Consider the following 115343-nt stretch of genomic DNA (forward strand, 5'->3'; position numbering starts at 1 on the left):
TACAGGTATACCGCGTGCTGCGCACGATGAACCCGTCGCCATATATGTATTATTTGAAAATGGATGACGAGATCATCGTAGGCACTTCGCCGGAGGCACTCGTCAAGGTGGAAAACGGCCGCGTAGAGACCCGGCCGATTGCAGGAACGAGACCGCGTGGTGTAACGGAAACAGAAGATGCGGCACTTGCTGAAGAATTGTTGAAGGATGAAAAAGAACGTGCAGAGCATCTGATGCTGGTCGATTTGGGAAGAAATGATTTGGGCCGTGTATCCCAGTTTGGCACCGTAAAATGCGATACATTCATGGAGATTGAACGCTATTCCCACGTGATGCACATAGTATCGAATGTGTCAGGTGAGCTGCGTGAGGACAAAGATTTCTTCGATGCTTTCCTGTCTTGCCTGCCTGCCGGCACCGTATCAGGAGCTCCAAAGCTACGGGCCATGGAGATTATTGCCGAGCTGGAACGGGAAGCACGCGGAACCTATGCAGGAGCAATAGGATATTTGGGCTTCTCAGGCAATATGGATGCTTGCATTACGATTCGCACAATTGTGTTTAAAAAGAACCGGGCCTATGTCCAGGCAGGGGCTGGAATTGTGTGGGACTCCGTACCGGAAAGCGAGTATCAGGAGACGGTGAACAAAGCAAAGGCACTGCTGAAAGCAATCCGCACGGCGGAAGCGATGTTCCCAGCAACGACACAGCCTTACAACAGCGTCATCAACCAAGATTATTTGTACACTCCGTAACACACCAAAATCTGATTCTGAGGAGGAGACGACAATGGAACGACATGACATGATGCAAGTAGGGTTAAGCCGGATCATTGAGGGACAGCATCTTTCGCGTACGGAGGCCCGTAGCGTGATGGAACAGATTATGAGTGGGAGTGCTACACAGGCGCAAATCGGCGGGCTCCTGACGGCTCTTCGCCTCAAGGGAGAGACGGTAGATGAAATCACCGGTTTTGCCGAAGCAATGCGCAATTACGCTAGCCCAGTGCAAGCTGGAGAAGGGAACAGTCGTCTACTGGATACATGCGGCACCGGGGGTTCAGGCATTCACAAGTTTAATATTTCCACGATATCTGCTATTATCGCGGCTTCGGTTTCCGTGCGGGTAGCAAAGCATGGCAACCGTTCTGCAAGTGGCCGTGCCGGAAGCGCTGATGTCCTGGAGGCACTCGGAGTCAACATTCATTTGACAAGTGATCAGGCGCGATCGTGTCTGGACCGCATTGGCATTTGCTTTTTATTCGCACAGCTGTATCATCCGTCTATGAAGCATGCCGCAGCGCCGCGTCGCGAGCTAGGTGTGCGGACAGTATTCAATATGCTCGGTCCATTGACGAATCCGGCTGGTGCGGATCGACAGCTGTTGGGCATTTATGATGCCGGCAAAACGGAAGTGATTGCCGAGGTATTGAACCAGCTCGGCTCCAAACGAGCCATGGTTGTCAGCAGTTTGGATGGACTAGATGAAATTAGTATCTCGGCTGCGACGCGAGTATCCGAGCTCAAGGACGGCAAGGTTCACACGTTCGAGCTTCATCCGTCCGATCTGGGCTTGCAGACACATTCTCTAGATCAGGTGTTAGGTGGCGATGCACAGGTTAACGCAGATATCATACGACGAATTTTGAACGGAGAGCATGGAGCCTATCGTGATGTTGTGCTAGCGAACGCAGGAGCATGTATTTATGTCTCAGGCGCAGCAGCTAGCTTGACAGACGGAGTAGCGCGAGCAGCAGAAGCCATTGACTCCGGACTGGCACTTTCCAAGCTGGATCAATTAATACAGGCAACGGGGGAATATCAATATGTATCTTGATAAAATCGTGGTGACGAAGCGACAAGAAGTGGAGCAGCTGAAGCAGCATTTTCAAATTAATAAAGCCGAACGCTTAATTGCGGATTTACCTGTGACGAGAGGATTCGAAAATGCGCTCGCCAGCGGACGCAACCGTCCGCTCGGGCTGATTGCTGAAGTGAAGAAAGCTTCCCCGTCAAAAGGGTTGATTCGACCTGATTTTCATCCGGTGGATATCGCACGTGCATATGAGGGGGCAGGAGCCGATTGCATTTCTGTACTGACAGATGTGACGTATTTTCAGGGAAGTCCTGAATATTTGCAGCAAATTCGCGATCAGGTGAAAATTCCGCTGCTGCGAAAAGATTTTATCATTGATGAACGGCAAATATATGAAGCTCGTCTGTTAGGAGCAGATGCGGTACTGTTGATTGTGGCTATCTTGGAACCCCATGTATTAGGGTCATTCTTACAAATCGCCAAGGATCTTGGGCTGGATGCATTGGTAGAGGTTCATGACAGTGAGGAACTTAAAACAGTGCTGGATCTTGGGACAGCAACCTTAATTGGTGTGAACAATCGTAATCTTCGGACATTTGAGACCCGTCTCCAGACGACAGAGGAGCTGATCTCACTGATCCCTAAAGGGGTTACATTCATCAGCGAAAGCGGCATTGCAGGACCGGAAGATGTGAAGTATCTGCATTCGGTAGGTGCGCACGGCATTCTGGTAGGGGAGCATTTGATGCGTAAGGAAGATGTAGGACAGGCTGTAGCCGAATTGATGGACGGGGTTAGAGCATGAACAAAACGGGCGTAAAAATTTGTGGACTTCAAAGCGTTGAAGTGCTAAAATCTATGGTAAACTTACCGGTCGATTATATAGGTTTTGTGTTTGCTGACAGTAAGCGCCGGATTGACGGCGCACATGCTGGAGAGTTGCTTCGCGTATTGGATGAATGGACTCCAGGCAGCAGACCTCGTAGCGTGGGCGTATTTGTGAACCCTAGTGACGCAATGCTAAACGATGTGATGGAGAAAGCACCATTGGATGTCATCCAGCTGCATGGACAGGAGAGTCCGCAGCGTTGTCGGGAGCTTAAGGAACGTTTTGGCATACAAGTATTCAAGGCCTGGTCTGTGGATAGCCAAGGGCAGACCGTGAAGGGGAAGATCGAATACCGAGCGGACGAATTGGAGGCTTATGTCGGAACGATCGATGCTTTACTGCTGGATACATACGATCCCCTGTATGGTGGCGGTTCTGGAAAAACGTTTGCGTGGGATCGGATTCCTGCCTATCAGGCTTGGACTCATCAACATGGAATTCCTTTGTTTGTAGCCGGGGGACTGACTGCCGATAACGCAGAAAAGCTGATTAACGAGTATCATCCCGAAGGGCTGGATGTGTCCAGCGGTGTAGAGACGAACGGAGTCAAGGACATTGCAAAAATCACAGCATTCGTAGAAAGGGTGAAGCAGGCATGACACAATTACCTGATAACAACGGACGTTTTGGAACTTTTGGCGGACGTTATGTACCGGAAACGTTGATGAACGCACTGATTGAATTGGAGGAATCCTACCGAAAGTATGCGGATGATCCTGAATTTAAAGCAGAGTTGAACGGACTTCTAAAAGACTATTCGGGTCGGGAAACGCCGCTTTATCATGCGGAGCGACTGAGTCAACATCTGGGCGGGGCTAAAATTTACTTGAAGCGCGAAGATTTAAACCATACTGGCGCCCATAAAATTAATAATGCATTGGCCCAGGGATTGCTGGCGAAGCGTATGGGTAAGCAGAAGGTTATTGCCGAAACAGGTGCTGGACAGCATGGTGTTGCGACGGCTACTGTGGCTGCATTGCTCGGATTGGAATGCAAGGTGTTTATGGGGGAAGAGGATACAGTTCGCCAGCAGTTGAATGTATTTCGGATGCAGCTTTTGGGTGCAGAAGTGATTCCGGTGACATCCGGTACGCGTACACTGAAGGATGCCGGGAATGAAGCTTTGCGTTATTGGGTGAGCCACGTCCATGATACGTTCTATATTTTGGGTTCGGCTGTCGGCCCACATCCGTATCCGATGATGGTGCGGGACTTCCAACGTGTGATAGGCGATGAAACACGCCGTCAGATCTTGGAGAAGGAAGGTAGACTTCCGGATGTAGTCGTGGCAGCGATCGGTGGTGGAAGCAATGCTATCGGCATGTTTTATCCTTTTATAGAGGATCAGGGTGTCGCTTTGATTGGCGTGGAGGCTGCTGGAAAAGGCGTCGAGACGGAATTCCATGCAGCTACCATGAGCAAGGGAACACAAGGGGTCTTCCAAGGCTCTATGAGTTATCTGCTTCAGGATGAGTACGGACAAGTGCAGCCTGCGCATTCCATCTCGGCTGGACTGGATTATCCAGGTGTTGGACCGGAGCATTCATACCTAAAAGATATTGAGCGGGCCAAATATGTTCCGATTACCGATCAGGAAGCACTAGATGCACTTCAGCTCCTTTGCCGTACCGAAGGAATACTTCCTGCATTAGAGTCGGCTCATGCCGTTGCACAGGTCGCCAAGCTGGCACCTACGTTGACCGCAGATGATATTATCGTTATTTGTTTGTCTGGGCGCGGGGATAAAGATGTGGACTCCATTATCAAGTATTTAGGGGGAAATCCGTTATGAATTTAATTGATCAGGCGTTTGAACGCCTTAAAAATGAAGGCAAAACGGCATTAATTCCTTTTCTGACGGTAGGCGACCCGGACGTAGATACTACGATAGAGATCATTCGGCAGTTAGAGTCGGCCGGAGCCGATATATTGGAACTAGGCGTACCTTATTCGGATCCGTTGGCTGACGGTCCTGTGATTCAGCGTGCGTCTGAACGTGCATTGAAACGGCAAATTTCGATCCGCACCTGTATGGAGACCGCGTCTCTGGCTAGAGCGGCAGGTTCAAACCTGCCTTTTATTCTGTTCACATATTATAATCCTGTATTGCAGATGGGAATGGATGCTTTCTTTGCTGGCTTGCAGGAGCACGGTATCAGTGGTCTTATTATTCCGGATCTTCCACTTGAAGAAGCAGAAGAGTTGGGAGGACGTGCAGCAGAGGTGGGTGTGCATCTGATCCCGCTGGTAGCCCCAACGTCTGAACAGCGTATCGAACGAATTGCCCGTCAGGCCCGTGGATTTGTATACTGTGTATCTTCGCTGGGTGTAACCGGAGAAAGAGCTTCTTTTTTTGAAGGTATAGAGGGCTTCATCGCGCAGGTCAAACGGCATACCAGTGTTCCGGTGGCGATAGGCTTTGGTATTTCAAATCGTGAGCAGGTTGTCCGGTTTTCAGACATTTGCGATGGAGTTGTGGTTGGCAGTGCCATTGTGCGCCAGGTGGAGGAAGCCATTCCATTGCTGGAGGATTCTGCACGCAGAGAAGAAGGGCTTTTGCAAATTCGTGATTTTGTGGCACAATTAAAGCAGTAATAGGATCAAAATAAAATTTTAAATATAGTTCTGATTGGATAGAGGAGGTAGGGGCATGCAACCTAAACCGCATATTGTACATTTGCCAGTATATCAGCCCGGTAAACCGATTGAGGATGTGAAACGTGAGCTGGGACTCGATGAAGTAATCAAGCTCGCCTCAAACGAGAATCCGTATGGCAGTTCTCCTAAAGTGTTGCAGGCCATTCAGCAGGAGTTTGCTAACATCAGTGTGTATCCTGACGGAAGTGCAGTTGCTCTGACACAAGCACTAGCTAAACGGACGGGTTTAAAAGAAGAACAGTTTATCTATGGCTGTGGCTCTGACGAAATTATTGCGTTGATTACGCGTGCATTTCTCCTTCCAGGGGAAGAAAGCATCATGGCTGATCAGACATTTTCCGTATATAAAAGTAACGTGGAAATTGAGGGAGCAGTTGCAGTTGAGGTGCCTTTGCGTGACGGTGTGCATGATTTGGATGCCATGCTATCTCATATCAATGACCGTACAAAAATTATTTGGATCTGTAATCCAAATAACCCAACAGGAACGATTGTACCCGAAGCCGAGTTGATAGCGTTTTTGAACCAAGTACCCAAGCATATCATGGTGGTGCTGGATGAAGCCTACGCTGAGTTTGTGATAGATCGTTCGTATCCAGACGGCATTCGCTTGTTGTCAGCTTATGAAAATTTGGTTGTACTACGTACCTTCTCCAAAATCTATGGTCTGGCTTCGCTACGTATCGGATATGGTATGGGAGCCGAGTCAACTATTCGCTTGATCAATCAGGTTCGTGAACCATTTAATACCTCACGGGTAGCACAGGCCGCGGCCATTGCTGCCTTGGCAGATCAGGAATTTGTTCAGGAATGCCGAGATCGTAATGCAGAGGGTAGAGCTTATTTGCAAAATGAGTTGAAACGTCTGGGGCTGGAGTCTTTCCCGGCACATGGTAATTTTATTATGCTCGATGTACGTCGTCCATCCGGTGAGGTATTTCAGGAGTTGCTTCGTAAAGGTGTGATCATTCGCGCAGGTCATCACAAATATCCGACTTATATTAGGGTGTCGGTTGGATCACAGCCGCAAAATGAGTTGTTTATTCGCGCGCTGGAACAGGTCCTAGGGGCGGAAGCGGCGAAAGTACGCCTATAATTTCCGCAGATGGGATTTGATATTAGATGAAGATTGCTATTTTCGGCGTGGGACTGATTGGCGGGTCCCTCGCACTTTGTTTTAAAGGGAAACCGGATATTACTGTGGTCGGCCACGCTCATCTCCCTGAACTGATGGAACCGATGTTAAGCCGTGGTGTCGTAGACACTGCGACTCTTTCGGTTGAAGAGGCGGCAAAGGATGCCGATTTTATTTTTTTATGTGTACCGGTTGGTTTACTGGAGCATTATCTCGAGTTGTTAAGTCAGCTACCGCTTAAAGCGGGTTGTATTATTACCGACGTAGGCAGCACGAAATCGGCGATTGCCAAAAAAGCATCAGAAATTTCTTTGCGCAACGCTTATTTTATCGGGGGTCATCCGATGGCCGGCTCGGAGCGTTCCGGTGTCAAGGCCGCTTCTGCGTTGCTGTTTGAAAACGCATATTATGTACTTTCCCCTGCAGAGGGTGTGCCTGAGGAAGCATACAGCTCGCTGGAGCATTTGTTGAAATATACAGGTGCTCATGTTGTGCGTGTCCAACCTGATATGCATGATGATATTGTCGGTGCGATTAGTCATCTTCCGCATATTATTGCAGCAGCGCTGGTGAATCAGGTGCGAAAGCACAATGATGAAAATCCGTTGTACCGTACATTGGCTGCTGGTGGATTTCGTGATATTACACGGATAGCCTCTAGTGATCCGGTTGTGTGGCGGGACATTTTGCTGAGTAATCGTGATGTTTTACTGGGTCTGTTGGAAGAGTGGAATGGGCAGATTGAGCGTTTTACTCACTTGCTGAGAACACAAGACGGAGAGGGAATTGCTGACGAATTTTTGACAGCTGGGCATTTCCGTAGTGAACTGCCAGAGCGTCGTAAAGGAGTTATTGTCTCTACGTTTGATCTGTATATTGATGTACCGGATACCCCAGGGATTATCGGAAGAATTGCAATGGAACTGGGAAATCACAGCATTAATCTGAGCAATATGCGAATCATTGAAAGCCGGGAGGATGTTCCTGGCATCATGCGGCTTTCCTTTCGTCAAGAGCAGGATTGGGAACGTGCCAAAACCTTGCTGGATTCGATGGGCTATAAAGTGGTGGTGTGAAGGGGTGAGAAAGAATGAGTACTCGTTAAAGAGGTACTCCGCTCCGCGATTCATTTGATCTTACGATCGCTGTTGCCTGCGGATTTTCTGATTATATGTTCAAAGGTGAAATCCGCAGGCAAAGGCGAACGCTACGCTTCTCCAGATTCAAATGAACCTCTACGCTACAGCCGTCATAAAAGGACCACACTTTCTGGGAGTGAGTAGTAAGAAAAGATCTAAAGCGGGCGAAGGTTCTCTTCGCTCGCTTTTTTGTTATTTGAAGAGGGGGTGAAGCTACGCCTTATTTTGTAATTACTATCTTTCTATACATACCGTTAAACATTATAGGTGCATCCTCTTTGATACGCAGTTTTGTTTTTTGGGTTTCAAACAGTTCTTCAAAATTCAACCCTATATCGGTTCCTAACACCTTAATAACGGGTCTTATCGTTTTTTTGAATAATGAGGGCTTTTTTCCTTTAGGAGAAAACTTATCGAAAATAATAATTTCCCCGTCTTTTTTCAAAACCCGCACCATCTCATCGAAGCATTTATTTGCGTTAGGTACTACTGAGAGAATTAAACTTCCTACTACTATATCAAATTGCTCATCCATAAAATTCATTTGTTGAGCATCCATTTCTAAGAATTTTATGGAGGTGTTAATAAATTTCTCTTTTGCTTTGTTAAGCATTTCAGATGAATAATCTATGGCAGTAATATCCAGCCCGTAGTGATTTATTAATTCTAAATCTGCTCCAGTTCCTACACCTACAAAAAGTATTTTTTGCTCGCTATTAAATGACTTTTCTTGAAATATGATCTTCCTAGAATTGAGGAAGCTGCCTGAATTGAAAAACTTATCATAAATTGGAGACCAAATCTTATATACAGCCTTGTTCCACTTATTATTCATTACCTGCCCCCTACCTATTGAAAAAATTTATTATATAATAATGTGTTTCAATAGGATAATCAAATAATTAGTAAATTATTGATGTATTTTATCAACCCACATATGGGTAGGTGAGTAAGGTAAAGAGGAGTATTGGAAAACAAAAAAAGACCACCCGGGTAAAGCCCCGGGTGGTAGCTACTTTCAGTAAAGTAGCTGAGTAGGATAGGAGTGGAGAGAAACCATACTGTACTTTTATTATATGTATACGTTTTCATTTTGTCAATATTTTTTTAAAGCGTTTTCTTTTTTGTGTAATTATCCTTATTGGTGCTTTATATGGAGCACTTTCATTGGGTTTGTCATTTATCTTGAATAAACTTAAAATCCATTGAAAAGCTGTTTAAATGAATTAGCTGCCAGCGTTAGGGAGCCTTTGATGGAAATCGTGGGGATTTTGGACTTTTTTACTGGCGGCCATTTTGTGGTACAATGGGTAAGTCCATTTTGGATATTGAATATTGTTGGGGATAGCACCGTTAATGTTGGCACTACATAGGGTAAGAAAATAACAAATGTTCCATGATGCTGTTTCATCCATTTGCGCAGAGGGCGCAACTTTTTTTGACCTGTTCGGTATATATAGACAGAATCGAACGGGAAAACAGCACATGTATGGGCGAGGAGGGTCTCACTCGGATGATGACAGATTCCCAGATGATTCAGGAAATCAAACAAGGTAATGTCGAGGTTTATTCAGAATTAATGAGGCGACACCAACGTAAAATTTTAGCTTTTGTTTATCATATGCTGAAAAGTTCGAACCTGGAAATGATTGCTGAAGACTTATGCTCGGAGACGTTTTATAAAGCGTATCGGAGCCTGCATTCTTTTCGCGAGGTAGATGCATCGTTCTCCACTTGGCTATATACAATTGCACGCAATACGGTGCTAAGCGAGCTTCGCAAGCACCGTAGTGGTCAGGTTCCATTGGAAGAGAGCGGTTATGTACCGGTAGCTCCATCGGATGTGATTCCGGAGCAGGCTGTTCTTCGCGGTGAGAAGGTAGAGATGGTTCGTGAAGCAATCAACAGATTGCCTGAGAAGCAGCGATCTGCGCTGATTTTGCGTGAATATGAGCAATTAGATTATCAGGAGATTGCGACTATTTTAGGACAGACGGTCAGTGCGGTGAAGTCATTGCTTTTCCGGGCAAGAACCAGTGTGAAGACGCAGTTGGAGCCTTATTTTTTTGAGCCTCTCTATGAGGAAAACGAAGGGATGAGCAGCCAATGAAATCCAGGGACGCTGAGGATTTGTTCGCTACAGGCAAAAATGTATCGAAACAAGACTCGGAGCGCAGACGGGCCAAAAGCTCGTCTGCCGGGTGGGAGCATGGTTCGGAAGAGAATGATTGGAATTTGTCAAAAGAAAGTCGATCAGCTATTCGTGATATTTCCTTTGAAATAACAGATGATAAGCTAGAGGCAATGAATCGTAGAGTCATGGATCGAATTTATGAAGAATCACCGTGGCTTGTTCCGGGCGAGCATCGACGTGCGCGAGTGAACCCAGCAGCCCGTAAGTATATGTCTGTATGGATCGCCGGCTTCTTGGCCGTATTCTTGTGCAGCTTTTTATTTTTGAACTGGAATGGAAGCTCCTCTCAGGAAAATCCCCCCCAAGCTGCTCCTGTCATGGACACGGGTATTTTACCGACAGGCCTGCTGGAAACTACAAGTACATCTCCACAGTATCAATACCACATTAAAGATGTGAACAGTGGCATTATGGATCCGCTGGTTGCAAGCATTGTTCCTACTTACCCGCAATACTGGATGTTGTTGTCTGTATTGGCACTTGCGCTTGCTTTATTTTCTCTGGGCTGGATCCATCGGACGAGAAGAGTTAGAAATTAGCCGGCAGATGGGCTCCATATAAAATTCATTATAATGCCTGAATAACACAACAGCGGGGGACTAACACAATGCTTATTGGCTTGATCAGACATGGATTGACGGATTGGAATGCGGTAGGTAAAATCCAGGGCCACAGTGATATTCCGTTGAATGAGGAAGGGCGTCGGCAGGCACGCTTGCTGGCAGAACGATTGAAGGAAGAGCCTTATCATTGGGACGGGCTTATTACAAGTAGCCTCTCCAGAGCGAAAGAAACGGGGGATATTATTGCCTCTGCTCTGCATTTGCCGTTGCTGGAACCTGATGATCGACTAAGAGAGCGTGCTTATGGTCAGGTCGAGGGGATGACGCAGGACGAACGCGAAGAGAAGTGGGGAGTTGACTGGCACCTGCTGGATTTGGGACAGGAAAGCGATGCAGATCTTCAGCTTCGCGCGCTAGCTTTTATGGAGGCTCTTTGGACGGAAAATCGGGACAAGAATCTGCTGGTCGTTTCCCACGGCGGTTTTTTGGCTAATTTGTATAAGGCTCTGTATCAGGAAAAATTCACGGAACGTATTGGCAATTTGTCACTAAGTGTACTCCAGCGTGAGGATGCGGACTGGGAACCGCTTTTGTATAATTGTACAAAGCATTTGCAAGAGAAAAAGTAACTGCAACTTAAATAATTTGTGAAAAACCACGGCTTCTATTCATCATAGAGTCGTGGTCTTTTTGTTTTTTAATTATACCTTTGCGAAAAAAGAGGTTTAGAGTCTGAAGATTCCGTCAAAGCTGTGGGTACAACAGGTAAGAATCATTTCCGGATGACAGTCCAGTGACGAGGCGATGGAACAATGAATCTGGCGGATATGCTGACATTTGCGGATATTGTGCATTTGAACAGAATCGCAGTGTATTACGATTGTGACTGCAAACCTAATTCCAAGCATGAGTTGATCCAAGGGATTTTGACAAAGCTCGGCAGTAGTAGTTTCTTTGAGACGCAGGTCAAGGAGCTGAGGTTGTCAGAGGTAAGGTTTTTGAACGCACTATTGTTCGATGACCGACCTTATTTCAGTATGGAGGAATTGATTGCGATTGCCAAACAGTCGGTTGAGAATGACGAGGATGCTGGTGAGCGACCACGAGATATTGTGACCCGTCTGCGTTCTAGCGGCTGGTTGTTCAACGGTTCGACGCACAATACGAGGTATTTGTACCAAATTCCGTCGGATATGAAAGAGCGCTTCCGGCGTGTTATGGTACATGACTTTCAAAACGGGATGACTCGGGTAAGCGAACCGTCGTCGTACCGGGATGAAGGTCATCTACTGGCGGAGGATTTACGGCTTTTCCTTCAATATATGAGACAACATGAGGTTCTGCTTAATCCTGAGGGAGCTTGGTACCGTCGCAATCAGCAGCAGCTAATGGAGCATTTGCACATTGCGGAGCCGTTGTTGGGTAAAGGAGGATGGCGTTTTGGCTATGGTTCCTCTTTTAAGTTTTATCCGGATCGAATGGCATTACTGTACGATTACGCCCGTCACTCCAAGTATATTGAGGAGAAGGGAGACCGGGTTGAGCTGACCGCAAAAGGGGAGGCACAACAGGAACTTGCAATTGAGGATGAAATGATACAGCTATTCAGGTTTTGGTTAAGATTGTATAAAGGAGCCGTACCCAATCTGCTTTCACTAGTCTATTGGATTGGAGAATGTGCCAGGCCATGGACATCCTCGGAGTCGCTTTTTGTGCATATTGGTCCACTGATCCGACCGTTTTACTATGATACCCCCCGTTCGGTCTTTGATCAGAGGATTATACGAATGATGCTTCACTTGGGTATGCTTCGACAAGGTGAGCATTCAACAGGACCTTCTATACAAATGACGGCCTGGGGGCAGAAGTTGGCGGGAGAGTGCTGCCTTGGGCGAAACGACTCGGGTATACGGCTCCATTGACAAGCAGTACACATGTTGATAGAATTTCACCCAAAATATGAGAGGGTGAAGTTGATGCTCATTCACTACAACGGAAACATGCCACAGCTCCATTCATCTGTCTATGTGGCAGAAGGAGCAAAAATTGTCGGAAAAGTAACGATCGGCCAAGAGTCCTCCGTATGGTTTAATGCCGTACTGCGCGGGGATATGGCGCCTATCATCATCGGTGAACGCTGCAATATTCAGGACGGCGTCGTGGGACATGTGAACACGGATCAGCCCCTGCTGCTGGCGAATGATGTTTCGGTAGGACATGCTGCCATTATCCACGGTTGTACGATAGGCAAAGGCACTTTAATTGGTATGGGGGCCATTGTACTCAACGGAGCGGAGCTTGGTGAATATGCTTTAATAGGAGCAGGGTCGGTCGTTACGGAAAATACCAAAATACCACCCTATACTCTTTCTATCGGTACACCTGCCAAAGTAGTGCGCGAATTGACAGATGCAGATTTGCAGCGGATGTCACGAACGACACTCAGCTATGTGGCGAAAGGAAAAGAATATAGGATCTCTTAAACTCATGTTGGAGGTGCATCCTATGGATAAAATGAAGGTTACTTATGAGGTAATGTTGGGCCTGTCTGCTGAAATGGTTTTGGACGAGGCATTACGTAAACACCGGAGTGAAAAACTTTACAAGGATATTGATGAGGCGTTAGCCTCCGGAGATGAAGTAGCTTTTCGTCATCTTACGGATGAGCTGAAAGCAATGAGTTAGAACGCTTTTGGTAAGCTTAAGTTGGTCATAAATGGCCAAGCGCCAGTTTGAGATTATATCATCAAACCTGACCCGTAACGGCGGTCAGGTTTTTTTGATACGCTTGGATATGATATAGTCTTTGTAAGATAGTGCCTGTGCAAGGTATCTGTCGTATGAACGGAGGATGAAGGGCGTGTCGTTATCTTATTTGTGGAGCCGGTCGTTCTTGACGAGCCGGCCCTTTTTGTGGCTGCTGTTGTGGTGTAATTTAGTTGGAACGGTGTATGGGTACATATGGTATGGAGGACAGCTGGAATATACACTGAATTATCACCCGATGTGGCAGATTGTATTTGTGCCTGATAGTCCGACAGCCAGCCTATTTTTTACAATTTCCATAGCATTTTTGCTCTATCCTCCGCATCTCAAAAGCTTGAAGGTCATTCTCCAGATTATGGAAGCGTTGGCTGTCGTCACGAGTGTAAAGTACGGCATTTGGGCTTCGGCTATTATTTTGTGGGGAGTTGCGCAGGGGGGAACTATGGTATGGCAGGATTGGATGCTGATAGCATCTCACACGGCAATGGCGGTCGAAGCGTTACTGTTTGTACGTTTTTTTACCTGCAAATGGATTGCTTTATGCTTAGCCGCACTGTGGACCTTGTTAAATGATACGATGGATTATACCTTTGGCATATACCCTTATCTTCCCAGGACGCTAACGGATGATGTACCGCAAGTATGTGTCTTTACCTACATGCTGACCCTTGTTAGTATTGTAGCGGCATGGCTTGCCATGTTGGCGCGTAATCGAAAGGTATCGTCTCATCGTGATATAGCTTGAGTCTTTTGAATGGAGAAATAGAGATGCATATAGTTATAAATCAAAAGGAATATGTATTCCAAAAGGGCATCCGTGATGATCACAAAATAAAAACAAGTTTTAATGAATTAGCAAAACAGAGTTTTGGCTTTGACTTTGAAGCCTGGTATCAATTGGGGGATTGGGAGGATAGATATATTCCTTATGTCCTTTTGGATGCGGATTGTGTTGTGGCCAATGTATCTGTAAGTCTAATGGACTTTGATGTATCAGGCGAGAGGAAAAAATATATTCAGATCGGGACTGTAATGACGGATGCAAACTACAGGAATCAAGGTTTGAGTCGGTTTTTAGTAGAGCAAGCGCTGAAAGATTGGCATGGCAATTGTGATGGTATCTATCTGTTTGGAAATGATAGTGTGAGGGATTTTTATCCTAAATTCGGCTTCGCTTCGGCACCCGAGTATCAATATAGCCGGAAGGCACCTAACAGCTTGGACATAAGGATCGAGAAATTGAATACAGAAGAAATGTCGGATTTGCAGTTGTTGAAGATGAAGAGTGCTGACTTCAATCCGTATTCACTTTTTTCTGCGGAAAACAATGAGTGGTTGGTTTTATTTTATAGTACCTTATTTTTTAAAGACAAGTTCTGGCACATACCTCAATACGATACGATTGTTGTTGCAGATTTCGAAGGGGATACGATGAATTGTTACGATATTTTTGGAGCGGGTGACATTTCTTTAGATGAAATTCTAGGGGCAGTCATGAAAAAAGATACGAAAAAGGTTGTTTTTGGCTTACACCAAAAGAACAGGACGGCTGCGAAATGTCTGTGCTGAAGCAGGAAGATACTACGCTGTTTTATATGACTAAGCATCCCAACAGATGTAATGAAAATCCACTTGTGTTTCCTATTTTGTCCAGAGCATAGCCGGTTTCTAACGTTTCACCTAAAGCCAGTTCTAGTCCCGTTAACCTTGCCATACAGTAAGGTGAGGAGGGATGTCCCATGATTAGGGGTCGGGGGGTTCGTATTACGTTACGTGTGGTTTTGAGTATTGTGTTATCCATGGTCCTGCTGCTGTCCGTCTACGTCCCTCCAGGTATGGCAGAAGCGCGCGATCAGTCAAAACCCGAAGGTAATACCAAGGAAATTGAAGAACTGGATCATGCAGCTGCGATACTGTACCGTGACGTAATGGACGGAAATATTGAAAAAGCACGCGCGGATGTAGCCGAGGTGAGCAGATGGTTCAGCACTGGACAGGTGCAGGCAGCGCTATCTGTAGAGGCCATTCATGCTCTATCCGGCAGCATTCTGGAGGTGCAGCAAGCTACACAGTCGGTTCAAGCATCACCGGATGAATGGGTGAAGGCAGCTGCGAATTTACGGCTTGCGACAGATGCGCTTGCGCACCCGCGCCAGCCCTTATGGCAGCAGTATTATAAGATTTTAAGAGAAGATGTTAGCGGCTTGAATAACCAGTTTGCTAAAGGGAACATGAAGGGATTCAAAGCTGGTACCGAAGTGCTGGAAGACCACTATGAAACGATTCGTACAGCAGCATTGATCCATGGCAGAACAACCGAGGTCGTGCGGACTGATTCCTGGATTTCCTACGTCAAAGGATTGGGAGATCAGCAAAATGCAGATGCCTCAGCGATTAGAGGAGCATTGGACCAAGGCAACCCGACGTTTAATGCCTTGTTTGGACGTGAGAAAGACGCTACCGCACTGGCGCCATTTATCCCGCGTGAGAGTGAGCGCCGGGCTGAATGGGCCATCGGCATGATTGTCCTGCTGGCGCTGGCTTACGCAGGTTATCGTAAATATCGGGCTGGTTTCATTGGGTGACGATGAAAGTTTGAACATTAGCATCGTTGGCTGTGGATCCATCCATATATGTCAGCCCATTGCCCGGATTACCGGGCTATTCCTCTTTGAACCCTTCGCCATGCACATCATGCACATCCTGAATGATAATAAACGCCCGTGGATCAACCGCCTTAACAATTTGGTGCAGTCGCCGTATTTCCTGACGTGACACGACACAATAGGCAACATGCTTGGCCTGTTTGGAAAATGCACCTACAGCCGGAATAATCGTAACTCCGCGATCCATGTCCCTGGTAATAATATCTGCAATGTCCATCGTGTGGTCGCTGATAATCATAAAAGCTCTGGCGGAATAAGCCCCCTCTTGTATAAAATCAATAATTTTGGACGCAATGAACACAGCGACTAATGTATATAGAATTTTTTCTTTGGGTATGTAAAGTAGTGAAGCGCCGATAATGACAATATCAATGACCAGCATAATCCTTCCCATACTCCAGCCAAACTTCCGGTTTAAAATACGAGCGATAATATCCGAGCCGCCAGTAGTGCCGCCAAAGCGGAACACAATACCTAACCCGGCCCCCAGCGTAACCCCCGCATATAATGAAGAAAGTATAAAATCGTGTTCAGTCTGAAACGTCCCCATCCATCCGAAATGAATCATTTTTTCAAATAACCACAGAAAGAATGTGAGCGACCCAATACCGACCCCCGTATATATAATCTGCTTGCCCCCAAGCATTTTCCACCCAATTAAAAATAATGGAATGTTCAGAAACAAAGTGGAGAGAGAAGGTGAAATCGAAAAAGCATAATTTAACAGCAGGGTGATCCCTGTAATACCGCCTTCCATCAGTTTACTGGGTATAATAAAATAAAGCAGACCGAATGCATAGATGGCGGTGCCGAATACGATGGGCAAGATCAATTTAAGCTGTTCCATGGACTTGGATATTTTCATAAGATCCCTCACAGTAGCAGTTTAAGGATGAGCGACTGAATGCAAATTTTTGCTAAATCGCAGGCCCTTATGTTTAGTATACCTTTTTGCGGCAGCTTTAAAAGACAGATGACTGTAAGTTGGCATCGTAAGTTCACAATTAAAAAAAATTTGTTTTAAAATGTGCTTTACGATAACATATGAATAAACCTGCACATGGGGGGATTGCGTGTTTCATGGAAAAATCGTTAGATGAAATTCAACGTGAGGTAGACCAGTATATCTCTCAATTTAAAGAAGGGTATTTCAGCCCTCTGGCCATGTTGGCCCGGATGTCCGAGGAAGTCGGTGAACTGGCAAGGGAGGTCAATCACTCCTTTGGTGAGAAGCCGAAAAAAACGGATGAGGCGGACAATTCCATTGAGCTGGAGCTGGGGGACATCTTGTTCATCACAGTTTGCTTTGCGAACTCACTAGGTATCAATTTGACCGAGGCACATGATAAGGTTATGCATAAATTTAACACGCGTGATGCGAATCGCTGGACCAAAAAGGACACCGATTAGGCATTTTGTACATATGCTGTACCAAACCGGTTACCCGGAGGTGCAGTGTCATGAAGGCGGAGGAATACGTTCAGAAAGCTTATCAGTGCATTTTGCAGAACGATTTTGAGCAGGCGGTGGAGTGGTTTGAAAAAGCGATTTCAGCCCAGCCTGATCATGCGGAGCATTATTTCCGTTGCTCGGTTACCTACGCTCGCAGTGGACGCTTGGAGCAGGCCCTCGCATATGCAGAGCATGCGGTTCGTCTCGCGCCACAGCAGGATGAATATGTTCTCCATCTGCATGCGCAGGAAGCCAGGCAGTATACAGAAAAGGCCAGAAAAATGCTGGAGGTCGACAGAGCTACGCCACAGATGCACCAGGATGCGATTTTGCTGCTCGAACGGGCAATTTCTCTTGATCCGCTATGTGGTGACGCATTTTTGCTGCTCGCATTGATTTATGACGAATTGAATGAATATAAGCTGGCTGTGCAGGCTGCTCGTGAGGCGGCAGCGCTGTTTCCTCACAATGTGCAGCTTGCCAACCTCATGAAGAAATTATGCCAGCAGATGAATGAACAAATCTAGCACAAATGGATGCATAAGGAGTTGTAGGGATATGTCAGAACCAATAAAAGTGGCTGTCGTTGGAGCAGCAGGGCGTATGGGCCGTGAGGTGGTCAAATTGGTTCTTCAGGATGAGGAACTACAGCTTGTAGCCGCAGTGAACAGAACACACGCCGGCAGTGATGCCGGCCTTCTCGTCGGACTACCGGAAGCTGGTATCGCTATTATGGAGGATGTAGAGCAGGCTTTACTGGAGAGCCGAGCAGATGTCATGGTCGACTTTACGGGGCCGCGCTTCGCGTACGCACATACAGCGCTTGCTATTAAGCATGGAGTTCGTCCGGTTATCGGTACGACAGGGTTTACTCCTGAACAAATTGATGAACTGGACAAGCAGTGTCGTGAGCAACAAATTGGTGGTCTGATTGCGCCTAACTTTTCGATCGGAGTCATTTTGATGATGCGGTTTGCGGCTCAGGCAGCGAAATATTTCCCGCATCTGGAAATCATCGAATATCATGGTGACCAAAAATTGGACGCGCCATCAGGCACAGCCATTAAGACTGCAGAACTGATCGCTGAGCAGCGTGAGGAGCTACGACAAGGCAACCCGGAAGAGGAAGAAACGCTAGAAGGATCGCGTGGCGGTTACTATCAAGGCTTCCGCATTCACAGTGTTCGTCTTCCCGGTGTGTTCGCACAGCAAGAAGTCGTATTTGGAGGATTTGGACAATCTCTGAAAATTCGTCAGGACTCCTATGAACGAGCTGGTTATATGCCTGGTGTTAAAATCGGTATCCAGAAGGTAATGGAGCACCCGGGGCTTGTATATGGTTTTGAGCATTACATCGATTAAGAATATACGAATGAATTGATGAATGGAATTATAGAATGAGGCAGGAGGAGTTTGGAATGTTAAAGATTGCATTTATAGCGCATGATCGCAAAAAGGATGAAATGGTTAATTTTATAACGGCATATGAGCATGTTTTTACAGATCACCAATTATATTCAACAGGTACAACAGGTCAGCGCATTATGGAGCAAACCAAGCTTCAAATTCACCGCTTCATGTCTGGGCCGCTTGGTGGAGATCAGCAAATCGGGGCTATGGTTGCGCAAAATGATATGGACTTGATTATATTTTTGCGTGATCCACTCATGGCACAGCCGCATGAGCCGGACATTAGCGCATTATTGCGTCTGTGTGATGTACAGGGGATTCCTTTGGCAACCAACGTTGCAACTGCTGAAATACTGGTTAAAGCGCTGGATCGTGGCGATTTTGCATGGCGTGAGCTGGTACATAAATATAAACCGGGCATTGACCAGCAGGGTGATGTAAAATGACGCTGGACATCCTGATTTTCGGAGCCCATGCCGACGATGCAGAAATAGGAATGGGAGGCACGATTGCCAAGCATACTGCCGCTGGGTTAAAGGTGGGGGTGTGCGATTTGACACGGGCTGAAATGTCATCTAATGGTGATGTAGATACTCGCATGGCAGAAGCTGAACACGCTTCGAAAGTGCTCGGGCTTGCTGTGCGGACGAATTTGGGTCTGCCTGATCGTGGGTTATATGTAACTCCTGAACATGTAGCTGCAGTTACAGCAGAAATCAGGCGCCATGCACCAAAAGTTGTATTTGCCCCTTATTGGGAGGATCGGCATCCCGATCATGTCATGTGCAGCAAGTTAGTAGAGGAAGCTGTGTTTAACGCCAAGTTGAGACGTTTTATGTCAGAAAGTCCTGCGGTACAGGTAGAGCAATTATATTTTTATTTTATTAATGACATCGGCAGAACGGACTTGATCGTGGATATTACTGAGCATTATGAAGCCAAGGAGCAGTCGTTGTTGAGTTATGCTTCGCAATTTCAGGTAGCGCCTGGGAAGGATACGGTATCCACACCACTGAATCAGGGGTACGTGGAACGTGTAAAAGCTCGGGACTCGTTGTTGGGTCAACGTAAGCTGATTTCATATGCAGAAGGATTTGCGTCCAAAACGCCACATCTGGTTAAGCTATTCAAATAAGGATTTTATACTTACGCATGTTGTAGAATGCTGAAATACATGGGCATACGAGTGATTACGGATGGACGGAAGGAGGCAGCTTAGCTTGAATGACAAACTGAAAATTGGGATTACCTGTTATCCGTCGCTGGGTGGCTCTGGCGTTGTGGCTACTGAGCTGGGTAAGTTGCTGGCAGAAAAAGGGCATGAGGTCCATTTTATTGCTAATAGCATTCCGTTTAGATTAGGCGGGGCGTTCCAGAAGAATATTTTTTATCATGAAGTTGAGGTTAACGATTATTATGTGTTTAGATATCCGCCATATGATTTGTCGCTAGCGACAAAAATGGCCCAGGTGGCACAAATGAAGAATTTGGATGTACTCCATGTCCATTATGCTGTCCCGCATGCAGTATGCGCTTATTTAGCGAAGGAAATGGTGGGCGATCATTTGAAAGTGGTGACCACCCTGCACGGTACAGACATTACAGTGTTGGCACAGGATGAATCATTAAAGGATCTGATTCGACTGGCTATTAACAAAAGCGATGCTGTGACAGCGGTCTCCAAGGATTTGATTCGTGAGACGATTGATGCGTTGGAAATCACACGACCTATTGATTTGACTTACAACTTTGTAGATAAACGAGTATATTATCCACGAGATGCTGCTGCGCTTAGGAGAGATTTTGCCCAACCGCACGAAAAAATTATGATGCATATTTCCAATTTCCGTCCTGTCAAAAGGGTGGGGGATGTGCTGGATATATTCGACAGAGTGCAACAAAAGATACCTGCGAAGCTGCTGTTGGTGGGAGAAGGACCGGATCTTCCAAAAATTCGTTGTAAAATCGAAAGTTTAGGCTTGCAGGACAAAGTCTTCTTTTTGGGTAAGCAGGATCAAATCGCAGAAGTGATTTCTATGGCAGATGTGCTGCTGCTTCCCTCGGAGAAAGAAAGTTTTGGTCTAGTTGCACTGGAAGCCATGGCCTGTGGAGTACCAACAATTGGTTCCCAGGCAGGAGGAGTACCTGAACTTGTCGTGCATGGAAGTACGGGGTATCTTGCTGAAATCGGGAATACCGAGGCGATGGCGGATTATGCAGTAGAACTGCTGTCCGATGAAGCGATGGCGGAACGTTTCCGTGAAGCGTGCCTGACACGCGCACGTACCGTATTCTGCGATGAGCTGATTACCCGTCAATATGAAGAAATCTATTACCGTGTGTTGGGACGCGAGGTGCCGGATCTTAAACCGATCAGCGTTTAAGGAGGCGGACTCGCGTCCGTTTTTTTATTGAATACTTGCAAAGGGGGAAACCCTGTGAATACAAATACTTGGCAACATGCTGATCCAGAAATGGCTCTTCGCGGCAGAGAGGTCATACATACACTAACCACAGCTGGCCACGAAGCTTATTGGGTTGGTGGCTGTGTGCGGGATGAGCTATTAGGACGAGCTATTCATGATATGGATCTGACCACTTCGGCTGAGCCTGAAGAGGTCTTAGCGCTGTTCCCTCATGTGATTCCGACAGGAATCCAGCATGGGACGGTAACGGTCATGCAGGATGGTCATGCATTCGAGGTGACCACTTTTCGTACGGAAAGCGGTTATACCGATCACCGCCGTCCAACGGAAGTATCCTTTGTGAAGGACATCCGTGAGGATCTGATGCGGCGGGACTTCACGATGAACGCGATAGCGATGGCTGAACATGGGGAGCGAGTGGACCCGTTTGGTGGGGAAGCTGATTTGCGAGCCGCTCTCGTTCGTTGTGTGGGACGAGCCGAGGAACGCTTTGAGGAAGACGGGCTACGAATGCTGCGTTGCATCCGTTTTGCCTCTGTATTTCGGTTCCGAGTAGCCTACAATACCTGGAAAGGTATGATCCGTCGCAAAGAGGGACTTCGACACATAGCCATGGAACGGGTACGAGTCGAGTTAGAAAAGATGCTAGCGGGGCCTGACCCATTACGTGGGTTAGAGATGCTGGGTCGTAGCGGATTGCTCGGCTGTACAAAAGTTCCGGTTCCCTGGGAACAATGTGACGCACAGGCGCTCAAGGAGATCGTGCAGCTGCCAGCAGAGCTGCGGTGGGGTTTGCTCCTTATGTCTTGTAGACTTAGCTCCGAGGCAGCGGACGAGCTTTTAAGAGCTTGGACCTTCTCCAACGCCGTACGTTTGCGTTTGGTTCATTTATTGGAATGGGAGACCGAACTCATCAGCCATGCTGTTGCCATAGCTGACAACTCTGTTTCGAGAAATTCTGACCCTATCAACGACGAGGTGCTGCGTCGTAACTGGATTCGCTTGTTAATTAAGCTGGGAAAGGATACAGCTTCAGACTGGTTGGAGCTTCATAAGACACTGCCTTCTTCGTTCCGTGGATTACCGCCATGGGTAGAAAAGCATGTAAAGAAAATTGCCGAACTGGCTAACTCGTGGACACAGCAGGCTGTCGTCGTTCGTATCAAAGATTTAAATATTACTGGAAATGAACTGGTTCAGGCAATGAATCGACCAGGTGGACCTTGGCTGGGCCAGATGATGGAACGGCTTTTACAAGCGGTCGCTTGCGGAGATATCCCGAATGAAACAGAAACATTGCTTCAGGAAGTGAAACGGGTGATGAGTAGTGAATAATCATGAAAGATTGTTAGGCATACTGGAGGAAGGTTCATCCGATTACGTATCCGGGGAGGAAATTAGCCGACAACTGTCGGTTAGTCGTACAGCGGTATGGAAGCAGATCAACAAACTGCGTGAACTGGGTTATAATATCGATGCCTCCTCACGTCGGGGGTATCGGCTGATTTCTCAGCCAGACCGGCTAGAAGTCTCCAAATTGGCAGGTATGTTAACCACTCAATCGTTTGGTCAGCGTATCGTTATTCTGGACTCAACGGTATCCACTCAGCAGGATGCAATGCGTTTGGCAGAAGAGGGTGCGCCGGAGGGAACGTTAGTGCTTGCGGAGGAACAAACGGCAGGTCGGGGACGTCTGGGGCGGAAATGGTATTCCCCTCGCGGCAAAGGTATCTGGATGAGCATTGTATTGCGCCCAGCCCAGCCCTTGGCCTTTACACCACAACTAACCCTGTTAACAGGCGTGGCGGTGTGTAGGGCTATTCGCCGACTGACGGGTGTGGAGGCAGGCATTAAATGGCCAAACGATCTGCTGATTCATGGTCGCAAAGTATCCGGTATTCTGTTGGAATCTGCAACAGAGGATCAAAGGGTTCGCTATTGCATTGCAGGCATTGGCATCGACGTTAATTTGAATGTAGAAGATTATCCGGAAGAGTTATCCCATGTAGGGACATCTTTGAAAATAGAGGCAGGGCTTGAAGTTGACCGTACTGCGCTGATTGCTGCTGTTTTGGAAGAAATGGAGCTGCTAAGCAAGCTATATGCCGAGCAGGGGTTCCAGCCAATAGCCATGCTGTGGGAGGCATTATCTGTGACGATGAACCGCAGCGTACGGGCACATACAGGACAAGGGATAGCGGTAGAAGGTACAGCGGTTGGCTTGGACCCTTCAGGAGCGCTCGTAATAGAAACGAACCAGGGTGAGCGGATTCAGGTTATTTCAGGGGATATACAATTGTAGAAGCGACCCTAGCTGAGTATACGACCACAATCTTTCTGTTTCCTGTGTAAAACTTCACGTGAAAAAGCTGGTGTTTTTTGTTATACTGTGCAGGAGGCGGCATCGGACGGTCCGAGCTGCACTCCAAGGGCACATTGCTCTACTTTAGCAAGTTTGTAAGACCATCATAACTTCATTTGAAGGTTACGTTGGATTCTGCTCTGAGCCGAACAGGACCGAGACAGAAGGGACGATCTCAAAATGAGTGTCTTTTTTGGCTGTTCGGACCTTTTGATGACGCAGATGTACAGGCGTTCATAAAAGGTTATTTTTTGTGCCAAAAAAAGATGGAAGGGAGCCATTCACAATGGCAGGAAAACAAGCACTGAATATTGTAAAAATGAAAAAAATGAAGCAAGAGGGCATTCCGCTCAGTATGCTGACCGCCTATGATTATCCATCGGCTAAAATAGCCGAGGAGGCGGGAATTGATATCATTCTCGTGGGTGACTCGCTGGGTAACGTAGTTCTTGGTTACGATTCAACCATCCCTGTGACCTTGGATGATATGGTGTACCATTCCCGGACAGTCGCAAGAGGCGCTGAGCATACATTTATCGTAGCGGACATGCCTTTTATGACATATCACAGCAGCATATCCGAAAGTCTTCAAGGCATCCGCCGTCTGATGCAGGAAGGACATGCGCATGCTGTTAAATTGGAGGGCGGAGCTGAGATTGCCGATGTCGTAAAAGCGACTGTTCAGGCAGGTGTGCCTGTACTGGGCCATATCGGGCTTACTCCGCAATCGGTTAATCAAATTGGCGGCTATCGCATTCAAGGTAAGGACGAAGCAGACGCACGCCAGTTGATGGCAGATGCCAAGGCATTAGAGCAGGCGGGTGCCTTTGGTATTGTCTTGGAATTGGTGACTGAGGAAGTGGCAACGGCGATCTCTAAAGAACTTTCTATTCCAACCATTGGAATCGGTGCAGGACGTGGCTGTGACGGTCAAGTACTCGTTTACCACGATCTGATTCAATATGCATCGCCATATTTCAGCAAACGTTTTGTTAAAACTTATGCAGATGTAGGCGGCATGATCCGCAGCAGCATTGAGCAGTATGTGAGCGATGTAAAAGGGCGGGCATTCCCGGCCGCAGAGCATGTGTTCAGCGCGGATGACCGTGTTGTGGAGTCCCTGGAGTCCTTGTACGGACAGGTAAAAGGACAAGCGCAGGAACAAGCTAAGGAAAAGGTGGAATCTCAGTCATGATCATCGTAAGAGAAGTGGCTCAACTACGCAAGGTTATTGCCGAACGTCGCCAACTTGGAGCCAATGGAGCAAAAACTTTACACGATCCTGCCTCTTTACTGCAACATAAAGTCGGCTTTGTACCAACCATGGGATACCTGCACGAAGGGCACGCAAGCTTGATGCAAAAGGCGCGTGAAATGGCAGATACGGTGGTGCTTAGCATTTTCGTAAATCCGATTCAATTTGGACCTACCGAAGATCTGGACAGCTATCCTCGCGATGAAGCTCGTGATCTGGAAGTAGCGCGACGTGAAGGCGTGGATATTGTATTTATGCCGACTGTAGCAGAAATGTATCCGCAGCCAACTCAAACTAAAATTCACGTATCCGCTCTGACAGACCGCTTGTGCGGCGCATCCCGTCCTGGCCATTTTGATGGTGTAACTACAGTGGTAGCTAAGCTGTTTAACATGGTAGGTCCTGATTTGGCTTTCTTTGGAATGAAGGATGCGCAGCAGGTTGCTGTGCTTCAACAAATGGTGGCTGATCTGAATATGAATGTGACCCTCATACCTTGTCCTATCGTCAGAGAGACCGATGGTTTGGCTCTTAGCTCCCGCAATGTATATTTGAGTGCGGAACAGCGTGAGCAGGCGTTGGTGCTGTCCCAGTCACTGCGCAAGGTGCAAGAAGTGAGCGAAGATATTGTACAGAACACCATTACGATTGAGCAGTTACATCAAATGGTGGAGTCGACCATCGCCTCATCTCCTTTGGCAGATATTGACTACATTGAAATATTAACATTTCCTGGCCTGGAGCCCCTTCGCCCTGAGCAGCGCCTATGTGATGTGCAAGAAGATGTCATTGTTGCGCTAGCCGTAAAATTTGGGAATACCCGACTGATTGATAATATAAGAATACAGAAAGTGGAGGTACTTTCCCATGTTTAGAACCATGATGAAATCTAAAATTCACCGCGCGACGGTTACTGAAGCCAACCTGAACTATGTGGGCAGTATTACCATAGATGAAGATTTAATGGAGACATCAGATCTGCTGGAGAATGAAAAGGTTCAAATTGTAAACAATAACAATGGAGCTCGACTGGAAACCTATGTGATCCCCGGACCGCGTGGGAGCGGTGTGATTTGTCTTAACGGTGCGGCAGCCCGTTTGGTCCAGCCTGGTGATACAGTCATTATTATTTCCTATGCTTCCATGTCGAATGAAGAGGCCAAAACATACAAACCAACTGTGGTATTTGTGGATGAACATAATAAACCAGCCCAAACGATGAGCAAGGAAGTACACGCAACGATCATGTAATGAATGGGAATGCGGATGAAACCCGTCTTTTAAGCGAAAAATGTGAGTGTATTAATCCATCTTTCGTAAGGGCGGGATGCACATGTTCCAGCATGTATTCGCAGAAATGAACAGCATGTTAGATGATATCGTGAAGCATTACCCATCAGCCCAGGGCCCCCGCAGACAGGAGCTGCTACAGCACTGGAGTCTGCTGCGGAGAATGAGTGACGGAATTATGGATGAGTGGCTGGCCTTTGAGGAAAAAATGGTTTGCCTGCGTGCAGCCGGCTTTTCCGCAGAGGCCGACATGTCTGACGCTGAGCTGCCTGAAAAGGAGCTACCGGCATTTGACCGGGGGCAGGGGTATTATCGATTACTTATGTACCCGGAGGCAATCCAGCAATTTGAGCAGGTGCTACAGCATTTTCCGAACAGCTGGCAGAGTCGCATCTATATGGGAATGGCGCATTTTCAACTGGATGATCCAGCAGAGGCTATAAGCCAGTTTCAAAAGGTGCTACACCTGACTGAACAGCCAGGGCTAAAAGCGGTCATCTATAATGCGCTAGGCTGTTTGATGGCAAAGCAGGCAGACGTAAAAGAGGCGCAAAAATATTTTGCTCTCGCTCATCAGTTCGATCCAACGCTGCCCGAGCCACTGCACAATATGCAAGCCTGTTTGTCCGGTGCCGAAAAGCTTCGCTACGACAGTTCCTTGTTGACCTGGATGTAGTTGTCAGACACCGAGTAAGACGATGCATGCTCACCTCCGTAGGCGGTGTGTGCATCGTCTTTTTTGGCTGTCTTAATTTCCAAACAGACAATCTTCTGCTATGCTATTATACAGAGTTATTATTTTTGTATGTGTCATAAGAAAGGATTAAGCTCGAATGAAATTTGCGGTATTGGATTTTGAAACGACAGGCACCCAGTCCGCGGATGACATCATTCAAGTCGGACTTGCAATTATAGATCATGATCACAGCATTTCCCGTGTTTACGGCTCTTATGTAAACCCTGGCAGATCTATTCCACCTTTTATCACCGGATTGACCGGAATTACAGACGATGACGTCAAGGATGCACCTGCACTCGAAGAAATGATGATGGAGCTCGTGCCTATGCTGGACGATGTCGTGCTGGTCGGTCATAACGTGGCGTTTGATTTCAATTTTTTGCAAAGCGCTTTGGACCGGTGTGGATATTTACCCTTTAGCGGTAGAATTTTGGATACGATGGATTTTCTGAAAATTATGTTTCCATCGTTATCTTCTTATCAGTTGGGTTTTGTTTCCTCAGAGTTTGGGCTGGCGCATGACCGCCCTCATCAAGCAGACAGCGACGCGTTGGCTACGGCTGAGGTGTTTTTAAAGTGTCTGAGTGAGCTTCAGGCATTACCTCTGATAACGATACAGCGGCTCAGCGATTTGTTCGCAGAGGAAGACAGTGACCTGGGTTGGTTTCTTGACGGCATACGAGAAGAGAAAGAGCTAGACCCTATTCAGGATTTGGAGAAACATCAGTTTTTTCGTCAGCTTGCGCTTAAAGTGGAAGATTGGACCGAACTGGCTACTCCACGTAGAGAAGATGATCCGAATCCACTCTCAGGCGTTTCCTTTGAGGAGTATATGGATGATGTGCGGGACAATTTGCGTTCATCCTTGAGCCAATATGAGGAGCGCGAGGCGCAAACACAAATGATTGAGGGTGTAAATCAAGCCTTGAGTCAAGATAAGCATTTGTTGATCGAGGCTGGTACAGGAACAGGGAAGTCCCTAGGCTATTTGCTTCCGTCACTGTATCACAGTGTAAAATATGGGCAGAGGGTCACCGTAAGCACGCATACCATTAATCTGCAGGAGCAATTGCGAGAGCGTGATATTCCGATGCTGACAAAAGTGATTCCGTTCCCGTTCCGGGCTGCCATTTTTAAGGGTCGGGGGCATTATTTGTGTCTGCGTAAGTTTGAACATAAAATAAACAGAAGAGACTTCGCGACACCAAAAGAAGACTTGATTACAGCGGCTCAAATGATTGTCTGGCTGACTCTGACAGAAACCGGTGATGATGAGGAACTGAACCTGAGCAACCGTGGAGGGGATTTTTGGGAAACAGTAGCTAGTGATTCCGAGTCCTGTCTTGGTCGTTCTTGCCCATGGTTCCGCAAATGCTACTATCATCGTGCACGTCATGAAGCAGGAACAGCGGATGTGGTTATAACGAATCACTCCAAGCTGTTCACCGACGTCAAAGCAAGTCACCAGCTATTGCCCAGCTATGAACATCTGGTCATTGATGAAGCACATCATCTAGAGGAAGTAGCCGGTAAGCACTTAGGCATGCATATGAAATATTTCACACTCGTGCATACGCTGACTCGATTGTTCAAGGACAGTAAGAACGGACAATTGCCTTCGTTACGTCAGCAGTTGGCAAAGTCGGGGCATGAGAAGTCGACGGAATGGGCCTCGACCATTGATCAGCTGTACCCACTCGTGTTAGAGGTTAAGGAAACTTGGGACCTGCTAAGCGATAAGCTGTTTGGAATGTTGCCAGAGCGGTCTGATGCCACACCGGGTGAAACGGGACAATTTTCTTCGCGTCTCAAACCGTCGGCCAAGCCTGCAAAGTGGGATCAAGCGGCGGCGTTGGAAAATCAGCTTTATGTAACGTTGAGTGAAATTTTGCGCAAGGGCGACAAGCTGATGCTGGATGTCAAGGAAGAACACGACGATTATGCGGCGGATAGTCTCATTACAGATATCACGGGTCTGCTTAAGGATTTGGCGGGGATTAGGGAAAATTTGCGCTTCTTTATACGACTCGATGATGAAACAACCGTATATTGGCTCGAAGCGAGTGGGCAATTCCGTAGTAAATCATTGCAATTTTATGCAGTGCCCGTCGATGTGAGCCGCCAGTTGAAAGAAATGTTTTTTGACAAAAAAAGAAGTATTATTCTGACATCTGCTACTTTATCGGTAGATAAGTCGTTTCAGTACATGACCGATCAACTCGGCTTGCAGGAGGCAGCGGATCAAGGACGATTAATGACGTCACAGCTCCCATCACCTTTTAATTACAGGGATCAGGTGTTGCTGGTCATTCCGCGAGACTTTCCGAGTGTGAAGGGCAGTGTAGGGGATGCACATTTTGTAGAGATGCTCGTTAGCTCTCTAGGAGCGACTGCCCAGGCGACGCGGGGGAGAATGCTTGTTCTGTTTACTTCCTATCGGATGCTCCGGCAAGTGTATGAGCCACTCAAAGAGGCGTTAGCATCCAGCGATATTACCGTGTTAGGACAAGGTGTAGACAGTGGGAGTCGGAGCAAGCTAACCCGTCGTTTTCAGGAAGCCAAGGCTTCTGTATTGCTGGGAACCAGCAGCTTCTGGGAAGGCGTCGATATTCCAGGGAAGGCTTTGACTTGTCTGGCCATCGTTCGCTTGCCGTTTCAACCGCCCAATCACCCGTTACTGGAGGCAAAAAGCGAGCTGCTCCAGCAGCAGAAGAAGAATCCATTTATGAAGCTGTCTGTACCACAAGCAGTTATTCGCTTCAAACAGGGATTTGGACGATTGGTACGTACAGCGAGCGACCACGGAGTCGTTATCGTTTACGATACGCGTGTGATCGAATCCTATTATGGAAAGCACTTTTTGTACTCGTTACCGGGACCAAAAATGGAGCATATGCCATCGGGGCAAATGGTGCCCCGCATCGCCGAATGGCTCCAATCCGCCCCGGAGACAGAGGCACAACGGACGGACACCTAAAGTCCGTTACAATTAGGGGGAGCAAGTATGAAATCAGATAAAATTTCAGAGGCTGTCGTACGGAGATTACCCGTATATTTACGTTATCTGAATGCACTGCACAAACGGGAGGTGGCTACGGTCTCTTCTCAAGAGCTGGGACAGAGGTTAGATTTAAATCCAGCTCAAATTCGTAAAGATCTTGCCTATTTTGGCGATTTTGGTCGGAAGGGCATCGGTTACGATGTTTCTTATCTAATTGAGAAAATACGCCATATCCTGAAAATTGACCAGCAAATTAATGTAGTATTGGTCGGAGCGGGTAATCTGGGTCAAGCCCTATCAAACTATAACGCTTATTTAAAAGACAATATGAAGATTGTGGCGGTATTTGATGCGTTCCCGGATAAGGTTGGGACCAGAATCAATACCTTAGTCGTTCAGCCGATGGATGAATTGGAAACGACTGTAAAAGAAAAAAATATTCGAATCGGGATTATTACTGTACCTGATTTTGAGGCACAACACGTAGCTGATAGGCTCATTGAGAGTGGAATTGGAGCGATTTTAAACTTTGCACCTATCATTCTCAAGGCACCGGCTAACATTCGGATACATGCCACAGACTTTACAACTGATTTGCTTAGCCTCGCTTATTATCTGGAGGACGGAAAGGAAGAAGCACAATATGACAGTGAATAAATGGATGATTAAAAACGGTTCTTTTGCCGTGAATGGAGCTGAAGCTGGGGTAATCCATGGTTTTATGATTGTGGAGGATAGCCGTATTACTTACATTGGCGAGACTCTGCCTGCGGGTGAGGAAGAGACGGAAGCAATCGACGGTAACGGGTTATTGTTTTTGCCTGGTCTGATTAATACTCATGGTCATGCGGCGATGTCTCTGCTGCGAGGGTATGGAGATGACTTGGCACTTCAAGTGTGGCTTCAGGAAAAAATGTGGCCTATGGAAGCCAAGTTTACGTCTACGGATGTGTACTGGGGAACATCCTTGTCAGTGCTGGAAATGCTGAAAGGTGGAACCACAACTTTCCTGGATATGTACGATCATATGGATGAGGTGGCACGTGTAGCTGAAGAGTCGGGCATCCGTGCAAGTTTGATGCGTGGAGCCATTGGACTCTGTTCAGAAGAAGAACAGCGGATCAAGCTGGCTGAGGCCGTGACTTTTGCCCGTAACTGGCATGGAAAAGCAGACGGACGTATCACAACGATGATGTCTCCACATGCCCCATACACATGCCCGCCAGCGTTTATTGAGAAATTTGTTCAAGCAGCACATGATCTCGATTTACCATTGCATACGCACATGTCCGAGACGATCGCCGAAGTTGAGCAAAACGTACGCGACTACGGTTTGCGTCCAGTTGCACACTTAGATAAGCTTGGCTTTTTCTCCCGCCCTTCACTTGTTGCCCACGGCGTACACTTGAACGACGAAGAGATAGCTTTATTAGCGGAACGAGGTGTGGCGGTTTCACATAATCCAGGCAGCAACTTGAAGCTGGCAAGTGGTGTAGCTAGAGTGCCTGAATTGCTGCGTGCAGGAGTTACTGTTTCTCTTGGAACAGACGGTCCTGCCAGCAATAATAACCTGGATATGTTCGAGGAAATGCGTCTGGCGGCACTCATTCACAAGGGAGTATCTGGCGACCCAACAGCAGTTCCTGCAAATGAAGCACTGCGTCTGGCAACAGAGTATGGTGCAAAGTCGATTGGTTTAAAAGAAGTAGGAGCGCTGGCAGCAGGCAACAAGGCTGACTTTATCGCGCTAGATCTGAATCAGGCCCATTTCTTGCCGCGTACAGATCTTATTTCCCATGCCGTATACTCTGCAAGTGCCAAAGACGTGGCTCATGTGTGGGTAGACGGTCGTCAGGTTGTGAAAAACGGCGAATGCCTGACGATGGACGAGGAACGTATCAAACATGAGGCACAAGCCGCCTTTGAAGGGCTGCTGTCGCGCTAATTCAGGTGTCACATCCCCTTAGAGAGGAAGCACAGGTTTGAAAAATAAGAAGAAATGGATAGCGGTCGCCATTTTGGCCGTAATACTGATCCTGGTCAGCATTTTCTGGTATTATTCCTACGTTACTCAAGACCAGGTGGCTGAGAAAAATGCCGCTATCATTAAGGCCAAGCAATCAGGTGGTCTGGTTAGCACGACTCAGACTTGGAAGTCTGTGTGGGATCAGATTTATTGGGTGGTTCAAGGAAAAAACGCACAGAATGAAAATATAATGGTGTGGGTTCCTTTTCAAAAAATGGAAGGACAACCTAACGTACCTGTCGCAGATCCAAGCGGTGTTCATACCGAGCTGATGAAAAACGGAGTCGACGAGCAAAAAATGACAGCGATAATTCAGCAGCAACTTCCAAATGCAAAAATTGTAAGGCTCCAACCGAGTGTGTTCAATGGCGAATATGTATGGCAACTGTTTTACGATGATGAAAGCCATCATAACTATACCTTTTACCGTTTCTCAGATGGAGCATCGACGGGGATAAAGTATACTTTGCCTAATTACTAGCGTGTTATGGGAGTAGTGATGATGGTGAAAGCAATGTATTGTTAAAAGAATAACTGATTGAAGTTGAAAAGACGTAAATGCGATTTAAATCGTATTTACGTCTTTTTTTACTACTACGAAAATCACAACTCCTCCACACATTGCCTTCGATATTAGATTCACGTTATGATATACTATATTTTATAAGTGATAGACAAAAATGATAGAAAAATGAGTTGCTGATCTCTATAAGATCATGCAATTTGGTTGTTTGTTGACATTCGTCCCGTTTCTTCTGGGTTTTACATTTTGAGAGGAGGATGTTGTTTGAAATTGCGTGCAGTTCCTATTGTTGTGGCGGCCGTTTTGGCAGCCTTGTTGATGTTTGGGGGATGGTTCATTTACCGTCAGGTTACAATGCAAAGTCCTCTGGAAAAACTGGTATCTCAATATCCAGGCGTGACAAGCGCTCAAATAGATATTAAACAGGATCAGGTCGTATTGAAACTAGATCTCAAACCGCAGGCGGATGTGGCCGGATTGGTCGATGTGGTTAAGCAAAAAGGGCAATCCATCATTGGCAGCCGTACTATTAAGCTGGATATCGCAGATCGTTCCAATTCAGCACTGAATCAATGGTGGTCTGAGGCTATGTTTCCTGTAGCCGAAGCGATGGAAAATAAAAAGTATACTCAAATTTCATCTACAGTTGAGCAGATGAAAAAGAAAAAAGCAGGTATCAAGGCTGATACCGATATGGATTCAAACAATGTCTATATCCGACTCAGCGAAGGCAATGCGACTAAGTTTATCGTTTTGCCACGTCAATCTCAGCAAATGGGGGTATGGCCTAATGCCTAGATGGATCAAGGAAATATTAATCGGTATTGTGCCGGTGACCATTATATTTCTCGTTTTTATTGGGGTGAATATTATCCCTCTTCTGGTTGCGGGCGTGATGCTCAGCGGCTTGTTAATGCTCATGCATGCTCGTGGCGGCTTGGCCGTAGGTGCCGGACAAGAGCGCAAACGTAAAAAAAATGGTCCGGACAAGCTGACTTTTGAGGAAATTGGTGGACAAGAAAGCGCTAAACAGGAATTGCGTGAAGCCTTGGATTTTTTGAATCGACATGATGAAATTTCCAAGTTTGGTATTCGTCCATTGAAAGGCGTTTTGCTTACAGGCCCTCCGGGAACAGGAAAAACGCTGATGGCGAAAGCAGCTGCACACTACACCAATTCTGTGTTTGTTGCAGCTTCAGGCAGTGAATTTGTTGAAATGTACGTGGGTGTCGGTGCAGGTCGTGTCCGTGAGTTGTTTCGGGAGGCTCGCACTCGTGCAGCCAAGGAAAAGAAAGAAAATGCAATTATTTTTATTGACGAGATTGATGTTATTGGTGGTAAGCGTGAGGGTGGACAGCAACGAGAATATGATCAGACTTTGAATCAGTTGCTGACAGAAATGGATGGCATTTATTCGGCAGATACACCGCGGATATTACTTATTGCGGCAACAAACCGTAAAGAAATGCTGGACAGCGCCTTAACGCGTCCGGGACGCTTTGACCGCCATATTCAAGTAGACTTGCCTGATAAGAAGGGCCGTCTTCATATCCTTAAAATTCATGCCAAAAACAAACCGATTCAGGAAGATGCTAATTTGGACAAAATCGCTGAGGAGTCTTACGGTTTTTCCGGTGCACAGTTGGAGAGCGTCATGAATGAAGCGGCCATCTATGCAATGAGACAGGATCGTCAAATGATTGCGCAGAGTCATCTATCCATGGCGATTGACAAGGTGATGATGGGTGAAAAAACAGACCGAGAATCAACATTGGAAGAGAAAAAACGTGTAGCGATTCACGAGCTGGGACATGCTATTATGGCTGAAATCGTCCGTCCCGGTAGCGTAAGTCAAGTAGCGCTCAGCCCGCGTGGGAAAGCGCTCGGTTACGTGCGTCACAATCCACAGCAAGAGCATTATTTATATACCAAGCAGTACCTGGAGGAGCAGATTATGATCTCGCTCGCAGGGGCTACTGCGGAAGAAATGTACTATGGCGGTCGAAGTACGGGCTCAAGTAATGATTTTGAGCAGGCGCTGAACATTGTTCATACGATGATGACTTCCGGTTTGACTTCTCTTGGGATTATCAACATGGAAATGGTTACAAAAGAGGAACTTATGCGGGAAAATGGCGAAATTATGAATGACCTGCATAATCGGACTTTGGAGTTGCTGGAAAAGCATCGTCCTGTGTTCGACAATTCTCTTGACATTCTGATGAAGGAAGAAACTCTGTCTGGGGATCAATTTAGATGTCAATTTAGTGAAAATGCTTTATTACCAGCATAATTTTTTATGCTGGTTATTTTTTTTTACTTTTAGTCCGTGCTAAGATATTATTATCTATTGGGACATAAACATGTATTTTTCGACAAAGAAGGATACAATATATGAGAGTGACCAGGAAAGGGTGGAGTTAAGAACCATGCAATTTAAAAAAATCGGCGTCATTGGCGGCGGCACCATGGGACAAGGTATTTCTGAAATGCTCGCGTCCAAAGGAATCGATGTGCTGCTAGTAGAGCAGACACCAGAGAAACTAGACTACGCTTATAATATGATTGAAACAAGTCTAGACAAGCAACTGGAAAAGTGGGCAATCACCCAAGCAGAGAAAAAACTGATTTTATCTCGCATTGAAAAAGTATCTCATCTGGCGGAGCTCGCTAGCTGTGATATGGTCATTGAAACAATCACAGAGAATCTGGACGAGAAGAAAGTTGTTTTCCAAGAGCTGGATCATGTGTGTCCAAGCAACATTATTCTTGCAAGTAATACATCCACGCTGAGCCTGACCGAGCTTGCCAGCTCGACCAAGTATCCAGAGCGTGTTATTGGTATGCACTTTATTTATCCAGTATCCCGTATTGATCTTGTAGAAATTATTCGTGGTTTGAAAACTTCAGACGATACCTTTGAAAACACGAAAATGTTCGTAGAAGAAATCGTGGAGAAAAAAGGAGTCATGATTTATGAATCTCCTGGCTTTGTAACTAGCCGGATTATCTGTCTGCTAATTAACGAAGCAGCTCATGTACTTCAAGAGGGCGTAGCTTCTGCGGAAGATATTGACGATGCTATGCGCATCGGCTACAACTTCCAAAACGGTCCTTTGGAAATGGCTGACCGCTTTGGTCTGGATTCCGTTTTGGCTGCTTTGGAGCGGATGTTTCGTGAATTTGGCGAACTGAAATACCGTCCGTCCATCGTCCTGAAGAAAATGGTGCGTGCAGGTAATCTGGGCGTAAAATCGGGCGAAGGCTTTTTTAAGTATGACAAGGATGGTGACCGGATATGAAAATTCTCGTAATCAACGCAGGGAGTTCTTCCCTGAAATACCAATTGTATGATATGACGGACGAGTCCGTTTTAGCAAAAGGATTGGTAGAGCGTATCGGTATGGACTCTTCGATTCTGACGCATAAACCAACCAATAAGGAAGAATACACTGAAGTTAGCGAAATTTTGGAGCATACTACTGCCATCCGTAAAGTGCTGAATGCACTCACAGATGCAGAGCATGGTGTCATCTCCAGCATTAGCGAAATTCAGGCTGTGGGCCATCGTGTGGTTCATGGAGGCGAAATCTTCAAACAGTCAGCGCTCGTAACTCCTGAAGCGAAGAGTGAAATCCGTCGCTTGTTCGACCTGGCTCCACTGCATAACCCAGCATCCATGATGGGGATTAAAGCGGCTGAATTGAATATGCCAGAAGTACCACAAGTTGTGGTATTTGATACTTCGTTCCATCAAACCATGCCAGAAAAAGCTTATATGTACGCCATACCAAGAGTGTTGTACAATAAGTACAAGGTTCGTCGTTACGGTGCACACGGCACTTCCCATGACTTTGTAAGTAAGGAAGCTGCCAAATTTGTCGGCCGTCCTTTGGAAGACCTGAAGATTATCACTTGCCATATCGGTAATGGTGGTAGTGTAACAGCAGTTCAAGGCGGTTTGTCTGTAGATACTTCCATGGGTATGACTCCACTGGAAGGACTGATGATGGGTACTCGTAGTGGTGATTTGGATCCAGCAATCGTACCTTATGTCATGAACAAAGAAGAATTGACTGTCAATGAGGTCAATTCGATGCTGAACAAGCATAGTGGACTTCTAGCTATTTCTGGTATCAGCAGTGATATGCGTGAAATCACTGAAGGTATGGAAAAAGGCGAAGCTAATTCTACATTGGCATTTGAAATGTATGAATACCGTCTGCGCAAGTATATTGGTTCGTATGCTGCCGCAATGAACGGGGTAGACGTAATTGTATTTACGGCAGGCGTAGGCGAGAACTCCATCGTTCTGCGTAAGAGAGTGTTGGAACAACTGACATTCCTCGGTATCGAGCTGGATGAATCATTGAATGCTATTCGTTCTGGCGAGATTCGCCGGATTACAACTGCAAATTCAAAGGTAGAAGTACTGATCATTCCAACAAACGAAGAACTGGTAATTGCCCGTGACACGTTCCGTCTGGTTCAGTAGTTCGGTCCCTAAGTGTAAACTTTATACATGTGGAACTATGGTTTAAGTACCACATGCACCAAACAGCGAGAGCAAACAGCCTGACCCAAGGGGAAGGGCTGTTTGATTTTCGGTTCAAGGAGAGAGACGGTCATGACAAATAAAAGTACGATTGCCCAAGTGGGCCGCCATGTAGGGGAAACGGTTACAATCGGCGCTTGGGTAAACAATAAGCGGTCTAGCGGTAAAATTCAGTTCCTGCAACTACGTGATGGTAGCGGGTATATTCAAGGGGTTATCGTAAAAAGCGAAGTGTCTGAGGATATTTGGAATGATGCCAAATCCTTGACTCAAGAAAGCTCCCTATATGTAACTGGAATCGTGCGTGAGGAACCGCGCAGTCAATCGGGCTATGAATTAACGGTTACAGGTATAGAAATCATTCATTTGACCGAAAACTACCCGATTACCCCTAAAGAGCACGGTGTAGATTTCCTGATGGATCATCGCCATTTGTGGCTGCGTTCCGCCAAGCAACGTGCAGTTCTGATCATACGGGCGGAAATTATCCGTGCTGTACAGGAATTTTTCAACGGCAACGGTTTTACGAAGGTAGACCCGCCTATTTTGACTCCTTCTTCTGCAGAAGGCACAACAGAGTTGTTCCATATCAAATATTTTGACGAAGATGCCTATTTGACACAAAGCGGACAGTTGTACATGGAAGCTGCGGCAATGGCGCTGGGTAAAGTATATTCCTTTGGTCCGACCTTCCGTGCGGAAAAGTCCAAAACACGTCGTCACCTGATTGAGTTCTGGATGATCGAGCCTGAGATGGCTTTTGTGGATCATGAAGAATCCTTGCGCGTTCAGGAGCAGTTTGTAAGCCATATCGTGCAGTCTGTTCTGAAAAATTGTGCGAAGGAGCTTGAAGCCATCGGACGCGATGTTTCGAAGCTGGAGCAAATTCAAGGCGAGTTCCCACGGATTACGTACGATGAGGCGATTGCCTTCCTTCAAGGTGAAGGATTCGATATCCCGTGGGGGGAAGACTTTGGTGCTCCTCATGAAACAGCTATTGCCGAAAGATATAACAAGCCTGTGTTCATTACGCATTGGCCGACTCACATTAAAGCATTCTATATGAAACCTGACCCATCCCGCCCAGAGGTTGTTCTGTGTGCTGATATGATCGCTCCTGAAGGTTATGGCGAAATTATCGGGGGTTCCCAACGGATTGATGATCCAGCATTGATGGAAGAACGCTTTAACGAGCATAACCTGGCACGTGAAGCCTATCAATGGTATATGGATCTTCGCACATATGGTTCCGTTCCGCATTCTGGCTTTGGATTGGGACTGGAGCGTACAGTAGCATGGATTTGTGGACTCGATCATGTACGTGAAACGATTCCGTTCCCACGCATGCTGTATCGTTTGTATCCATAATCAATGACAGGATCATTCGACAAGACATCAGCGGCAGAATGGGCGGAGGGAGTAGCCTATGCTATGGAAACCGGAATGGTTCAAATTCCCTACGCTCTGCTCAAGCATTATCGGACGCTTCGGCTGACGGATGGTGAAATGCTGCTACTGATGCAGTTACTTGCATTTAAACAAGCGGAACGTAATGAATTTCCGACATGGGAGCAATTGCAGGCTCGTATCGGATGCACTGCAAACGAAATCGCGCTTTATTTCAGTAAGCTCATGAAAGAAGGGTTTTTGCGAATAGATTCCGTGGAAGACCGCAGCTCATCCGTCCAATTTGAACGTTATAACTTGGCGGGTCTGTATCGCAAGCTGGCTGAATGTATGATCGCCGAGCGTTCGGAGCAGCGCGATGAAGATGACATTTTGTTTGCTGGGAAGCGGGATTTACTGAATGGAATACCAGAATCCCCAATTACAGAAGAACGAAATTTATTCACGATTTTTGAGAAAGAATTCGGACGACCATTATCACCGATGGAATACGAGACGATCAGCAGTTGGGTGGATCAGGATCGGTATCCGGAGGAATTGATTTTACTGGCTTTGAAGGAAGCGGTGTTTGCTGGGAAGGTACATTTCCGGTATATAGATCGTATTTTGCTAGAATGGAGCCGAAACCGGGTCCGTAATGCACAGGATGCGAAAGAATATGCCCAGCGATTCCGTGGTGGCGGTCGCAATTAAAGTAGCAGACTGAGCCTTTTAGGTAGTAAATTGATGCACTATGGCTTTCACATTGAAAGGGCGATACATGGACAACCGGGGAGTTTCGCCTGTGCACATGAAGGGCAGAAAATTAAAGTGATTAAGTAGACTTTAATGATAGAGGACACACTTTCCGATTTGGAGGGTGTGTCCTTTTTAAATTTTTTTTCGAAATATGCAGGGGGAGAAAAATTCCTGACGTCTATAGTATTGGGAAGGGGGAGAGCGTCATTGATATAGAGAGAATCATTGAACGAATCCGGTCTGGTGATCGGCAGGCGTTTCGTGAGATCGTAGAGCTGTACAGCAAGCATGTATTTCATGTGGCCTATTCGGTACTGCATGACAGCAAGGAAGCGGAGGATGCCGCGCAGGAGGCGTTCGTTCAGGTATACAAGTCTCTCCCCCAGTACCGGAACGAAGGGTTTAAAACGTGGCTGAGCCGAATTGCGCTTCATAAAGCGTTGGATATCAAACGTAAACAAGACAGGCGACCCGCAGAACTTATAGACGTGGCGCAATCCCTTGTGCAGCTCCCTTCCCCGGATGAGGATGTACTGGCCCGTCTCATTCGCGAAGAGCAAACGGTAGAACTATCACAAAAAATCGCCCAGTTACCCCAGCAGCATCGGGATATTATTCAAGCTTACTATATGCAGGGTAAAACCTACGACCAAATTGCAGAAGAGACGCAGGTAGCTTTAAAAACGGTAGAGTCCAGACTCTATCGGGCACGAATATGGATTCGAAATCACTGGAAGGAGGAGGAATGGCAATGACTGACCAACAGGATAGACCGTGGATAGAAGGGCAAACAAATGACTGGCATGCATACATTACAGGAGCTTGTTCGATAGAGGAATCTACCCGACTGGAAAGGCTCTTATTGGAAGATGAACAGGCGCTTATGCTATATCTTGTCGCACTGGAGCAATTAGAGCCAACCTTGAAAGATTACTCTGCCTGGATGGACACGGAGCGCTTCACAGATCAGGTAATGGCTGTTCTTCCCGAGATAGAAATGGAACCAAATCAAGTTTTGTTCAAAAAACGCCGCTGGTTTGAAAAACCTGTGTTTCACTATGTTGTTGCCGCAAGTCTGACGTTGATCTTGCTTTCCAGTGGAGCCTTTGACAAAATGATGCCGCAAACAGGCGATAAGCCGATTCCTCCAAAAGAACGCGTCTCTTACAGTGAAGAAGTCATGCAAGCTACGACAACCTGGCTCGATAAATTAAAGCCCTAAATTAAGTTAAGGGTAAGATGAACAAGTTTAAAGTCAACCATCTGTTGGGAATTTGTATCAAGATCCCGTAAATAGAAAGGAAGTGTAGCAATGCCTTATACGGAACGAAGCAAGCTCTTGGCATTTCTATTGAACATTATTCCGGGTGTAGGACACTATTACTGGACCAGAAAAGCCAATGCGTTTGTATATACCATTTTGTTTTTCGGATGTCTGGCAGGGGGAATATTTTTTTCAGTGGTAGCAAGTGACGGAACGCCTTTTTTGGTGAGTATTTTTATTGCTGCTCTTTTATGGGGACTCAGCATGCTGCATATTGTGATTAGCTTATTACGTTACGATCCTCGCGCAGTCGCTGCTCCTTATCCCCCTCATGCAGGACCCAATCCATATGGCTTTTACTCGCAAAGTGGACCTTATGGACAGGCTGATTTAACAGGAGAGGTACCAGAGGGGGCAACAGACACAGGCACGAATGCCCCGGGGTATAACCATTATCAACAAGGACATTATGGTATGGCAGGATCACCTGCTTTTCAAAAAGGATCGGACAATGAACGATTTTTTACGATTTTGCTGTCATTTATTCCTGGATTGGGACATCTTCATTTGGGGCTGATGCAGCGTGGTTTGTCTTTTCTGCTATCCTTCTTTGGCTTTGGAGCGATCCTTGTCTTTATCACGAGCATTACGAACGAATCCGGATTTTTGGCGTTTGCGGGCGTATTGCCGATTATTTGGTTGTATTGCATGTTTGATGCGGTGCAGCATGTACATCGTAAACAAGCCGGAGACATTCTTCAGGACCGAACCTTGTTTGAGGAACTGGAGTATGGAAGAGTTGAGGGACGTCGTAGTAAAATGTTGGCTACCATTTTATCGGTGTTTCCCGGTGCCGGACATATGTATATTGGTTTGCAAAAACGTGGACTCCAGCTTATGCTACTGTTTTTAGGATTTATCTATATACTGGATGTGCTGCATCTTTCACTCTTTTTGTTCCTAATTCCGGTGGTGTGGTTTTACAGCTTTTTTGATGCATTGCAGCAGGTAAGCCGTTATGGACAGGAGCAGCTGATCGACAAGCCTGTGATCGGTATGTTTGCTCAATATCACCGTTGGGTAGGCTTGGGACTGCTTCTGCTAGGTGCATACTACATCCTGATTAACGTACTTGTTCCCACACTGGACCGTCTGTTCCCGGATGGACAAATTTACAATATAGTTGACATGTATTTACGAACCATTATTGTCTCCTTCCTATTAATTGGCGGCGGTGTTTGGATGATGATCGGTAATTCCAAATCTAAGCGAGCAAAGGAGAAACGATAAAATGGATACTGAATTTTCAAAGAGTGAGGCTTCCTTCAAGGGAGCCCATCACTCTCAGAACGATGTGAATGGGACGATAGGCTTATTGGGCACTTCATCCCATAAGAATGGTGCCTCTAAGAACTCCAACGCGCCAACAGGGGTGTGGAAAGTCGGAAGGCTATCCATGGGGCTGTTCTTGGTGCTGCTGGGCGGTGTAACGTTTGCTTCCAAGTTTTGGGGAGCAGGCATACTGGATCAGGCGCTAACCTGGTGGCCTGTCGTATTTGTTTTGCTGGGACTGGAAATTTTAATGTATACTGCTTGGAAAGGGACACGTGAGCGCATTCGCTATGACCTGTTCAGTATGTTTATTACGGCGGTATTGGTTTTTTGTTGTATCGGATTTGCATTGGTCAGTTCACTGGGGATCACTCCGCAAGTTAGAGAAATAATGAGTTCGGTTCAGGAAACAAGGATTCTTCCAGACTGGCATGAAAAACTGCCTGCCGGAGTAACTAAGGTGATTGTGCAGGGTGAAGATCCTTATGCGGTCAAAATTGACGCAACCACCTCACCGGAGGTGCATGTGTTCGGGAGTTATGTATATACAGGCAATGAGGATGATTTCAAAGGAACCGAGCTGTATCAGACCAAGCATATTGGAGATACACTATATGTACTTCTCAGCCAGGTTCCCACACGTTTTATGCAAACACATCATCAGCTGGACGTTACCATTGCGGTACCTGAGGGAATAGCGGTTACTGTGCGTGACAGTCAGGGGAATGTGATTGAAAAATAGAGAGTGCTTCCAGCTTCAGCTTTACATTTTGTATTATACGCGCGATACTTGTAAGGGAGCGTAACTTGATGATATGCATTCGAAGAGCGAATGTAACCGGAAAAGAGGGGAAAAATGATTTCATTGAATCCTGACACACTTACAGAGCGTGAAAATTATAAGCTGTTGACCGGAAGTATTATCCCAAGGCCGGTAGCGTTTGTAACGACTTTGAGCAGCGAAGGTGTGCTGAATGGTGCTCCGTTCAGTTATTTTTCCATCGTTGCCGCCGAGCCGCCACTGCTGTCTGTATCCGTACAGCGTGTCGATGGAGTTTCCAAAGATACAGCACGTAATGCGATGGAGCATAATGCTTTTGTCGTACATATTACAGACGAAGACAATGTGGGGGCGGTGAATGTGACGGCTTCCCGTCTGGCGCCGGAGGAGAGTGAGGTTGCACTGGCAGGTCTTACCCCGATTAAGAGTACAAAAATCGCCGTTCCTGGTGTGACTGAAGCGAAAATACGGTTGGAATGTATTTTGGAGAAAGTGATACCGCTGGGAGGCAAGGAGGACACACCTGCCTGTGATCTATTAATTGGGCGTGTAGTGCAGTATCATTTGTCGGAGGAAGCGTACCAAAATACATATGTGATTGCCAAGGAGTTGCGTCCGGTGAGTCGGTTGGCTGGAAACAACTATGCGAAGCTAGGAGAGCAATTCACGCTGGAACGTCCCCAATAGGGGACGTTTTTTTACAACATCAAGTAAAAGGAATTTGCCAGGCAATGAAAATATTCAAAGATGTTTGTAGGATTTAGGAGATCGAGGGTTTAGAATGGGCTCCTACTGGTTTGGGGTTCCCTGATGAAAAATCATTTGCCATTGCCCTTCATTTAATTTCCAAATGGAACTTCTTAATGACTTATTTCCGGTATCAATCGACTCAGTACAGTATGTTGCATGTACAAAATCTGAAGATAACACCTTTATGTTAAAGTCAGTAATCACAAATGGTATCCTCTAATTCTTTACTCACCTTATCACCCCAGTTGCCTTTCAATTTTCAGTGATACCTTCATCGGATTTAAAAGCTCAATTTGAGAAAAACAGATTAGATTTTATGTCGCCAGTAGGACAGGTTGCTTTTTTAATAAAAAAAAGAACGTTCCGTGCTTTCGCTAGGTTCCGTTCTCGATATTCAATGACCACTTTTACAATTCAATGATATGCATTTTTAATATTTATGATTTATTCATTTCGAAGTTTTTAGTAGTAGGGAGCGATAGGTCGTTTCAAACAGAAATTCAAACGCCTCTAGATGCTTTTTAGCTTCAAACACATCACGACCCCATGCATAAATGCCATGATTACGCAATAAAATTCCTGGAATCTGATCATTCAGCACGCCTGGTACCAGCTTGGCAATCGAGGCGATATCAGCATAATTTGGCAGCACGGGAATCTGGATGGCGGCATTTTCCTCCCAAATGTTAAAAGCCTTAATGAGCTCGATGCCTTGCACAGGTACAAAGCCCTGCTCGCCGTAATATTCGGAAATCAGGTTGTTAAACACGGTATGCACATGAAAAACTGCTCCACAGCCTGTCAGGCGGTAAATTTCGCAATGGATGAGCGTTTCAGCACTTGGTTTGAGGTTTGTGGCTTCTGCCGCTTTTCCGTATTGGTCTACGAATAGAAAATCCTCAGGAGTGCGTTTGGTCTTATCCTTGCCGCTAGCGGTGACTGCAAAATAAAATTGTTCAGGATGAAAATCACCGATTCGGATCGACAGATTGCCGCTTGTGCCTGGGAACCAGTTACGAGAGGCGAATAGCTCCTTGACATCAGCGAGTTCTTCCAGCGAACGGCGTTTTTCCTCGAATGAAATGTCTGCCAAGTTAAAACTCATTACAGTCCCCCCTGCTCCTGTTTTTGCTTTAAATCCTCGATAATATCATCAAATGTCTCAAAGGGTACATGCGGTACGCCAAGCTCTTGACACTTTAATGTCAGATGCGAGCGGGAGTACACAAGATCGGCAATTTTGGCACCTTCAAAATCGGTCAGACTGTCGCCAATCAAAATCCGTTCGTATTGCTCGGGAGGGTATTGACGAATGACGGTCGTTTTGCACATGCCGCAGTCATTCTTACACGGCTCCTCACATCGATGCGGCCACGTGATCTGGATGTGAGTCCCGGAAAAATCTGCTCCGTTGCAAAAGATGTGATCCTGCGGAATGTCGAACGGTTCTAGCAATGGATCAATAAAAAAATCAATGCCGCCGCTAGTAACAAAAAATTCAATCTGCTGCTCTCGTACAAAGTCCAAAAAGCGTGCAAAGCCCTCACGTATACCCGCTTGTCCAAGTACATATGAGATAATGTCTTCTTTAAGCTCTGAAGGCATCAGGGCGAACATCGCATCTACGCCTTCACGAATGGACATATGTCCGCTCACGATTTGATGCATGATGGGCTCATAGCCCGCAGGCTTAAAATGCTTCATAATAGCGACAATATTATCGCTGTTTGTAATGGTCCCGTCAAAATCGCAAAAAATGACAGGCTTCTTGGCAGTGCTCATCGTTCGCCTCCCCACGTGTCGAGCGCAGATTGCAGCTCGGGGTGAGTGCGGGCGTATTGTGCCAGCGGGACATTTTGCTGGACCGCTTCAATCGCTTGCACAAAGGCGCGTCCGCCAGCTTCCGTACCCAGCGGATGTCCGTGAATACCGCCTCCAGCGTTAACCACCACATCGGTACTAAAATCGCGGACAATGAGCGGCACTAGGCCGGGGTGTATCCCTGCGGAAGGGACAGGCATGCAGGCCTTCAGCGGTGAATCACGGGTGATCAGCTCATCGCGGATCGCCATGTTTTCCTCACGCGGCATCGTCACTGAACCGTAAGGAGAAGGGAAGAGGACAAGATCAGCGCCAGCCAGCCGCATAAGCTGACCAAGCAGGACGGACGCCGAAATACCATAATGAGGCGAGGGGTAAGCAGCACCTGCTAATGAAGGATGGGCTGCAATCGGTACTGAAACGGCAGGATCGCTGCTAAGTTCATGCAGCACATCATAACCGTAGGACAGTACGTTAAACAGTAACGCGTTCGCGCCTGCGTCGATAGCTTTGAGGGCTTGCGCCCTGAGCTGCGAGGTTGGACCGGTTAAATTAGCGGCATACAGCAGCTTTTTACCAGTTTCACGCTCAGCCTCTTCGGCAGCTCGGATACAGGCTTCGACACGTTTTTCAATCGGCGTCAGCGCATTTTCAAATAAGATCTCGTCGTCCTTGATCAGATCGACGCCGCCGAGAGCCTGACGGGTAAACTGTTCACGCAGTTCTTCCAAATTGAGCCCGATCACGGATTTGAAAATGCTCATGAGCAGAGGCCGGTCATACACGCCAAGCTGCTCGCGCAAGCCGCTGATACCGAATTTCGGTCCTGAAAAAGCAGAGAGGAATGCTTCCGAAAACTCCAGCTTCATCAGCTTAATTCGGCCGTCCATCGAAATTTTGCCGAAGACTGTAACTAGTAATGCGGGAATGTCTCGGCTGAAATTGACATCCGGGTAAGCAATCGTCAAGTCGGCGTATCGCTCACCGGGGCCTCCATCGTGAATATCTACAGATTGAACAGAGCCGAGATGTTTTTGCATCGCATCCCGCTTGGCCTGCGGGAGCTCAGTCCAGCTGCCCACCGTCATGCCGATGGCAATAGATTGGGCCTTTTGGTTAAAATCAGCTTTGTCATCGTATATTCGGTAGGTCGACAGGCAATAGCTCACTCAATTCCCTCCTTAAGTACAGCTCCCATCTCGCGGGATCGTTCAGCGCAGCGCTGCACCGCCGCAATCACTGTTTCGTAGAAGTCACCTTTGTCCAGTGTTTCCAATGCAGCTACCGTGGAGCCATTAGGAGACATGATTTTGTGACGAAGGGCAGAAGGCTCCTCTCCGGTTTGCTGCACCATGCGTGCTGCACCAAGCGCAGTTTGCACTGTTAGTTCGTGCGCTTGTTCAGGAGTCAAGCCACCGCGGATTCCCCCAGCAATCATGGCTTCCATTAAGTAGTAGACATAGGCAGGGCCGCTTCCGGAAATGCCGGTCAATACATCCATTTTCTCTTCTTCTATAACCGTGACTGTACCTACAGATTCGAACATTGTAAGCACGTTTTTACGTTGACTTTCGCTGATCTCCTTGGAAAAACTGATGCCTGTGGCTCCCAGTCCAATCGAGCTGGATGTATTGGGCATCGTCCGCGCGATTGGCTGCTTACGACCAAGCAACGTTTGCATGGTACGAATAGACAATCCGGCGATGACCGAAATGATCAGCTGTTCATCTGACAGGAGGGGACCAAGCTGTCCAAGTGCCCCGGCAGCATCTTTAGGCTTCATGGCAAGCACGATCACTGGAGAATGACGCAGCAGTTCTGTTTTGGCGGCATCTTCAGTTTGGAACAATACTCCGTATTGCTGTTGAAGTTCTTCAAGACGAGCCTGATTACTGCGGTTGATAACGGTAATACCGCCACGTTTGACGACAGAACGATTCGTCATCCCACGAATAATAGCCTCAGCCATTGAACCTGCCCCGAAAAACGTAATTTGCTCGTTAATTAACACTTTTGTTTGTGATTCACACATAGATTCATACCTCCAAAGATACGGATTGATTTATGATATTATTCCCTGATTTGTCCAGTACCGTACACGCGGTATTTGGTTGAAGTCAAGGCAGGCAATCCCATGGGGCCGCGGGCATGTAATTTTTGTGTGCTGATTCCGATCTCGGCCCCAAATCCAAACTCGAAGCCATCCGTGAAGCGGGTGGATGCATTGTGGTACACGGCTGCCGCGTCCACTTCTTGCAGAAAACGATCGGCATGAGCTTTATTCTCAGTGACAATACACTCTGAATGCATCGTACCATAACGGGCAATATGCTCCAGTACTTCGTCCAAATTGTGTACGACTTTAACGTTTAAGATGTAATCATTGTACTCGGTACCATAATCCTCTTCCGTGGCAGGAACAGCCCAAGGAGCCAGTTCTCGTGTCCGTGCACAGCCGCGCAGCTCAACCCCGGCATCACGAAAACGTTCAGCCAATCCTGTTAAATGTGCTTGTGCATAATCCGAGTGTACGAGCAGTGTTTCCATCGAGTTGCACACGGACGGTCTTTGTACCTTCGCATTGAGTGTAATCGCTTCGGCCATTTCTGTATTTGCTGTAGCGTCCAAGAATGTATGGCATACGCCAGCCCCGGTTTCGATGACAGGCACGGTAGCATTCTGAACAACATTTTGAATGAGTGAACGCCCGCCGCGTGGAATAATCACATCCAGCAAGCCGTTCAAGGTGAGCATTTCATTGACGGAGGCACGATCTGAATCTTCAATGAGTTGAAGCGCCTCGCGTGGCACGGCTGTTGCGTCTAGCGCCTGCTGAAGCACTTCAATGATCTTGCGGTTGGAGGAGAGAGCAGCCGAACCACCGCGCAGTACAACCGGATTGCCTGTTTTCAAGCACAGGCCCGCTGCATCCACGGTTACATTTGGACGCGCTTCATATATGATACCGATGACACCCAGCGGTACACGTATTTTTTCAATTCGTAGACCATTGGGACGTTCAATTTGCTCAAGCGTGTCGCCAACTGGATCAGGTAGTGCCGCAATCTGGCGTAATCCTTCGGCAATAGCTCCGATTCGCTCCTCGGTCAGCTTGAGGCGGTCGAGCAGTGATTCGGATGTTCCCAGTTCCCGTCCACGTTTCAGGTCATTATGGTTTGCTGCAATCAGCTCTTCTGCATGGTTCACTAGAGCTTCTGCCATAGCAAGCAATGCCTCGTTTTTTTGTGCTGTAGTCAGTCGGTTCATAACCCCGGCACTTTTTTTCGCAAGACTTGCTTTGGTGCGTACTTCGCTGAATTGGTTATCCGCTGTTATCGCTGTGTTTGTTGTTAAATCACTCATATTATGGCCTCCCTACATACATAATGTAATCCATTCATCCCTGTGGATCACCTCAAGCCGATGGATGGGACCAATTTTGCCCACAACCTCGCCGCTAGGTAAACCTTGTACCATTCTAAGCTGTTCATCATCATAATTGACAATGCCTCGTCCTAACACCTTATTTTCCGGTCCCAGTACCTCAACGACATCTCCGGCATGAAAGCTGCCCTCGACACGCCGTACGCCAACCGGAAGCAGACTATGTCCTCCGTGTACCAACGCTTCTTCGGCCCCTTGGTCTACATGCACCGAGCCCAGAGGGGTGGACATAAATCCAAGCCATTGTTTTTTCATCGGCAGTGAAGAGAGGTGGGTATCAAAATAAGTGCCCGGTCCGTGTCCTTCGACAGCTGCGTTCAGATCACCATTTGCGCTTACTCGGCCGACATATACAGGCACACCGCCGCGTGTAGCAACTTTGGCAGCCTCGATTTTGGAGCGCATGCCGCCAGTCCCTACTGCTGATCCAGAACCTCCGGCTAATGCATAAATCTCTTCAGTAATTTCCTCGATACGTTCAAAACGTACGGCGTTTGGATGCTTGCGCGGGTCAGCCGTATATACGCCATCGGTATCCGTGATGATAATCAAATGCTGAGCTTTAACCAGATTGGCAACTAGCGCAGACAGCATATCGTTATCGCCGAATTTCAATTCGTCAATCGATACGGTGTCATTTTCGTTAAAAATCGGGATAACCTGCTGGCGCAGCAATTCTTCTACAGTCATTCCGGCGTTGTTCATCCGTTTGCGGCTCAAAAAGTCACTACGGGTGAGCAGAACCTGCGCGATCACGAGGTCAAAATTTTTAAAAGCCTGCTCATAGGCTTGCATGAGAAGAGCTTGGCCGACGGCAGCTGCCGCTTGCTTCTCATGCAGCAGTTTGGGCCGAAAGGGATACCCAATCTCTCGGAATCCGGCGGCTACAGCGCCTGATGTAACCAGCAGCACTTCATGGCCTTTTGCACGAAGCAAGCTGATTTCCCTAGCAAAATAAGCGATGGCTTCCCGATTTAGGCCACCTTCCACTCCAGTCAGTGAGCTGCTACCGATTTTAATTACGATACGTGTTGACAAGACGTCCACTTCCTTAATTTTACTCTTTTTAATGCAAAAAAACTTCCATCCTTTGTATGCAAAGGACGAAAGTTTGTGCTTCCGCGGTACCACCTTCATTGATGATTCATGATCATCCCACTTAAGACCTGTTAACGGCAGGGACCGCCTGATTGCGCAGGGCGCTCGGGGATAGGAGTTGGGAGAGAGTCCAGGTAAATTCTTGCAGCCTATCGGAATTTACTCTCTGAACAGGACCGGGTCTCTCTTAATAGTCCCTTCAACGCGCTAAATGATATTGGATACAGAATACCACGAAAAGACCAGGTTTGGCAAAGAAGTTGTAGCTGGAAAATACGGCTTAACCAAACAGGTTTAGCTTGCCAATTCGATCAGCTGCCTCGGTCAGTCGGGCTTCTGAGCTCAGAAGCCCTGCCCGCACATACCCTTCGCCGCCGCTACCAAAGCCGATCCCTGGAGCGACAGCCACCTTGGCTTCACGCAGTAGCAGATCGGCAAAAGAAGCCGAGCTATAGCCCTGCGGCACAGGTAACCAACTGAAGAAGGAGCCGCTTGGGCGTGGCGCCTTCCAACCTATATGCCCAAGTGCATCATAAAAAGCGTTACGGCGTGATTCATAGCGGGCCACCAGCTGGCCTACGCACTCCTGCGAAGACGTCAGAGCTGTCGCCGCTGCTGCCTGGATGCCGCCAAACAGGCTTACATAAATATGGTCCTGCAGCAGATTAATCAGTGAAATAATTTTGGCATTACCGAGCGCGAAACCAACACGCCAGCCGGCCATGTTGTATGTTTTGGACAAGGTATAGAACTCAATTCCCACGTCCTTAGCCCCCTCAGCCTGAAGGAAGCTCACTGGCCGTTCGCCATCGAATCCAATAGCGCCATAGGCAAAATCACTGGCAACCACAATATTGTTACGTAGCGCAAATTCAACCGTATCCTCGTAGAAGGAGAGTGGGGCAGTTGCCGCAGTGGGATTATTCGGATAATTAAGAAACATTAATTTGGCGCGGCGGCGATCTTCTTCGGCAATGGCCTCATAATCGGGCAGAAAACGGTTCTCTTCCTTTAAGGGGAGAAATGACATTTCCGCTTTTGCCAAGGCTACGCCAGACCAGTAATCCGGGTATCCGGGATCAGGGACGAGACACACATCGCCCGGATTGAGTAAAACTTGCGGTAGCTGAACCAAGCCTGTTTTCCCGCCAAACAGGATGGCGACCTCGCTTTCCGGGTCAAGCGTTACACCGTAATCCTCCTGATAGCGCTGGACAACGGCTTCTTTGAGAAAGCTGTAGCCGCGAAAAGGTGAATATTTATGATACAGCGGGTTATCCGCTGATTCCTGTAAATCTTTTACAATATGGGGTGGAGTAGGAGTGTCCGGGTTTCCCTGACCGAGATTAATGACATCATGCCCTGCTGCAATTTCACGATTTACATTTTGTACAAGTGTGGCAAAAAATTGAGTGGGTAACTGTTTCATGACGTCAGCTGAGGGAATAGAAAAATGAGTCATCAATGTACACGACCTTTTGGAATAGTTTAAGAAACAATCTATCACGATTTTACCGAGTTGTATAGGGGGAATTGAGCTTTCATGGTTGCGTAATCCAGATTAATCGGGCTATGATGGGAGAAAATACCGGACGACAGGACACGGGAAGTTCCGGCTCACAGAGAGGATGAAGGACTTTGACGTATCAGGAAGCTCAGCCATTCGGTGTGGCACTTATACAAGCTCATATAGAGATAGGAAATCCCCCCGAAAACCACAGTCATATCCGATCTTTAATGGAACAAGCGGTGAAGGCCGAACAAAAGCCAGATCTGATTGTTCTACCGGAAATGTGGAATACGGGTTATGCCTTGGATCGCATTCATGAGCTGGCGGACGAAGAAGGGACGGAGACCCGGGCATGGATAGCAGCATTTGCCGCCACCCATCAAGTGAATGTAGTAGCAGGGTCAATCGCAGAGAAAAAAAGCGACGGTCATGTGTATAATACGATGCTCGTTTTTGACCGTACAGGCAAAGAGATAGCTTCGTACTCCAAAATTCATCTATTCCGACTTATGGATGAAGAGAAATATTTACAGCCTGGCGAGGAAAAGGTTGTATTCGTACTGGATGGCGGGATTCAGGCTGGGGCGTCAATCTGCTACGATATCCGTTTTCCTGAACTGGCCCGCAGTCTGGCTCTGTCCGGCGCAAATTTGCTAATCGTACCCGCAGAATGGCCTCATCCCCGGCTTCATCACTGGCGTACCCTGCTAACCGCACGGGCTATTGAAAATCAGATGTATGTCATCGCTTGTAACCGGGTAGGTCGTAGCGGAGATACCGATTTCTTCGGGCATTCGCTCATCATTGATCCATGGGGAGAAATGATTGCCGAGGGCGGAGAACAGGAGCAGATTCTCACAGGATCAATTGAATCAGCCTTGGTTCAGGACGTGCGTGGGCGTATTCCGGTGTTTGAAGATCGGCGTCCCCTGCTGTATGACCGATAGTCGTTGTAGAAAGGATAATCCATGCTTAAGGAACGCATTGAATTTTTGTGTAAAAAGAAAAACCTATCCCGTAAAGAACTGGTAGACGGATTGGTTACACCTGCACATTTTGCGAATATACTGGCTGATCGTTACCCGCTGGCTGAGGATCTGGCTGAGCAAATTGCTGAACGGCTAGGTGTACAACCTTCTTACCTATTGCGTGCATCGGCAGAAGATGAGGAGACGCTGGCTACAGCGGATAAGATTTTCACAGAGCTGTCCAAGCTGGCTAATCCCGCTACGGAAAGCTATGTGGATCAGTTGGAGGATCGCAACGATTCGCTCGTGGTGGAAATGACGATTTATTTAATGAAGGCTGTTTATTTTCAACAGTTAAATGACCCAACGGCCTATGATTATTTGCATCAAACCTATTTGAATTTTTACTTGGAGAAGTTTGGTCGCTCGGATGAGGTGGAGCTGCCTGTACCGCTAAAAAAAGCAATTTTATTTTATAAAATTCAGTATTTCCGCTCTAAAAATCATTATTATGATGTACTAAATAATGTTACGCAGCTCATCCCCCTGGTGGAAGAAGGGACGGAAAACTGGCTCAATGCGCAAAACATTATGATGGAGGCCTGCATTCAGGTCAAGCAATTTGATCAGGCAAAGCAGGTATTTGAGCAGACGATGCGCAGAGTATATGATGATCGGCTTTTTCACCGTTTGACGGGTCTGTATGTGGCTTACAGCGGATATTGTTTTGCTATGGGTTCTGTACAGGAAGCACTGTTAACGTTGTCTATGGCGGAGGCCAATTTGGTCTATTTGGAAAATGGAGCAGATATGCTCACGACGATCCTGAACAATCGGATTATTATGCTGACGTCGATTGGCGAGCTGGATAAGGCCTTGGAGGAAGTGGTGCGTTTTGAAGCACTGGTGAGTCGGGAGCGAGAGGAAATGCAACAAATGATGCTGCCCGTTACGCTGATATATCGCTGCGAGATTGCGTTTGCCCGGAAAAACTGGGGGCTGCTTTCACAGCATCTGGATCAGCTGCGTAAAACTAATCTGACAACGGATCAGCAAATGGGGCTTGATTTTTATGAAAGCCAGCTTGCGCTTGCCCAGGGAAAACAGGATGCTTTTTGGAAGCATGCTCAGCAATGCTTGCCTTATTTTGAAGCCCTCCAGCATCCTGCGCGGCTTGAGCAACTATATGAAACGCTGGCTGTAGTGTCCGAGGACAGTCGTCGTTATAAAGAATCATCAGCGTATTATCGTAAACTGGTCTATCTTTTGCGTAAAAAATAGTCTGAATGCATTCGTTTTTCACAAAACGATCAGATGATCGTGTAAAAGAATGCTCCGAAGTGCGCAAAATTTTGTGCAAAACGCCCCAAAGTTCAAAACTAAACCGATAAAATACAGTTTAAAGCTGCTGTTTTTTCGGTTTTTTTGTATGTGCCAAAACATATTGTGATGCCGGATACCGTCTTTTATACTGAATTCATAAGGCACAACAACAATACAAAATATGAGGTGCAGCCACATGATGAACTTTTTCGGCAAGAAGAAAAAACAGCAGGATGCGATAGAACATGCAGATCAACTGATGAATAAGGGCTTATCCGGATTATTTATGAAAGGTCTGATCCCCAAAGAGCATCGGGAACAGATCAACCAGAGCTTAAACTCGGCAAGACAAGCTCAAGCAGCGGCTAACGGTGGATTGGCGATGGCAGCGACTGCGGTTGTCATTTCGGTAACAGATACCGGGAAGCTCGTAAATTTTGATCCGATTGTGGTGCTTGTACTAGATGTGACGGAAGTTAACGGCAATCGATACCAAAAAACACTGGAAACACTCGTTTCCAAGCTGCAAATTCCGCGGCCCGGAGATACAGTGGGGCTGGGTAGCAATTCGGTAAATCCATCAGAGCTGATTTATATGGGGCTGGTGACAGCATAAATGATTGGAGCGTTTCACCATTCTTGCGGGTATATTTTTAAAATAGATGATTGAAAAAGGGGTTTTGGAGGATGAAAGGATTTTTAAGTCTGATTGGGGTACTTCTGGTGTTTGGCGTAGGGTTTTCGCCTTTTCTGGCTGAATATTTATGGGATGATCCATTTTTGATTATGGATGCTCCGTGGTATCGGCCGTTAATTTATACAGGATTTGCGCTTATATTTCTACCGGGTATTTTAGGTCTATTTTTTGGAGGCGGTAAAGTCAAGAAGGGTGTTCCTGGAGTGGGAATCATTACAAGTGTTCAACAAACAGGGACTTATGTAAATAATCAGCCGCAGGTAAAGCTCGGGTTGACCGTAACCAAACAGGGAGAAGACAAATATGATACTGCTTTGACGACAATTATTCCTTTGACCTCCATGGCTCAATTTCAGCCGGGCTCGATCGTTCCGTTGATCGTATCTGAGAAAGACAAAATGAAGGTAGGTCTTGACCTGAAAGGTCAGGTGTCGCAAATGGATTTGCAAGCGTTAATGAATGAGCAGATGGTCAAGCAGGGCGTATCGCCTGAGCTGATGGAAATTGCCAAAACCGGTGAGCAAGCCTATGCGAAGATACTGGATGTCACACCCATGGGGGAAGCGGGGCCCAATAAAATCAAGCTTCAATTTACGCTGACGGTGACGAAAAGCAGTGGCGAAACATTTAATGTAACCACGCAAAAGGATGTTTTCTCTTCCCAACTATCCAAACTGCAGCAGGGAAGTATTATAGAGGTTATATATTCGCCTCAAGATCCTTCGAAACTGGTTTTTAAGACACAAGTGAGTGAAGCTGACGTGCAGCAAGCATTTGGTTCTTCCCGATAAAAAAATTGTTCCGCCTGTTTCAGATACAGCCTATAGGTGTATTATAATAGTATCCCGACACCAGGAGGTTGATAACGATGGATAACCAAAGTAGATCCGAACTGGCGAATAGGGATGGCCTGTCACGGCCGAGAGGCTTAAATAGACAGGTTGTCGGAAACAACTATGAAATGGGCTATGATCAGGACAAAAGTCCACCACATCTAGGGAGACCCTGATCACAACAAGGCGAGGACAGACACTTTGGGATCACACAGCACATTGGAACTGAGGTAGGACATTCTTGGATACCAAGACTAGAGACCTTAAGGAAAGAAGTGATGCGGGATGGATAAAGTGGAGTTTCCGAGCAAGCGTAGAGTAATCAGGCGAGGCTGACATGAATTTCAAATGAACATGAAATGTGGTTCGTTGAAGACAGATGGAAGCAACATCGCAACAGTGTAATCGAACCCGTGATCTAATTGCAGTATTGAAAGTATAGGGGCGAAGCCCCAGGACCGTCTTCCTCTCTGGCTTGGGCTGGGGAGGAAGACGGTCCTTTTCACGTTCGAGGCTACTTTTGAGAAAGTTGCTTGACCGTTTCTCGGAAGGTATCAATAAAAGCTTCGGCAGCTTTAGACAAATAACGTCCGTTCCGGTAAGCAATCGCTAGGGTGCGGCTGGGGGTAGGTTCGGCTAGTGGCAGCAATGCTGGAACAAACTCGCTACTGGCGGCCCGTGCGATAAAACGGGGGACGAGTGTCACGCCCATACCTGTCGCGACGAGCGATTGGAGTGTCTCCATATTAGTGCTTTCAAACACCACATTGGGTTCAAAGCCTGCTTGATGACACAGATCCATCGTCAGCTTGCGAAAGCCTTGCCCTTTTTTCAGGACGACAAAAGGCTCGTCTTTAAGTTCTTCCATATGCACGGGCTGCGGCTGGTCACCGATTTTACGCACGGCTAGGGGATGACCCGGAGGAACGGCGAGATCAATCCATTCTTCGCCGATGGGCACATAAGAAAGTGTAGGTTCTACTAAGGGAAGAGAGAGCAGGCTGAGATCTGTATCGCCACTTGCCGTTTTTTTCTCCAGATTCATGGAGGAATCTTCGACTAACACGATTTCAATGTCTGGATGAGCCCTCTTGAATACAGGCAGCACATGCGGCAGCAAATGGGAGCCCGTGATAGGCATGCTGCCAACGACGACCTTCCCTTTTCTCAGCTGAGAGATATCGTCCATTTCCTGTCGGAGTTGCTCCACCGCGTCGACTATTTTTTTTGCCTTTTCCACAAAGCTTGCTCCGGCATGTGTTAATTCCACCGTGCTGGTGTTGCGTTGAAACAACAGCACCCCAAGCTCTTTTTCCAGTTTGGACAATTGCTGGCTCAAAGAAGGCTGGGCAATATGCAGTTTTTCTGCGGCACGTGAGAAGTTTTTTTCCGCTGCAATTTGCAGGGTGTACTGAAGCTGTCTGAACTCCATCGAATTTCATGCTCCTTATCTTATAAGCTTTTCCTATTACATTATAGACTGATTATACAATAATAAAATTAAATGCCCAATCCTAACGAATCTCATGTGTCACAAGTTTTATATAGATGAAGTGTTTTTTCACAAATAGCGCCTTTTAATACAGATAATGAATTCCCTTAACATTCTCCTGATAAAACCTAATTAATCTTAGTTCTGGTTGTACAAAAAAGGTCTGGGAGGAAAATGAATGCTAAAATGTTGGGGGATACATACGAAAAAATCGGTGGCTGCACTCGTAGCGACAATGATGCTAACCGTAAGCGGCGGGACAGCGATGGCAGTCGAGAAGGATACATCAATTAAAAATGTAATTATTCTGATTCCAGACGGTATGGCTAATGACGCTACTGCACTGGCTAGATGGTACAAAGGATCATCTTTAACGTTAGACAGCATGGCAAGCGGCATGGTGCGCACGCATTCCGCGGATGCACCGATTGCCGATTCTGCTCCAGCGGGTACAGCTTTTGCCACAGGACATAAATCACATACTGGCTATGTAGGTGTTCTTCCGGATGAAGCGACGATGCCTGGACAACAACCGATCGCAGCAGGTGATGCCAAAAAACCTGTAGCTTCCATTCTGGAGGCTTCCAAGCTAGCAGGGAAATCGACCGGAATTATTGCTACTTCGGAGATTATGCATGCGACACCAGCTGATTTTACCGCACATTATCCTGACCGTAAAAATTATGATGCACTCAGCATGCAACAAGCCTACAACGGAGTTGACGTTGTGTTAGGTGGAGGAGGCAAGTTTTTGGAGCCAGCAGGGCGTAAGGACGGCCAAGATATAATTGCTCAAATTAAAGACCAGGGCTATGATTTTGTCACAACACCTGAAGGGTTGAAAAATTCGACCTCCAACAAGCTCTGGGGCAGCTTTTCTCCCGAAGCCCTCGCGTATAACTTGGATCGCGATGCATCCAAGGAACCTAGTTTGGCAGAAATGACAACGAAAGCCATTGATGTGTTATCCAAAAATGATAAAGGCTTTTTCTTAATGGTAGAAGGCAGTAAAGTGGATTGGGCTGCACATGCTAATGATCCAACGGGAATTATTAGTGACGTGCTTTCATTTGACGATGCAGTGAAAGTGGCTCTGGATTACGCCAAGCAAAATCAAAATACTGTCGTCGTAGCAGTGACAGACCACGGAAACGGTGGATTGACGATTGGTAGCAGTGATACAACTAGCAATTATGACAAAACGCCTTTGGCTTCTTTTATAGACCCGCTGAAAAAAGCGAAGCTAACGGGGGAAGGCTTGGAAGCCAAGCTGAATGCAGATCGCAGCAATATTAAAGAGGTGCTTTCCACGTATTTTGGCATCACCGATTTGACAGACGAAGAAGTAAAGACAATTAAAAATGCTAAAGAAGGTAGCGTGAATTATGCCGTCGGACCGATGATTAGCAAACGTGCCAATATTGGCTGGACTACGGGTGGACATACAGGAGGCGATGTTGTGTTGTACACGTACGCGCCGAACGGAGACCGTCCATCCGGTGTAATCGACAATACGGATGTAAATAAGTATATGACACGTGTACTTGGACTAAATTTGGATACAGTCAGCAAGCAACTGTTTGTTCCTGCAAAAGCCGCTTTTGAAGCTAAAGGAGCCAAGTTTACTGCAGACACGAAAGTCATTACAGTGACCAAAGGCAGTAACAAGCTGGAGCTTCCAGTATACAAAAATTTTGCTACACTCAATGGTAAAAATTCTACGCTCAACGGTGTAGTCGTATTTAACGGCGTTGATTATTTTGTACCCCAGCAAGCGATTGATTTGATTCAGTGATAAACAGAACCATCGACAGAAGCTGTTTCTTCCATAAGGGAGGAGGCAGCTTTTTTTGTGTGTAGAGATGAATAGGTGGTTTTTAAGTTGAGAATGAAATTGGTTTTCAGAAAATGGGATTTTTTGTGAAACTAGTCACGTTATATTCTCTCTAATGTTGCTAGAATAATACATGTACGATATAAGTCGCTGATGATGTAAAGTCCGGATGGACGAGGGAAGAAGGGATGAGTCACGGACGAATTATTACTGCGTCTGGCTGATGGCAAGGAATGGACGCATACAGAAATGGCGGAACTGCTAACACGTCTGGATAGTGAGCCGACGCTACGAGCTCAGCTGCGCCAACTGGCAGCTCGCACCAAATTGGAGCGTTATGGCAAAGGTGTTTTTTTACGAGGATTAATTGAATTCTCAAGTATATGTCGTCAGGATTGCATGTACTGTGGGCTGCGTGCTTCGAATAAACAGGCTGACCGTTACCGTTTGCAGCCGGAAGAAATTCTGGCCTGCTGCGCGGAGGGGTATGAACTGGGTTATCGGACCTTTGTTTTGCAAAGTGGGGAAGATTACTGGTTTACGGCTGCTCGGCTGACGAAACTAATTCGGGAAATTAAAAGCCGTTTTGCAGATGTGGCGGTTACATTGTCCATCGGTGAACGGGATGACGAAACTTATGAGCGATTATACGAGGCGGGTGCGGACCGTTTTTTGCTCCGGCATGAGACAGCTTCACCCAGTTTGTACGCCAAGCTGCATCCGACGATGACGATCGAAAGCAGGCGTAGCCGTCTGCTGGCTTTGCAACGTATCGGCTTTCAGATCGGGGCTGGATGTATGGTGGGATTGCCAGGACAAACGAACAGTGAATTAGCAGACGATTTGGTCTATTTGCATAGCCTGTCGCCAGATATGATCGGGATTGGTCCCTTTTTACCACATAGCAACACGCCGCTTCGTGAGGCCAGCCAGGGGAGCATGGAAAAGGCACTTGATATCATCTCATTATCCCGATTGGTCGTTCCAGATGCGCTTATTCCGGCATCCACGGCCATGGGGACGATTCATCCCCAAGGAAGGGAGAAGGCGCTTCAGGCGGGAGCGAATGTGGTGATGCCTAATTTGTCGCCACTGGCGGTGAGGCCTAAGTATGCGATTTATGAGAATAAAATATGTTTGGGTGATGAGTCTGCCCAATGTAGACATTGCTTGGAGCTGCGGATCCGTGGAGCTGGATTTGAAGTTGATATGGGGCGCGGCGATAGTTTGAGAGTGCAACGACAGCTTATGAGACAGGGGACAGTGTGAAACGTGACGGAAACAGTGCAGTAACCATAAATAAGGAGATGGGTATACGTGAGTGGAGTACGGGAGAAAGTGTCGGCGGATTTTATTAATGAAGCAGAGATTATGGCTGCAGTGGAGCAGGGGAAACAAGAGGCAACCAATCGACAACGCATTTTGGAAATTTTAGAAAAGGGTAGAGCCTGCCGCGGACTGAATGCAAGTGAAGCGGCGGCTCTTTTGCATGTGGATGATCCTGAATTATTGGAAGAGATGTTCAAATCTTCGCGGGCAGTCAAAGAGCAGATTTATGGCAATCGGATTGTGCTGTTCGCTCCTTTATATGTAAGCAATCATTGCGTTAATAACTGCGAATATTGTGGTTATAAACATACCAATGATAGCTTTACGCGTAGCCGCTTGACCCCGGAGGAATTGGTGGAAGAGGTCAGAGTACTTCAAGAACTGGGACACAAGCGACTCGTACTGGAAGCGGGGGAAGACCCAGTCCATTGTCCCATTGACTATATCGTTGATTGTCTGCGCCAGATCTATGAGGTCAAAGTAGATAATGGCAGCATTCGGCGGATCAATGTGAATATTGCATCCACTACCGAAGAGGATTATCGGAAGTTGGCAGAGGTGGGTATTGGAACGTATATTCTATTTCAGGAAACGTATCACCGAGAAAGCTATCGCAAATTTCACTTACAAGGACCAAAACGGGACTTTGATTGGCACACCACCGCAATGGACCGGGCTATGCGTGCAGGTATAGATGATGTGGGGATCGGTGTGTTGTACGGTTTGTATGATTTCCGCTATGAAACTGTAGCCATGCTGAAACACGCCGAGCACTTGGAAGAAGTCTTTGGCTGTGGGCCTCACACGGTCTCGGTTCCACGCTTGCGTCCGGCTGAAAATGTAGACCTGGAGCGATATCCGTACCTGGTCAACGATGATGATTTTATGAAAATTGTATCCGTCCTTCGACTGGCTGTCCCTTATGCTGGTATGATCCTGTCTACACGCGAGGAGCCGGAATATAGAGACCGTGTCATTGGTTTAGGCGTGTCACAGATTAGTGCTGGATCAGCTACGGGCGTAGGGGCCTATGCCAAACAGGACACGGAGGATAAGCCTCAATTTGAGGTGGGAGACCATCGCTCACCATCGGAAATTATTAAAAGTCTGTGCCGTGGCGGATATATGCCAAGCTACTGCACAGCTTGCTACCGTGAGGGACGAACCGGAGATCGCTTCATGGAGCTTGCCAAATCCGGACAAATTCACAATGTGTGCCAGCCGAATTCGCTGCTGACCTTCCAAGAATATCTACTGGATTATGGGGATGAGGAGGCACGTGAACTGGGAGCTGCCGCGTTGCGAGAGAATCTGGAGCGTATCCCACGTGAATCGACGCGCCGTTTGACGCTCGACAGACTTGAACGATTAGAAGCAGGCGAGCGCGATTTGTATTTTTAGCATTATATAATATGGGTAGTATCATTTCACGCTATGAAAATTCTTATTATTTATAATAATAGCATTTGAACATAAAAAGCAGTCGCGTTGGAATCAGCGCGGCTGCTTTTGTATGTCTAGAGAAAAAAATATTAATGGCGAGTTATTTTAGGAATAACTTCCGGCTTCAGCCGCTTGCTCCCAGGCCAGCATAGCGGATGGAAAGCATTCAATAGCGCGGGGAAAGACCCCCTGTACATAAGCGATAAAAACACCATAGTTAACAATCGGCACGCCGGCCGCTTTCGTTTCAGACATTCGGTGAAGCATTGTACGCCGATTGAGCATACAGGCACCGCAATGAATAACCAACGCATATTCACTCAAATCGTCAGGGAAACTGGAGCCGGATGCATGCTCGATAATGAGACGTTTGCCTATCGTTTGGCGGAGCCAACGAGGGATCTTCACTCGACCAATATCGTCAGATTGGCATTGGTGAGTGCAGGCTTCGGCAATGAGTACACGGTCTCCATCCTTGAGGCGATCAATGGCTCTTGCTCCTCGCACCAGTTCGTCCAGATCGCCTTTATGACGGGCAAACAGAATAGAGAAAGAGGTAAGAGGTACATCCTTGGGTGTGTCGGCTGCGACTTTCATAAAGACCTGTGAATCGGTAATGACCAGGCGGGGTTTGCGCCCCAGTCGCTCCAGCGTCAAACGTAGTTCATGCTCTTTGGTCACTACAGCGATGGCATCGCTCTCTAGCGTATCACGGATCGTTTGCTGCTGCGGCAGAATCAATCGACCCTTTGGCGCAGCTTTATCGATAGGAACCACCAGCACGACCAGATCGCCAGGTGACAACAAGTCACCTACGATGCGGAAGCGATCTTCGTTTTGGGGGAGTGTATTCGTGATGGCCTTTTTCAGTTCAGTGTCCCCCCGAAGCATAGCGGCACTGAAAGGAATCAGTGTGAGATTCAATTCGTTCCCCAGCGTTGCAGCCATCGGATCTGATTCAGCAAGGGTATCTATTTTATTAAGTACCCCAATGACAGGAATCTTTTTAGTGCGTAGCTTTTCAAGCAGCTCATGCTCGAATGGTCCGACGCCAACAGTGGCGTCGATGACCAGCAGAGCCAAGTCTGTACTATTAAGAATTTCTAGCGTTTTGTTGCGGCGCAGCTCCCCGATCTCACCCTCATCGTCCAGTCCGGCGGTATCCACCAGAACAATGGGACCCGCAGGAAGTAGCTCCATCGGCTTGAAAACGGGGTCCGTAGTCGTTCCTCCTATAGGTGATACCACAGCGGCGGGCTGGCCGGTCAAGGTGTTCAGAATGCTGGATTTGCCTGCATTTCGGCGACCAAGCAGAACGATATGTGGTCGGTTGCTTCTCGGGGTATCATTCATTTCCATGGTGAGTTCCTTCTTCCTGCCCCGGAATTCCGGGCTTGGTAACGGTATAGGGATGGCACAATTGGTCAATCCGCGCACGGGTCAGTTGACCGCGATCCTCTGCAATATCCTCTGGTGAGCGCCCCTGTGCAATGGCTGCTGATGCAATGGAAGCAGCTTCATCATAGCCAAGTTCCGCGACTAGCGCAGAAGCCATCACAGCTGAGCTGTGCAGATTAGCAGAGCAGCGTTCCTCATGTACGATCAGACCGCGCACACACCGTTCCTCGAACAGTTGAACGGCATTGCTGAGAATGTGCAGAGATTCCAGCAGCGACTCGGCAATCAACGGTAGGAACGCGTTCAGCTCCAGCTGTCCAGAGGCAGCAGCCATCGTGATAGCCGCATCATTGGCCATCACGCGCATCGCTGTCAATCCGGCCATTTCTGCCATCACCGGATTGACCTTGCCTGGCATAATAGAGGAGCCAGCTTGGACCGGAGGCAGCATGTATTCACCGATACCACCGAAAGGACCAGAGGCCAGCAGACGAAAATCGCCAGATATTTTGAGCAGATTTACGGCAGCGGATTTAAGTAGACCCGATACCTCAACGAAGACATCCATATTTTGAATCGGGTCCATGGGGTGGTCGCTACGACATAGTCCTAATCCAGTCTCGTCCGCCAGCTTTTCGACCATCCGGTAGCTGTAAGCTCGAGGCGCATTCATACCTGTGCCAATCGCCGTGCCTCCAATTGGGATTTCTCGCAGCCGTTCTTCGGCTTTATAGAGGCGCCAACGGTCACGCGCTATAGCTTTTGCGTAGGCACCAAAGCCTTGCCCGGCCATCATAGGCAGGGCATCCATTAGCTGTGTGCGGCCTAGCTTGAGCAGGTCGGCATATTCTATTTCTTTTTGCTGTAAAGTATTTTGTAACGAAGACATCGTGTCACATAAAGGGCGCAGCAGGCGTATCGCAGCAATTCGTAGCGCCGTAGGATAGACATCATTCGTAGATTGGCAGCAGTTCACATCATCCAGCGGATGTACAAGCTCATATTGCCCTGGCTGCCCCCCTAGCTGTACGATGGCCAAATTAGCAATGACCTCATTTACATTCATATGGGTACTGGTGCCTGCACCGCCTTGCATGGCATCTACGGTAAACATATCTTGATGCCGTCCAGCGAGTAATTCATCGCAGGCATTTACAATGGCAGACACCCGGTGAGTAGGTAGCCGTTTCTGCTCACCATTGACTTGAGCAGCCGTTTTTTTCACCAATACAAGAGCGTGAATCAGGTTTCTGTTCACGGGCCTGCCGCTGACTGCAAAATTGTTCATCGCACGTGCGGTGTGAATACCGTACAAGGCCTCCGCAGGAATTTCCATGTCTCCTAGTGCATCCCGTTCGGTCCGCATAACTTTGACCAGAGGAGAAGACGGAGTCATGTTATAGACCCGTCGCCGGAATGCGTGTCATATGCAGCAGCTGACGTGCACTTGCAGCTCGTTTTTCCTCAACCCGTGCATGAACCAGATCTGGCTCGACCAGCTTGAGGGCTTGCGTTGGACATTTTCCAATACAGGCCGGTCCGCCATCCACACCTTCGCACAAATCACATTTGCTGGCAATCATGCGTTCTTTGGGTTGCAAACGACCCGACACATTAGTGTACAGTCCGTCTTGCACGACCGGCTGTCCGTCTCTGTATTGAGGCACCATGGTAATCGCGCCGTAAGGGCAGGCGATCATGCAGGTTTTACAGCCAATGCAACTTTCACTGTTAATAAGAATGCAGCCGTCTGCGTTCGTAATGGAGCCGTTCGGGCAAGCATTAGCACATGGGGCATCCTCACAGTGACGACACTGGACAGGTGCGGTGACTCCAAAGGATTTGATCACCTTTAAGCGAGGGTGAAAATGAAACTCGTCATCTGGCGAGATAAAAGGGTTCTCCGATGAATGTGCGATAACACATGCGATTTCACAGGTACGACAGCCGATACACTGATCGGGATCAGCTAAAACAAAGCGATTCATACTAACTCGACTCCTCTCTAACTAACGGCAAATTATAATTTCTAATGATTATATCTATGTGTTGAACGTACTAATGAATGGGATAATCGTTATGTCCTTTGACGGACATATCACTGCTGCTGCGGCTCTGCCTGCCAGGTCCACGCTTTTGAAAGGTCGTGTGCAGCAGATGGTGTGATACATGACCTAGCGGCTCACCTAGAAATTCATCGTACAGCTTGATGATAAAAGGATTCTCATGCGATTTGCGCACCTGAGATGCAGCATCATGTCCATAGATGGACGATTTACGCGCACGATAAGCCTCGATTTTTTGTTTTTCTAACATGAGCTTGGGTTGCCCTCCTCCGCTGATACATCCAGCTGGACAGCCCATAACCTCAATAAAATGATAATCACATTCGCCTGCCTGCACACGATCCAGGAGCTGATAGGCATGCTGGAGTCCAGCGACGACCGCTACCTTGAGCTGCAATTCGCCCACCTGTACCTCCGCTACTCGAATGCCTTCCTCGCCACGGACAAAATCCAGCTGGAGCTTTGGCAGCTTCTCATTCGTCAGCAGTTCATAACCTGTGCGGATGGCAGCTTCCATAACTCCTCCAGTTACACCAAAAATAGTACCTGCGCCTGAATATTGACCTAGCGGTGCATCAAATTCCTCATCAGGCAGGTTCATAAAATCAATGCCTTGTTGCTTGATCCAGTATGCAAGCTCACGCGTGGTCAATACCTCATCTACATCACGATAACCGTCGGATTCCATTTCGGGACGATCGCATTCAAATTGTTTACAGGTACATGGCATGATCGCGACGCTGTAAATATTCGCAGGTTCCACCTCATCCAGCTGTGCACCATAGGTCTTGACCAGCGCTCCCACCATTTGCATTGGCGATTTGCAACTGGATAGATGGTCTAGCAGATCGGGGTATTCAATCTCGGCAAAACGGACCCAAGCTGGACAGCAGGATGTGAACATCGGTAACGGTCCACCCTCGGTTACGCGGCGAATCAACTCAGTGCCTTCTTCCATGATGGTTACGTCAGCTCCAAAATTCGTATCATATACTCGATCAAAGCCGAGGCGACGAAGGGCAGCGGCCATTTTGCCGGGTGTTAGGGTACCAAACGGCATACCAAATTCCTCCGCGAGTGACACACGAATGGCTGGGGCGCACTGCACGATTCGAAGCTGTCCTGGCTTCTTCATCATGTCAGCTACCTTATTCAGGCTGTAGCTATAATAGGCAGCAAAGAGCGGTTCGCCGGTGTCGGCAGGCATATCGCGTTCACGTATACGTTCCTGACGTTTGATGGCGGCTGCCTGCGGAGATGAATCTGCCCAATCTGTGGCGTATACGCTGCAGATTTGCACACATTGACCGCAAATAACACAGCGGTCTGCGTTCACGGTTTGAGGTTCTCCTGGCAGTCCCTCTATGGCATCTACCGGACAAACACCCGCACAGCGTCTGCATCCAGTACAGAGCGTTGGGTCAATATGAATGACGGGGTCTGTAGAATCAGACGTCCTCATACATGGAGGCGAAGAGATCTTGTCTGTTGTTGACATGTTTTTCTACCTTTCTGCGGCTGATTTTGACCTTACAGGCGTGGGAAAAAGACTTCCCGCCGAGGCTCTGGAGGCGAGTCGGATATACCATTGGCCAGCCGTAGCACATGATTTGGACAGGCCTCTACACAAGCAGGCTGTCCGTTCTCTGTTTCCGCGCACAGATCGCATTTGCTTGCCGCAGTGCGGGGAAGCGCGGTTCGATTCGCACGGTTAGTCAGACCGGACTGCGTGATAACGTGTCCGGCTCGATAGACTGGAGATACCTCGATTGCCCCGAAGGGGCAGGCCAAAACACAGGAGGTGCAGCCGATGCATCGGTCCTCATCAATCATGACTACGCCGTCCTCCTGACGAATGGCCTGCACCGGGCAGGCATGTGCACAGGGGGCATTCTCACAATGCCGGCATTGCACTGGCACATACGTATCCCCGGCGCGCACCACATATACCTTGGGAACCACAGGCACGCTGACGGTTCCGACCGAAGCGCCTATGCCGCCTGCCTGACCATGAACGGCAAAGCACGCTAGTTCACAAGCTTTGCAGCCAATACATTGCCCGCCGTCTGCAACGACGAATGAGGAGGCAACAGCACTTGTTCTATCGGCTGACCCCATTCTACTTGTCGGACGGCTCAGCGTGTTTCGCGCGCCGCTCATCTTGTCACCTTGTCAGCTAGAACGGCTTCCTGTACGTTCATCTGTCTACGAATCTTTTGGTACGATTCATGTACATCACGTTCAGCCTGCGCTTGGTCGGCAATCCGCTCCAACCGGATGGCACAGTATTTTAATTCCGGGGTTTTGGATACCGGGTCGAGAAAATCAGCGGTCAACTCGTTACATGCTCCGACCCACCAGTGATAGGTCATGTAGGTCGCACCTTTCTGCACACGGTCACTGATTTGTGCCCGTGCGATAATGCGTCCCCGACGCGAGGAGATGGCAACAATTTCGCCATCCAGAATATTCAAATCTGCTCCGTCTTCTGGGCTAATCTGAATAAATCCAGGCTCATCAGACAACTGACGTAATGCACGGCAATTGCCAGTCATAGTACGTACGGAGTAATGGCCTACCTCACGTACTGTAGATAAGACAAGCGGGAATTGTGCATCCGGCTGTTCTTGTGGTGGTCGCCATTCGCAGGCGAATAATCGGCCTTTACCACTAGGTGTGGAAAATTGGTTGCCTTTGTACAAATACGGTGTACCTGGATGATCCTCTGTAGGGCATGGCCATTGTACGCCGCCTTGTTCCTCCATTTTCTGATAGCTGGCACCAGCGAATAAGGGACTTAGGCTTCGCATTTCATCCCAAATTTCCTCTGTGTTTGCATAGGACATAGGGTAGCCCATAGCGGTAGCAACCTCGCTAATAATAGCCCAGTCTGGCTTTACATCACCCTGAGGCTCGACGGCCTTGCGGATGCGCTGAAAGCCACGGTCTGCCGAAGAATACACCCCGTCATGCTCGCCCCAAGCGGTAGAAGGGAGGATGACATCCGCATGCAGTGCCGTCTTGTTCATGAAAATATCCTGCACCACGACAAATTCCAATTTTTCCAGCGCTTCACGCAGCTCGGCAGCGTTCGGATCACTTTGTACAGGATCTTCGCCGAAGATATAATAAGCCTTCAGCTTGTTCTCTTTCAGAATGAGATGCGGTACTTCTGTAAGTGAATATCCTTTTTTACGCGGCAGTTCAACACCCCATGCTTTTTCAAACTTTTTGCGAACTGCAGTGTCGATGACATCCTGGTAACCAGGATACACATTGGGTAATGCACCCATGTCGCAGGAGCCCTGGACATTGTTTTGTCCACGTACAGGTCCAATACCTACATTTGGCTTGCCCAGATTACCAGTAAGCAGGGCAAGGGAAGCGAGACCTTTTACCACATCAACGGCCTGTGAAAATTGACATACGCCCATTCCGTATAGAATTGTAGCGGTAGGAGCCTTGGCATATTCCCTCATAGCCGCCCGAATGTCAGCAGCCTTGACACCCGTAATACCTTCCGCATATTCAGGTGTATATTTTTTAATGTTTTCTACATATTCGGCAAAGCCTTCTGTGTTTGCTTCGACATATCTTTTGTCGTACAGCCCTTCATGCACTAGCACATGACCAAAAGCGTTCACCAAAGCCATGTTCGAGCCGCCTTTTAGAGGTAGCCACATATCCGCGATGCGCCCTGTTTCAGTCATACGAGGATCACATACAATAATTTTGGCACCTCTTTGCTTGGCAGCTACAATACGTCTTGCGACGATTGGATGCGTTTCTGGCGCATTGTATCCAAATACGAAAAGGAGATCAGAATGTTCAATTTCAGGAATAGAGTTGGACATAGCCCCATCCCCAAGCGAGTAGGTTAAGCCTGCTACGGAAGGACCGTGGCAAACACGGGCACAGTGATCAATATTATTGGTGCCAATGACTGCCCGCATGAACTTTTGCATGACATAATTGGCTTCATTCCCCGGACCGCGTGCGGAACCCGTCCCCATGATAGAGTCAGGTCCATACTTTTCCTTAATTGCTGACAGCCGTTCGGCAGTATACTGAATGGCTTCATTCCATTCCACTTCCTCCATGACTCCATTTTTGCGAATCATGGGCTTGCGCAAGCGTGCAGTCAGAATCTGTGGATCATTCAGAAAATCCCACCCATAATGTCCCTTCAGACACAATGTTCCTTCATTTGTACGGCCATTAGCTGGCTCCGCGCCAATTACCTGTCCTTTGTCCACTAGCAAATGAAGCTGACAACCGCTTCCGCAGTAGGGACATACTGTTAATACCTTGTCTGCCATGTGTGCAGCACCTCTTTTTATATGAAATAGATGAAACTCGTAACATAAAAAAAGCCAATACAAAAATGCCGCTTTACGCTGCATCCTGTACTGGCTTATCCGCGAGCGAGGAGCTAATCTCCTTCCCGCTAATCCAACCGGGGTATGTGTTGTAATTCACAAGTAATGATAATATGTCCGTCTCCATGGACGGAGGGGCAGACCTCCCAAGTGTAAGTGAAGGGACTGCCAAGTGTTTTTTCGGCTTCCCTCATAAACTCCTTTTCCAGATAAGGACGAAGGACATTCCAGTAATCACTGACCTTTTCCACAGCGCCTTCATGAACGAGAATTTCGGACAGATTAGACAAAGTACCTTGGATCTCTACTGTAACTCGGAGTGGTGAGTTCAAAGAAACCTTAACGTTGTCCGGTCCTTTTCCTCGGTAATGCTTGACAATACATACGGCCAGCTTCCTGATGCGCTCACGGTATTCCAATTCGGTATTCAACATCTGGACACTCCGCTTCGAATCAAAATAAAGGCGTACTTGCCGCGCATGCTAGACAGCCTCTGTAGCTAATTTAGAACAGGAAGTAAACGTCCCGACCAAAATGGTCTGCCCAGCACGGCGTATCACTCTTCTATGGTAGAACAGGTTGACCCGGAAAGATGTGAAATTCATTACACCCAACCAAAATTTTACATAGTTTAGATTGGAGGTAGGTATACTGGGAATTTGCGAGCGAGAGAGTTCTGAAAAGTAGCCATTGGTTTTCATAAAGAGTGATTATGGTCGGAGGAAATCTACACACTAGCAAATACATTGACCGAGGAAAAGTATGGATGATATAATCAAAAAAGGAAAAATCATTGATTATTTTGGATCCGTATTTAAACGGGCTTTTTTAAGAGTTTATTTTGTAAGCGTGTACAATGATTTTCCTTACATAACACGGGGGAGGCGATCAATGGATTCATTTTATCCAAAATAAGTGTCTTTCTTTTTTTTTTATTTTTTATGCAACCGGTTGCACGATCTAGCTACTAAATTTTATCAGGAGGGTGTTAACTTGCTAAGAAAAAAAACAGGGAGTTTTATTTCTTGGTTGATTATATTGTCGCTTTGTTTGAACTTTTTCGGTTTACCTGGTGGTGCTTCGGCCAGTAACACCGATTATACAGCCGCCTATACGCATTCCACAGTGAATGCTCTTCCATTGCCGACCGCAGCGGTCACGTCTACCGTTACTGCGACGTATGCACCTACAGCATCACCTACATCAACTCAAAACGGATTAACGGTTCACTTTAAAAAGCCTGCAAGCTGGAATTCAGCAATTCGAATCCATTACTGGAATTTGAATCCGGCAACCGTTCCGATTAGTGGGGCGTGGCCCGGAATTCTGATGAAGTCGGACGGAAACGACTGGTATAGCTATACGATTGCCGAGGCGACAGGCTCAAGTCTCATCTTTAATGATAGTAGTGGCAAACAGACGGCAGACTTGTCCCGCAGTGTGAAAGAGGGCTGGTATTACACGGATAACGTATGGTATGATGCCAACCCGGAAACTCCAAAAGTTCTGGTGGTTTCCATCTCTCCCGAGCCGAAAACATACGATTCGGCCCAAATGGTAACGCTGTCCAGCACCAACAGTGGCGATAAGATTTATTATACGATAGACGGTTCGACACCTACGACCTCCTCGACCTTGTATACCACTCCAATCAAGGTTGCTTCCTCTTTGACTATCAAAGCCATCGCTGTCAATTCAATCGGTCAAACTGGAAATGCATCCTCTTTCGATTATGTAATTGATCTAAATGCCGATCTGCAAGCTCCGACAATCACGGCGAATTTGCCTGCCGGGCATTCCGGTTCCTCTGTGACGGTATCCTTCAACCTGAAAGATAACAAGGCGGCAACGACCAAGGCATACTACACGGAGGATGGTACGGAACCGACCACAAGCTCAAAAGTCTACATCCACGGTAACGCACTGGCCGGATTGACCGGACCGTCCATCCTTATCTCCAAGACCACGACATTAAAATTTCTTGTTATAGACGGTGCTGGGAATCAAACCAAACAGAGCTTTGTTTATAATATTGGAGACAAGGGGGATTTTCGGGAAGACACTATTTACTTCGTGATTACTTCCCGGTTTTATGACGGTGATCCAAGCAACAATGTGCACGCATGGGATGATACCAAGGCGCGTAATCCGGATTCGGACCCTGCTTGGAGAGGAGATTTTAAGGGGCTGATTCAAAAGCTCGATTATATCAAAGCCCTTGGATTTAGTGCCATCTGGATTACACCTGTTGTGCAGAATGCCAGCGGTTATGATTATCATGGTTACCATGCTATAAATTTTGCCAAAGTAGATCCAAGGTATGAATCGGCGGGAGCTTCTTATCAGGATTTGATTAATGCGGCCCATGCCAAAGGGCTGAAGGTTATTCAGGACATCGTCGTCAATCATACTGGTAATTTTGGTGAAGAGAATCTGTATCCCATGTTTAAGAAAGATCCGGCTAAACCGGATACCGGTAACAACTTGGTGAAAACTACGGATAAGCTGCCGTCAAACTATGATTCCATGACACCCGATCAGAAATATCAGGCAAGGCTCGCTTTAATGAAGACCGCCGAAACGAATAATAATATTTACCATACAGAGAAAAGTCTTTCCTGGGAGTCCTATACTGTTCAGACTGGTCAGATAGCGGGAGATTGCGTGGATTTGAACACGGAAAACCCTGCAGTTAACAAATATTTAATTGATACCTACAATCACTATATAGACATGGGCGTTGACGCTTTCCGTGTCGATACAGTGAAGCATGTGAGCCGATATATTTTCAATAAATACTATATTCCTGCCTGGAAGACAAGAGGCGGCTCGGATTTCTATGTTTTTGGAGAAGTAGCCACCCGGTACAGAGATGTTTGGAACAGCGGAATTCCAGCGATTTCAACGCCATTCTATACTTGGAAGGCTTCAAAATCGTATCCGGGCGATGGGAAAAATGACTATGCCTCTAATAAAATGTCGGTTGAACAAGAGTGGGCGGATAACTCTACTACAGCAGGACAGCCAACTTCGAACAATGCTTTCTTAATCGGCAATACCTATCATACGCCTGACTATTCGATGAAATCGGGTATGGATGTGATAGATTTTCCTATGCATTGGGCGTTCAAGACCGCGCATGAAGCCTTCAATATGAGAAGTGGAGATCAATACTACAATGATGCCACCTGGAATGTAACCTATGTCGACTCTCATGACTATGCGCCCGACCAGGCTCCGGAAAATCAAAGATTTGCGGGCACACAAGATACTTGGGCCGAGAATCTCAATCTGATGTTCACCTTCCGCGGAATACCTGCCATATTCTATGGCTCCGAAATCGAATTTCAAAAGGGGGCAGTCATTGATCCGGGTCCAAATGCACCGCTAAGCAAAACGGGACGGGCTTACTACGGCGATCACATAGAAGGCAGTGTTATGGTACAAGATTATGGCAAATACACAAACGCTACTGGCACGCTTGCGGAATCACTCAGCCATCCTCTGGCGAAACATATCAGACAGCTTAATTTAATTAGAAGAGCTGTACCTGCCTTGCAAAAAGGCCAGTATTCTACAGAAAATGTTACGGGTAATCTTGCGTTTAAGAGAAGATATACCGACAGCGCCAAAGGCATTGACAGCTTTGCGTTGGTCACGATTTCGGGAAACGCAACGTTTTCCGGAATTCCGAACGGAACCTATGTGGATGCAGTGACCGGTGATTCCAAAAAAGTTACGGATGGCAAAATTACCTTGACTTGCTCCGGTAAAGGAAATGCAAGGGTATATGTTTTGAATGGCAGTGGTGGAATTGGAGAAACGGGAACCTATTTGAAGTAAGCAGTCATCGGAGATTGACGGTGTACGGTATGGTGATGCACTCAATCTCAATGTTTTAGCGCAAAACTATAATGATATAAAAATAGAGTCATACCAAAGGTCAAAAGGAAAAATAACCTTCGGCCTTTGGTGTTTTAGTCTTGCCTCAATATTTTCTTAAGTGCGCTTATAGGTCAAGACTATCACTTCTATAGATATCATATCTTAGACCAATCAGACACGTCGTGGTATATTGTTGACATCCAAGAGAGAGCCGTACAGCTTCTCTCCACTAGGTTCGAAAAACACAGGGGTGAATATTGATGAGTAAAAAGACCATGTTCGAGAAAATTTGGGATAACCATGTCATCTATCAGGAAGCGGGCAAGCCGAGTATTTTGTACATTGATCTTCACCTCGTACATGAGGTAACTTCGCCGCAGGCGTTTGAGGGACTACGTCTTAGCGGTCGCAAGGTGCGTCGTCCAGAGCTGACGTTTGCCACAATGGATCATAACGTACCGACAAAAGATCGTTACAACATTACGGACCCGATTTCCAAGCAGCAGATTGATACATTGACTCAAAATTGCCGCGATTTCGGTGTCACACTATATGATCTGGATACGGTGGATCAGGGTGTCGTTCACGTTATGGGGCCTGAACTGGGGCTGACTCATCCGGGAAAAACGATTGTTTGTGGTGATAGCCATACCTCCACACACGGGGCGTTCGGAGCGCTCGCTTTTGGTATCGGAACCAGTGAGGTAGAGCACGTATTGGCAACGCAATGTCTCCAGCAAGCAAAAGCAAAAACGATGGAAGTTCGTTTTGTAGGGCGTCGCAAACCTGGTGTGACGGCAAAGGACATGATTTTGGGTGTCATCGCCAAATACGGTACAGATTTCGCTACAGGCTATGTTATTGAGTACACGGGTGAATCCATCCGCGAGTTGAGCATGGAAGAGCGCATGACAGTGTGTAACATGTCTATTGAAGGCGGAGCCAGAGCAGGTATGATTGCGCCGGACGAAACGACCTTCAACTACTTGCGTGGACGTCAACATGTAGCCCAAGGTGACGCATTTGAGCAGGCGGTTGCTGAGTGGAAAGAGCTTGTCACCGATGAAGGCGCCGAGTTTGATGTCGTGCTGGAGTTTGACGTGGATTCCTTAATTCCACAAGTAACGTGGGGCACCAGTCCCGGTATGGGCACAGATATTTCCTCAACCGTACCCATTCCGGCAGAATTGCCGACAGAAAACGAACGTAAAGCAGCTGAGAAAGCGCTTGAATATATGGATTTGAAGCCAGGCACACCGATCACGGATATTGCAATTGATTATGTGTTTATCGGCTCATGCACCAACGGTCGGATTGAAGATTTGCGCGCTGCAGCCGAAGTAGCCAAAGGCTACAAGGTTTCTGACAAAGTCACGGCAATCGTGGTACCAGGTTCGGGTCGTGTGAAAATTCAGGCTGAAGAAGAAGGACTGGACGTCATTTTTCAAGAAGCAGGATTTGAGTGGCGCGAAGCGGGTTGCAGCATGTGTCTTGCGATGAATCCAGATGTACTTCAACCGGGGCAACGTTGTGCTTCAACTTCTAATCGCAACTTTGAAGGTCGTCAGGGACGCGGAGGACGTACTCACCTTGTATCTCCAGCAATGGCAGCCGCTGCGGCGATTCATGGACATTTTGTCGATGTACGAGATTGGAAATTCAAGCAAGAAGAAGTTGTCCGCTAGGATACGGAGGAGGAATTAACGATGGAAGCTTTCACAACTTTAAAAGGAATTGTAGCGCCTGTGGATCGGGTGAACGTGGATACGGATGCTATTATTCCTAAGCAATTTTTGAAACGCATTGAGCGCACAGGCTTTGGGCAGTTTTTGTTCTATGAGTGGCGGTTTGATGAGGCGGGCAATATTAATCCTGAATTTGAACTGAACAAGTCTCGTTATGCAGGGGCATCTGTACTGATTTCTCGCGCCAACTTTGGTTGCGGCTCCTCCCGTGAGCATGCACCGTGGGCAATCATGGACTATGGGTTTCGTTGTGTAATCGCACCGTCTTTTGCGGATATCTTCTATAATAACTGTTTTAAAAACGGTATTTTGCCGATCAAACTGTCTGAAGAGCAAGTAGAGGAATTGTTCCAGCGCACGGCAAAGCATGATAATTACCAATTAAACGTAGACCTGAATGAAAAAACGGTCACTGACGATTACGGTCTGCGTATTGAATTCGATCTGGATGAACATCGCCGTCAATTCCTGCTGCAAGGCTTGGATGATATTGGCTTGACCCTCCAGCATGAGTCTGAAATTCTGGCTTATGAGCAAAAACGTGCTGCGAAACAAGGCGCATAATGCTCATTTCCAGTCCAATTTTAATATGAAGAAATATAGTTAATTTATTTGATAGACAGACAGCCCGTACTGGCAACTCTTTTGCCTACGGGCTTTTATCATGTTTAGAAAATAAATTGGTAAATAAGGGGTTGACGGTTCGACTCATCATGGTATTGTAAATGTAAAATGGTTGAAGGATTATGTCTGTAAGTAGCACAAAAAATACATATATAAGTTAGGGGAATGAGGATGAAGAAATATGGTTGGGTGATACTAGCGGCTATCTTGATTTGGTTGTGGCCGTCCTCCCCTCATGTGAATGCGGCTGGAGCAGAACTGTTTTTGGATGGCAAAAGGGTGGAAGCGCCCGCGGGTGCCAAGCCTGAAATGGTCAATGGTAAAATCATGGTACCGCTCAGAGTGGTTGGGGAGCAGCTTGGATATCAGTTTAAGTGGGAGCCACAAGCCTATAAAATTTCAATACAAAAAAACAGTACCGATATGTCTATGTATGTAGGCCGTACATCGGCTGATGTGAATGGAAAAACAGTTAGTTTGGATGCACCACCTGTGCTGCGGGGCAGCTCGACCATGGTTCCATTGCGTTTTGTCGGGGAGCAAATGGGGTTAAAAGTGGATTGGAATAATCAAAATAAATCCGTAAATCTCAGTCAGAAGATTGCAACTCAACCAGCGGATAAACAGTCTCAATCCCAACAACCGTCGCAAACGTCAACACAGAGTACAAAAAGCACAAATAAAACGTCTACAGCAACAGCGACAACAATAACTCCGGTTGAAGCAGACAAGCATACGGAAGCCGTACCTTCAACTTCCAAGGAGCAGAATGTAGAACAGACTACTACAAGTGCGGTGCTTGTACAAAACATTTCTTTTGAGAATGAAACGTTAAAGATTTCTCTGAACAAAGACCTAACTCCTAAAGTATCCAAAATGACAGAACCTGACCGTATAGTTGTAGATTTACCGGAGACTTCACTGTCGACAGATCTTCTTAAGTCGTTCCCGGTTCGTAAGGATGGCACGCGGGCGTTGGTGAATAGTTACAGTGAGGATGTACAGGAAATCAGATTTGCTCCTGCGGATGGAACAAAAGGGGGCGCACGTATCGTCATTGCTTTGAATCAGGCACGTGATTACGATCTTTCAACAAATGGCATAGGTGATATCACCCTTCAGTTGCGTGAACGTAGTGTGAACCCGGAGATAGTAGCTCCAACGAATGTCGAAGGACGGCGAATCGTCGTAATTGATCCAGGACATGGTGGTAAGGACCCTGGAGCAGGCAGTGTGACTGGACGACATGAGAAGGAATTTACGTTGGCGGTAGCGTTAAAAGTCCAGCAGCTTGCCCAAAATGATCCTGATATTCAAATTGTATTGACTCGCAATGGAGATACGTATCCCACACTGGATGAACGGCCACAGCTCGCTAATAATCAGCAGGCTAGCGTGTTTGTTTCCATTCATGGTAACAGTATGCCAACTTCTAATAACGGAAAAGCTAATGGGTCTGAAACCTATTATGCACGTCAGGAAAGTTTGAGCCTGGCCACGATCATGCACAAGCATCTTGTAGCAGCAACCGAGTTTAAGGATAACGGTATTAAGGTGGCAAACCATGTGGTGACGAGAAAATCACAAATGCCCGCTGTATTACTGGAATGTGGCTACCTTAGTAATCTGTCAAATGAAGCGGCCATGTTCACAGAAGAAACACAGCAGAAGATTGCCGAAGGTATTGTCGATGGCCTGAAAGAGTACCTTGGAACAGGCACAGGAGTAACTGAATCACTCAACTAAGAAAGTTTGCAATAAAAGCTGCTTTTTCACCTTTTAATGAAAATTCATGAGGGTGAAAAGTAGCTTTTTTTATTTTTTTTGCTGTGACTTTTGACGGGAAGCAAATGGTCCATATTTTTAGTCAAAATTCGACAAAAATAGTTCTTTGGCACGTATATTTCTGTTATGATGGAATATATTCGCAACTTTTGGTGTGAGATAACGTCTATAAGGTTGTCTGATATTACATAAGCGCGTATATCAGGTCGCCGCACCGGAGCATGTGGCAAAAAAATTATGAATGGAAGGGTGACGAATGAAGAAATTTGGTTTTTTGTTGTTATTATTTGTCTTCATGTGGGCGGTTCCGGGTTATGGACATGCGGCTTCGAGTGGAACACAAATCTATCTCGACGATCAACAGTTAAGTGTCCCTAGTGGTGCTAAGGCACAAGTAATTGGCGGAAGTACGATGGTTCCGCTACGCGTAATTTCTGAAAATTTGGGATATGACGTGACATGGAAGCAGCAGGCGCGAACCATAACGATTGAGAAGGACAGTACCTTGATCCGAATGATAATCGGAAGTAAGACGGCGACTGTCAATGGAAGCGACATTAGTCTGGATGCTTCGCCTCTGCTGCGTTCCAATTATGCCCTTGTACCGCTTCGTTTTATCGGCGAGCAAATGGGACTGGACGTAAAATGGGACAGCAGCACCAAGTCCGTAAAATTATATACCCGCAATAGTGGGTCTGGAAACGGGGAATTTACACCTCCTAAGTCCGGAAATAACAGTACAGGTACAGGAAGTGTAACTGCGCCAACCAATAATGCGAGTTCAGGTGTGACGCAGGTGCAGGGAGTCAGTTTCAGCCAAAACCGCTTAACCATCACAACAGCGGGTGCTGTCAAGCCGAAAGCGTTTACGATGACAGGCCCTGATCGGGTAGTGGTGGATTTGCCAGCGACTGCATTTGCGGACAATTTTGGAGACCAGCAGAAGCTGGATAGCAACTTAAATGGTTCGCTGGACATTGAGAATGAAGCGGATGTGTCCGGTATCCGATATGCTTTATTCCAAAAGGAACCATCAACGGTGCGAGTTGTTATTGATTTGAAACATGCCATGAATTATACCGCATATAATGATGGATCGAATCGTGTTATCGTCGATCTGGCTTCCAAGGATTCAGTGAATACAACGCCAGACGCAACGTTACCGGATGGGTCAGAGCCGGACGATACGCAGACATCTCCAGTTAATAGCAATGGTAAAAAGGTCGTTGTTATTGATGCTGGACATGGAGCAAAAGATTCCGGGGCAGTTGGTATTTCAAGAAAAAATTATGAAAAGACCTTCAACCTGGCGATGGCTCTGAAAGTAGAAAGCATATTAAAACAAAACCCCAAGCTTGAGGTTGTGTTAACACGTAGCGATGATACATTTTTGGAGCTTAAACAGCGCGTAAAAGTGGCTGAAAATCTTAAAGCCAACGTGTTTGTGTCCATTCATGCTAACAGCAGCGGTAGCTCAGCTTCCAACGGCACAGAGACGTATTACCAGCGTAGTGCAAGCAAAGCGTTCGCCAACGTTATGCATAAGTACTTTGCTCCTGCGACGGGTCTGACAGACCGCGGCATTCGTTATGGAAATTTCCATGTAATTCGGGAAACGACTATGCCAGCTGTTTTGCTTGAAGTAGGATATCTGAGTAATGCAAAAGAGGAAGCAACACTGTTTGATGAAGATTTTCAAAACCGGGTAGCTCAAGGGATTGCAGATGGAATCACAGAGTATCTCGACGTAAAATAAATCTTCAACAAATCGCTTGCCAACGTCAAGTAAGGAGGGGGACAGACATATGAACAAGAAAATCGTAATTGCAGGTCTGCTGGCACTGTTTGCCATTGCAGGTGCAGGGTGTGCCTCTAAGCAAACATCGGCTCCTGCGACTCCATCTCAGGAAACACAAACTTCAGCTGCACAAAATAGTACACCCGAACAGACGACCCCTGATCCATCAGCTCAGTCTGCTGAAAATAATGGAGGGAGTCAAACACCTGCAACTCCGTCGACGGAGCCTACAAAGACCAAGACGGACACGGAAAAGTCAGGAGATCGTCAAACACAGCAGATCAAGGTGTATTATACGGATACACAAGAGAACGGTTTGAAAGAACAAAAAAAGGAAATTACCTATCCGAGCGAGCTGGAAAAATTCCAAAAAGCGTTTGAAGCTCTACAAAAGAGCGGTGATTCTGCTCTGATTCCGTTGTGGTCCGAGAAAATTACCGTGCATAAGATCAAATTGGATAACGGTGCATTGACTTTTGATATTTCCCTGCCGGATGAGGCTCGATTGGGAGCTGGCGGCGAGGAATTGGCTATCGATGCTTTGAAGCAAACGATGTTCCAATTCAAGGAAGTCAAAACGCTGGATTTGCTCGTAGATGGTCAATCTCTGGAGTCCTTAATGGGACATGTAGATTTGGAGCATCCAATGAGCCGCTAATCGATCAGACTGTATGAAAATTTCTTGAGAATTTACACACTTTTCACGTGCAATCTGTGACAGATAATGATAATATAGGAGTGTATTTCTCGCCTATGCAGGCAGTCATGCACAAATAGTATTCGTTTCTTTCCGGATGATTATTTAGAGTGACCGTCTTGATGCGGGCTATCCCGTATCAAGACGTTTTTTTTGCTAGGAGGTAGGATTTCCGTGAATGCAGCAACCGCACGTCATATATTGGACACCATCGGTACGATGTTTCCGGATGCCCATTGTGAGCTGAACCATGACAATGCTTTTGAATTAACGATTGCCGTGTTATTGTCTGCTCAATGCTCCGATCAGATGGTCAATAAAGTAACGGCAGACCTGTTTCAAAAATACAAGTCACCTGAGGATTATTTGGCTGTTCCTCTTGAGGAACTGGAGCAGGATATTCGTAGAATCGGCTTGTACCGAAACAAGGCCAAGCATATTCATAACCTCTGCCGGATTTTAATAGACCAGTACGGGGGAGAGATACCTTCGGAGCATGATCAACTGGTCAAGCTACCCGGTGTTGGCCGCAAGACGGCTAATGTCGTAGTATCTACTGCCTTTGATGTACCAGCTATTGCGGTAGATACGCATGTAGAGCGCGTTTCCAAACGGCTCGGCTTTGCAGGGTGGGATGATTCAGTGCTTGAGGTGGAAAAAAAGCTGATGAAAAGGGTACCTAGGGATGAATGGTCTGTGACCCATCACCGACTCATTTTTTTCGGACGCTACCATTGCAAAGCTCAAAACCCTCAATGTCAGGTGTGTCCATTGCTGGATGTGTGCAGGGAAGGCAAGAAACGTATGAAAACGTCTCTTATCAGAAAAGATAAGAAACGTAGAGCTTAAAGACCTGAAAGACCTATAAAGGTAATAGAGGGTTTAACCATTTATGTGTAGAAAAGGATGAAGAGTAATGAAGTGCATTTCGGTATATACAGATAATTTTGAGGCGTTCTCCGATATTTTTGAGCAAATTGTAACAACAGAGTTTGCTGAAAACGAAGAGCGCGAGCTAGAGGGAATCACAGTTAGTCATTCTGGTGATGTACCTGAGCATTACCTGGAGCGTATGTCACAAAAACCAGAAGTGGTCGTAATGAAGGATAAATCCCGTGGAATTACGATCTTACAGCATGGTCAAGTATTTGAAATTTTGCTGCCAGTACTTGAGACTGCAGCTAATTAAGTGTAATTAGCGGACGACATGCGTTGCATGTTCCGGTATAGGCGGCTCGGCTGGTCTAACCAGCCTGTAGGCGCATATTAACACAAATCTTGAAGAACGTCATAAAACGCTGGATATGGACGATTTCACATATTTAAATATGAAATCTTCAATTACATTTTCAGAGGAGTTTCTTAAATGAGCATTTATGATTATTCAGCGTTTTACATTTCAATATCAGGATTTGCAGCGTCTATATGATCAATTTAAGGATAGAGGCTTGGTGATTCTCGGTTTTCCATGCAATCAATTTGCCGATCAAGAGCCGGATTCCAATGAAAGTGTGCAAACATTTTGTACTCTGAATTATGGGGTCGCATTCCCCATGTTTCAAAAGGTGAATGTACGTGATGAGCAGGCTCACCCGTTGTTTACATATCTTGCTTCGTCGTTGCCCTTTGAGGGCTTTGATGAAACACATTCGGTTGCCAAAATACTTATTCCTTTAATTCATGAGCGTCATCCTGAGTACTTACCAGGAGATTCGATCAAATGGAATTTCACGAAATTCCTGATTGATCGGAACGGGAAAGTGATCAAACGATTTGAAGCAACGACAGACCCTCTGGATATGGAAGAATATATTGAAGCATTACTGTGATGATCTGTTTTGGACATTATAAAATAAACTTATGATTTGCCATTTACAAGAACGCGTTCCCGAAAGCCAGGTACAGGCAGGGAGCGCTTTTTTAGTTTTTTTAATGTGATGATTCTCACAGTGGCTTAGGAATGCTACAATATAGCTATTTGGTGCAGATAAGAAACAAGGAGTGAAACCGTAGCTTATGATGCAAACGATTACAGGAGATGCGGAAAAGTGGTTGAATACGATAGAACAGATACAGGATAACTTGCGTAAAGCAGGGGATGAAGCGGGAGCGAGGGCGCTAGGGGATTTGATGGAAAAAGCGCATGCGCAAGAGCTGACCATTGCCTTTTGTGGACATTTTTCAGCAGGTAAATCGAGCTTGATTAACAGCCTGTGCGGTAAAACCGTGCTCCCATCTGGACCGGTGCCTACAAGCGCTAATGTAGTGTCCATCCGTCATGGACGTTCGAGAGTGCTTATTCATCCAGCCCGATCGGTAGAAAACACGGAGCCGGAAATCGTGGAAGCTTCCCTGTCCGAGCTTGCTGAGTATTGTAAAAATGGTGGAGCCTATGAATCAGTTGAAGTATGGGAGGATATACCGATATTATCTGGTGGAGGAGTGCTGCTGGATACACCCGGCGTAGATTCCACAGACCACGGACACGCGATGGCGACACGTTCAGCTTTACATTGGGCTGATATTGTTTTTTATGTGATGGACTACAATCATGTCCAATCTGAAAATAATTTGTCTTTTGCCAAAAGTTTGTCGGATTGGGGCAAGCCACTATATTTGATCATCAATCAAATTGATAAGCACCGAGAGCGGGAGCTATCCTTTACACGTTATCGTAATGAGGTGGAAAGCAGCTTTCATGCCTGGCAGGTACATTACACGGACATTCTGTTTACTTCCTTGAAGGAGCAAAATCACCCCTGGAATCAGTGGGAGCAGTTGACGTGCTTGATTCCGAATTTGCTGGAGCGCAAAGCAGAGCTTTTGGCTTATAGTTTAGTGTCTTCTATGCACCATTTGGTAGAGCAGCATGTGGAGACGGTGCAGGCCGCTGAAGAAGAGGAACTGAACGCACTGCTCAAAGAAGCAGGTGGAGAAGAGGCCATTTTGCGTCTGGACATAGAGCAGAAGACCTTACAGCAAGAGGATGAACACTGGAGGATGCTTCCAGAGCAGGAGCATAAACGGCTTCGTCAAGAGCTGGATCATCTACTGGAACACGCCCATCTCACGCCTGCGGAGCTACGTGAAGCAGCTGGCGAATATTTAGAAAGCCGCAAGCTGGGCTTTAAAACAGGGTTATGGTTTGCTGGAGGAAAGACAGAGCGAGAAAAGGAGCGCCGTTTGGCCCGGCTGGCAGGGATGCTGAGTGATCAGGTGGAGGGACAGCTGTTGCCTCATGTGCGTGAGTTACTGAGGTCATGGGGAGAAGGTCAAGGTTTGTGGACCACTGCGATGGAGCAGGAGCTGGATGACATCCGCCCTGCAATGGATCGGCAACTGGTAGAGCAGACAGTAAAGGAAAATGCTTTGTCTCCGGAGTATACGTTGAACTATTGCAAGGACCTGCGCGCTGCTGTGACCGCTGATTGCCGCCGCAAGGCGTTGGCGCTGGTAGACCGCCTGCTGGCCCAGCTTGCGGTACGGGCCGAAGCCAACCGCGAGGCTCTCGCGGATGCGCGCACTGCGTTGCTGGCGCAGGCGGACGCTGCGAGCCGTTACAGCACTCGCTTGCAAGCCTTGGCTTCGTACGCCGACCTGCTGCGTAGCATGCTGCCGCAGGCTTCCGCGCCTGGCGGGTTGCCCCGTGTGGGCACGCCTACTCCTGCGGCCGATACCGCCGCTACTGCCCCGACAGATACGGCTTCAACAGGTGCCGTGCGTCCAGACATTGCTGGCTCGCACAACGCATCGGTGCAGCCACAAGCAGGCATGACGACAGCGCAGTCTGCCGCCGGGGGCCGCCGTACGCGGCTGGATGCAGCAGCGACAAGATTGAAGGCGGCCGCTGCATTGGTAAGCCCGTACCCTGTGATGCAGGCGGCTGTTCGGGATTTACATGCGCGAGCTGCTGCACTGGAGGACGGACGCTTTACACTGGCGCTATTCGGAGCATTCAGTGCTGGCAAATCCAGCTTTGCCAACGCTTTGCTGGGCGAAGCGGTGTTACCCGTATCGCCGCATCCGACGACAGCAGCGATTAACCGCATTATGGCGCCTACAAGTCATGAGCGCCATGCCACGGCTGACGTCCACATGAAATCAGTGGACGCATTGCGGGAAGATCTTAAATACTCATTTCGGTTATTAGGATTGGGAGAGCCAGCATCCGTGGGCTGGCAAGAAGCTGTAAATTCGTTATCACCAGAAGGCATTCATCCTGCGGGAAGGCCTCATTACAGCTTTTTGAAGGCTGCTGCAGCTGGATGGGAAGAAGCTGAAAGCTTGCTAGGACAACAGCTTCAGGTGAATCTAGAGCAATATCGAGATTTTGTCGCATCCGAGCGCAAATCATGCTTTGTGGAGCATATCGACCTTTATTATGATTGCACTTTGACTCGTCAGGGCATCGTGCTGGTGGATACGCCAGGTGCCGATTCTGTGAATGCACGGCACACAGGTGTGACCTTCAATTATATGAAGCATGCAGACGCTCTTGTATTTGTGACATATTATAACCATGCGTTTACGCAAGGAGACCGGCAGTTCTTGAATCAATTGGGTCGAGTCAAAGAGACATTGGCGCTGAATCAGACGTTTTTTATCGTCAACGCATCCGATTTGGCGTCTTCTGAAGATGAACTATATTCTGTGACTCAGCATGTACAGGAACAACTTCAGGCGAACGGAATCCGCAAGCCGCGTATTTATCCGCTTTCCAGCATGCTGGCGTTGGAAGCAGCCGAGCAGGGAGAGGCTTCGCTACGTGCAGCTTCACGGTTTGATGTGTTTGAAAATGATTTTTCGGCATTTGCAGCCAAAGAGCTGGCAGGTTTGTCTATTGCATCTGCTATGCAGGAGCTGGGACGTCTGCGGAGCCGAATAGAACAACATGCTGCTGATGCCCGGTATAGCGTTGAAGAGCGTGAGCTCCGATTAGAGCAATTAACTCGAATTCGTGGGGAACTGGAGAATGTGCTCCTTGGTTCGACTGACAACAATGGTGGATCTGTGCTGTCGGACGAAACCGATGAACTGTTGTATCATGTTCGCCAAAGGCTAGCCTACCGGACGGGTGAATTTATGGCAGAAGCGTTCCATCCATCTGTTTTGCGTGAAGGAGTAGGTGATCTTCGTTTGGCCTTTGCATCTTGTGGTCGTGAGCTGTTGCGATTGATCGAACTGGAGTTGTCTCAGGAATTGCTGGCAACCACCCTCAGACTAGAAAAAATGGGGCAAGCCTTGGTGCGTAAAGCTATCCAACAGTGCGTAGATCACATGAACCTTCAGTTGAATGGGCTAGATTGCACAGTTCCTGGATTTAGAGAATGGGCTGTCCCCGAACTGAGCGATATTTCCTTACAGGAGTCCATTCAGTGGAAGGATTATTGGAATAGCTTTAAAAATCCAAAGCTATTTTTTGAAGGGATGGGTCGGGCGAATTTACAAACTAGACTGGAGCCCATATTACGCCAGTTAATCGGAGAAGCTGTGGATCAGCAGCGAGAACGAATGTCTTCTTTTTACGTTGCTATGATGCAAGAGGAACAAACATGGCAGAAAGCACAGCTACGAGAGCAAATGCTGGAGACGATTCGTGGTATGGAACATGCACTTAAGGGCGGTGAGGAGCCACAAGTTTGGGAAGAGCTTGCTGATGAGCTCGCGAATTTAGAGTCAATATAAATATGTTCATGATTGTATTAAGTTCAGGACACCGGGTTGTGGGACAATCCGGTGTTTTAAGCATACTTCAAAAAGAAAGGAAAACTGAGGAAATAGCCATATTCAATGATAAGAAAGCGATTTAATTTGTCTAATCACCTACCAATTGCGAACCTGCCTGAAAACGGCCCGTTATCCTCTTTGCCGCCTTGGAACACGGATGGTAAACTTCACTAAGCCATATAACAACGTCGTGCAACTAATGGAGGGACTTGACATGGAAGTGCTCAGGCAACTGCAAGTTTTTTTTCGTGAGAGGAGACATTATCTATTTCTTTCCATTCTATGCCTTGCGATAGCGACGGCCTTGGGACTGGTGTATCCGAACCTGCTCCAACGGCTCATTGATAACGCTATCATTCCCGGTGACTTCGAGAAAGTTCCGGTTCTGGCTCTGACTGTACTGGGAGTCGTGATCATCAAAGGGTTTATGCAATTTTTACATGGTTTTTTTGGTGGACGGCTAGGTAACTATCTGGCGTATCGACTTCGCAATGCCTGTTACGAAAAGCTGCAATTTCTGTCCTTCAGATATTATGACACCGCCAAAACGGGGGATCTTATGTCCCGTCTAACTGGTGATTTGGAGGCGATTCGCAACTTTATCGGGTTTGGTTTTGCGCAACTCCTCAATGTGCTACTGATGGTCGTATTCGGCTCTATCATGATGCTGTATATTAATTGGCAGCTCACCCTCTTTACGATGATCAGCATGCCATTGCTACTCTTCGTCACATTCAAATTTGAATCTCGGATTCATCCCACCTTTCAGGAAATGCGAATTGCTCTCAGCGCCCTGACGACAGCGGTACAAGAAAATATTACAGGTGTGCGAACCGTTAAATCTTTTGCTCGCGAATCCTATGAAGTGGAAAAATTCTCCGTACGTAATGAGCAGTACAAAAGTAACCAAATTCAGGCTGCTTCCTTATGGAGTCGATTTTTTCCTGCGATGGAACTGATTGCCTCGGTCAGTGTGGTTCTTCTCTTGGGCATGGGTGGATATCTAGTTATCCAGAAGTCAATGACCTTGGGGGAACTCGTCGCTTTCTTTAGCTTAATTTGGTATATTATCGGTCCCATCTGGAGCATTGGCTTTCATATCAATAACTATACGCAGTCCAAAGCTTCCGGTGAAAGGGTTTTGGAGTTGCTGAATCAGTCTGTAGATGTAACCGATGAAGCTGATGCACTTACACTCAACGCCGATCAGGTGAAGGGACATGTGACGTTTGATCATGTTACCTTTGCTTACGGAAATAAGCTACCTGCTGTTGTTGACATCAATCTGGATGCGCCACCGGGATCGGTCATTGGGATTTTAGGAGGAACAGGTTCCGGGAAGTCGACCATTATTCAACTACTCATGCGAGCCTACAATGTGAATGCAGGAAGCATCAAGCTGGATGGGACGGATATACGTCATTTGAAAATTCGCGATTTACGTGCTCAAATTTCTTCTGTGTTTCAGGAGACGTTTCTGTTCTCGTCCTCTATACGCAACAATATTGCATATGGGTTAAGTCATGTCAGTATGGATGACATCATACGCGTTTCTAAGCTGGCTCAGGCGCATGAATTCATAACTGAATTACCGCTGGGCTACGACACTGTTGTTGGTGAACGTGGATTGGGACTGTCTGGAGGGCAGAAACAACGGATCGCCATCGCGCGCGCACTACTCAAAAATCCGAAAATTCTCGTGCTGGATGATGCTACCAGTGCGGTCGACATGGAGACGGAGCATGAAATTCAGTCCGGTTTTCAAGAGGTTATGCGTGGACGCACAACGTTTATTATAGCTCATCGAATCTCTTCGCTTCGTCATGCCAATGAAATTGTAGTGCTTGAGGAAGGACGAATCGTCCAACGTGGAACACATGAACAGCTCATTGCTACTCCAGGTCCATATCAAGATGTGTATCATATTCAATACGCCGATTACATAGCGGAGGCTCCAGACGGTGTATCCGAAGGGCAGGTGAGACCATGAATATTCCAGTAGAAAAAGCCAAACCGTTAAAGAAGCCGACCAATGAGCGCTTTGTATATCAAGATGATGAGGTCATTGATAAACCGTTTAACTGGGCGGAATTCAAACGTTTGCTAGCATACATGAAACCTTATGCCCGTCAGATTCTGCCGATTCTTCTGGTCATGATGATTCTCGGCACGATTACTAAGCTGACGGTTCCATATTTGATCAGTCTGGCCATTGACAAGGCCATTGCTCCCGCATGGCCTGCACTGCCGAGCGTAAAGTTATTGTTGCTCATTACGGGTGCCGTGCTCTTGTTATATTTAATTCAATGGGCAGCCAGTACGTACCGCATTAAATTCACCAATATTATTGGTCAGCGGGTTATTTACGATTTGCGTGAAGATTTGTTCAAGCATATTCAGAAGCTTTCCTTTAACTTTTTTGATAAAAGACCGGCGGGTTCTGTATTAGTACGTGTGACGAATGACATTAACTCGCTACAGGATTTATTTACGAATGGTGCAGTGAATGTCCTGATTGACTGCGTACAGCTTTTCGGAATTATTGTTATTTTGCTGCTTATTAACTGGAAGCTCGGTTTGGCAGTGATTGTGACCGTTCCGATCATGTTTTTGATCTCGACCAAGCTGCGAGTACGCATCCGTCGCGCCTGGCAAGAAGTACGCATGAAGAACTCGCGTATCAATTCTCATTTGAATGAATCTATTCAGGGAATTCGTGTGACACAAGCATATACGCAGGAGCAGGAAAACATGGCTTATTTCGACGATATGAACAGCTCCAGTAAAAAATCGTGGGATAAGGCTTCTGCTATGAATCAGGTCTTTGGCCCACTTATTGATATTACCGGAGGATTAGGTACGCTTGTGCTGTTCTGGTTTGGAGCGCATTTAATTCAGACAGATCAGCTTACGGTGGGGCTGCTGGTTGCATTCGCCAACTATGTAGGGAACTTTTGGGAGCCAATCAATCGGCTGGGTCAAATGTACAATCAGCTACTGGTTGCGATGGCTTCTTCAGAAAGAATTTTTGAATTCATGGATGAACAGCCGAATATTGCAAACAAACCGGGAGCAAAAGCCTTACCGCCTATCCGGGGTGATATTCAATTTGAAAAAGTCATTTTTGAATATGAAAAGGGACGTCAGGCGCTTAAAGGTATTAATCTTTCTGTCGAGGCGGGTCAATCTATAGCGCTTGTAGGTCATACCGGATCAGGTAAAAGTACAATTATTAATTTGCTCAGTCGTTTTTATGACATTACGTCAGGGCGACTTACCATTGATGGTTATGATGTGCGAGATGTCACGGTGGAGAGCTTGCGCAGCCAGATTAGCATCGTGCTTCAGGATACATTTATTTTTTCGGGGACGATACGCGATAATATCCGATTTGGCCGTTTGGATGCAACGGATGAGGAAATTGAAGCGGCCGCGAAGGCGGTCAATGCTCATGAATTCATTGTTCACTTACCAGATGGCTATGAAACAGAGGTAGAGGAGCGTGGAGGGATGCTGTCCATGGGCCAGCGCCAGCTCTTATCCTTTGCTCGTGCCTTACTGGCTAATCCGCGAATTCTTATTCTGGATGAGGCCACAGCTAGCATTGATACGGAAACGGAGCTGAAAATTCAGGAGGCTCTTCAGGTTCTATTGGAAGGCAGAACTTCTTTTATGGTTGCTCACCGTTTGTCCACTATTCGGAATGCTGATCATATCGTTGTACTGGACCATGGGGAAATCCAGGAAAGTGGTAATCATGAACAATTGATGAAAAAACATGGAATATATCGGGGGCTGGTGGAAGCACAGTTCAGATTTTTGTAAAAAAAAGATCAAAAAATCGCGTTTTTTGTAAATTAAAATGCCGAGCACTATTGCATTCTTGGAGCTAAACCCTGAAAATAAAGATGAAAAGAGATCAGAGCAATATCGTCAGAGGGGGAAGAGTTCAAGATGTGGGGTGCTCCTTTTTCTGCCAAGGCTAAGAAGATGCTACTGCTGGGTAGCGGCGAATTGGGAAAAGAAGTCATTATTGAAGCTCAGCGGCTTGGCGTGGAATGTATTGCTGTAGATCGCTATGAGCTGGCTCCAGCAATGCAGGTGGCTCATCGCTCTCACTGTCTGGATATGCAGGATGCTGAGGCGTTGAAGGCATTAATTCGCAAGGAACAGCCCGACATAATTGTACCTGAAATCGAAGCTATTGCTACGGGTGCTTTGGAAGAATTAGAGCAAGAGGGATTTCACGTAGTACCAACGGCCCGGGCCGCCCGTCTTACGATGGACCGGGAGGGTATCCGCAGGTTGGCTGCCGAGAAATTACAGCTTCCGACTGCCGCCTACCGTTTTGCAGATCATTTTGAGCAGTTACGGTCGGCGGTTCAAGAGCTGGGCACGCCATGTGTGGTCAAACCCTTAATGAGTTCGTCGGGTAAAGGACAGTCTGTATGCCGGACACTCGAAGACGCAGAATCCTGCTGGAATACGGCGCTGGAAGGCGCGCGTGCCAAAACGACACGTGTCATTGTTGAAGCTTTTGTCCCGTTTGAGAGCGAAATTACCTTATTGACCGTCAGATCGGAATCAGGCACGACTTTTTGCCCACCGATTGGCCACATTCAAAAAGATGGGGATTATGTCGAATCTTGGCAGCCTCATGGCATGACGGACAAGCAGCTTTCGGAGGCGCAAGACATTGCCCGTACGATTACGGATGAACTGGGTGGTTACGGATTGTTTGGCGTAGAGCTGTTTTTAACGGCTGATAGCGTCATATTCAGTGAAGTATCCCCGCGTCCGCATGATACAGGTATGGTAACCATGATCACGCAGGATTTGTCTGAATTTGCGCTTCATGTACGGGCGATTCTCGGATTCCCGGTGCCTTCGGTCACGCTGCTTACACCAGGAGCTTCAGCTACCTTGAAGGCAGAAGTGGCTACGCACGATTTCGCAATAAGCGGTCTGCATGATGCACTATTGCTACCCCGGACACAGGTGCGAGTGTTCGGGAAGCCTGAAACCAAGCCGGGACGCCGGATGGCTGTAGCGCTTAGCGCTGCAGAAGATGTGGAGACAGCACGGAAGACAGCCAAAGAAGCTGCCAATATGCTGAAAGTGGAGGTAAATCATGTCTAACAGTGTGATGATTCCAGTACTGACAATTCGTTCCGTAGAGCTTGGCGATTGTGAAGCCGTAACTGGACTACTTAGAGAAGTCGGATACCCGATGACTTGTGGCGTTATGAAAGAAGTTATGGGAACAGCGCAGGAGGACAGTCAAGCGAATATGATGGTTGCAGAAATGGATGGTTGTGTTGTCGGAGTAATCGGCATGCATACGGCTCAAAGCCTGGCCTATCCTGATCCTGCTGTACAAATCACCATGCTGGTCGTGAGCGGGGAGTATCGCGGCGAAGGCATTGGCAAACGATTGGTTGCTTGTGGTGAGGAGTGGGGGCGTGCGCAAGGCTGCTATCATTTATTCATTACTGGAGCGAATAACCGCATCAAACAAGTAGAGGCCCGTGCTTTCTACAACCGAATCGGCTTTGAGAAGCAAGGCTACCGTTTCAGCAAAAAGCTTAGATAATCAGCTTGCAACAAACAATCTAATACTTAAAGCCTCAATATTTTTAACTTCGTCCTGTTCGCCATTGCCGAGCAGGCTATTTTTTTTCCAACTTTTATACCATTGATGATGCTATAAAACATGATATACTGCTAGAGTAAAGATTACAAAGTTGTAACCTGAGACGTTCACACCAAGGCACTTATACAACAAGGAGATGACGAAATGAAGAATATGTTGAAAAAAACACTGGTGATGGGAAGCTTAAGCGCCGTTTTATCCGCAGGATTCATCGTTCCGGCATCAGCTTCACCAGCTGACGATTTGTCTGCCCAATTACAACAATGGTTTCAAAATAACGGATACACAGTCAATATGTCCAACGGGACGACAACAATAACGAAGACTGTCATTAAGGATTATTCTGAAAAGGACAAGGCTAAAACAAAAACAGCAAATCCTTCTTCTGGCAAGCAAACGACGAATCAGGCTAGCCAAAAGGCTTCAAAGACTGTTACCAAGCAACAGACCCAAACACAAAACGCCAACTCAGGTGCAGGTCAGTCTACAGATTCTAATGCACAACTGAGCAAGTCTCAATTTGCAGCCGAGGTGGTAAAGCTTGTAAACAACGAGCGCAGCCAAAAAGGTCTGAAGCCCCTCACCTCTAATGCGAAGCTTACAGAAGTAGCCTTAGCGAAGGCGAAGGACATGAGCACGAACAATTACTTTTCCCATACATCTCCGACTTACGGTTCACCATTTGATATGATGAAAAAATTCGGTGTAACTTATACGTATGCGGGTGAGAATATTGCAATGGGACAAAAAACACCACAAGAAGTAATGAAGGCCTGGATGAATAGTCAGGGACATCGTGAAAATATTTTGAAGGCAGAATATACACAAATCGGTGTGGCTTACTACAATGGATATTGGGTACAAGAGTTCACACGTAACTAAGTTGATAGAAAAAAACGTTTCAAACGTTATTTCTGTTTATAAAAAGATAGTGACGAAACGTAATTTAGAGACCCGCTGACAACGTTCAGCGGGTCTTTTTATGTCGCTTATGACTCTTCAAGCATAAACCATTGCTCTATCCCAGAAAAGACATATGGGACGCGCTTATAGTATGATGACAGTAAGCTGAATGGATAACAGACTACTATTGGAAAGCTAGGTGAACAAATGAGCTACGAAATCGTGCATGAAGGTGCCTTTGCTATGCTCAAGGTACAGTTGAGCCCCGGAGAAACCATTAAAGCGGAAATGGGAGCGATGGTTTCCATGTCTTCCAGTGTAGATATAAAGGGAACGGTAGACGGTGGACTGTTACGTGGTTTAGGCAGAATGCTGAGCGGAGAAAAATTCTTTTTTCAAGAGCTGAGGGCAGCCCGGGGACCCGCTGAAGTACTGCTAGCCCCCGTAAGCATAGGTGATGTACAAGCAGTGGAACTAGATGGCACGTATAGGCTGTTGGTCCAAAAGGACGGTTTTTTGGCCTGTACAGAAGGTATTGAGGTTAGTACCAAAATGCAAAACCTGATGAAAGGTTTATTCTCCGGTGAAGGTTTTTTTATTGTAGAAATCAGTGGCCGAGGCACAGTATTCCTATCCTCTTATGGAGCCATTCACCCTATTTATATTGCGCCAGGAGAGGAGCGTATTATTGATAATGCTCATCTAGTGGCGTGGCCGGATTATATGGATTATAGAATTGAAAAAGCATCTAAAGGCTGGTTGTCCAGCGTAACGAGTGGGGAAGCCCTTGTATGTCGTTTTCGCGGTGAAGGCACAGTACTGATTCAAAGCCGAAATCCGGGTAGTTTTGGACAATGGATTAGAAGTTTCATCCCTGATAGCAAATAGTTTCTTTCCGTCTGATTGCTGATGAGAGGGAGGGCTATTCGCACAAAAAGTATGATAAAAGGATGGGAGTTTTCCATCCTTTTTTAGTATGTTCATGGAAAATTATGTGGGATTGTAATCATTGATTTTCGCTTGAACCAGAACGGTTTATTTGCAAAATGATAGGAGAAGCTTTATGTTTATTTCACCAAGCTATCAGGAGGGAACACGAGTGAATTCATCAAAATGGATTTGGCGGTCTGTCGGTTCCGTTTCCATTGCCGCCACACTGCTATTATTGTACGGATTTATTGCAGCAGTACGAAGTATCACGGCTCCAGAGCCATTGGTAAGTACTCAACCTGTACAATCCGGTTCATCGCAGACACAAACTGCACCATCGGCTACTGCTCAGACGGGAGAATTGCGTGTAGCTGCCATTGGCGATTCGCTAGCCAAAGGAACGGGGGATGACTCTGGAAGTGGTTTTGTGCGTCGGTCGGTGACTTTGTTAAATGATCAGGAAGGACATAAAGCTCAGCTCATAAATAATCTAGGGATTAATGGACTGACGACTCAAGGACTCTTAACCAAGCTGGATGAGCCTGGTGTGTCTTATGTATTGAAGAAGGCTAATGTGATTATAGTTTCGATTGGCGGAAATGATTTATTTCAGGGCGCACAGGCGGCCCAAACCGGCAAAGAGCCACCTACACTCAGCGGTTTGCGCAAAGCTCTGCCTGATGCAGCCAAACGTCTGCAAAAGGTACTGACAAAGGTAGGGAAAATCAATCCGAATGCTAAAATTGTCTATGTAGGATTGTATAATCCATTCAGTGATCTGCGGGAAATGAAAATTCCCGGTAATCTTGTGGTAACTGAATGGAATATGGCTGCCATGGCAATTACCAATCAAAACAGTAATATGACGCTGGTTCCAACTTTCGATTTATTCGAGCAAAATTTGCCCGTCTATTTATCATCCGATCATTTTCATCCCAACGGACAGGGTTATCAGGCAATTGCTGAGCGTATCGCACAAGGATTTGCTGTTACCACGACGAAGGATACCGATCATGTAAATCCTAAACAGCAGTCTACAAGTAGCCAACCTGCAGAAGCGAAAAAGGGAGGGAACAAGTAATGAGCATCCAATCTGCTGACAAGACCGAGGCTGGCGTGACCCAAGATTCGACATCCACGAATGCAGTGTCCAGTCTTCATTCCTCCAATCAGGTTGGTAGCGCAGACAGAGACAGCAGCAATAATGAAATCGTGCTCTCTGTTCAGCATGTTAAGAAACGCATTAAACGCAAAATGATCATTCATGATGTAACGTTCGACGTTCGCGCAGGTGAAATTTTCGGATTTCTCGGCCCCAATGGAGCAGGAAAAACGACGACTATTCGTATGCTGGTCGATTTAATTAAGCCTACGGAAGGGACAATAACCGTATGCGGTCATAATGTAAATCGTGACCCTGAGCAGGCTTTACGGCATATTGGTTCTATTGTGGAAAATCCAGAGGTGTACAGCTACCTGACAGGATGGGAGAATTTAGAACATTTTGCCCGCATGCAGCCTGGTGTAGATGAAGAGCGCATCCGCGAGGTGGTTGAGTTGGTTCGGCTCGATCGTCGCATCCATGATAAGGTAAGTACATATTCACTGGGGATGCGCCAACGTCTTGGTATAGCTCAAGCCTTGCTTGGCAGACCTAAGCTACTCATTTTGGATGAGCCGACGAACGGACTAGACCCCAAGGGAATCAAAGAGATGAGAGCTTTTATCCGTTTGTTAGCGGCCGAAGGCATGGCTGTATTTGTTTCCAGCCATTTGCTTAGCGAGATCCAGCTGCTATGTGATCGTGTGGCAATTATAAGTCGGGGCAAGGTGCTAGCTGTTGGTGGGGTACGGGAACTGGTTGAGACTCACTCGCACATGGCTGTCTGGCAGCTGGAGCCCCGCGATCAGGGCCTTGCCCTATTGCAAAATTCTCCGTATGTGCAAATCATTACGAACGCCGATGAATTAATTGATGACAGCATTGTTGCAGGTAGCGGAGTCGAAGCTATTTTTACAGAAATGGACGAAGAGCATATTGCGGAGCTGGTCGCACACATGACAGCTTCCGGTATTTCCGTTAAAGGTGTAACCAAAATCAATCCTACACTGGAGCAACTATTCCTGAAAATGACGGAAGGTGAGATACTTGAATAATATTTTACCGCTCGTACAAAATGAAACCCTGAAAATTATCAAGAAGAAACGATTTTATGTCATTTTACTTGTTTTGCTTGTGCTTGTGCCGATTTTTACGTACGCTCAGATGAAAGTGGCAGAAAACAATCGCGAAAAATTCGGTAACGATTGGCGTCTGGAACTGCGTCAGGCCATTACTGATAACCAAAACTCGCTCGGCAGCGATAGGGTTCCCGAGGAATGGAAGACCTACCGCCGCGTCTTTGTGCAACAGATGCAATATTATCTGGAAAATGACGTGAATCCTAATGAGCCGAGTGGCGTCACTTTTACCAGAGAGTTTATGGATAATTCCATAAATCTGTTCGTTCCGTTGTTGATCATGGCCATTGCTTCGGACCTGGTTTCAGGAGAACGGACAACAGGCACGATAAAAATGTTGCTAACTCGGCCGGTCAGGCGGTGGAAAATACTGCTGAGCAAGCTGCTGACACTGTATATGTTCGTTTCGCTCATCATTTTGGCCGTATTTGTCATAAGTTATCTCATATCAGGCTTGTTTTTTGGTTATCGTGGTTTTAATGTTCCGGTATTTACCGGCTTTCAAATTGTTGGATCGACGGTGGATTTGTCTGCTGTACATGCCATTCCACAATGGCATTACCTGATGCTGCAAGCCGGATTGATTTGGTTTGTCAGTCTTGTGGTTGCTTCATTAGCCTTTATGGTATCTGTTCTGGTACGTAGTACAGCAGCAAGTATTGTGGTCATGATGGCTGCGCTCATTTCGGGCACTATACTGACCAACATGGCTTCATCATGGCAAAGCGCCAAATATTTATTTATGGTTAACCTCGGATTAACCGATTATTTATCTGGAAGCCCTGCCCCGATTGAGGGAATGACCCTGCCATTTTCTTTAGTTGTACTGGGCATTTGGGGGGCTGCGGCGCTGATTGTTTCATTCGCCGTCTTTACGAAACGGGATATATTGAATTAAAATGGACAAGGTAAAAGAAAACATCTGTTTGCATTTTTGGTGAAAACCATCAAGAATAAGGCAAAACACGGTTATGATTAGACAAAGGGGGAGCATGAATGGTCGACAAAATCGACTTGTCTGCGGGAGCTTCCGGTACACAGAACGGAGCTTCAGAATATGGCGCGGACGACATTCAAGTGCTCGAAGGGCTTGTGGCAGTTCGCAAACGGCCGGGCATGTACATCGGGAGCACCAGTTCTTCGGGACTGCATCATTTGGTATGGGAAATTGTAGACAACGCGGTGGATGAACATCTTGCCAAGTTTTGCTCTCGCATTGATATCACAATGCATAAGGACGGTTCTGTAACAGTATCAGACAACGGGCGCGGTATTCCTACGGGAATGCACAAAATGGGAATCCCTACGCCTCAAGTTGTATTCACCATTTTGCACGCCGGAGGTAAGTTTGGCGGTTCGGGATATAAAAAGTCCGGGGGTCTGCATGGGGTAGGTGCGTCTGTAACGAACGCTCTTTCGGAATGGCTTGAAGTGGAAATCTACCGGGACGGCAAGATTCACCGTCAGCGGTTTGAATATTGGCAGGACAAGAAGGGCGTGGAGCATGTCGGTGAACCGACCACAGGCCTTGAAGTGCTGGGCAATACTAACAAGACGGGTTCGAAAATTACATTTAAACCGGATATTCGCGTTTTTCAGTCAGGAATTCATTTTAACTATGATACGCTGGCTGAGCGTCTTCAGGAAATTGCTTTTCTGAATTCCGGCCTTCGTATTCAGCTTAAAGACGAACGCAGCGGAAAGTCAGATGAATATTTTTATGAGGGTGGAGCAAGTCAGTTTGTTTCTTTTTTGAATGAGGGCAAGGATGTACTGCATGATGTCATTCATTTTAATGCCGAGAAAGAAGACATTGAAGTGGAGATTGCCATCCAATACAATGCCGGCTACACAGAGACGATTGCTTCGTTCGTTAACTCCATTCCGACACGTGGCGGGGGTACGCATGAAACAGGCTTCAAAACCGCTTACACTCGTATCATGAACGACTATGCACGCAAAACAGCGATGTTGAAGGAAAAGGATAAAAACCTGGAGGGCAACGATCTACGTGAAGGTATGATGGCTGTAATCAGTGTCAAGATGGCCGAGGTTGAATTTGTCGGTCAGACAAAAGATCAGCTGGGTAGTGCTTCGGCGCGGAGTACAGTGGATGCCATCGTGTCTGAACAAATGCAGCGCTTTTTGGAGGAAAATCCACAGATAGCGCAAACCTTGATCAGAAAGGCAGTTCAAGCATCCAAAGCGCGTGAAGCTGCACGTAAGGCTCGGGACGAAATGCGTTCTGGCAAGAAACGTAGTGAAAGTTCTAATTTGAATGGCAAACTGTCGCCTGCGCAGTCTAAAGATTTTACACGTAATGAGTTATTTATCGTGGAAGGCGATTCGGCTGGAGGATCGGCCAAACAGGGACGGGATTCCAAAATTCAGGCGATTTTGCCACTAAAGGGCAAGCCGATGAATCCGGAAAAATCAAAGTTGGCGGATATTATGAAAAATGATGAGTACCGTGCTATTACGGCAGCGATTGGCGCGGGGGTAGGAACAGAGTTCACGCTGGAAGACAGCAATTATTCCAAAATCATCATTATGACCGATGCAGATACGGATGGCGCGCACATTCAAGTACTGTTGTTGACGTTCTTTTATCGGTATATGAAAGAACTCATTGATGCAGGACGCATATTTATTGCTCAGCCGCCATTGTATAAAATAACCCGCAAGTCGGGTAAGCTCGAAACAGTTCGTTATGCCTGGACTGACGAGCAGCTTGATAATTACTTAAAAGAGTTTGGACGGAATTTCGAGCTTCAACGTTATAAAGGACTCGGGGAGATGAACCCTGATCAGTTATGGGAAACGACAATGAATCCCGAGTCACGCACCCTGTTGCGCGTTCAGATTGAGGATGCTGCCAAAGCTGAACGCCGTGTGTCCACATTGATGGGTGATAAGGTGGATCCGCGTAAGCGCTGGATCGTGGAAAACGTGGATTTCACGGAATACGTAGAGTAGTGCTATTAAATGAGGTGTAGACATGAGCTTATCGGAGCAATTTTTGCCAGCTTATCTGGAGGAAATGGTCGGTGACCGCTTTGGCCGATATTCCAAATATATAATTCAGGATCGGGCGATCCCTGATGTACGGGATGGATTAAAGCCCGTACAACGCCGGATTCTGTACGCGATGTACGATTCGGGTAATACCCCGGAAAAAGCGTATCGCAAATCCGCCAAAACCGTTGGGGACGTTATGGGTAATTACCATCCTCACGGTGATTCATCTATTTACGATGGGATGGTACGGATGGCGCAGCCTTGGAAAATGAGCCACGTACTGGTGGATGGCCACGGCAACTGGGGTTCTCAGGACGACGATCCTGCGGCAGCTATGCGTTACACGGAGGCACGTTTGTCTCCGATTGCAATGGAAATGCTACGTGATATCGAAAAACGTACGGTTTTGTTCAAGGATAACTTTGATAACTCGGCAAAGGAACCCGTCGTGCTGCCCTCCCGTTATCCTAATCTGTTGGTAAACGGATCTAGCGGGATTTCAGCGGGGTTTGCAACGGAAATTCCAACTCATAGCTTGCGTGAGGTGATTGACGCCACCATCGCAGTGATGGAAAAGCCGCAGATCGAACTGGAAGAGATTATGACCTTTATAAAAGGCCCAGATTTTCCGACTGGCGGACTCATTATGGGTGGCGAAGGCATCAAGGATGCATACAGAACAGGCAAAGGACGCATTTATATCCGTTCCAAAACGGAAATTCAGTCTTTGCGTGGAGGCAAGCAGCAACTGGTTATTACAGAGATTCCATACCAGGTTGTTAAATCCAGGCTCGTAACCGCTATGGAGAACATCCGTCTGGAGAAAAAGGTAGAAGGGATTGCCGAAGTTCGTGACGAGAGTGGACGAAATGGCCTGCGTATTGTTGTCGAGCTGAAGAAGGAAGCAGATGCGGAAGGTATTTTGGCATATCTGCTGAAAAAAACCGATCTCCAGGTGGCTTATAACTTCAATATGGTAGCCATCGTAAACAAAGCACCACACCAGCTTGGATTAAAGTCCATTTTGGAAGCGTATATAGCTCACCAGCGCGAGGTTGTCACAAACCGTATCAAGTTTGAACTGGAAAAGGCGGAGGATCGCGCACATGTACTGGAAGGTTTAGTCAAGGCGCTGAACATTCTGGATGAGGTCATCGCGGCTATTAAAGCTTCTAAAAATCGTCAGGATGCACAAAATAATTTGCAATGGATGTTTGGCTTTAGTGAACGACAAGCGGATTCCATTTTGACTCTGCAATTGTACCGTCTTACGAATCTTGAAATTACAACTCTCGAAAAAGAACTTGCTGACATTCAGAAGAAAATTACTCAATATCGTTCTATTCTGGATAGCGACCGCAAGCTGATCAGTCTGATCCGCAAGGAACTGCTGGAAATTCGTGAAAAGTACGGTATTGACCGCCGCTCGGAGATACAGGGTGAGGTAGAAGAGATTAAGGTAAACCTGGAGGTCATGGTTGCGGCAGAGGATGTGTTGCTAACCCTCTCGAAAGATGGATATGTGAAACGTACGAGTATGCTGTCGTTCACTCGTTCTGGCGGGGAACGTTCAAACTCAGGTGTTAAAGAAGGGGACTACATTACCCAGTTCCTTGACGTGAATACACTCGATGTGCTGCTCGTCTTCACCCAGCGTGGACAATACTTTTTGCTGCCTGTGCACCAGGTACCAGAGTATAAGTGGAAAGAGCCGGGCACTCCAATTGTCAATGTCATTTCGCTAGCGAAGGAAGATCGGATCGTAAGCGTTATTCCGATCAAAAACATGGAGGAAATCGGCAAAAGTCTTGTGTTTGTAACGAAGAAAGGGCAAGTCAAACGAACTGAACTTACAGAATATGCCACAAAGCGTTCCAGTGCTGTAGCAGCCTGCAAGGTGGCTGGCGACGATGAGATACTATCAGTAACGTTAAGCGACAATAGCAAGGATATAATGTTGATTACCCGTGCGGGGATGAGCATACGTTTCAAGGAGCAAGAGGTTAATGCCATGGGCCGCGTTTCAGCGGGAGTCAAAGGTATACAACTGGCGGAAGGCGATGAAATTGTCGCAGCACTATGGGTAGAAGAGGATGAAGGAGAGGTGCTGGTACTGACCGAATCCGGTTACGGTAAGCGTACGCTACTGCTGGATTATCCTTCTCAGGGAAGAGGCGGTAAAGGAATCAGCACCTTCGAATTCAAGGAAGGCAAGCGGGTGCGTTCGAACGGAACTCGAATTGTGGCTGCCTTCTATTGTCGTGAAGCTGTTCAATTATTTGTCATCACATCAGAAGGGCAGACGATGTCCTTCCTTTCGGAAAAAGCTCCTTTAACCGACCGCAAGGATACAGGCAAGCTGCTGGCTCCTGTGGAGAAGAAGGACGAAATTGTAAATGTGCTGCCGCGTAGTGAGCCGCAGAGTTCACAGACTGTAGAATAATTGTAAAGTCAAGCGTTTTTTAGCTCGAAAAAGAGAGGTCCTCACGTGCCATTCCGGCACGAATGAGGACCTTTTTGCCGTCATGCTGTCGAACCTTGACCTGCCTCCAAATCCGAAGTGAGACTTCCTTCCCCTTTTCATTTGATGCTCCAAAAACGGCAGGAAACTGAGGGGAAATGGCGAAAATTTAATGTGATGAAATACAATCCGGACGGTGGCCCATACGGTAACTTTGATGCTTTTACTGACCCTGTTATTCAAAGGAGTGAGGCAAAATGCAAACGACCGAATTTGCAAAAATCTGGTCCAGAATGGCTAAGGACTACAAGGTTCATATGGAGCAGCAACTAGCTCCATCACTAACTGAGGCTCAACTCACGGTGCTGGAGGTTCTGAACGAATACGGCCGCATGAAGCCGTCTCAACTTATCCCATATCTCGCCACCACACCTGCGGCAGTTACGATGCTATTGGATCGGATGGAGCGGAATCGACTGGTCACCCGGTTCAGAGACGTAAAGGACCGTAGAATTGTATGGATTGTTATTTCAGATCAAGGTAGAGAAGAAGTGGAGCGTGGATTGCAAATCAGGGACGATTTTCTGGGTTCTGCGCTAAACCGAATATCTCAGCACAATCAGAATTTGCTGGTTTATTTGTTGGGGAAAATTACAACGAAGTCGAAAACTGCTGTATCAGCCAGTGAAAACGAGGGAATAAAGGAACAAATAGAGCGAGCAGAATAGCTTTCTAAGGCGAATAGAAATGCGCGGGTAAATGCCGGTCGTGGTATTCATTTCCGCGCTTTTTTGTGTTCAAGCATAGGTAGTATTTGGGGGAATGTTGACATTTACATAAGAGATGATAAAATAATAGTTATAAATAAATAACATTTCGTATACGAATAGTTACTAGTTTGTGTATATGGGAAAGAATAAGTATTGGGAAGAAGGATGGTTCTAGTGAGTGACAGAGAGGAAGACAGACTTGAGGTGTACCGGATTATTCAATCGGTAAGGGAGGTTAACAAGACAATATTTTATGCTTTCTGGAATGAGGAGCAGCATTTGGATCTGACGGCGATTCAACACATGGCTTTGGCCATTCTAAATAAACGTCCCAATATTGGGTTATCCGAGCTGGCAGAGATAGCTCATGTGGGAAGCAGCTCTATGAGCGGGGTGGTTGACCGCTTGACCAAGGCGGGATATATCGCTCGTGAACGGCATGAGCATGATCGCAGAACTTTAGTACTGGCGCTTACGCCAGAAGGAAAAGATATCATGCAAAAGGTAGACACCATGTGGATGGAGCGCGTCTTGCCAATTCTGGACATCCCGAAGGAGCAGCTAGAGTTGCTCTTGGATGTTCATAAACAAATGATCATGAAATTAACACCGAAGGGAATGAATCAACTTGAGCAGTCCTCAAATGACACTACCAGGTAATGTCCGCAGAGCACCCATTGTGGCCGCTCTGTTGATTGGCGCAATTGTTGCGATTTTAAACCAGACGTTGATAAGTGTGGCTTTACCGAAAATGATGAGTGACTTGAATGTAGATGCCAGTATAGCTCAGTGGCTTAGCACAGGCTTTATGCTCGTAAACGGGGTATTAATCCCAGTGACCGCATTCCTGATTGCCCGTTTCTCTACTCGTAAATTGTTTATTAGTGCGATGACTATTTTTTCAATCGGCACGCTGTTATGTGCAATAGCGCCGAGTTTTAGTATCTTGCTAATCGGTCGGCTTATTCAGGCTGCGGGTGCAGGGATTATGATGCCATTAATGATGGTCGTTATCTTGAACATTTACCCAATAGAGCGTCGTGGCCGTGCAATGGGAACGCTGGGGCTTGCGATGGGGTTTGCTCCAGCCATTGGACCAACCTTATCTGGTTATATAGTGCAGCATTATGACTGGCGAGTATTGTTCTGGATTATCCTGCCGATTTCCGTGATTTCGATTGTGATCGGATTTATTTTTCTGAAAAATGTAACCGAGCAATCCAAGCCTAAGCTGGACATTCTCAGTGTTATTTTGTCTACACTCGGTTTCGGCGGGCTGTTATACGGCTTTAGTGATGCTGGAACATCAGGTTGGGGAAGTATTCCAGTCCTGTCTACACTCATCGTCGGGACGATTGCGCTTATTTTATTTATTGTCCGACAACTGAAGGTAAATGAGCCTACGCTGGAGTTCCGTATCTTTAAATACGATGTGTACAGCTTGACGACAATCATTAATGTTATTGTGACGATGGCTCTGTACGCTGGTATGATATTGCTTCCGATTTATTTGCAAAATATTCGCGGATTTACACCGCTCCAGTCTGGTATGCTAATGCTACCAGGAGCGATTCTGATGGGGATCATGTCTCCTGTGACGGGGGCTATTTTTGACCGAATTGGAGCGCGCTGGCTGTCTGTAATTGGGTTGTTGATCATGACTATAACGACTTGGGAATTCACACGTTTAACCGAATCAACCACCTATTTGACACTCTTAATCAACTATACGGTACGGATGTTCGGGATGTCGTTGCTGATGATGCCGATCCAAACAGCCGGACTGAATCAGCTTCCACAACGATTGAATGCCCATGGTACAGCGATGGGCAATACGCTGCGTATGATTTCGGGCTCGATTGGGACAGCAATTCTAGTGACGGTAATGTCTACTCAAACCAGCAATCGTTTGACCACGATGGTTGCATCTGAAGGACTGAACGTTACGGACAAAGCGGGAATGCTGGCTGCTGGCAATCAAGCTACGATTTACGGTATTAACTCGGCTTTTATCATTGCTACGCTATTGAGCGTGACAGCTTTGGTTTTAGCGTTTTTCATCAAAAATACGAATGCACAAAACGCTCGTTCCCGTCAACAACTGGTCAACAGCGAGAAGGGGAAGACCGTGGCTTCCTCATCATAAGCATGGATACATTTTAATTTGCTTTTGTGAAAAAAGAGAACCCGCATTGCATGTTTGATTACTTGCAGTGCGGGTTCTTTGTAGTAAGTCTGCTCAATTTTCCGACGTAATCATCTTCTCATAAAGCGACAAGGGCCACTCACTCCAAGGAAATTGGACGGGAGGCAGTGAGTGGAAGCTCATCGCTTCCTTGCTGACCGGATGCGGTGCTCCAGCGAGCAAGGACCAGAGGGCCAGCTGTTGACCAGGACGGCTCAGATTACCGCCATATTTTTGGTCTCCATAGAGGGGACAGCCGATTGCCTGCATCTGTACGCGAATTTGGTGCGAGCGTCCGGTGTGTAGCTTAATTTCCACAAGACTGAGTCCAGCAGCCTGTCCGATAACGCGGTATTCCAAAATGGCTTCCTTGGCACCGGCCGTGCCGGGTCGAACCGTTTTGACCGTGTTGGTACGGCTGTCCTTTAGCAGGTAATGGGTTAGCCGGCCTTGAAGAGCCGCAGGAACGCCATTCAGAACAGCTGTATACAGCTTGTGAAAATGACGACTTCGAACCGACTCTGACAGGCGAGAAGCAGCTTTGGACGTCTTAGCAAAAATCATGGCTCCGCCTACAGGCCGATCCAGCCTGTGAACTAAACCTAAAAAGACGTTACCAGGCTTATTGTGTCTGATTTTCAAATCTTCCTTGAGTAAAGACAGCAGATCGGGATCACCGCTGGCATCCTCCTGTGTCGGAACATTGACAGGCTTTACAACCGCCAGGACATGGTTGTCCTCATATAGTACGGGAATATTCGGCTGTGCATGCTCTTGCCGAGTAAGTTCATCTTGATTCATAAGAGGAATTAAGCCTCCCAGCGTCCGAGAATACCACAAGGCAAATTCAATCCTGAGCGTGTGATCGGCAATCCGATTTCACCAGCGCTAATTTGGCCCCCATACTTTTGTTGCATCGTCATGCTCAGCATGTTACGCAATACAGTAGGTGAAATACCCGTCGTGTAGGAGTTGATCAGCATAAACAAGGGTTGATCTGAAATGATGCTCATGCAGGATTCAAGGAACGGATATAAGCTTTCTTCAAGCTTCCAGGTTTCTCCATTAGGTCCACGTCCGTAAGAAGGAGGGTCCATAATAATGGCATCATAACGGTTGCCTCGACGTTGTTCCCGTTGCACGAACTTGAACACGTCGTCCGTAATGAAGCGTACCGGACGGTCAGCCAGGCCGGACAATTGAACGTTTTCCTTTGCCCACTGCACCATACCTTTGGCGGCATCCACGTGAACTACACTGGCTCCGGCATACGCTGCGGCAGTCGTGGCTCCTCCTGTGTATGCAAACAGGTTCAGTACGGAAATGGGTCTGCCCGCGCCTTTAATTTTATCCATCATCCAGCTCCAGTTGGCTGCTTGCTCTGGGAAAAGGCCAGTATGCTTGAAGCTGGTCGGTTTAATGTGGAATTTAAGCGGTCCATAGCTAATCGTCCAGCGCTCGGGGATAGGTTTTTTCATATCCCATTGGCCTCCCCCGGAAGAGCTGCGGTGATAATGCCCATGAACATTGCGCCATTCCGCTGTTTCCTGGGTCAAAGGCCATATGATTTGCGGATCGGGACGACGCAGGACAATATTGCCCCAACGTTCCAGCTTTTCACCACCGCCTGTATCCATTACTTCATAGTCTTTCCACTCTTGTGCTACATACATGTACAATCCATCCTTCAGCAGTCAATTCAGGATTTAGGCAGTAAGCTGCGTAAAATCCCCATATGGAGTCTATTGTACAACAAACCTTAGCAACAATCGAATGATTCCACGAATAAGTAAGTAGTTAAACAGAGCAAAAATATTTTTTTCGGATGTACTTGTAATTAGAGCGCTTCCATATTAAAATGAAATCAATCCCACTTGTACGTACAACTATCCGATTTTCATTCTAATTATGAAAGATGGATTATGTTGTACGTACATAATGTTTTCGCATCTATCCATAGATTTTAATTGTGAACAGTCGCATATAATGCGACTTTTTTGCGTATATGTTTACCAAAATACAGTTGATGATTGAAATTAGTATTTGACAATGAGAATCATTATCAAATATTATTTGAGTAATAGGGAATGAAAGCATCCCATATTTCAAATAAAGGTGAGGGATGAACTTGGGTAAAATCATGATTGCTTATGCTAGCATGACCGGTAATACAGAGGAAATCGCGGAATTGATCGCCGAGGGTGTTCGTCAGGCAGGGCATGAGGCGGAGTTGAAGGCTTCGTATGATTGCAGCGCGCAAGAATTGCTTGCATATGATGGATTCCTGTTGGGTGTATATACATGGGGAGATGGTGAGCTTCCTGATGAATTTTTAGATTTTTATGAGGAACTAGACGAGCTTGATCTGTCTGGTAAAAAGACTGCTGTATTTGGCAGTGGAGATACATCTTATACACAATTCTGTGGCGCAGTGGACTTGGTAGAGGAAAAAGTCAAAGAACGCGGCGCATCGGTCATTCAGGAGAGTCTGAAGATTGAATTCAATCCACTCGATGATGAGAAGGAGAATTGCCGGGCTTACGGAAGGCAATTTGCGCAGGCTGGTATTGGAGTGTCCTGAGAAGAGAGTGAGGGATAGGTATGCGCAATAGCGATAGCTTAAGCGGCTTTCCTCTTCTGCACGACTATCAGCTTGAGGAGATGTGGAGAACTCCGCAGCCAATCCGTCAATCACAGAGAAAACGAGGGCGTGAGGGTTGGAATTGGCGGCAAAGGGTTCAGTATGCGATAGGGCATGCGCTGAACGAATACTTTGGAATGGAAGTAGAGGTACGGCGAGAAGTCCCTGTCCAGTATGTGCTGGAGAAGTGGTGGCCTAAGCAGTCGAATAGTTTTGAATCCTTGTTCCATTACTGGGATGTCAAAAATAAAGTGTCAGGCGAGTTGTCAAAAATATGTGCCTTAAATAATGACTTATTGGTGCCTGTGATGTTGTATGAACAATTTTGTACAGCGGTGCCTGAGTTGGAGGTCGATATTTCGCTGATTATTCAGGCAGCCTGGCAACAATCAGAACAAGCAGATTCATTACTGATTCAAAAGTATATGGTGGACTACAACCCTAACGTTATTAGTACTTTTCAACATTTAACAAATATATTTTGTTATTATGCATTTGGAGCTCTCCCTCAGCTTATCGAAGTATACTGTCTGCTAGAAGGCAGGAAGGTTCGTTTTCTTCCTGGTTCGGCTTCTTTACAGCAATCTTTGGATTACGTACGACTATTAAAAGACTCCAGAGAGGATATGCATGGGATGGCAGAACGCTGTCGTTGTAGGGGATGTATGGGGCAGCAAGGTTCTCAGCAGAACAGAGCGAATAAGGACAAAAAGGAAGAACGGGAGGCGAAAAACTGTAGGGATCGGTCATTTGGACCTACGCTTTTCTCTTAGGTTTATTGTGTGAACCTTTAAATGTAAACTATCCCTTTTCATGAAAGAGCCTTGGAAACAAGGTTCTTTTTTGTGAAAAAAAATTCTGAAAAAACTGAAAATTTATATTGCCTGAATAGATAAATATATCTATAATATTTCAATGTACAATAGTTATATGAAAATATTTAAATATAATAAAGACGGTTTGTGGACTATGGATCAGCTTGTCCTACGTACATAAATAAGTCCTGTCTTGTGCATGGCTTGCTGCCATGTGTTTATTTATGCTCTAGATTTGGTTTAATGCCCTAATATTTCAATTTTAAAATATTAGCGTTGAATAATAAAAATTTTTTGGACAACAGGGGTGGAACAAGTGAGTAAGAAAACTGTATTGCCGATTCTCATCGTGCTGCTCATTCTGAGTGGTGGAGCTATTGGCTACTATTATTGGTATCAGGCAACACACTTTGTTAAAAGTGACGATGCGCGCATTCAAGCCGATCAGTATAAGGTGATGCCGCAAATTTCCGGTGAGATTAGCCACATTGATGTTGAAGAAGGCGATGTGCTGCAACGCAATGAACCGATTGCCGAACAGGATGTATCAGGACTGGATGCAAGCATGATTAGCAAGTCTGTGCTGCGTGCGCCGATTAGCGGAACTGTTATTAAGATTTATTCGAAAGAACATGAAATTGGAACACCGGGTAGTGCTGTAGCGACTATGGTTGATATGAACAACCTGTATGTATCCACGAATATTGAAGAAACCGATATTAACCGTATTAAACCAGGACAGCTTGTTGACATTACGCTTGATGCTGCAGGCGATCAGGTCATTCAGGGTAAGGTTCGTAAAGTGGGCGAAGCTTCCAATGCAGTGTTTTCGCTCGTTCCTGCTGTGAACACAAGTGGTAACTTTAATAAGGTGACTCAACGTGTACCTGTAGAAATTGCTGTGAACAAGCCGAAGGACATGAAGCTTATCCCTGGAACGAACGTGGAAGTAAAAATTCATACATCTTAAAAAGGAGGGGTCCATGTGGCTGCCAATGAAACTGCTGCTGCTCCTTCGACAGATTCTTCCAAAGAACGCTGGCTTGCCTTTTTTGCTATCGTTTTAGGCGCCTTTGTCGCCATTCTGAACAACAGTCTGATCAATGTCGCCATACCACGATTGACGACGGATTTAGGGTCAACGACGACACGTATTCAGTGGGTTATTACAGGTTACACGCTTGCATCCGGCGTAATCGTCCCGATTACCGGATATATGGAGCAGCGTATCGGATACAAGAAGTTTTTGATTCTTGCGCTCAGCGTGTTCTCGCTGGGGACAGGAATATGTATTTTTGCATGGAGTGATTCTTCCCTGATTGCAGCGCGTGTATTGGCTGGTCTGGGCGGCGGTGTCATTATGCCGCTGAGTATGACGATTATTTACAAAATTATGCCGCGTGAACAAATCGGGATGTCCCTTGGTATATGGGGTATCGCTGCAATGGCCGCACCAGCTGTAGGGCCTACGCTGAGTGGCTACTTAATTGAATGGTTTAACTGGCGTTTCTTGTTTATTGTCAGTCTGCCGGTTGCTTTATTTGCCATTTTAATGGTCATCCTTCTCATCAAGGAGCCGCCTAAGGTTACGCCGAAACCGTTTGATCTGCCAGGATTTTTACTGGCGGCAACCTGTGCAGGAACACTCTTGTACGCACTGACAAACGGCCAGCGTGATGGCTGGACTTCTTTTGGGATTGTATCTCTGCTGTTTATTTCTTTCTGGGCACTTGTCTTTCTCATCTATGTAGAAAGCGGCAAGGATAATGCTGTAATTGAAATTTCATTATTCAAGAATTCAAAATATACGATTAGTGTTATCGCCTCCAGTCTGGTCATGATGGGGATGTACGGAGGAACGTTCCTAACACCGTTGTTTTTGCAAAATATTCAGCGCGTGTCACCGATTGATACTGGTATTATCCTCATTCCACAGGCCATTGCCATGGCGGCGATGATGCCTATTGCCGGGAAGCTGTTCGATAAGTTCGGCATTGTGCCTTTGGGACTTGTGGGCCTGACGTTAACCAGCTTTATGACCTATCATCTTCATCAGCTTACGCCAGATACTTCGCATGCCTGGTTGGAAACCGTAATGGCATTACGGGGTCTGGGAATTGGTATTTGCATGATGCCATTGTCCACGGTCGGCATGAATGCTGTTCATCCGAGCAAGGTAGCCAATGCGTCTACAGCGTCCAATCTGGTACGTACCGTGGCTGCATCTATGGCGATTGCGGTACTGACCGCCATTATGCAAAGCCGTTCAGCTGCCCATGCCCAGCAAATTTCGGAGTCCATTACACAAGACTCGGCTCATACGCTACAAGCGACATTGGGTAGCTCATGGATGTCATCCATAAGTAGTTTAATCACACTGGATGCTACATCGAGAGGAATTGGGGATACGTTCCTCATTTCATCTATACCGCTGTTTTGCACGATTCCACTCATCTTTTTGTTTATTCAGAGGAAGAAAGCAAAGACACAGCCGGAAGCTTAAAAAAGAGAAATACAAAAATATCGACTGGATGGCTTACATTATTTCCACGGACAGAAAGAAAGGGAATTATCATGAAAATATTGAGAGTAGAAAGTACATTAGCGGCTTTAGTCCTCGGCGGCGCAGTGCTGGCAGGCTGCTCCAGTAATAGCGGAGCGGCTCAGGACATGGTCGTACCGGTTAAAATTAGTCAAGCACAGCAGGGGATTATCGGACAGGGCAATATTTATACAGGTACGGTAACTCCTTCGGAAACAGTCAATATTGTGCCTAAAGTAGGCGGTAAAGTGGTTGAGCTGCCTGTGGATATTGGTTCTGAGGTTAAAAAGGGTCAAGTACTATTCAAGCTTGACGATAAGGATATGCGTAACAATGTTGCAAAAGCCCGTGCCGCCGCCGCAGCAGCAGCAGCAGGCGTAAGCACCGCTCAAGCATCCCATGAATCAACGATGGTTCAAGCAACTTCGGGCTTAGTGCAGTCCAAAAGCGGTGTGATTCAATCCCAAAGTGCAATCAATCAGGCTCAGGGAGCTATTAATCAAGCAACTACAGCCGTAGAACAAGCGACACATAGTGTCTCCTCGGCAGCCAATACGGTGAAACAAACACAGCAAGCATTGGCAGATGCACAAAAGAATGTAACCCGTACACAAAGTCTGTTTGATGCTGGTGCGAGCACCCAAGCACAATTAGAACAAGCAAAAACCGCAGTTGTGAATGCGGAAGCGGCTTATAATAATGCACAAAATGCGCAGGCTAATGCAAAAGATCAATTGATAGCGGCTCAAAAGGCCCTAACTACAGCCCGCAACAGCTATGAGTCAGCAAAAAATAGCTACAGTAATGCCAACAGCGGCTACAGCAATGCGCAAAATCAACTTAAAGTATCTCAAAATACGGCTGGCATCGAGTCTAGCCAACAATCTCTTAAGCAGGCACAACTGAATGTAAACATTGCTCAGGATGCATTGGATGACACCGTTGTTACATCACCGATCAACGGTATTGTGGGTACGAAAAATGCAGAAGTGGGCGAAATGGTATCCGCTCAGTCTCCTGCGCTTGTCATTGCTAACCTGAGTACGGTCAATACATTGATCTATGTCCCTGCGGAACAGATCAACAATGTAAAAGTAGGTGACAAGGTACAGGTTCGTGTTGCAGCTTCCAACATTGTAACAACAGGTACAGTCAAAAATGTAAGCCCGTTGGATGCAAGCGGAAAAGGCTATCCTGTAAAAATCTCAGTAGCCAATCCAGATATGAAACTGAAATCCGGCATGTTGGCTGATATCAGCTTTGTCGCTGCCAATGCGCAAGAAGGTATTGTTGTTCCTACTGCGGCAGTGCAAAAGGATCAAGGTAAAGAATATGTATATGTGGTAAACGGCGACCATGCGAAACGCAAGGAAGTGAAGACTGTTCAAACGACAGGTTCACAAACACTCATTACCAGTGGCTTGAGCAAGGAAGAGAATGTGATCGTGAATAATCTGGCATTGCTGTCCGATAACTCACCGATTACAATTACCCAATAACTTGGTCTAAACTTGCGTTCTTTATAATAGTAGAAATTTATTATGGATACATCCCAAGGCAGCCCGTAAGTGGGCTGTCTTGTTTTTATTTCATTTGCACATTTTACATAGGATTAATGTCGATCTGGGACTTTTTTTGACGAACATTGGTAGAATAGGATAGACTAAATTGGAAATAGATAGTTTACGAGATCTCAGACAAGCGATCGGAGGAATTGTGAGATGGAAGTGAAATTGGTTGTAGATTATGAAGCTTATGAGAATGGCCAAACGATGGCTAAATCTATTGAGGAACTGGCAGCCAAGCCGGAGAGTGCCCAAGTTACGGATCTGATCATCGGAGATTGGGGAGGCGCCTATGAAAACTCACCAGATGATTTTATACCGGTGTTAGTGAAGCTTAAAGATCAATTTCCTAAGGTGCGCAAGCTGTTTATTGGTGATATGGAATATGATGAGTGTGAGGTATCATGGATTAACCAAACGAATCTGTCCCCGCTGTTAGAAGCGTTTCCAAAGCTTGAATCCTTACATATTAAAGGAAGCCAGGACCTGAGCTTGGAACCACTTCGCCATAATCATCTTCAAGAATTGGTTATTATTTGTGGTGGTCTGCCTGCAAGCGTTCTTCAGCAAATACGTAATGCCGAACTGCCTGAACTGCGCAAGCTGGAGCTGTATTTGGGTGTCGAGGATTATGGTTTTGACGGTAAACTGGAAGATATTTTACCGTTTTTGGACAGCAATCCTTTTCCCAAACTTACATACTTGGGACTCAAAGACAGTGAGATACAGGATGAAATTGCCATTGCTGCTGCTAATGCCCCTGTGATTGGACAACTGGAAGTGCTAGATCTCTCACAAGGTACATTGTCTGATCAAGGTGCAGAAGCGCTGCTGGCTAGTGAAAGTATAAAAGGGCTAAAACATCTGGATTTGAGCTATCATTATATGTCTAGTGAAATGATGGAACGCTGGAAAAGCTCAGGTTTATCTGTGAACGTAGAGGATCAACAAGAAGCAGATGAAGAAGATGATTGGCGCTATCCATCACTGACAGAGTAATTTGTTCCAATGGATTTCTAAAACGGATTGAATTTAAAATTAAAAAGAATAAAAGTGAGGCGGCTCTATGATGAAGATGTGGGATAGTAATGTCAACGAGCCGTTTATCTTGTTCGGTAATTCGGGGAATCGTCGAACTACGGGGCTGCAGGAAGCACGAAGCAGATTAATGCTTCCGCCAGCTCTGGAGGTTTCCTATACAGATGTGTTGGGGGCCATTCGAGAGAAGCACAGTCTGCGCGAACTGATGGTCAGGATAGCTGCACAAGCTGCGCAAGATAGCGTGAATGGCAGTGTCCATGTGCAAGAGAGCATTGATCAATTACTGGCAGGGCGGGTGGACAGAGGTCCATTGCTACGTCTGGATGCACCGGGCGAAAACTTTGAGGTAGAGCGGGAATTGATTGCTCTGGGCGCCCCGGATGCCGAGGGAGACGATTCTTTGTTGCCATGGCCGGAATGGGCACATGGCACAGGTATACTGGCGGCAGAAGCGCGCCGTTTGCAGGAGCAGCATGGTCGCATTTGGCACCCGGCACAATGGTTCCGGGGCTATTGCCGTCTGTTGGCTTGGCTGCGGCATGAAGTAGATCGGCTCTGGCCCTCGTCGCGCTGGATGAACGATCCTGCGGAAGTAGCCGTCATGTTTGACAAACGGCGTTGTAGCGCCGTATTAGACCAGGCAGACATCAGGGTCCCGCCTGTGCTTACAGCTTCAGGCGGTGCATTTCGTGATGCTGTCGATCTGCATACAGCTATGAAAGAGAGTGGGTTTCACCGCGTATTTGTGAAAATATTTTGCGGGTCAGGTGCTTCTGGTGTTATGGCATATCAGGTACATCCCCAGACACATGCAGAGCTGGCGGTAACTACGATTGGAACAGAGATCATACACGGACAGCGTGTGTATTATAATGCCGGACGATTGCGTCGTTATACAGACAAGCAGGACATTCATGCCATCCTTAACTGGCTATGTTTGGAAGGGGTACATGTGGAACGCTGGATTCCCAAAGCGATCCTGAACGGACGTGTTTATGATGTGCGTCAACTCGTGTGTGAATCAGAAGCTTGTCATGCGGTTTTACGTTTGAGTCACAGCCCCATTACAAATCTACATTTGCGTAATGAGCGACTCTCGCTAGAGGAAGCCGGACTACCACAGAATACGGTAGAATCGGTCCAGCATACTGCAAAAGCCGCCATGAGGGTTTTTCCGTCATCTATGGTTGCTGGACTGGATGTGCTCGTTCCGGCTCACGGTGGTCGTCCCTATGTATTGGATGTTAATCCGTTCGGTGATTTACTGTATCGGGTTGAGTATCAGGGTTGGAATCCATATGAATGGGAAATGCTGCACCTTGCTAATAGGAGCGTAGTTTTGGAAAGGAAAGACAGATAATGACTGATATGAATCAAATTGTCGGCTCTCATGATATTGTCATGATTACACTGGATACCCTGCGTTATGACGTAGCCAAGCTGGAGGAAGAAAACTGCTCGAATTTATGCGGCTCCGGGTCGTGGGAAAAGCGCCATACACCAGGGAGCTTTACATATGCTGCACACCATGCTTTTTTTGGCGGATTTTTACCGACTCCGGCCAATACAGATAAGGCTTCACATATCAGGCTGTTTCACACAAAGGATACGGGATTGCGAACGCATCCACATACCTGGCTGTTCGATGCTCCGGACATTGTGTCCGGGCTGGAGAACGAGGGCTATCGGACGATCTGTATCGGTGGCGTTATTTTTTTCACGAAGAAGAACAAGCTGGCCAAGGTGCTGCCCGGATATTTTCAAGAGAGCTACTGGCGCATGAACTTTGGCGTTACCAACCCTCGTTCAACAGAGCATCAGGTGAATCATGCCTTGAAGCTGTTGGAAAAGGCAGACCCTGCACAGCGCTTGTTTTTGTTTCTGAATGTATCAGCAATCCATGGGCCTAATCATTATTTTGTAAAGGGCTCTTCAAAAGATTCAGTAGAGTCTCAACGAGCAGCTTTGCGGTATGTGGATGGTGAACTTGGACGCTTGTTTGATGCTTTGCGTAAGCGTGGCAAGACGTTTTGCATGGCTTTTTCCGATCATGGTACAGCTTATGGCGAAGACGGCTACGAAGGGCATCGTCTGGCGCATGAGGTAGTGTGGAATGTGCCTTACCGCGATTTTATACTGTAGGACAAAAAGAAAAGTAGTTTGCACTGATAAATGATCAAGAATCCAATCCAGCGCGAGGAAGGAGCAGAAATGAAAGCCATGAATCTGAATCACCTACATCCGATAGGCGCAGCAACCCAAACTTCTCCAGGAATGGACACAAAATTAGTAACGACTAGATTTCAGTGGCCGGATACTCCTGTAGAATGGGCACGTACGATCCGAGAAGCTCCCTATCGCTCCTATCTGTACTCTTACCCGCATAAAACGGCCTATCGTTCGTTCGATACACCGCTCTCATTGCAGGAATTGTGGGAGAAAGAAGAGTTGGAAAGCTATTTTTTGTATATGCATATACCGTTTTGCGCAGCTCGCTGTGGATTTTGTAACCTGTTCACTTTACCGGATAAGCGCCAGGATGTGCACAAGGAGTATGTGGATGCGCTAGAAAGACAAGCTCGGCAATGGGCCCCAATTATGGGCGGTCGGCCTTTTTCGCGTTTTGCGATTGGCGGTGGTACGCCGACCTTATTGGAGGCTCCTTTGGTGGAGCGTTTATTTGACATTGCAGAAAATATTATGGGATTGGACCCCAAGCGAGCTTCTATTTCAGTCGAAGCCTCTCCCGATACTGTAACTGAGGATAGGCTGGAGGTGCTCAAGCGCCGCGGTACAGATCGTGTCAGCATGGGAATCCAGAGCTTTGTGGAATCAGAAAGTGCCGCCATATACCGACCTCAGAAGCCCAAGCTTGTTAGAGATGCACTTGAGCGGCTGGTAGAATACAATTTTCCTTTGCTCAACGTGGATCTGATCTATGGTCTGCCTGGTCAAACGGTGGAAACCTGGCTGTATTCTCTCGAGGAAGCCCTGTCCTATTCGCCAGGAGAGATTTTTCTTTACCCGTTATACATTCGTGAAAATACGATTTTAAAGCCTGGCTATACTGGGCTGGATCATGATATTCGCCTCAGCTTGTATGAAGTAGCGCGCGAACGACTCAAACAGGCAGGATATGTACAATATTCCATGCGCCGTTTTGCTAAAAATGAGGGTACATCTAGCAAAGAGCTTTTACCCTACAGTTGCCAGGAGGAGGGCATGGCTGGATTGGGGTGTGGTGCACGCTCTTATACACGCGATGTACACTATGCCAGCCGGTATGGTGTCAGTACAGCAGCTACACGTAGTATTATCGCGGATTATGTGGCGGCGGAGCGTCATGATCTGGCTGACTACGGCTTTATTTTAAATGCGGATGAGCGTAAGCGGCGCTTTATCCTGAAGGCGCTTCTTCATCGGGAAGGTTTGGAGCTATGTGCCTATGCAGAGCGCTTTGGTGTATCCCTGGAAGACGATTTTACAGGAATGTCGCTGCTACTGGAATCGGGTATGGCTGTGGTCGAGGAGGGCACGCTTCGACTT

General features: G+C 46.8%; 104 protein-coding genes (2 of these 104 only partly in view). 85 read left to right on the forward strand and 19 right to left on the reverse strand.

The window, feature by feature from the left end:
* The 8 genes in view from trpE to ACXHJ2_RS08595 are tightly spaced (at most 55 nt apart) and all read left to right on the forward strand, a layout consistent with a single transcriptional unit that may run on beyond the window.
* Window positions 1–755, forward strand: the final stretch of a protein-coding gene (gene trpE, locus ACXHJ2_RS08560) for an anthranilate synthase component I (protein WP_013371669.1). Its footprint begins 796 nt before the window's first position; 755 of the gene's 1551 nt are visible here — the last part of the coding sequence; its start codon lies off the left edge, out of view; the stop codon is at window positions 753–755.
* 34 nt (window positions 756–789) lie between these two features.
* Window positions 790–1836 carry an anthranilate phosphoribosyltransferase gene (gene trpD / locus ACXHJ2_RS08565; protein WP_129549506.1) on the forward strand — a complete coding sequence of 349 codons (1047 nt, stop codon included), beginning with the start codon at window positions 790–792 and terminating at the stop codon, window positions 1834–1836.
* Window positions 1826–2620: an indole-3-glycerol phosphate synthase TrpC gene (gene trpC / locus ACXHJ2_RS08570; protein WP_165082351.1), complete on the forward strand. Its 795-nt coding sequence runs from the start codon at window positions 1826–1828 to the stop codon at window positions 2618–2620. The genes trpD and trpC overlap by 11 nt, the downstream gene beginning before the upstream one ends.
* Complete coding sequence (locus ACXHJ2_RS08575) at window positions 2617–3303, forward strand: phosphoribosylanthranilate isomerase (RefSeq protein WP_165082353.1); 687 nt, start codon at window positions 2617–2619, stop codon at window positions 3301–3303. The genes trpC and ACXHJ2_RS08575 overlap by 4 nt, the downstream gene beginning before the upstream one ends.
* On the forward strand, window positions 3300–4496 hold the full coding sequence (gene trpB / locus ACXHJ2_RS08580; protein WP_025675663.1) for a tryptophan synthase subunit beta: 1197 nt from the start codon (window positions 3300–3302) through the stop codon (window positions 4494–4496). The genes ACXHJ2_RS08575 and trpB overlap by 4 nt, the downstream gene beginning before the upstream one ends.
* The gene (gene trpA, locus ACXHJ2_RS08585) at window positions 4493–5299 is read left to right on the forward strand and encodes a tryptophan synthase subunit alpha (protein ID WP_064962986.1); all 807 of its coding nucleotides are present in this window, start codon (window positions 4493–4495) and stop codon (window positions 5297–5299) included. Before trpB ends, trpA begins: the two co-directional genes overlap by 4 nt.
* Before the next feature lie 55 nt (window positions 5300–5354).
* A complete protein-coding gene (gene hisC / locus ACXHJ2_RS08590) occupies window positions 5355–6458 on the forward strand; it encodes a histidinol-phosphate transaminase (RefSeq protein ID WP_165082355.1) in 1104 nt (367 codons plus the stop codon).
* A gap of 26 nt (window positions 6459–6484) precedes the next feature.
* Complete coding sequence (locus ACXHJ2_RS08595; protein WP_013371662.1) at window positions 6485–7573, forward strand: prephenate dehydrogenase; 1089 nt, start codon at window positions 6485–6487, stop codon at window positions 7571–7573.
* Between the two features lie 283 nt (window positions 7574–7856).
* On the opposite strand, the gene ACXHJ2_RS08600 is transcribed toward ACXHJ2_RS08595, so the two are convergent.
* Window positions 7857–8471 carry a class I SAM-dependent methyltransferase gene (locus tag ACXHJ2_RS08600; protein ID WP_090738869.1) on the reverse strand — a complete coding sequence of 205 codons (615 nt, stop codon included), beginning with the start codon at window positions 8469–8471 and terminating at the stop codon, window positions 7857–7859.
* Between the two features lie 678 nt (window positions 8472–9149).
* Here ACXHJ2_RS08600 and ACXHJ2_RS08605 point away from each other — a divergent pair.
* From ACXHJ2_RS08605 to ACXHJ2_RS08645, 9 genes are all read left to right on the forward strand, one after another.
* Entirely contained in the window at window positions 9150–9746 is a 597-nt protein-coding gene (locus tag ACXHJ2_RS08605) for an RNA polymerase sigma factor (protein ID WP_013310707.1), read from the forward strand.
* On the forward strand, window positions 9743–10369 hold the full coding sequence (locus ACXHJ2_RS08610; protein ID WP_013371659.1) for a hypothetical protein: 627 nt from the start codon (window positions 9743–9745) through the stop codon (window positions 10367–10369). The genes ACXHJ2_RS08605 and ACXHJ2_RS08610 overlap by 4 nt, the downstream gene beginning before the upstream one ends.
* 68 nt (window positions 10370–10437) lie before the next feature.
* Window positions 10438–11022 carry a histidine phosphatase family protein gene (locus ACXHJ2_RS08615; protein ID WP_165082357.1) on the forward strand — a complete coding sequence of 195 codons (585 nt, stop codon included), beginning with the start codon at window positions 10438–10440 and terminating at the stop codon, window positions 11020–11022.
* A 183-nt stretch (window positions 11023–11205) separates the two neighbouring features.
* Complete coding sequence (locus ACXHJ2_RS08620) at window positions 11206–12315, forward strand: hypothetical protein (RefSeq protein ID WP_165082359.1); 1110 nt, start codon at window positions 11206–11208, stop codon at window positions 12313–12315.
* A gap of 54 nt (window positions 12316–12369) precedes the next feature.
* A complete protein-coding gene (locus ACXHJ2_RS08625) occupies window positions 12370–12876 on the forward strand; it encodes a gamma carbonic anhydrase family protein (RefSeq protein ID WP_058829726.1) in 507 nt (168 codons plus the stop codon).
* A 22-nt stretch (window positions 12877–12898) separates the two neighbouring features.
* Entirely contained in the window at window positions 12899–13078 is a 180-nt protein-coding gene (locus ACXHJ2_RS08630; RefSeq protein WP_013371655.1) for an IDEAL domain-containing protein, read from the forward strand.
* A gap of 175 nt (window positions 13079–13253) precedes the next feature.
* The gene (locus ACXHJ2_RS08635) at window positions 13254–13904 is read left to right on the forward strand and encodes a DUF1405 domain-containing protein (RefSeq protein ID WP_165082361.1); all 651 of its coding nucleotides are present in this window, start codon (window positions 13254–13256) and stop codon (window positions 13902–13904) included.
* A gap of 23 nt (window positions 13905–13927) precedes the next feature.
* Window positions 13928–14728: a GNAT family N-acetyltransferase gene (locus ACXHJ2_RS08640; protein ID WP_238791078.1), complete on the forward strand. Its 801-nt coding sequence runs from the start codon at window positions 13928–13930 to the stop codon at window positions 14726–14728.
* A gap of 170 nt (window positions 14729–14898) precedes the next feature.
* Window positions 14899–15744: a sporulation protein YpjB gene (locus ACXHJ2_RS08645; protein WP_165082363.1), complete on the forward strand. Its 846-nt coding sequence runs from the start codon at window positions 14899–14901 to the stop codon at window positions 15742–15744.
* Between the two features lie 76 nt (window positions 15745–15820).
* On the opposite strand, the gene ACXHJ2_RS08650 is transcribed toward ACXHJ2_RS08645, so the two are convergent.
* On the reverse strand, window positions 15821–16690 hold the full coding sequence (locus tag ACXHJ2_RS08650; protein WP_165082365.1) for a YitT family protein: 870 nt from the start codon (window positions 16688–16690) through the stop codon (window positions 15821–15823).
* Between the two features lie 215 nt (window positions 16691–16905).
* Between ACXHJ2_RS08650 and ACXHJ2_RS08655 the strand changes: the two genes are divergently transcribed.
* The 27 genes from ACXHJ2_RS08655 to ACXHJ2_RS08785 all read left to right on the forward strand — a co-directional run bounded on the left by ACXHJ2_RS08655 (window position 16906) and on the right by ACXHJ2_RS08785 (window position 43073).
* On the forward strand, window positions 16906–17235 hold the full coding sequence (locus tag ACXHJ2_RS08655; RefSeq protein ID WP_007430805.1) for a nucleotide pyrophosphohydrolase: 330 nt from the start codon (window positions 16906–16908) through the stop codon (window positions 17233–17235).
* 50 nt (window positions 17236–17285) lie between these two features.
* Window positions 17286–17804 carry a tetratricopeptide repeat protein gene (locus tag ACXHJ2_RS08660; RefSeq protein WP_058829724.1) on the forward strand — a complete coding sequence of 173 codons (519 nt, stop codon included), beginning with the start codon at window positions 17286–17288 and terminating at the stop codon, window positions 17802–17804.
* 31 nt (window positions 17805–17835) lie between these two features.
* Window positions 17836–18639 (forward strand): 4-hydroxy-tetrahydrodipicolinate reductase, encoded by an 804-nt coding sequence (dapB, locus tag ACXHJ2_RS08665; protein WP_013371649.1) that lies wholly within the window; start codon window positions 17836–17838, stop codon window positions 18637–18639.
* A 56-nt stretch (window positions 18640–18695) separates the two neighbouring features.
* Window positions 18696–19133: a methylglyoxal synthase gene (gene mgsA, locus ACXHJ2_RS08670; protein WP_013371648.1), complete on the forward strand. Its 438-nt coding sequence runs from the start codon at window positions 18696–18698 to the stop codon at window positions 19131–19133.
* Window positions 19130–19822, forward strand: coding sequence for a bacillithiol biosynthesis deacetylase BshB1 (bshB1, locus tag ACXHJ2_RS08675; protein WP_165082367.1), 693 nt, complete (start codon window positions 19130–19132; stop codon window positions 19820–19822). The genes mgsA and bshB1 overlap by 4 nt, the downstream gene beginning before the upstream one ends.
* 85 nt (window positions 19823–19907) lie before the next feature.
* Window positions 19908–21071: an N-acetyl-alpha-D-glucosaminyl L-malate synthase BshA gene (gene bshA / locus ACXHJ2_RS08680; protein ID WP_013371646.1), complete on the forward strand. Its 1164-nt coding sequence runs from the start codon at window positions 19908–19910 to the stop codon at window positions 21069–21071.
* 54 nt (window positions 21072–21125) lie between these two features.
* Window positions 21126–22448: a CCA tRNA nucleotidyltransferase gene (locus tag ACXHJ2_RS08685; RefSeq protein WP_165082369.1), complete on the forward strand. Its 1323-nt coding sequence runs from the start codon at window positions 21126–21128 to the stop codon at window positions 22446–22448.
* Entirely contained in the window at window positions 22441–23415 is a 975-nt protein-coding gene (locus ACXHJ2_RS08690; protein ID WP_165082371.1) for a biotin--[acetyl-CoA-carboxylase] ligase, read from the forward strand. Before ACXHJ2_RS08685 ends, ACXHJ2_RS08690 begins: the two co-directional genes overlap by 8 nt.
* A gap of 346 nt (window positions 23416–23761) precedes the next feature.
* Window positions 23762–24670 (forward strand): 3-methyl-2-oxobutanoate hydroxymethyltransferase, encoded by a 909-nt coding sequence (panB, locus tag ACXHJ2_RS08695; RefSeq protein WP_165082373.1) that lies wholly within the window; start codon window positions 23762–23764, stop codon window positions 24668–24670.
* The gene (panC, locus tag ACXHJ2_RS08700; RefSeq protein ID WP_165082375.1) at window positions 24667–25605 is read left to right on the forward strand and encodes a pantoate--beta-alanine ligase; all 939 of its coding nucleotides are present in this window, start codon (window positions 24667–24669) and stop codon (window positions 25603–25605) included. The genes panB and panC overlap by 4 nt, the downstream gene beginning before the upstream one ends.
* On the forward strand, window positions 25598–25981 hold the full coding sequence (panD, locus tag ACXHJ2_RS08705; protein WP_025678543.1) for an aspartate 1-decarboxylase: 384 nt from the start codon (window positions 25598–25600) through the stop codon (window positions 25979–25981). Before panC ends, panD begins: the two co-directional genes overlap by 8 nt.
* A gap of 82 nt (window positions 25982–26063) precedes the next feature.
* Complete coding sequence (locus tag ACXHJ2_RS08710) at window positions 26064–26696, forward strand: tetratricopeptide repeat protein (RefSeq protein ID WP_165082377.1); 633 nt, start codon at window positions 26064–26066, stop codon at window positions 26694–26696.
* A gap of 157 nt (window positions 26697–26853) precedes the next feature.
* A complete protein-coding gene (gene dinG, locus ACXHJ2_RS08715) occupies window positions 26854–29736 on the forward strand; it encodes an ATP-dependent DNA helicase DinG (RefSeq protein ID WP_165082379.1) in 2883 nt (960 codons plus the stop codon).
* Window positions 29737–29763: 27 nt separating this feature from the next.
* Window positions 29764–30417 (forward strand): redox-sensing transcriptional repressor Rex, encoded by a 654-nt coding sequence (locus ACXHJ2_RS08720; protein WP_013371638.1) that lies wholly within the window; start codon window positions 29764–29766, stop codon window positions 30415–30417.
* On the forward strand, window positions 30404–31705 hold the full coding sequence (locus ACXHJ2_RS08725) for an amidohydrolase (RefSeq protein WP_165082381.1): 1302 nt from the start codon (window positions 30404–30406) through the stop codon (window positions 31703–31705). Before ACXHJ2_RS08720 ends, ACXHJ2_RS08725 begins: the two co-directional genes overlap by 14 nt.
* 37 nt (window positions 31706–31742) lie before the next feature.
* Entirely contained in the window at window positions 31743–32267 is a 525-nt protein-coding gene (locus ACXHJ2_RS08730; protein ID WP_058711568.1) for a cell wall elongation regulator TseB-like domain-containing protein, read from the forward strand.
* 306 nt (window positions 32268–32573) lie between these two features.
* Window positions 32574–33107, forward strand: a complete 534-nt coding sequence (locus ACXHJ2_RS08735) for a hypothetical protein (protein WP_013371633.1) — start codon at window positions 32574–32576, stop codon at window positions 33105–33107.
* The gene (locus ACXHJ2_RS08740) at window positions 33100–34602 is read left to right on the forward strand and encodes an AAA family ATPase (protein ID WP_013371632.1); all 1503 of its coding nucleotides are present in this window, start codon (window positions 33100–33102) and stop codon (window positions 34600–34602) included. Before ACXHJ2_RS08735 ends, ACXHJ2_RS08740 begins: the two co-directional genes overlap by 8 nt.
* A gap of 136 nt (window positions 34603–34738) precedes the next feature.
* Entirely contained in the window at window positions 34739–35611 is an 873-nt protein-coding gene (locus ACXHJ2_RS08745) for a 3-hydroxyacyl-CoA dehydrogenase family protein (RefSeq protein ID WP_013371631.1), read from the forward strand.
* Entirely contained in the window at window positions 35608–36804 is a 1197-nt protein-coding gene (locus tag ACXHJ2_RS08750; protein WP_013371630.1) for an acetate/propionate family kinase, read from the forward strand. Before ACXHJ2_RS08745 ends, ACXHJ2_RS08750 begins: the two co-directional genes overlap by 4 nt.
* 132 nt (window positions 36805–36936) lie before the next feature.
* On the forward strand, window positions 36937–38232 hold the full coding sequence (asnS, locus tag ACXHJ2_RS08755) for an asparagine--tRNA ligase (RefSeq protein ID WP_025678555.1): 1296 nt from the start codon (window positions 36937–36939) through the stop codon (window positions 38230–38232).
* A 3-nt stretch (window positions 38233–38235) separates the two neighbouring features.
* Window positions 38236–38964 carry a DnaD domain-containing protein gene (locus ACXHJ2_RS08760; protein ID WP_165082383.1) on the forward strand — a complete coding sequence of 243 codons (729 nt, stop codon included), beginning with the start codon at window positions 38236–38238 and terminating at the stop codon, window positions 38962–38964.
* Between the two features lie 311 nt (window positions 38965–39275).
* The gene (locus tag ACXHJ2_RS08765) at window positions 39276–39764 is read left to right on the forward strand and encodes an RNA polymerase sigma factor (protein WP_238791084.1); all 489 of its coding nucleotides are present in this window, start codon (window positions 39276–39278) and stop codon (window positions 39762–39764) included.
* Entirely contained in the window at window positions 39761–40231 is a 471-nt protein-coding gene (locus tag ACXHJ2_RS08770; protein WP_090738879.1) for a hypothetical protein, read from the forward strand. The genes ACXHJ2_RS08765 and ACXHJ2_RS08770 overlap by 4 nt, the downstream gene beginning before the upstream one ends.
* Before the next feature lie 90 nt (window positions 40232–40321).
* A complete protein-coding gene (locus tag ACXHJ2_RS08775; protein ID WP_165082385.1) occupies window positions 40322–41563 on the forward strand; it encodes a multi-tm2 domain protein in 1242 nt (413 codons plus the stop codon).
* A gap of 1 nt (window position 41564) precedes the next feature.
* Entirely contained in the window at window positions 41565–42347 is a 783-nt protein-coding gene (locus ACXHJ2_RS08780; protein ID WP_165082387.1) for a hypothetical protein, read from the forward strand.
* A gap of 114 nt (window positions 42348–42461) precedes the next feature.
* Window positions 42462–43073 carry a flavin reductase family protein gene (locus ACXHJ2_RS08785; protein WP_013371623.1) on the forward strand — a complete coding sequence of 204 codons (612 nt, stop codon included), beginning with the start codon at window positions 42462–42464 and terminating at the stop codon, window positions 43071–43073.
* 511 nt (window positions 43074–43584) lie between these two features.
* Here the strand turns inward: ACXHJ2_RS08785 and ACXHJ2_RS08790 are convergent.
* From ACXHJ2_RS08790 to ACXHJ2_RS08820, 7 genes are all read right to left on the reverse strand, one after another.
* Window positions 43585–44241: a methylthioribulose 1-phosphate dehydratase gene (locus tag ACXHJ2_RS08790; RefSeq protein WP_025678562.1), complete on the reverse strand. Its 657-nt coding sequence runs from the start codon at window positions 44239–44241 to the stop codon at window positions 43585–43587.
* On the reverse strand, window positions 44241–44918 hold the full coding sequence (locus ACXHJ2_RS08795) for a 2-hydroxy-3-keto-5-methylthiopentenyl-1-phosphate phosphatase (protein ID WP_165082389.1): 678 nt from the start codon (window positions 44916–44918) through the stop codon (window positions 44241–44243). The genes ACXHJ2_RS08790 and ACXHJ2_RS08795 overlap by 1 nt, the downstream gene beginning before the upstream one ends.
* Window positions 44915–46126: a 2,3-diketo-5-methylthiopentyl-1-phosphate enolase gene (locus ACXHJ2_RS08800; RefSeq protein WP_165082391.1), complete on the reverse strand. Its 1212-nt coding sequence runs from the start codon at window positions 46124–46126 to the stop codon at window positions 44915–44917. The genes ACXHJ2_RS08795 and ACXHJ2_RS08800 overlap by 4 nt, the downstream gene beginning before the upstream one ends.
* Window positions 46123–46989, reverse strand: a complete 867-nt coding sequence (gene proC, locus ACXHJ2_RS08805) for a pyrroline-5-carboxylate reductase (protein ID WP_090738886.1) — start codon at window positions 46987–46989, stop codon at window positions 46123–46125. The genes ACXHJ2_RS08800 and proC overlap by 4 nt, the downstream gene beginning before the upstream one ends.
* Before the next feature lie 38 nt (window positions 46990–47027).
* The gene (locus ACXHJ2_RS08810; protein ID WP_165082394.1) at window positions 47028–48320 is read right to left on the reverse strand and encodes a glutamate-5-semialdehyde dehydrogenase; all 1293 of its coding nucleotides are present in this window, start codon (window positions 48318–48320) and stop codon (window positions 47028–47030) included.
* A gap of 12 nt (window positions 48321–48332) precedes the next feature.
* Window positions 48333–49538: a glutamate 5-kinase gene (proB, locus tag ACXHJ2_RS08815; RefSeq protein WP_014599974.1), complete on the reverse strand. Its 1206-nt coding sequence runs from the start codon at window positions 49536–49538 to the stop codon at window positions 48333–48335.
* Between the two features lie 241 nt (window positions 49539–49779).
* Window positions 49780–50961: a pyridoxal phosphate-dependent aminotransferase gene (locus ACXHJ2_RS08820; protein ID WP_165082396.1), complete on the reverse strand. Its 1182-nt coding sequence runs from the start codon at window positions 50959–50961 to the stop codon at window positions 49780–49782.
* 176 nt (window positions 50962–51137) lie between these two features.
* Here ACXHJ2_RS08820 and ACXHJ2_RS08825 point away from each other — a divergent pair, with 176 nt between their 5' ends.
* The 5 genes from ACXHJ2_RS08825 (at window position 51138) to ACXHJ2_RS08845 (ending at window position 55006) form a co-directional block, all read left to right on the forward strand.
* Window positions 51138–51956, forward strand: coding sequence for a carbon-nitrogen family hydrolase (locus ACXHJ2_RS08825; RefSeq protein ID WP_165082398.1), 819 nt, complete (start codon window positions 51138–51140; stop codon window positions 51954–51956).
* Window positions 51957–51977: 21 nt separating this feature from the next.
* Window positions 51978–53258, forward strand: a complete 1281-nt coding sequence (locus ACXHJ2_RS08830; RefSeq protein WP_165082400.1) for a helix-turn-helix domain-containing protein — start codon at window positions 51978–51980, stop codon at window positions 53256–53258.
* Window positions 53259–53496: 238 nt separating this feature from the next.
* On the forward strand, window positions 53497–53916 hold the full coding sequence (locus ACXHJ2_RS08835) for a hypothetical protein (protein ID WP_165082402.1): 420 nt from the start codon (window positions 53497–53499) through the stop codon (window positions 53914–53916).
* Between the two features lie 71 nt (window positions 53917–53987).
* On the forward strand, window positions 53988–54788 hold the full coding sequence (locus ACXHJ2_RS08840) for a hypothetical protein (RefSeq protein ID WP_058711556.1): 801 nt from the start codon (window positions 53988–53990) through the stop codon (window positions 54786–54788).
* 77 nt (window positions 54789–54865) lie between these two features.
* A complete protein-coding gene (locus tag ACXHJ2_RS08845; RefSeq protein ID WP_165082404.1) occupies window positions 54866–55006 on the forward strand; it encodes a hypothetical protein in 141 nt (46 codons plus the stop codon).
* Window positions 55007–55344: 338 nt separating this feature from the next.
* Here the strand turns inward: ACXHJ2_RS08845 and ACXHJ2_RS08850 are convergent, their stop codons facing one another.
* Window positions 55345–56262 carry a LysR family transcriptional regulator gene (locus ACXHJ2_RS08850; protein ID WP_013371611.1) on the reverse strand — a complete coding sequence of 306 codons (918 nt, stop codon included), beginning with the start codon at window positions 56260–56262 and terminating at the stop codon, window positions 55345–55347.
* Window positions 56263–56500: 238 nt separating this feature from the next.
* On the opposite strand from ACXHJ2_RS08850, the gene ACXHJ2_RS08855 reads away from it, so the two are divergent.
* The 3 genes from ACXHJ2_RS08855 to hydG all read left to right on the forward strand — a co-directional run bounded on the left by ACXHJ2_RS08855 (window position 56501) and on the right by hydG (window position 60886).
* Window positions 56501–58117, forward strand: a complete 1617-nt coding sequence (locus ACXHJ2_RS08855) for an alkaline phosphatase (RefSeq protein WP_165082406.1) — start codon at window positions 56501–56503, stop codon at window positions 58115–58117.
* Window positions 58118–58372: 255 nt separating this feature from the next.
* A complete protein-coding gene (hydE, locus tag ACXHJ2_RS08860) occupies window positions 58373–59425 on the forward strand; it encodes a [FeFe] hydrogenase H-cluster radical SAM maturase HydE (RefSeq protein WP_269203447.1) in 1053 nt (350 codons plus the stop codon).
* 48 nt (window positions 59426–59473) lie between these two features.
* A complete protein-coding gene (gene hydG / locus ACXHJ2_RS08865; protein WP_013371608.1) occupies window positions 59474–60886 on the forward strand; it encodes a [FeFe] hydrogenase H-cluster radical SAM maturase HydG in 1413 nt (470 codons plus the stop codon).
* Window positions 60887–61033: 147 nt separating this feature from the next.
* On the opposite strand, the gene hydF is transcribed toward hydG, so the two are convergent.
* The 7 genes from hydF to ACXHJ2_RS08900 form a co-directional block, all read right to left on the reverse strand.
* Window positions 61034–62287 carry a [FeFe] hydrogenase H-cluster maturation GTPase HydF gene (hydF, locus tag ACXHJ2_RS08870; RefSeq protein WP_165082408.1) on the reverse strand — a complete coding sequence of 418 codons (1254 nt, stop codon included), beginning with the start codon at window positions 62285–62287 and terminating at the stop codon, window positions 61034–61036.
* The gene (locus tag ACXHJ2_RS08875; RefSeq protein WP_081317850.1) at window positions 62274–63722 is read right to left on the reverse strand and encodes an aspartate ammonia-lyase; all 1449 of its coding nucleotides are present in this window, start codon (window positions 63720–63722) and stop codon (window positions 62274–62276) included. Before ACXHJ2_RS08875 ends, hydF begins: the two co-directional genes overlap by 14 nt.
* 1 nt (window position 63723) lies before the next feature.
* Window positions 63724–64314 carry a 4Fe-4S dicluster domain-containing protein gene (locus ACXHJ2_RS08880; RefSeq protein WP_013371605.1) on the reverse strand — a complete coding sequence of 197 codons (591 nt, stop codon included), beginning with the start codon at window positions 64312–64314 and terminating at the stop codon, window positions 63724–63726.
* Between the two features lie 70 nt (window positions 64315–64384).
* Window positions 64385–65854, reverse strand: a complete 1470-nt coding sequence (locus ACXHJ2_RS08885) for a [FeFe] hydrogenase, group A (RefSeq protein ID WP_081317870.1) — start codon at window positions 65852–65854, stop codon at window positions 64385–64387.
* A 68-nt stretch (window positions 65855–65922) separates the two neighbouring features.
* Window positions 65923–66552, reverse strand: coding sequence for a 4Fe-4S dicluster domain-containing protein (locus tag ACXHJ2_RS08890; protein WP_058829703.1), 630 nt, complete (start codon window positions 66550–66552; stop codon window positions 65923–65925).
* Window positions 66549–68711, reverse strand: a complete 2163-nt coding sequence (gene fdhF / locus ACXHJ2_RS08895; RefSeq protein WP_058830134.1) for a formate dehydrogenase subunit alpha — start codon at window positions 68709–68711, stop codon at window positions 66549–66551. The genes ACXHJ2_RS08890 and fdhF overlap by 4 nt, the downstream gene beginning before the upstream one ends.
* 128 nt (window positions 68712–68839) lie before the next feature.
* The gene (locus ACXHJ2_RS08900) at window positions 68840–69205 is read right to left on the reverse strand and encodes a DUF2294 domain-containing protein (protein WP_090738893.1); all 366 of its coding nucleotides are present in this window, start codon (window positions 69203–69205) and stop codon (window positions 68840–68842) included.
* A gap of 559 nt (window positions 69206–69764) precedes the next feature.
* Here ACXHJ2_RS08900 and ACXHJ2_RS08905 point away from each other — a divergent pair.
* The 24 genes from ACXHJ2_RS08905 (at window position 69765) to ACXHJ2_RS09020 (ending at window position 103154) form a co-directional block, all read left to right on the forward strand.
* Window positions 69765–72614 carry an alpha-amylase family glycosyl hydrolase gene (locus ACXHJ2_RS08905; protein WP_165082410.1) on the forward strand — a complete coding sequence of 950 codons (2850 nt, stop codon included), beginning with the start codon at window positions 69765–69767 and terminating at the stop codon, window positions 72612–72614.
* A 302-nt stretch (window positions 72615–72916) separates the two neighbouring features.
* The gene (gene leuC, locus ACXHJ2_RS08910) at window positions 72917–74341 is read left to right on the forward strand and encodes a 3-isopropylmalate dehydratase large subunit (RefSeq protein WP_013371599.1); all 1425 of its coding nucleotides are present in this window, start codon (window positions 72917–72919) and stop codon (window positions 74339–74341) included.
* Between the two features lie 21 nt (window positions 74342–74362).
* On the forward strand, window positions 74363–74965 hold the full coding sequence (gene leuD, locus ACXHJ2_RS08915) for a 3-isopropylmalate dehydratase small subunit (RefSeq protein WP_058829700.1): 603 nt from the start codon (window positions 74363–74365) through the stop codon (window positions 74963–74965).
* Window positions 74966–75196: 231 nt separating this feature from the next.
* A complete protein-coding gene (locus ACXHJ2_RS08920) occupies window positions 75197–76771 on the forward strand; it encodes an N-acetylmuramoyl-L-alanine amidase family protein (protein WP_165082412.1) in 1575 nt (524 codons plus the stop codon).
* Window positions 76772–77066: 295 nt separating this feature from the next.
* Window positions 77067–78566: an N-acetylmuramoyl-L-alanine amidase family protein gene (locus ACXHJ2_RS08925; protein WP_025678589.1), complete on the forward strand. Its 1500-nt coding sequence runs from the start codon at window positions 77067–77069 to the stop codon at window positions 78564–78566.
* Between the two features lie 49 nt (window positions 78567–78615).
* Window positions 78616–79266 carry a GerMN domain-containing protein gene (locus tag ACXHJ2_RS08930; protein ID WP_165082414.1) on the forward strand — a complete coding sequence of 217 codons (651 nt, stop codon included), beginning with the start codon at window positions 78616–78618 and terminating at the stop codon, window positions 79264–79266.
* Between the two features lie 213 nt (window positions 79267–79479).
* Window positions 79480–80154, forward strand: coding sequence for an endonuclease III (gene nth, locus ACXHJ2_RS08935; RefSeq protein WP_025365090.1), 675 nt, complete (start codon window positions 79480–79482; stop codon window positions 80152–80154).
* A 67-nt stretch (window positions 80155–80221) separates the two neighbouring features.
* Entirely contained in the window at window positions 80222–80494 is a 273-nt protein-coding gene (locus ACXHJ2_RS08940; protein ID WP_013310628.1) for a hypothetical protein, read from the forward strand.
* Between the two features lie 187 nt (window positions 80495–80681).
* Window positions 80682–81134, forward strand: a complete 453-nt coding sequence (locus tag ACXHJ2_RS08945) for a glutathione peroxidase (protein ID WP_238791081.1) — start codon at window positions 80682–80684, stop codon at window positions 81132–81134.
* 187 nt (window positions 81135–81321) lie between these two features.
* Window positions 81322–84990, forward strand: coding sequence for a dynamin family protein (locus tag ACXHJ2_RS08950; RefSeq protein ID WP_165082416.1), 3669 nt, complete (start codon window positions 81322–81324; stop codon window positions 84988–84990).
* Between the two features lie 256 nt (window positions 84991–85246).
* Window positions 85247–87022 (forward strand): ABC transporter ATP-binding protein, encoded by a 1776-nt coding sequence (locus ACXHJ2_RS08955; protein ID WP_013371589.1) that lies wholly within the window; start codon window positions 85247–85249, stop codon window positions 87020–87022.
* A complete protein-coding gene (locus tag ACXHJ2_RS08960) occupies window positions 87019–88857 on the forward strand; it encodes an ABC transporter ATP-binding protein (RefSeq protein WP_058712283.1) in 1839 nt (612 codons plus the stop codon). The genes ACXHJ2_RS08955 and ACXHJ2_RS08960 overlap by 4 nt, the downstream gene beginning before the upstream one ends.
* Window positions 88858–88986: 129 nt before the next feature.
* Window positions 88987–90171: a formate-dependent phosphoribosylglycinamide formyltransferase gene (purT, locus tag ACXHJ2_RS08965; RefSeq protein ID WP_165082418.1), complete on the forward strand. Its 1185-nt coding sequence runs from the start codon at window positions 88987–88989 to the stop codon at window positions 90169–90171.
* Complete coding sequence (locus ACXHJ2_RS08970; protein ID WP_013371586.1) at window positions 90164–90625, forward strand: GNAT family N-acetyltransferase; 462 nt, start codon at window positions 90164–90166, stop codon at window positions 90623–90625. The genes purT and ACXHJ2_RS08970 overlap by 8 nt, the downstream gene beginning before the upstream one ends.
* A gap of 204 nt (window positions 90626–90829) precedes the next feature.
* On the forward strand, window positions 90830–91567 hold the full coding sequence (locus tag ACXHJ2_RS08975) for a CAP domain-containing protein (RefSeq protein ID WP_058829692.1): 738 nt from the start codon (window positions 90830–90832) through the stop codon (window positions 91565–91567).
* A gap of 228 nt (window positions 91568–91795) precedes the next feature.
* Window positions 91796–92476 carry a TIGR00266 family protein gene (locus ACXHJ2_RS08980; RefSeq protein ID WP_165082420.1) on the forward strand — a complete coding sequence of 227 codons (681 nt, stop codon included), beginning with the start codon at window positions 91796–91798 and terminating at the stop codon, window positions 92474–92476.
* Window positions 92477–92651: 175 nt separating this feature from the next.
* Window positions 92652–93599: a GDSL-type esterase/lipase family protein gene (locus tag ACXHJ2_RS08985; protein ID WP_019687812.1), complete on the forward strand. Its 948-nt coding sequence runs from the start codon at window positions 92652–92654 to the stop codon at window positions 93597–93599.
* Entirely contained in the window at window positions 93599–94675 is a 1077-nt protein-coding gene (locus ACXHJ2_RS08990) for an ABC transporter ATP-binding protein (protein WP_165082422.1), read from the forward strand. Before ACXHJ2_RS08985 ends, ACXHJ2_RS08990 begins: the two co-directional genes overlap by 1 nt.
* The gene (locus ACXHJ2_RS08995) at window positions 94668–95657 is read left to right on the forward strand and encodes an ABC transporter permease (RefSeq protein ID WP_165082424.1); all 990 of its coding nucleotides are present in this window, start codon (window positions 94668–94670) and stop codon (window positions 95655–95657) included. The genes ACXHJ2_RS08990 and ACXHJ2_RS08995 overlap by 8 nt, the downstream gene beginning before the upstream one ends.
* A 98-nt stretch (window positions 95658–95755) precedes the next feature.
* Window positions 95756–97735: a DNA topoisomerase IV subunit B gene (gene parE, locus ACXHJ2_RS09000; protein WP_013371580.1), complete on the forward strand. Its 1980-nt coding sequence runs from the start codon at window positions 95756–95758 to the stop codon at window positions 97733–97735.
* 22 nt (window positions 97736–97757) lie between these two features.
* Window positions 97758–100220 carry a DNA gyrase subunit A gene (gene gyrA, locus ACXHJ2_RS09005; protein ID WP_013371579.1) on the forward strand — a complete coding sequence of 821 codons (2463 nt, stop codon included), beginning with the start codon at window positions 97758–97760 and terminating at the stop codon, window positions 100218–100220.
* A 275-nt stretch (window positions 100221–100495) separates the two neighbouring features.
* Window positions 100496–100966: a MarR family winged helix-turn-helix transcriptional regulator gene (locus ACXHJ2_RS09010; protein ID WP_013371578.1), complete on the forward strand. Its 471-nt coding sequence runs from the start codon at window positions 100496–100498 to the stop codon at window positions 100964–100966.
* A gap of 216 nt (window positions 100967–101182) precedes the next feature.
* Entirely contained in the window at window positions 101183–101668 is a 486-nt protein-coding gene (locus tag ACXHJ2_RS09015) for a MarR family winged helix-turn-helix transcriptional regulator (RefSeq protein WP_165082426.1), read from the forward strand.
* A complete protein-coding gene (locus ACXHJ2_RS09020) occupies window positions 101652–103154 on the forward strand; it encodes a DHA2 family efflux MFS transporter permease subunit (protein WP_165082467.1) in 1503 nt (500 codons plus the stop codon). The genes ACXHJ2_RS09015 and ACXHJ2_RS09020 overlap by 17 nt, the downstream gene beginning before the upstream one ends.
* Before the next feature lie 93 nt (window positions 103155–103247).
* Here ACXHJ2_RS09020 and ACXHJ2_RS09025 read toward each other — a convergent pair whose 3' ends face one another.
* A complete protein-coding gene (locus ACXHJ2_RS09025; protein WP_013371575.1) occupies window positions 103248–103994 on the reverse strand; it encodes an RluA family pseudouridine synthase in 747 nt (248 codons plus the stop codon).
* 8 nt (window positions 103995–104002) lie between these two features.
* Window positions 104003–104866 (reverse strand): class I SAM-dependent methyltransferase, encoded by an 864-nt coding sequence (locus ACXHJ2_RS09030; protein WP_013371574.1) that lies wholly within the window; start codon window positions 104864–104866, stop codon window positions 104003–104005.
* A gap of 449 nt (window positions 104867–105315) precedes the next feature.
* On the opposite strand from ACXHJ2_RS09030, the gene ACXHJ2_RS09035 reads away from it, so the two are divergent.
* From ACXHJ2_RS09035 to ACXHJ2_RS09075, 9 genes are all read left to right on the forward strand, one after another.
* The gene (locus ACXHJ2_RS09035; RefSeq protein WP_016822119.1) at window positions 105316–105774 is read left to right on the forward strand and encodes a flavodoxin; all 459 of its coding nucleotides are present in this window, start codon (window positions 105316–105318) and stop codon (window positions 105772–105774) included.
* Between the two features lie 20 nt (window positions 105775–105794).
* On the forward strand, window positions 105795–106607 hold the full coding sequence (locus ACXHJ2_RS09040; RefSeq protein ID WP_165082428.1) for a hypothetical protein: 813 nt from the start codon (window positions 105795–105797) through the stop codon (window positions 106605–106607).
* A 358-nt stretch (window positions 106608–106965) separates the two neighbouring features.
* A complete protein-coding gene (locus ACXHJ2_RS09045; RefSeq protein WP_165082430.1) occupies window positions 106966–107619 on the forward strand; it encodes an HlyD family secretion protein in 654 nt (217 codons plus the stop codon).
* A 15-nt stretch (window positions 107620–107634) separates the two neighbouring features.
* On the forward strand, window positions 107635–109152 hold the full coding sequence (locus ACXHJ2_RS09050) for a DHA2 family efflux MFS transporter permease subunit (RefSeq protein ID WP_016822117.1): 1518 nt from the start codon (window positions 107635–107637) through the stop codon (window positions 109150–109152).
* A 71-nt stretch (window positions 109153–109223) separates the two neighbouring features.
* Window positions 109224–110690, forward strand: a complete 1467-nt coding sequence (locus ACXHJ2_RS09055) for an efflux RND transporter periplasmic adaptor subunit (RefSeq protein WP_025676820.1) — start codon at window positions 109224–109226, stop codon at window positions 110688–110690.
* 222 nt (window positions 110691–110912) lie between these two features.
* A complete protein-coding gene (locus tag ACXHJ2_RS09060; protein WP_165082432.1) occupies window positions 110913–111755 on the forward strand; it encodes an STM4015 family protein in 843 nt (280 codons plus the stop codon).
* A 67-nt stretch (window positions 111756–111822) separates the two neighbouring features.
* Complete coding sequence (locus tag ACXHJ2_RS09065; RefSeq protein ID WP_165082434.1) at window positions 111823–113157, forward strand: STM4014 family protein; 1335 nt, start codon at window positions 111823–111825, stop codon at window positions 113155–113157.
* Window positions 113157–113939 (forward strand): STM4013/SEN3800 family hydrolase, encoded by a 783-nt coding sequence (locus ACXHJ2_RS09070; RefSeq protein ID WP_013371566.1) that lies wholly within the window; start codon window positions 113157–113159, stop codon window positions 113937–113939. The genes ACXHJ2_RS09065 and ACXHJ2_RS09070 overlap by 1 nt, the downstream gene beginning before the upstream one ends.
* 69 nt (window positions 113940–114008) lie before the next feature.
* On the forward strand, window positions 114009–115343 hold the 5' portion of the coding sequence (locus tag ACXHJ2_RS09075; RefSeq protein ID WP_165082436.1) for an STM4012 family radical SAM protein. 93 nt of this gene lie beyond the right edge of the window; only the first 1335 of its 1428 coding nucleotides appear in the window; its start codon is at window positions 114009–114011; the stop codon falls past the right edge of the window.

The organism is Paenibacillus sp. ALE3 (genome assembly GCF_054113405.1).

Bases quoted from the DNA above. Each gene is read 5' to 3' on its own strand.
- ACXHJ2_RS08595 (WP_013371662.1), top strand. From the start codon at position 6,485: ATGAAGATTGCTATTTTCGGCGTGGGACTGATTGGCGGGTCCCTCGCA.
- ACXHJ2_RS08770 (WP_090738879.1), top strand. From the start codon at position 39,761: ATGACTGACCAACAGGATAGACCGTGGATAGAAGGGCAAACAAATGAC.
- ACXHJ2_RS09055 (WP_025676820.1), top strand. From the start codon at position 109,224: ATGAAAATATTGAGAGTAGAAAGTACATTAGCGGCTTTAGTCCTCGGC.
- ACXHJ2_RS08640 (WP_238791078.1), top strand. From the start codon at position 13,928: ATGCATATAGTTATAAATCAAAAGGAATATGTATTCCAAAAGGGCATC.
- ACXHJ2_RS08600 (WP_090738869.1), bottom strand. From the start codon at position 8,471: ATGAATAATAAGTGGAACAAGGCTGTATATAAGATTTGGTCTCCAATT.
- gyrA (WP_013371579.1), top strand. From the start codon at position 97,758: ATGAGCTTATCGGAGCAATTTTTGCCAGCTTATCTGGAGGAAATGGTC.
- ACXHJ2_RS08790 (WP_025678562.1), bottom strand. From the start codon at position 44,241: ATGAGTTTTAACTTGGCAGACATTTCATTCGAGGAAAAACGCCGTTCG.
- ACXHJ2_RS08835 (WP_165082402.1), top strand. From the start codon at position 53,497: ATGATGAACTTTTTCGGCAAGAAGAAAAAACAGCAGGATGCGATAGAA.
- purT (WP_165082418.1), top strand. From the start codon at position 88,987: ATGTGGGGTGCTCCTTTTTCTGCCAAGGCTAAGAAGATGCTACTGCTG.
- ACXHJ2_RS08620 (WP_165082359.1), top strand. From the start codon at position 11,206: ATGAATCTGGCGGATATGCTGACATTTGCGGATATTGTGCATTTGAAC.
- ACXHJ2_RS08940 (WP_013310628.1), top strand. From the start codon at position 80,222: ATGAAGTGCATTTCGGTATATACAGATAATTTTGAGGCGTTCTCCGAT.
- ACXHJ2_RS08970 (WP_013371586.1), top strand. From the start codon at position 90,164: ATGTCTAACAGTGTGATGATTCCAGTACTGACAATTCGTTCCGTAGAG.
- fdhF (WP_058830134.1), bottom strand. From the start codon at position 68,711: ATGGCAGACAAGGTATTAACAGTATGTCCCTACTGCGGAAGCGGTTGT.
- ACXHJ2_RS09065 (WP_165082434.1), top strand. From the start codon at position 111,823: ATGATGAAGATGTGGGATAGTAATGTCAACGAGCCGTTTATCTTGTTC.
- ACXHJ2_RS08885 (WP_081317870.1), bottom strand. From the start codon at position 65,854: ATGAGGACGTCTGATTCTACAGACCCCGTCATTCATATTGACCCAACG.
- ACXHJ2_RS08630 (WP_013371655.1), top strand. From the start codon at position 12,899: ATGGATAAAATGAAGGTTACTTATGAGGTAATGTTGGGCCTGTCTGCT.
- parE (WP_013371580.1), top strand. From the start codon at position 95,756: ATGGTCGACAAAATCGACTTGTCTGCGGGAGCTTCCGGTACACAGAAC.
- ACXHJ2_RS08830 (WP_165082400.1), top strand. From the start codon at position 51,978: ATGCTTAAGGAACGCATTGAATTTTTGTGTAAAAAGAAAAACCTATCC.
- ACXHJ2_RS08650 (WP_165082365.1), bottom strand. From the start codon at position 16,690: ATGAAAATATCCAAGTCCATGGAACAGCTTAAATTGATCTTGCCCATC.
- ACXHJ2_RS08950 (WP_165082416.1), top strand. From the start codon at position 81,322: ATGATGCAAACGATTACAGGAGATGCGGAAAAGTGGTTGAATACGATA.
- ACXHJ2_RS08890 (WP_058829703.1), bottom strand. From the start codon at position 66,552: ATGAGCGGCGCGCGAAACACGCTGAGCCGTCCGACAAGTAGAATGGGG.
- ACXHJ2_RS09040 (WP_165082428.1), top strand. From the start codon at position 105,795: ATGCGCAATAGCGATAGCTTAAGCGGCTTTCCTCTTCTGCACGACTAT.
- ACXHJ2_RS08820 (WP_165082396.1), bottom strand. From the start codon at position 50,961: ATGACTCATTTTTCTATTCCCTCAGCTGACGTCATGAAACAGTTACCC.
- ACXHJ2_RS08605 (WP_013310707.1), top strand. From the start codon at position 9,150: ATGATGACAGATTCCCAGATGATTCAGGAAATCAAACAAGGTAATGTC.
- proC (WP_090738886.1), bottom strand. From the start codon at position 46,989: ATGTGTGAATCACAAACAAAAGTGTTAATTAACGAGCAAATTACGTTT.
- trpA (WP_064962986.1), top strand. From the start codon at position 4,493: ATGAATTTAATTGATCAGGCGTTTGAACGCCTTAAAAATGAAGGCAAA.
- ACXHJ2_RS08725 (WP_165082381.1), top strand. From the start codon at position 30,404: ATGACAGTGAATAAATGGATGATTAAAAACGGTTCTTTTGCCGTGAAT.
- ACXHJ2_RS08660 (WP_058829724.1), top strand. From the start codon at position 17,286: ATGAAGGCGGAGGAATACGTTCAGAAAGCTTATCAGTGCATTTTGCAG.
- trpD (WP_129549506.1), top strand. From the start codon at position 790: ATGGAACGACATGACATGATGCAAGTAGGGTTAAGCCGGATCATTGAG.
- trpC (WP_165082351.1), top strand. From the start codon at position 1,826: ATGTATCTTGATAAAATCGTGGTGACGAAGCGACAAGAAGTGGAGCAG.
- ACXHJ2_RS08955 (WP_013371589.1), top strand. From the start codon at position 85,247: ATGGAAGTGCTCAGGCAACTGCAAGTTTTTTTTCGTGAGAGGAGACAT.
- trpB (WP_025675663.1), top strand. From the start codon at position 3,300: ATGACACAATTACCTGATAACAACGGACGTTTTGGAACTTTTGGCGGA.
- hisC (WP_165082355.1), top strand. From the start codon at position 5,355: ATGCAACCTAAACCGCATATTGTACATTTGCCAGTATATCAGCCCGGT.
- ACXHJ2_RS08920 (WP_165082412.1), top strand. From the start codon at position 75,197: ATGAAGAAATATGGTTGGGTGATACTAGCGGCTATCTTGATTTGGTTG.
- ACXHJ2_RS08610 (WP_013371659.1), top strand. From the start codon at position 9,743: ATGAAATCCAGGGACGCTGAGGATTTGTTCGCTACAGGCAAAAATGTA.
- ACXHJ2_RS08655 (WP_007430805.1), top strand. From the start codon at position 16,906: ATGGAAAAATCGTTAGATGAAATTCAACGTGAGGTAGACCAGTATATC.
- proB (WP_014599974.1), bottom strand. From the start codon at position 49,538: ATGAAGGTGGTACCGCGGAAGCACAAACTTTCGTCCTTTGCATACAAA.
- ACXHJ2_RS08880 (WP_013371605.1), bottom strand. From the start codon at position 64,314: ATGAATCGCTTTGTTTTAGCTGATCCCGATCAGTGTATCGGCTGTCGT.
- dapB (WP_013371649.1), top strand. From the start codon at position 17,836: ATGTCAGAACCAATAAAAGTGGCTGTCGTTGGAGCAGCAGGGCGTATG.
- ACXHJ2_RS08990 (WP_165082422.1), top strand. From the start codon at position 93,599: ATGAGCATCCAATCTGCTGACAAGACCGAGGCTGGCGTGACCCAAGAT.
- ACXHJ2_RS08960 (WP_058712283.1), top strand. From the start codon at position 87,019: ATGAATATTCCAGTAGAAAAAGCCAAACCGTTAAAGAAGCCGACCAAT.
- hydF (WP_165082408.1), bottom strand. From the start codon at position 62,287: ATGGAAATGAATGATACCCCGAGAAGCAACCGACCACATATCGTTCTG.
- ACXHJ2_RS08710 (WP_165082377.1), top strand. From the start codon at position 26,064: ATGTTCCAGCATGTATTCGCAGAAATGAACAGCATGTTAGATGATATC.
- ACXHJ2_RS08615 (WP_165082357.1), top strand. From the start codon at position 10,438: ATGCTTATTGGCTTGATCAGACATGGATTGACGGATTGGAATGCGGTA.
- ACXHJ2_RS09025 (WP_013371575.1), bottom strand. From the start codon at position 103,994: ATGAATCAAGATGAACTTACTCGGCAAGAGCATGCACAGCCGAATATT.
- ACXHJ2_RS08980 (WP_165082420.1), top strand. From the start codon at position 91,796: ATGAGCTACGAAATCGTGCATGAAGGTGCCTTTGCTATGCTCAAGGTA.
- ACXHJ2_RS08925 (WP_025678589.1), top strand. From the start codon at position 77,067: ATGAAGAAATTTGGTTTTTTGTTGTTATTATTTGTCTTCATGTGGGCG.
- ACXHJ2_RS08740 (WP_013371632.1), top strand. From the start codon at position 33,100: ATGCCTAGATGGATCAAGGAAATATTAATCGGTATTGTGCCGGTGACC.
- mgsA (WP_013371648.1), top strand. From the start codon at position 18,696: ATGTTAAAGATTGCATTTATAGCGCATGATCGCAAAAAGGATGAAATG.
- ACXHJ2_RS08945 (WP_238791081.1), top strand. From the start codon at position 80,682: ATGATTATTCAGCGTTTTACATTTCAATATCAGGATTTGCAGCGTCTA.
- ACXHJ2_RS08900 (WP_090738893.1), bottom strand. From the start codon at position 69,205: ATGTTGAATACCGAATTGGAATACCGTGAGCGCATCAGGAAGCTGGCC.
- ACXHJ2_RS08760 (WP_165082383.1), top strand. From the start codon at position 38,236: ATGACAGGATCATTCGACAAGACATCAGCGGCAGAATGGGCGGAGGGA.
- panC (WP_165082375.1), top strand. From the start codon at position 24,667: ATGATCATCGTAAGAGAAGTGGCTCAACTACGCAAGGTTATTGCCGAA.
- dinG (WP_165082379.1), top strand. From the start codon at position 26,854: ATGAAATTTGCGGTATTGGATTTTGAAACGACAGGCACCCAGTCCGCG.
- panB (WP_165082373.1), top strand. From the start codon at position 23,762: ATGGCAGGAAAACAAGCACTGAATATTGTAAAAATGAAAAAAATGAAG.
- ACXHJ2_RS08975 (WP_058829692.1), top strand. From the start codon at position 90,830: ATGAAGAATATGTTGAAAAAAACACTGGTGATGGGAAGCTTAAGCGCC.
- ACXHJ2_RS08795 (WP_165082389.1), bottom strand. From the start codon at position 44,918: ATGAGCACTGCCAAGAAGCCTGTCATTTTTTGCGATTTTGACGGGACC.
- ACXHJ2_RS08810 (WP_165082394.1), bottom strand. From the start codon at position 48,320: ATGAGTGATTTAACAACAAACACAGCGATAACAGCGGATAACCAATTC.
- ACXHJ2_RS08745 (WP_013371631.1), top strand. From the start codon at position 34,739: ATGCAATTTAAAAAAATCGGCGTCATTGGCGGCGGCACCATGGGACAA.
- ACXHJ2_RS09070 (WP_013371566.1), top strand. From the start codon at position 113,157: ATGACTGATATGAATCAAATTGTCGGCTCTCATGATATTGTCATGATT.
- ACXHJ2_RS08750 (WP_013371630.1), top strand. From the start codon at position 35,608: ATGAAAATTCTCGTAATCAACGCAGGGAGTTCTTCCCTGAAATACCAA.
- ACXHJ2_RS09020 (WP_165082467.1), top strand. From the start codon at position 101,652: ATGACACTACCAGGTAATGTCCGCAGAGCACCCATTGTGGCCGCTCTG.
- panD (WP_025678543.1), top strand. From the start codon at position 25,598: ATGTTTAGAACCATGATGAAATCTAAAATTCACCGCGCGACGGTTACT.
- ACXHJ2_RS08875 (WP_081317850.1), bottom strand. From the start codon at position 63,722: ATGACTCCGTCTTCTCCTCTGGTCAAAGTTATGCGGACCGAACGGGAT.
- ACXHJ2_RS08985 (WP_019687812.1), top strand. From the start codon at position 92,652: ATGTTTATTTCACCAAGCTATCAGGAGGGAACACGAGTGAATTCATCA.
- ACXHJ2_RS08775 (WP_165082385.1), top strand. From the start codon at position 40,322: ATGCCTTATACGGAACGAAGCAAGCTCTTGGCATTTCTATTGAACATT.
- ACXHJ2_RS08855 (WP_165082406.1), top strand. From the start codon at position 56,501: ATGCTAAAATGTTGGGGGATACATACGAAAAAATCGGTGGCTGCACTC.
- ACXHJ2_RS09035 (WP_016822119.1), top strand. From the start codon at position 105,316: ATGAACTTGGGTAAAATCATGATTGCTTATGCTAGCATGACCGGTAAT.
- ACXHJ2_RS08930 (WP_165082414.1), top strand. From the start codon at position 78,616: ATGAACAAGAAAATCGTAATTGCAGGTCTGCTGGCACTGTTTGCCATT.
- ACXHJ2_RS09060 (WP_165082432.1), top strand. From the start codon at position 110,913: ATGGAAGTGAAATTGGTTGTAGATTATGAAGCTTATGAGAATGGCCAA.
- ACXHJ2_RS08625 (WP_058829726.1), top strand. From the start codon at position 12,370: ATGCTCATTCACTACAACGGAAACATGCCACAGCTCCATTCATCTGTC.
- ACXHJ2_RS08720 (WP_013371638.1), top strand. From the start codon at position 29,764: ATGAAATCAGATAAAATTTCAGAGGCTGTCGTACGGAGATTACCCGTA.
- leuC (WP_013371599.1), top strand. From the start codon at position 72,917: ATGAGTAAAAAGACCATGTTCGAGAAAATTTGGGATAACCATGTCATC.
- ACXHJ2_RS09030 (WP_013371574.1), bottom strand. From the start codon at position 104,866: ATGTATGTAGCACAAGAGTGGAAAGACTATGAAGTAATGGATACAGGC.
- leuD (WP_058829700.1), top strand. From the start codon at position 74,363: ATGGAAGCTTTCACAACTTTAAAAGGAATTGTAGCGCCTGTGGATCGG.
- bshB1 (WP_165082367.1), top strand. From the start codon at position 19,130: ATGACGCTGGACATCCTGATTTTCGGAGCCCATGCCGACGATGCAGAA.
- ACXHJ2_RS08780 (WP_165082387.1), top strand. From the start codon at position 41,565: ATGGATACTGAATTTTCAAAGAGTGAGGCTTCCTTCAAGGGAGCCCAT.
- ACXHJ2_RS08575 (WP_165082353.1), top strand. From the start codon at position 2,617: ATGAACAAAACGGGCGTAAAAATTTGTGGACTTCAAAGCGTTGAAGTG.
- ACXHJ2_RS09010 (WP_013371578.1), top strand. From the start codon at position 100,496: ATGCAAACGACCGAATTTGCAAAAATCTGGTCCAGAATGGCTAAGGAC.
- ACXHJ2_RS08840 (WP_058711556.1), top strand. From the start codon at position 53,988: ATGAAAGGATTTTTAAGTCTGATTGGGGTACTTCTGGTGTTTGGCGTA.
- ACXHJ2_RS08845 (WP_165082404.1), top strand. From the start codon at position 54,866: ATGGATAACCAAAGTAGATCCGAACTGGCGAATAGGGATGGCCTGTCA.
- ACXHJ2_RS08645 (WP_165082363.1), top strand. From the start codon at position 14,899: ATGATTAGGGGTCGGGGGGTTCGTATTACGTTACGTGTGGTTTTGAGT.
- ACXHJ2_RS08785 (WP_013371623.1), top strand. From the start codon at position 42,462: ATGATTTCATTGAATCCTGACACACTTACAGAGCGTGAAAATTATAAG.
- ACXHJ2_RS08850 (WP_013371611.1), bottom strand. From the start codon at position 56,262: ATGGAGTTCAGACAGCTTCAGTACACCCTGCAAATTGCAGCGGAAAAA.
- asnS (WP_025678555.1), top strand. From the start codon at position 36,937: ATGACAAATAAAAGTACGATTGCCCAAGTGGGCCGCCATGTAGGGGAA.